79 protein-coding genes, 1 tRNA gene, 1 rRNA gene and 2 pseudogenes are annotated in these 81712 nt (G+C 42.9%); 47 read left to right on the top strand and 36 right to left on the bottom strand.

Going from position 1 to position 81712, the window contains the following annotated elements:
- Positions 1-89, top strand: a 5S ribosomal RNA gene (gene rrf / locus BP27_RS17575); the annotation flags it as partial.
- 115 nt (positions 90-204) lie between these two features.
- Here rrf and BP27_RS0106615 read toward each other — a convergent pair.
- A complete protein-coding gene (locus tag BP27_RS0106615) occupies positions 205-750 on the bottom strand; it encodes a hydrolase (RefSeq protein ID WP_027850880.1) in 546 nt (181 codons plus the stop codon).
- 139 nt (positions 751-889) lie between these two features.
- Between BP27_RS0106615 and BP27_RS0106620 the strand changes: the two genes are divergently transcribed.
- Entirely contained in the window at positions 890-1762 is an 873-nt protein-coding gene (locus BP27_RS0106620; RefSeq protein ID WP_027850881.1) for a Tim44 domain-containing protein, read from the top strand.
- A gap of 45 nt (positions 1763-1807) precedes the next feature.
- Here BP27_RS0106620 and yaaA read toward each other — a convergent pair whose 3' ends face one another.
- On the bottom strand, positions 1808-2581 hold the full coding sequence (gene yaaA, locus BP27_RS0106625) for a peroxide stress protein YaaA (protein ID WP_027850882.1): 774 nt from the start codon (positions 2579-2581) through the stop codon (positions 1808-1810).
- A gap of 77 nt (positions 2582-2658) precedes the next feature.
- Positions 2659-2743 (bottom strand) — tRNA-Leu (locus BP27_RS0106630).
- Positions 2744-2932: 189 nt separating this feature from the next.
- Here BP27_RS0106630 and BP27_RS0106635 point away from each other — a divergent pair.
- Positions 2933-4813: a sensor domain-containing diguanylate cyclase gene (locus tag BP27_RS0106635; RefSeq protein ID WP_027850883.1), complete on the top strand. Its 1881-nt coding sequence runs from the start codon at positions 2933-2935 to the stop codon at positions 4811-4813.
- On the opposite strand, the gene BP27_RS0106640 is transcribed toward BP27_RS0106635, so the two are convergent.
- Both BP27_RS0106640 and BP27_RS15490 read right to left on the bottom strand, forming a co-directional pair.
- The gene (locus BP27_RS0106640; RefSeq protein WP_027850884.1) at positions 4810-5946 is read right to left on the bottom strand and encodes an NnrS family protein; all 1137 of its coding nucleotides are present in this window, start codon (positions 5944-5946) and stop codon (positions 4810-4812) included. The genes BP27_RS0106635 and BP27_RS0106640 overlap by 4 nt on opposite strands.
- On the bottom strand, positions 5943-6449 hold the full coding sequence (locus BP27_RS15490; RefSeq protein WP_051610417.1) for a hemerythrin domain-containing protein: 507 nt from the start codon (positions 6447-6449) through the stop codon (positions 5943-5945). The genes BP27_RS0106640 and BP27_RS15490 overlap by 4 nt, the downstream gene beginning before the upstream one ends.
- A gap of 225 nt (positions 6450-6674) precedes the next feature.
- On the opposite strand from BP27_RS15490, the gene trxC reads away from it, so the two are divergent.
- Positions 6675-7109, top strand: a complete 435-nt coding sequence (gene trxC / locus BP27_RS0106650; RefSeq protein ID WP_027850885.1) for a thioredoxin TrxC — start codon at positions 6675-6677, stop codon at positions 7107-7109.
- A 20-nt stretch (positions 7110-7129) separates the two neighbouring features.
- Here the strand turns inward: trxC and rpoH are convergent, their stop codons facing one another.
- From rpoH to ftsY, 4 genes are all read right to left on the bottom strand, one after another.
- The gene (gene rpoH, locus BP27_RS0106655; RefSeq protein ID WP_027850886.1) at positions 7130-7996 is read right to left on the bottom strand and encodes an RNA polymerase sigma factor RpoH; all 867 of its coding nucleotides are present in this window, start codon (positions 7994-7996) and stop codon (positions 7130-7132) included.
- Between the two features lie 145 nt (positions 7997-8141).
- Complete coding sequence (gene ftsX, locus BP27_RS15495; protein ID WP_084324537.1) at positions 8142-9227, bottom strand: permease-like cell division protein FtsX; 1086 nt, start codon at positions 9225-9227, stop codon at positions 8142-8144.
- On the bottom strand, positions 9227-9895 hold the full coding sequence (gene ftsE, locus BP27_RS0106665; RefSeq protein ID WP_027850887.1) for a cell division ATP-binding protein FtsE: 669 nt from the start codon (positions 9893-9895) through the stop codon (positions 9227-9229). The genes ftsX and ftsE overlap by 1 nt, the downstream gene beginning before the upstream one ends.
- 24 nt (positions 9896-9919) lie before the next feature.
- Complete coding sequence (gene ftsY / locus BP27_RS15500) at positions 9920-11020, bottom strand: signal recognition particle-docking protein FtsY (protein WP_036239631.1); 1101 nt, start codon at positions 11018-11020, stop codon at positions 9920-9922.
- Positions 11021-11183: 163 nt separating this feature from the next.
- Here ftsY and rsmD point away from each other — a divergent pair, with 163 nt between their 5' ends.
- From rsmD to BP27_RS0106685, 3 genes are all read left to right on the top strand, one after another.
- Positions 11184-11771 carry a 16S rRNA (guanine(966)-N(2))-methyltransferase RsmD gene (gene rsmD / locus BP27_RS0106675; RefSeq protein WP_027850888.1) on the top strand — a complete coding sequence of 196 codons (588 nt, stop codon included), beginning with the start codon at positions 11184-11186 and terminating at the stop codon, positions 11769-11771.
- Between the two features lie 76 nt (positions 11772-11847).
- Positions 11848-12327 (top strand): pantetheine-phosphate adenylyltransferase, encoded by a 480-nt coding sequence (gene coaD / locus BP27_RS0106680; protein ID WP_027850889.1) that lies wholly within the window; start codon positions 11848-11850, stop codon positions 12325-12327.
- A 61-nt stretch (positions 12328-12388) separates the two neighbouring features.
- Positions 12389-12643 (top strand): YfhL family 4Fe-4S dicluster ferredoxin, encoded by a 255-nt coding sequence (locus BP27_RS0106685; RefSeq protein WP_027850890.1) that lies wholly within the window; start codon positions 12389-12391, stop codon positions 12641-12643.
- Between the two features lie 101 nt (positions 12644-12744).
- On the opposite strand, the gene BP27_RS0106690 is transcribed toward BP27_RS0106685, so the two are convergent.
- Positions 12745-12972, bottom strand: a complete 228-nt coding sequence (locus tag BP27_RS0106690) for a YheV family putative zinc ribbon protein (protein WP_027850891.1) — start codon at positions 12970-12972, stop codon at positions 12745-12747.
- A gap of 17 nt (positions 12973-12989) precedes the next feature.
- Positions 12990-16898 (bottom strand): phosphoribosylformylglycinamidine synthase, encoded by a 3909-nt coding sequence (gene purL / locus BP27_RS0106695; RefSeq protein WP_027850892.1) that lies wholly within the window; start codon positions 16896-16898, stop codon positions 12990-12992.
- Positions 16899-17235: 337 nt separating this feature from the next.
- Here purL and mltF point away from each other — a divergent pair, with 337 nt between their 5' ends.
- Positions 17236-18666 (top strand): membrane-bound lytic murein transglycosylase MltF, encoded by a 1431-nt coding sequence (gene mltF / locus BP27_RS15505; protein ID WP_036239638.1) that lies wholly within the window; start codon positions 17236-17238, stop codon positions 18664-18666.
- A gap of 61 nt (positions 18667-18727) precedes the next feature.
- Here the strand turns inward: mltF and glnA are convergent, their stop codons facing one another.
- The gene (gene glnA, locus BP27_RS0106705) at positions 18728-20134 is read right to left on the bottom strand and encodes a glutamate--ammonia ligase (protein WP_027850893.1); all 1407 of its coding nucleotides are present in this window, start codon (positions 20132-20134) and stop codon (positions 18728-18730) included.
- 398 nt (positions 20135-20532) lie between these two features.
- Between glnA and typA the strand changes: the two genes are divergently transcribed.
- Both typA and BP27_RS16720 read left to right on the top strand, forming a co-directional pair.
- On the top strand, positions 20533-22356 hold the full coding sequence (typA, locus tag BP27_RS0106710) for a translational GTPase TypA (protein ID WP_027850894.1): 1824 nt from the start codon (positions 20533-20535) through the stop codon (positions 22354-22356).
- A 100-nt stretch (positions 22357-22456) separates the two neighbouring features.
- Complete coding sequence (locus BP27_RS16720; RefSeq protein ID WP_051610419.1) at positions 22457-22927, top strand: hypothetical protein; 471 nt, start codon at positions 22457-22459, stop codon at positions 22925-22927.
- A gap of 9 nt (positions 22928-22936) precedes the next feature.
- On the opposite strand, the gene mnmC is transcribed toward BP27_RS16720, so the two are convergent.
- Complete coding sequence (mnmC, locus tag BP27_RS15515; protein ID WP_150112025.1) at positions 22937-24958, bottom strand: bifunctional tRNA (5-methylaminomethyl-2-thiouridine)(34)-methyltransferase MnmC2/FAD-dependent 5-carboxymethylaminomethyl-2-thiouridine(34) oxidoreductase MnmC1; 2022 nt, start codon at positions 24956-24958, stop codon at positions 22937-22939.
- A gap of 62 nt (positions 24959-25020) precedes the next feature.
- Between mnmC and BP27_RS15520 the strand changes: the two genes are divergently transcribed.
- The 11 genes from BP27_RS15520 (at position 25021) to BP27_RS0106775 (ending at position 35427) form a co-directional block, all read left to right on the top strand.
- Entirely contained in the window at positions 25021-25926 is a 906-nt protein-coding gene (locus BP27_RS15520) for a DMT family transporter (RefSeq protein ID WP_036239641.1), read from the top strand.
- 81 nt (positions 25927-26007) lie between these two features.
- On the top strand, positions 26008-27036 hold the full coding sequence (gene queA, locus BP27_RS0106730; protein ID WP_027850895.1) for a tRNA preQ1(34) S-adenosylmethionine ribosyltransferase-isomerase QueA: 1029 nt from the start codon (positions 26008-26010) through the stop codon (positions 27034-27036).
- A gap of 34 nt (positions 27037-27070) precedes the next feature.
- Complete coding sequence (gene tgt / locus BP27_RS0106735; protein WP_211251294.1) at positions 27071-28207, top strand: tRNA guanosine(34) transglycosylase Tgt; 1137 nt, start codon at positions 27071-27073, stop codon at positions 28205-28207.
- A 60-nt stretch (positions 28208-28267) separates the two neighbouring features.
- Positions 28268-28597, top strand: a complete 330-nt coding sequence (gene yajC, locus BP27_RS0106740; protein WP_027850897.1) for a preprotein translocase subunit YajC — start codon at positions 28268-28270, stop codon at positions 28595-28597.
- A gap of 36 nt (positions 28598-28633) precedes the next feature.
- The gene (gene secD, locus BP27_RS0106745) at positions 28634-30478 is read left to right on the top strand and encodes a protein translocase subunit SecD (protein WP_027850898.1); all 1845 of its coding nucleotides are present in this window, start codon (positions 28634-28636) and stop codon (positions 30476-30478) included.
- A 14-nt stretch (positions 30479-30492) separates the two neighbouring features.
- Positions 30493-31437 (top strand): protein translocase subunit SecF, encoded by a 945-nt coding sequence (gene secF / locus BP27_RS0106750; RefSeq protein ID WP_051610421.1) that lies wholly within the window; start codon positions 30493-30495, stop codon positions 31435-31437.
- Between the two features lie 41 nt (positions 31438-31478).
- Positions 31479-32453, top strand: a complete 975-nt coding sequence (locus BP27_RS0106755; protein ID WP_027850900.1) for an ABC transporter substrate-binding protein — start codon at positions 31479-31481, stop codon at positions 32451-32453.
- 66 nt (positions 32454-32519) lie between these two features.
- The gene (locus tag BP27_RS0106760) at positions 32520-33410 is read left to right on the top strand and encodes an ABC transporter permease (RefSeq protein ID WP_027850901.1); all 891 of its coding nucleotides are present in this window, start codon (positions 32520-32522) and stop codon (positions 33408-33410) included.
- Between the two features lie 2 nt (positions 33411-33412).
- The gene (locus BP27_RS0106765) at positions 33413-34207 is read left to right on the top strand and encodes an ABC transporter ATP-binding protein (RefSeq protein ID WP_027850902.1); all 795 of its coding nucleotides are present in this window, start codon (positions 33413-33415) and stop codon (positions 34205-34207) included.
- A gap of 14 nt (positions 34208-34221) precedes the next feature.
- Positions 34222-34935 (top strand): NAD-dependent deacylase, encoded by a 714-nt coding sequence (locus BP27_RS0106770; RefSeq protein ID WP_027850903.1) that lies wholly within the window; start codon positions 34222-34224, stop codon positions 34933-34935.
- Between the two features lie 9 nt (positions 34936-34944).
- Complete coding sequence (locus BP27_RS0106775; RefSeq protein ID WP_027850904.1) at positions 34945-35427, top strand: acyl-CoA thioesterase; 483 nt, start codon at positions 34945-34947, stop codon at positions 35425-35427.
- On the opposite strand, the gene frdD is transcribed toward BP27_RS0106775, so the two are convergent.
- Genes frdD through frdA form a run of 4 tightly spaced genes read right to left on the bottom strand, consistent with a single transcriptional unit; the run spans position 35424 to position 38685 of the window.
- Entirely contained in the window at positions 35424-35783 is a 360-nt protein-coding gene (gene frdD, locus BP27_RS0106780; RefSeq protein WP_027850905.1) for a fumarate reductase subunit FrdD, read from the bottom strand. The two genes, BP27_RS0106775 and frdD, sit on opposite strands and share 4 nt — an antisense overlap.
- 3 nt (positions 35784-35786) lie before the next feature.
- Positions 35787-36164 carry a succinate dehydrogenase/fumarate reductase transmembrane subunit gene (locus tag BP27_RS0106785; protein ID WP_027850906.1) on the bottom strand — a complete coding sequence of 126 codons (378 nt, stop codon included), beginning with the start codon at positions 36162-36164 and terminating at the stop codon, positions 35787-35789.
- Positions 36161-36898: a succinate dehydrogenase/fumarate reductase iron-sulfur subunit gene (locus BP27_RS0106790; protein WP_027850907.1), complete on the bottom strand. Its 738-nt coding sequence runs from the start codon at positions 36896-36898 to the stop codon at positions 36161-36163. The genes BP27_RS0106785 and BP27_RS0106790 overlap by 4 nt, the downstream gene beginning before the upstream one ends.
- On the bottom strand, positions 36898-38685 hold the full coding sequence (gene frdA, locus BP27_RS0106795) for a fumarate reductase (quinol) flavoprotein subunit (RefSeq protein ID WP_027850908.1): 1788 nt from the start codon (positions 38683-38685) through the stop codon (positions 36898-36900). Before frdA ends, BP27_RS0106790 begins: the two co-directional genes overlap by 1 nt.
- 108 nt (positions 38686-38793) lie before the next feature.
- On the opposite strand from frdA, the gene BP27_RS0106800 reads away from it, so the two are divergent.
- The 4 genes from BP27_RS0106800 (at position 38794) to BP27_RS0106815 (ending at position 41126) form a co-directional block, all read left to right on the top strand.
- Complete coding sequence (locus tag BP27_RS0106800; protein WP_027850909.1) at positions 38794-39579, top strand: TSUP family transporter; 786 nt, start codon at positions 38794-38796, stop codon at positions 39577-39579.
- A gap of 79 nt (positions 39580-39658) precedes the next feature.
- Positions 39659-39943, top strand: a complete 285-nt coding sequence (locus BP27_RS0106805; RefSeq protein ID WP_027850910.1) for a type II toxin-antitoxin system HigB family toxin — start codon at positions 39659-39661, stop codon at positions 39941-39943.
- An 8-nt stretch (positions 39944-39951) separates the two neighbouring features.
- A complete protein-coding gene (locus BP27_RS0106810) occupies positions 39952-40332 on the top strand; it encodes a helix-turn-helix domain-containing protein (RefSeq protein ID WP_027850911.1) in 381 nt (126 codons plus the stop codon).
- A gap of 74 nt (positions 40333-40406) precedes the next feature.
- Complete coding sequence (locus BP27_RS0106815; protein WP_027850912.1) at positions 40407-41126, top strand: SIMPL domain-containing protein; 720 nt, start codon at positions 40407-40409, stop codon at positions 41124-41126.
- Positions 41127-41182: 56 nt separating this feature from the next.
- On the opposite strand, the gene BP27_RS0106820 is transcribed toward BP27_RS0106815, so the two are convergent.
- The 8 genes from BP27_RS0106820 to BP27_RS0106855 all read right to left on the bottom strand — a co-directional run bounded on the left by BP27_RS0106820 (position 41183) and on the right by BP27_RS0106855 (position 48269).
- Positions 41183-42376: a tetratricopeptide repeat protein gene (locus BP27_RS0106820; RefSeq protein ID WP_027850913.1), complete on the bottom strand. Its 1194-nt coding sequence runs from the start codon at positions 42374-42376 to the stop codon at positions 41183-41185.
- Positions 42376-43020, bottom strand: a complete 645-nt coding sequence (locus tag BP27_RS0106825; RefSeq protein ID WP_027850914.1) for a TonB family protein — start codon at positions 43018-43020, stop codon at positions 42376-42378. The genes BP27_RS0106820 and BP27_RS0106825 overlap by 1 nt, the downstream gene beginning before the upstream one ends.
- Positions 43021-43092: 72 nt before the next feature.
- On the bottom strand, positions 43093-43500 hold the full coding sequence (locus tag BP27_RS0106830) for an ExbD/TolR family protein (protein WP_211251295.1): 408 nt from the start codon (positions 43498-43500) through the stop codon (positions 43093-43095).
- 45 nt (positions 43501-43545) lie between these two features.
- Entirely contained in the window at positions 43546-44001 is a 456-nt protein-coding gene (locus BP27_RS16725; RefSeq protein ID WP_051610422.1) for a MotA/TolQ/ExbB proton channel family protein, read from the bottom strand.
- On the bottom strand, positions 43998-45419 hold the full coding sequence (locus BP27_RS15530) for a MotA/TolQ/ExbB proton channel family protein (protein WP_051610423.1): 1422 nt from the start codon (positions 45417-45419) through the stop codon (positions 43998-44000). Before BP27_RS15530 ends, BP27_RS16725 begins: the two co-directional genes overlap by 4 nt.
- Positions 45416-46216: a DUF3450 domain-containing protein gene (locus BP27_RS0106845; protein ID WP_027850916.1), complete on the bottom strand. Its 801-nt coding sequence runs from the start codon at positions 46214-46216 to the stop codon at positions 45416-45418. Before BP27_RS0106845 ends, BP27_RS15530 begins: the two co-directional genes overlap by 4 nt.
- Before the next feature lie 61 nt (positions 46217-46277).
- Complete coding sequence (locus BP27_RS0106850) at positions 46278-47276, bottom strand: iron ABC transporter substrate-binding protein (RefSeq protein ID WP_027850917.1); 999 nt, start codon at positions 47274-47276, stop codon at positions 46278-46280.
- Between the two features lie 213 nt (positions 47277-47489).
- Positions 47490-48269, bottom strand: a complete 780-nt coding sequence (locus BP27_RS0106855) for an inositol monophosphatase family protein (protein WP_027850918.1) — start codon at positions 48267-48269, stop codon at positions 47490-47492.
- 101 nt (positions 48270-48370) lie between these two features.
- Here BP27_RS0106855 and BP27_RS0106860 point away from each other — a divergent pair, with 101 nt between their 5' ends.
- The 15 genes from BP27_RS0106860 to der all read left to right on the top strand — a co-directional run bounded on the left by BP27_RS0106860 (position 48371) and on the right by der (position 63051).
- A complete protein-coding gene (locus BP27_RS0106860; protein ID WP_027850919.1) occupies positions 48371-49141 on the top strand; it encodes an RNA methyltransferase in 771 nt (256 codons plus the stop codon).
- A complete protein-coding gene (gene cysE, locus BP27_RS15535) occupies positions 49141-49983 on the top strand; it encodes a serine O-acetyltransferase (protein ID WP_051610424.1) in 843 nt (280 codons plus the stop codon). Before BP27_RS0106860 ends, cysE begins: the two co-directional genes overlap by 1 nt.
- 127 nt (positions 49984-50110) lie before the next feature.
- Positions 50111-51703, top strand: coding sequence for an ABC-F family ATPase (locus BP27_RS0106870; RefSeq protein ID WP_027850920.1), 1593 nt, complete (start codon positions 50111-50113; stop codon positions 51701-51703).
- Between the two features lie 54 nt (positions 51704-51757).
- Complete coding sequence (iscR, locus tag BP27_RS0106875) at positions 51758-52225, top strand: Fe-S cluster assembly transcriptional regulator IscR (RefSeq protein ID WP_027850921.1); 468 nt, start codon at positions 51758-51760, stop codon at positions 52223-52225.
- 13 nt (positions 52226-52238) lie between these two features.
- Positions 52239-53387 (top strand): aminotransferase class V-fold PLP-dependent enzyme, encoded by a 1149-nt coding sequence (locus tag BP27_RS0106880; protein ID WP_027850922.1) that lies wholly within the window; start codon positions 52239-52241, stop codon positions 53385-53387.
- Positions 53388-53429: 42 nt separating this feature from the next.
- A complete protein-coding gene (locus tag BP27_RS0106885; RefSeq protein ID WP_027850923.1) occupies positions 53430-53753 on the top strand; it encodes a HesB/IscA family protein in 324 nt (107 codons plus the stop codon).
- A gap of 38 nt (positions 53754-53791) precedes the next feature.
- On the top strand, positions 53792-54220 hold the full coding sequence (gene ndk, locus BP27_RS0106890) for a nucleoside-diphosphate kinase (protein WP_027850924.1): 429 nt from the start codon (positions 53792-53794) through the stop codon (positions 54218-54220).
- Positions 54221-54314: 94 nt separating this feature from the next.
- A complete protein-coding gene (gene rlmN, locus BP27_RS0106895; protein ID WP_051610425.1) occupies positions 54315-55484 on the top strand; it encodes a dual-specificity RNA methyltransferase RlmN in 1170 nt (389 codons plus the stop codon).
- A gap of 13 nt (positions 55485-55497) precedes the next feature.
- The gene (locus BP27_RS15540) at positions 55498-56199 is read left to right on the top strand and encodes a tetratricopeptide repeat protein (protein ID WP_051610426.1); all 702 of its coding nucleotides are present in this window, start codon (positions 55498-55500) and stop codon (positions 56197-56199) included.
- Between the two features lie 39 nt (positions 56200-56238).
- Positions 56239-57228, top strand: a complete 990-nt coding sequence (locus BP27_RS0106905; RefSeq protein WP_027850926.1) for a RodZ domain-containing protein — start codon at positions 56239-56241, stop codon at positions 57226-57228.
- A gap of 24 nt (positions 57229-57252) precedes the next feature.
- Entirely contained in the window at positions 57253-58365 is a 1113-nt protein-coding gene (ispG, locus tag BP27_RS0106910) for a flavodoxin-dependent (E)-4-hydroxy-3-methylbut-2-enyl-diphosphate synthase (protein WP_027850927.1), read from the top strand.
- A gap of 13 nt (positions 58366-58378) precedes the next feature.
- Positions 58379-59665, top strand: a complete 1287-nt coding sequence (gene hisS / locus BP27_RS0106915; RefSeq protein ID WP_027850928.1) for a histidine--tRNA ligase — start codon at positions 58379-58381, stop codon at positions 59663-59665.
- Between the two features lie 55 nt (positions 59666-59720).
- On the top strand, positions 59721-60365 hold the full coding sequence (locus tag BP27_RS0106920; protein WP_027850929.1) for a YfgM family protein: 645 nt from the start codon (positions 59721-59723) through the stop codon (positions 60363-60365).
- Entirely contained in the window at positions 60365-61543 is a 1179-nt protein-coding gene (gene bamB, locus BP27_RS15545; protein WP_036239649.1) for an outer membrane protein assembly factor BamB, read from the top strand. Before BP27_RS0106920 ends, bamB begins: the two co-directional genes overlap by 1 nt.
- A 5-nt stretch (positions 61544-61548) precedes the next feature.
- Positions 61549-63051 carry a ribosome biogenesis GTPase Der gene (gene der, locus BP27_RS0106930; protein ID WP_027850930.1) on the top strand — a complete coding sequence of 501 codons (1503 nt, stop codon included), beginning with the start codon at positions 61549-61551 and terminating at the stop codon, positions 63049-63051.
- A 1-nt stretch (position 63052) separates the two neighbouring features.
- Here the strand turns inward: der and BP27_RS0106935 are convergent, their stop codons facing one another.
- Positions 63053-64039 (bottom strand): diaminopimelate dehydrogenase, encoded by a 987-nt coding sequence (locus BP27_RS0106935; RefSeq protein ID WP_027850931.1) that lies wholly within the window; start codon positions 64037-64039, stop codon positions 63053-63055.
- A gap of 424 nt (positions 64040-64463) precedes the next feature.
- On the opposite strand from BP27_RS0106935, the pseudogene BP27_RS17385 reads away from it, so the two are divergent.
- The 3 genes and pseudogenes from BP27_RS17385 to BP27_RS0106950 form a co-directional block, all read left to right on the top strand.
- Positions 64464-64613: pseudogene (locus tag BP27_RS17385) on the top strand (YebC/PmpR family DNA-binding transcriptional regulator); the annotation flags it as partial.
- Positions 64614-64742: 129 nt separating this feature from the next.
- A complete protein-coding gene (locus BP27_RS0106945; RefSeq protein ID WP_027850932.1) occupies positions 64743-64955 on the top strand; it encodes a TM2 domain-containing protein in 213 nt (70 codons plus the stop codon).
- 181 nt (positions 64956-65136) lie between these two features.
- Positions 65137-67029: a hypothetical protein gene (locus tag BP27_RS0106950; RefSeq protein WP_027850933.1), complete on the top strand. Its 1893-nt coding sequence runs from the start codon at positions 65137-65139 to the stop codon at positions 67027-67029.
- Positions 67030-67083: 54 nt separating this feature from the next.
- On the opposite strand, the gene BP27_RS0106955 is transcribed toward BP27_RS0106950, so the two are convergent.
- Positions 67084-67929, bottom strand: a complete 846-nt coding sequence (locus BP27_RS0106955) for an ABC transporter substrate-binding protein (RefSeq protein WP_051610427.1) — start codon at positions 67927-67929, stop codon at positions 67084-67086.
- 80 nt (positions 67930-68009) lie between these two features.
- On the opposite strand from BP27_RS0106955, the gene BP27_RS16730 reads away from it, so the two are divergent.
- Complete coding sequence (locus BP27_RS16730) at positions 68010-70634, top strand: bifunctional diguanylate cyclase/phosphodiesterase (RefSeq protein WP_211251296.1); 2625 nt, start codon at positions 68010-68012, stop codon at positions 70632-70634.
- On the opposite strand, the gene BP27_RS0106965 is transcribed toward BP27_RS16730, so the two are convergent.
- The 8 genes from BP27_RS0106965 to BP27_RS15565 form a co-directional block, all read right to left on the bottom strand.
- On the bottom strand, positions 70631-71377 hold the full coding sequence (locus tag BP27_RS0106965) for an amino acid ABC transporter ATP-binding protein (protein ID WP_027850935.1): 747 nt from the start codon (positions 71375-71377) through the stop codon (positions 70631-70633). The two genes, BP27_RS16730 and BP27_RS0106965, sit on opposite strands and share 4 nt — an antisense overlap.
- Positions 71378-71386: 9 nt before the next feature.
- Positions 71387-72058, bottom strand: coding sequence for an amino acid ABC transporter permease (locus BP27_RS0106970; RefSeq protein WP_027850936.1), 672 nt, complete (start codon positions 72056-72058; stop codon positions 71387-71389).
- 66 nt (positions 72059-72124) lie between these two features.
- A complete protein-coding gene (locus tag BP27_RS0106975) occupies positions 72125-72874 on the bottom strand; it encodes a transporter substrate-binding domain-containing protein (RefSeq protein WP_036239651.1) in 750 nt (249 codons plus the stop codon).
- Positions 72875-73014: 140 nt separating this feature from the next.
- Positions 73015-74025, bottom strand: a complete 1011-nt coding sequence (locus BP27_RS16735; RefSeq protein WP_051610429.1) for a sensor domain-containing diguanylate cyclase — start codon at positions 74023-74025, stop codon at positions 73015-73017.
- 169 nt (positions 74026-74194) lie between these two features.
- Positions 74195-75253, bottom strand: a complete 1059-nt coding sequence (locus BP27_RS0106985) for a Fic family protein (RefSeq protein WP_027850938.1) — start codon at positions 75251-75253, stop codon at positions 74195-74197.
- Between the two features lie 74 nt (positions 75254-75327).
- The gene (locus BP27_RS0106990) at positions 75328-75981 is read right to left on the bottom strand and encodes a hypothetical protein (RefSeq protein WP_027850939.1); all 654 of its coding nucleotides are present in this window, start codon (positions 75979-75981) and stop codon (positions 75328-75330) included.
- Between the two features lie 16 nt (positions 75982-75997).
- The gene (locus BP27_RS0106995; RefSeq protein WP_027850940.1) at positions 75998-76705 is read right to left on the bottom strand and encodes a hypothetical protein; all 708 of its coding nucleotides are present in this window, start codon (positions 76703-76705) and stop codon (positions 75998-76000) included.
- Positions 76706-77487: 782 nt separating this feature from the next.
- Positions 77488-78123 carry a Fic family protein gene (locus BP27_RS15565; RefSeq protein WP_342665792.1) on the bottom strand — a complete coding sequence of 212 codons (636 nt, stop codon included), beginning with the start codon at positions 78121-78123 and terminating at the stop codon, positions 77488-77490.
- A gap of 331 nt (positions 78124-78454) precedes the next feature.
- On the opposite strand from BP27_RS15565, the pseudogene BP27_RS17105 reads away from it, so the two are divergent.
- A pseudogene (locus BP27_RS17105) lies at positions 78455-78541 on the top strand (IS66 family transposase); the annotation flags it as partial.
- 185 nt (positions 78542-78726) lie between these two features.
- The gene (locus BP27_RS0107010; RefSeq protein WP_027850942.1) at positions 78727-80427 is read left to right on the top strand and encodes a M48 family metalloprotease; all 1701 of its coding nucleotides are present in this window, start codon (positions 78727-78729) and stop codon (positions 80425-80427) included.
- Positions 80428-80521: 94 nt separating this feature from the next.
- Here BP27_RS0107010 and BP27_RS16740 read toward each other — a convergent pair whose 3' ends face one another.
- A complete protein-coding gene (locus BP27_RS16740; RefSeq protein WP_051610431.1) occupies positions 80522-81133 on the bottom strand; it encodes a hypothetical protein in 612 nt (203 codons plus the stop codon).
- Between the two features lie 338 nt (positions 81134-81471).
- Here BP27_RS16740 and BP27_RS0107020 point away from each other — a divergent pair.
- On the top strand, positions 81472-81712 hold a 241-nt coding region (locus BP27_RS0107020; protein WP_027850944.1), incomplete at its 3' end, for a helix-turn-helix domain-containing protein.

An 81712-nucleotide genomic window follows, 5' to 3' on the forward strand; every position in this document is an offset into this window, starting at 1 on the left:
CCTGATACCTTGCCGAACTCAGAAGTGAAACCGCTCAGCGCCGATGATAGTGTGGGGTCTCCCCATGTGAAAGTAGGTCATCGTCAGGCATTTATTACTAAACCCTCAGCCCATAAAGCTGGGGGTTTTTTTATGTCTTAATTAATATAAAAGGCTCAAAATAATGAGCCTCTTAATTGTTTATTATAGTCATGCTTTGACTTACTACTTAATCCAGTCCTTAACAACTTTACGGAAGGTATCTGTACCAGATTTCTCTAACCATTCAAAAGCAGCCATTTCTCTACAAATTATTTGAGCACCCATTTGCTTTAGCCGCTCAAGTGCAAGCTCTTTATCTTTAGTCTTTCTTGAGCCTACAGCCTCTTCAACAAGGTAAACTTGGTAGCCGTTAGCTAGTAGATCGGCTGCAGTTTGAAAGACGCAAACATGGGCTTCTGTTCCCACCATGACAATTTGTTTACGGTTTAAGTTGGCTAGGTGCTCTTTAATTTTGTCTTCTTTTAGAGCACTAAAATGCATTTTCTGTAATATTTCTTCAGTCTTAAGCCTGTCTTTAATAGGTGGAACACTTTCACCTATACCTTGTGGGTACTGTTCAGTTGCTCTAACTGGAATATTTAGTTCTTTTGCAACTTCGATTAGCCAACAACTGTTGTTGATAACGGATGAGCCCTTATCTATTGAAGGAGCTAATCTGCTTTGGATGTCTATGACCAGTAAAAGACTATTTGAAGCGTTAAGTAGCATGATAAAATGCCTCTCTTAATGTATTATTGTTAGACTTGAGTCTAATGCGGTAAGTTGCCTCATAGGTGTCTTCTTACCTTACCTGATCCATATTTATGTATCTAGCTATCTAACAATTATTCATCTTGGGAGTTATTAAGTGACCCGACTAGCCGTTTTTTTTACAAGCTTTGTTTTTTTATTGGTTCTAACTACAGGTGAAGCTGATGCCCGTCGTTTTGGAGGGGGTGGTTCTAAAGGTACTTTTTCAAGGCAAATGACCTCACCTAAAGCTCCGAGTCAAGCTTCTAGACCTGCTGCTCAGCCTAAATCGACCGTTGCTAATGCAAGGCCTGGTGGTATGGGTGGTATGTTTATGGGGTTGGCTGCTGGTGGGTTATTAGCTGCTCTATTTATGGGGGGGGCATTCGAAGGTATTCAGCTATTCGATATTATTCTAATTATGCTAGTGATTGGTGGGGTTGCTATGTTCATGCGTAGTCGCCGTACGCTAACTCAACCAGAACCTCAGCCAGTTATGGGTAACCATCGTTCAACTAGCACTCAAGATATTCCTAACTTAACTCCCACCAGTTCATCAGCTTCTGCAAGTGGAACTAACTTCGATCAAGATTCTGCAGACATTACTTATGGAGCGCCTGATTGGTTTGATGAAAAAACTTTTCTAGACGGTGCCAAAAATCATTTTATAGCGATACAAAAAGCTTGGGATGCGAATGATTTAACAACGATTAAAGAGTATGTCACACCTCAGCTTTATAAGTTCTTACAAGAGGAACGTGCAGCACAAACTGATCATATAGAAACAAAGGTGCATAAGCTTGCTGTAGAGATGACCAATATTCAGCAGTTATCATCAGGAATTGTAGAGCTTGCTATTATGTTTCACGGCGTTATTAACGAAGGTGAACCTACTGACTCTAACTTTTGTGAGATCTGGCATTTGATTAGGGATATGAATCTAGATAATGCTCCTTGGTTGATACAGGGTATAGAGCAGGTTGAAAGCTAGTAGTAAAGATTAAGGCACTTGTTAGGTGCCTTTTTTGTTGCTTGCTTAGGTCTCTTTGCGAGTGAACACCCAGCTATTTTCTTCTGTAAGTGTTTGATTAAAGCTATAACCGTCTAAATCAAATTTCTTCAAGCCATCTGGTTGATCAATTTTATTCTCAAGTATAAATCTAGCCATTAATCCCCTAGCTTTTTTTGCATAAAAACTGATTATCTTATACTGACCATTTTTCCAATCCTTAAAAACTGGTGTAATCACTGGTTTCTTGAGTTCTTTTAAATTGATTGATTTAAAATACTCTTGAGATGCTAGATTAATAAGCACAGGAGTCTCTTGTTCTTCTAAACGCTTGTTGATCTCAACTGTTAGCATTGGCTGCCAGAAGCTATATAAGTCTTTGCCACGCTTATTAACAAACTTAGTACCCATTTCTAAACGGTAGGGCTGGATTAAATCCATAGGCTTAAGTAAACCGTAAAGCCCTGAGAAAATACCTAAGTGACTTTGTGCGAATTCAAGTGAAGCATCATCTAAAGTCTTTGCATCTAATCCAGTATATACGTCACCCGTAAAAGCTAAAGCTGCAGCTTTGGAGTTTTCTTTGGTAAAAGGCAAGTGCCATTCTTGAAAACGAGCAGCATTTAAGCTACCTAACTTGTCACTAACTTTCATTAACTGACAAATATCTTGAGGAGCAAGTTCTCGCAATTGCTCAACCAACTCTAACGATTCTTTCTGGAAAATGGGTTGAGAGTAAACTTGGCTGGTAGCAGGCGTTTCAAATTCTAAAGATTTGGCAGGAGACAATAAACTGAGCATAACTACTCCAAGGTTTAAAGGAGGAACTCAGTTAAGTATAGCAATTGAAGGGTGTGCTTACACATACAAAAATTAAATGGTACCGGTGAGCGGACTCGAACCGCTAAGCCTTTCGGCAACGGATTTTGAATCCGTCGTGTATACCAATTCCACCACACCGGCAAATTTGCAAGGCTAAGAGAAGTTTTCTTTCCCATGCTTCAAGCAAGTGAGGCATTATAAACCTGTTATTCTTGCCGTCAACACTTACTCAACTTAAAGTTCGCAAGTTATAGTGGGTTACTAACCACCTCTAATGCATTAGAATAAAAAAATAGAAAACTAATATATGGCTAACAGCCAAGAGACGTCATGGATTTTACAAAAATAGCCCTAATACGCAAACGGATATTATTGATAGCTTTATTAGGAGTTTTAACGACTAGCTTAGTTGCCAGCCTAAGTACCATCATTCCTTTTTACTACTCTGCGCGTAACAGCCTTGAGCAGATAACGCTATCTAATGTTCAGCGTCAGGCAAGCTTAGTTAATAATCTTTTTGAGAAATACCAGGATGTAGCTATACAGTTTACTAGTCGAAGCGAAATTCGCTTACGCTTAGAAAAATACGTTGCTGGTGAAATGTCTCGTGAAGCTTTAACCGCTTACTCTGCACCAAGATTAAAAGATGCAATGCGTTTGTCTGACGAACTGTTAGGCTTAACTCGCTTAGGTGTAGAAGACGAAATTTTAGTTAATTTGGGAAAAACCCTGACTGGCAAAGAGTTAGCTAGCTATTTAGCTGAACCAGCTGGAGGATCAGATAGTTCATTAATTGTCGTGGAGCAAGAGCCAGTCATAGGTGTAAAAGCAAATATTTACTCTAAATCAGGCAAGGTGATTGGGCAAGATTTGCTCTATTTCAGTCAAAACAAACTAAAAGAAACTTTAACTGATAAGCGCGATATAAATATAGAAGCTAAGGTTTATCTGGTTAATTTAACCACAAAAACTCGCTTAGACTATGATGAATCTTCTGAAAGGCTGGAGTTCAAGCAGCTTCGGAGTCCCTTAAAAGTTGCTCACTTAAATAAAGCAGTCAGTTGCGATCAAATTACTATCAAGCCTACAGGCAAGTGCACTAACATTTTCTTTTTGGTGCCTTTAAAAAACACTAACTGGTCCTTAGTTGCAGAAATTCCTACCCAGAGTTTTTATCTTCCTATTCAAGCACAGCTCATTTGGCCCTTGTTAGCAATTGTCTCTATGTTGCTTGTCGTTATTTACGCAATAAGCAGGGGTTTGCACCCGCTCACGCAGCGCTTAGCTTACCAAGCAAAAGAGTTAGAGAAGTCAACGGAGGAACTGCGTTTAGTGGCTAGTGTGTTTGAAGGCACGCGTGAAGCAATAGCAGTTACAGATGCTGACATGAGGCTAATTAAGGTCAACTCAGCCTTCAGTCAAATAACTGGCTTTCAATCAGATGAGGCTTTAGATAAGGATTTACAAAGCTTTTTCTATCAAAAGAAAGCAATTGAGAAGCTGTATTTAAAAATTAAGCAGTCACTTGAAGTAAAAGAAAGTTGGCAGGGTGAGATTTGGTACCAATGTAAGGATGGTGAGCAGTTACCAGTTCTGCAAAGTATCAGCACCTTGTTAGATGACCAGGGTCAGGTTATTAACTACATACATATTTTTAATGATATTTCTGAAAGTAAAGCGCAAGAAGAACGTGTTAACTATTTAGCCCACTATGATCAACTAACAGACTTACCCAACCGAACACTCATTAATCGGCGTATTAAAAAAGCAGTTGAGAAGGCTAGAATTAATAATCAGGGTTTAGCAATTTTGTTTATGGACCTTGATCACTTTAAAGAAGTTAATGATACCTTAGGTCATCCTGTGGGTGATCTGCTACTTAAAGCAGTTGCACAAAGGCTTAAGGGCAAGCTAAGGGAGCAGGATACCCTAGGAAGATTAGGTGGTGATGAATTCTTAGCTATTCTAGATCATTCAGCTAATACGGAAGCATCTGGCGCGGTTGCTAAAAAAATTATTCACTCCCTAGTTCAGCCCTTTGAGCTAGAAGGAAACCAAATTCAAATAGGCGTGTCAGTTGGCATTGCAATTTATCCAAAAGACGGGCACACAGCAGATGAGCTAATTAAGAATGCTGACATTGCTATGTACCGTGCTAAAGATGCTGGAAGAAACACTCACCGCTATTTTTCTAGTGCTGAAGATGGTTAGCCTGGTCTGCCATCAGGTCTTGGCTTTATAAGCAAAGGTGTGTAAACAAACACAAAAAGCAGTAAGGCTAACATCCATAACCCAGCAGAAATTTCGTAAGCCAGCATACCCAGCCAGCTAGCAAAAAAGACTCTAACAATACTAGCCAATAACATTAATACTAAAGCTAGAACTGTTAGTTTGGCTGGTTCTAACTTTCTACCTGTATGACCAAGTGCTACTCGGCTCATCATGCTTAGTGTTAGCAAGCCTATACCGCCTACTGTTAGTGAATGAACACCTAGGTAAGGGCTCACCCAGCCCAGTAACCCAAAAGCACGTAGAAATAAGCCTAATACCAGCCAGGCATAGGCTAAATACAGGCTCCATAACAAAGAGTTGTTCCAAATACCCTTATCATGCCAACGCCAAAGATTAGGTAGTAACCAGCATCCTAAAACTAAGTTAATAACTACTGCCCAAATGCTATTGGCTAAAAACAGATTTATAGCCAGCATAATAAACAGTAAAGGTGGCAGGCCTTTTTCTAGCCAAGGAAGTCTAGCTTGATCAGGTTTTTGTAAGCCGCGCTGAATAAAGAAAGGGATTACCCTTCCACCCATTACCAGCATAATAATAAGAATTATATCTAAACCTAGGTAGGCACCTACATAGCTTAGGTGTTGATTGCTAGGCTCTAAAATTGACCAGTGGCTTAGTGCGGCAGCAGTACCCAAAAGCCCTACTAGCACTAAAAAAATACGATTGCGTACTGCAGCATTAATGAGTGCATGCCATAGGCTAATGAACAAACCTATCCAAAATAGCAGGTCTACAGCCACATAAATAAGTTGTTGTGCACTAACTAGAGGAACAAGCCTTGCTGCAACCCAAATAATAGCAAGCGCTGCTAAAGGCTTGCCGTCGGGTGTCATTTTTCCTGTCCAGTTTCTGACTGCCGTTAGCAAAAAACCTGCAATCACCGCACCCGTGTAGCCAAATAGCATTTCGTGTCTATGCCAAGCAATAATATTGCTTACACCCGGCCAGCTATGTCCTATGGATAGCGTAACTATCCACAAAAACATCATGCTAAAGCCGCCAACACCTGCTAATAGAAAAAAAGGGCGAAAACCCAGTGAGAAAAGTGTCATCTAATTTGTCCTATATTGGCATCCACCGTTTTACCTGCAAATAGTACGGTGTTTTCAATTTCAATGTGCTGGTTTAACTCACCAATAAATAGAGCTAATTCAAGGTAAAGTTTTTGCCAAGTTCCGCAAGCATCCTTAGGTAGCACTAGATTGCTTGTTAGTAGGTTTAATTGCTCTAAAGCTTGCTGGTGCTCTTCATGCTCCATCATCATCACCTTAATAGGCATACTTGCCTGATTAAAGCGAAGTTGACGTAGCATAGGAAAGAGAACCTGCTCTTCCTTCATCATATGGCTTTCTAGTTCCTGTTGCATAGTTTGCAGTAGTTGTGTAAGTCCAATTGGGCAATCAGTATGATCGGCATGAACTGCCTCTATCTTACGTGCTAATTCAATAATGCGTGGTAAATGGCTGCGATGGCGCTCGTGGAAATTGCTTAAAAGATGATCAATCAGCTGATTGCTTGTATTTTGCTTCCAGTCTTGCGTATTAAGTTTTTGCATAGTGGTTTCCAGTCTAGGTGAGATAACTCTAACTGGTAGGTATCAATTTCTATGCCAATAGCTTTAGCCTGATAGAAGCTAGTTGTCTTGGATGCGCAGGGTAGAATAAACCCTGGTACAGAGGGTTTTATTTACCCTGAAGGTTATTAAAACCTTGCTATTGTTTTAGAAGTGGTAAGGCTCCATTATAAGAAAATGCTTATATAAATAATTCAGGAGTTAAGTATGTCTGATTTAGTACACCTAAATTGCCCCCACTGCCAGGTGATGAACCGCATCCCGCAAGCTCGCCTAGTTGATAGCCCTAAGTGTGGTAAGTGTAAAGAGCCATTATTAACTGGGAAGCCATTAGAAGTGAATGAGCAAAACTTTGCTGCCTTAGTTGAAGCTAGTGAGCTACCCGTTGTTATAGACTTTTGGGCTGGCTGGTGTGGGCCTTGTAAAATGATGACGCCTATCTTTGCAGAGGTTGCAGCAAAAGAAGCTGCTAACTGGCGCTTTGTTAAAATAGACACAGAAGCAAATCAGCAATTAGCTGCACGCTTTGCTATTCGCAGCATACCTAGCTTACTAGTGTTTGAGAAAGGCAAAGAAAAAGCCCGCCAAGCAGGTGTTATGCAGGCGGGCCAGTTACAGCAATGGTTAACAAGTCAGCAGTAAGCCAAAATTAAAAACTAGGCTTAAGCAATAAGTTCACCCTCTAGGCTGGTACGAATTTTATTCATGGCATTTTTTTCTAGCTGGCGAATACGCTCAGCAGAAATACCATAAATAGCAGCTAGTTCATGGAGGGTGGACTTGTTATCACTTAACCAGCGCTGCTGCAGAATATCGCGACTCCGCTCATCTAACTGTGCCAGTGCATTTTGCAACTGAGTATTGGCATCATTTTCAGTGTTTTCGTCTTCTACTAGGCTTGCAGGATCATAGCGCGAATCCATTAAGTAGTTTGCTGGTGCAGGGCTATAGCTATCATCATCGTCATCGGTGTAACCGTCGAAGGCTGAATCTATGGAAGCAAGTCGGCCTTCCATTTCGCGCACCGTTTCTGGTTTAACATTCAAGTCGTTAGCTATAGCTTTGAGTTCATTAACATTGAGCCAGCCAAAATCTTTTTTAGCACCGCGCAGGTTAAAAAACAGCTTACGCTGAGCTTTAGTAGTGGCTACTTTAACAATGCGCCAGTTGCGTAGTACAAACTCATGAATTTCAGCTTTAATCCAGTGCACAGCAAAAGATACCAAGCGCACACCCATGCTGGCATCAAAGCGCTTCACTGCTTTCATTAAGCCAACATTACCTTCTTGAATTAAATCGGCTTGTGGTAAGCCGTAGCCTTGATAGCTGCGTGCAATGTGCACTACAAAACGTAGATGAGACATAACCAAAGTACGTGCAGCGTCTAAATCACCTTCATCTTGTAGACGGTAACCTAAGCTCTGTTCTTCTTCTACGCTCAGAAGCGGGATGGTGTTAACTGTTTGGATATAAGCGCTAAGGTCGCGGCCGGGTGATAAAATTCCTGCCACCTGTAACTGATTGCTCATTTAGTTCTCCGAAAAATAATATAAAAAGGCAGAGAAAACTTGAAAATTAGTAAAATAATTTATTAGCTTATACTTATTTAAGACACTCAGCTTAGCTAATAAGTTCCTACAAAAAAATTAGAGTCAGCGGATTTTATTTGAAGTTTTAATTAGGTTCAACCTTGCCCAAATGTCGACCAACGGCTATCCAAGCACCTAGCCAGCCCAAGAGTGTACTAGAAACCAAGAGAAGGAGCGAGTCGCGTAAACTTAAACCAATTAAGCTAAAATCACTGGCATAGGCACTTGCTAAAGAGCGAACAGGTGCATCTAACCAGTAGAGTGAAATATTAATTAACAGCCAAGCCAAAATTCCACCACCTAGCCCATACCAAATACCAGTATAAAGAAAAGGCCGTCTAACAAAGGCATTGGTAGCGCCTATTAGTTTTACTACAACAATTTCTTGGCGGCGATTTTCTATTGCTAAGCGAATGGTGTTACCTACCACTAATAAAACAGCTAAGCCAAGTAAGAAGCCTAAAGCACTAATGGTGCGCTGGCCTAGCTCCATTATATGGTAAAGGCGTTTAACCCAAGCTAGGTCTAGCTGCGCCTCTTCTACTTCAGGTAAGGCTTGTAAACGATCAACTAAGGCTTGCTGGCTTTCAATGCCAGACACAGCAGGCCTAACTATGATCACGGGTGGCAGAGGGTTTTCGTCTAGGTAATCTAAGGCCTCACCAAAACCAGAAAACTCTTTAAATTCAGCTAGAGTTTGCTCTCGAGATAAATAGCGAGTTTCAGCTATGGCGCTATCCATTTGCAGTTTTTGAGTTAAATTACGCCCACCAACATCTTGAACCTGCTCATTCAAATAAAGCGAAATCTGTGCACTGCCATCCCAGTTACTAGAAACCAATTGAGCATTATTTAGAAAGACATACAAGCCAACAGGTAAAGATAAAGCGATGGCAATAACAGCCCAAGTCATAAGGCTACCAAAGGGTGCTGCAAGCAGACGAGCTAGGCTATCTATAGCCATAGCTAAGTGATGACGGCGCCAGGCCTTAAAGCGAGCTGCCTTATTTACTTTGCTTAACCTTGCTCCACTAAGGTTACTTTTTCCACGCGAATCAGGTTTAGAGCGTAGGCGGTTAGGTGGTTTTTTTACTGAACCTTTGTGAGCAGTGTCACGCTGAGTAGGATTAGGAAAAGTAGCACCGCTAGGCCGTATAGGACGTTTACTCATTAGGCTGGCACTCCGCTTCTAGTCAAGCCGCCTTGGCTAAGCTCCATCATGCGTAAGCCCATACGCGATATCAGGTCTAAATCGTGCGAAGCAATTAATACAGTGACGCCTACTGCATTAAATTGACGAAAGAGCTGCATAATTTCTGAAGAAAGCTGGGGGTCAAGGTTACCCGTAGGCTCATCAGCAAGCAAAATAGGGGGTTTATTAACTACTGCACGAGCTATCCCAATCCTTTGCTGTTCACCACCAGAGAGCATAATGGGGGTTAGCTTTTCTTTTGAGAGTAAACCAACTTTATCTAGAGCTGCACGTACGCGCCGACCGATATCTTGTGGCTCCATGCCTTCAATGACCAAAGGCAAGGCTACATTTTCATAAACACTACGATCATAGAGGAGCTGGTGGTCTTGAAAAACCACTCCTATTTTTCTGCGTAAAAAAGGCACATGGCGGCGGGCAAGTTGGTTAAGGTTAATGCCATCAATGTTAACCTGCCCACGAGTAGCAACCTCCATACGCATAATGAGTTTCAATAGGGTACTTTTACCTGCCCCTGAGTGGCCGGTTAAAAAAGCCATTTCACCTTCTTTAAGGTTGAAACTCACATTTTGTAGTGCTTCATGGCCGCTTTCGTAGCGTTTGAAAACATTATGAAATTGAATCATCGGCCCTCCCGTTGGCCTTATCTATTATTCGTTAGTAGCTGTAGCTAAGAGAGCGTCAACAAAGCTGTCTGAGTCAAAATCGCGTAGGTCGTCCGCTTGTTCACCAACACCAATAAACCTAACAGGAATACCTAACTCACGTGCTAAGGCAAAAACAATACCGCCCTTGGCAGTACCGTCTAGCTTGGTTAAAACTAAGCCAGTAATGGGTACGGATTTATTAAATTCACGCGCTTGAGCTAAAGCATTTTGACCTGTCGCAGCATCTAGCACCAATAAAACTTCATGGGGTGCGTCTGAGTCGAGTTTTTGTAAAACCCGACGTACTTTAGCTAGCTCGTCCATTAAGTTACTTTTGTTGTGGAGGCGACCAGCGGTATCAGCAATAAGAAGGTCTACTTGGCGAGATTGAGCAGCCTGTAAAGCATCGAACACCACGCTAGCGCTATCTGCTCCAGTATGTTGTGCAATAACAGGTACGGAGTTACGCTCGCCCCAGACTTGTAACTGTTCAACAGCAGCAGCACGGAAAGTGTCACCCGCAGCAAGCAATACTTTGCGCCCTTCGGCTTGATAGCGCTTAGCTAGTTTACCAATAGTGGTTGTTTTACCTACACCGTTAACACCAATCATTAAAATAACTTGGGGCTTGGCAGGTTTATCCTCTAAAACCAAAGGCTGGCTGACAGGCTCTAGTAATCTTTTTAGCTCGTCTTTAAGTGCTGCAAACAGTGCATCTGAGTCTTTAAGCTGCTTGCGATCAATTTTATCTGTTAGGCTGGCAATAATTTCTTGTGTTGCAGTCATACCTACGTCAGCCATTAAAAGCCGAGTTTCTAGCTCTTCTACTAGCTCATCATCAATTTTTCGAGCGCCCAAGAAAAGATCAGCTAAGCCCCCACCGGTACGTGCAAGACCTTGTTTAAGGCGTGAAAACAGTCCTGGCTTTTTGTCAGCTATTTGCTCACTAGCAGTATCCGCAGGTTCAGAGTCAATTGCCGACTCTTTGTTGGCGTGAACTTCTTCTGCTGATGTTTCTTCTGAGATTTCAGCATCTAAGTCTGTAGGCAAAGCATCTGGCGTTGCTTCTGGTTGTTTTTTATTACGTTTAAATAATCCAAGCATGGCGGCGGTATCTTAAGTGGTATCTTAATAAAAGGTGTCTTAATCGAGTATTTAATCAGTTATCCTACCACACCTACCCAAGTTATAAGGTAGGGAGTTTAGTAGGTCATTGGCTAGCTGCCAACCAGTTCAAAGGTTCACCATTAAAAAAGTTAGGTTAAAAATGCGTAAGCCACATAAAAAAATAAAACAAGCTGCTTTAGGTCAAGTCAGAGTGATAGGTGGTGAATGGCGTGGACGCAAGCTACCTGTTGTCGAAGCAGAAGGTTTAAGGCCTACACCTGATAGAGTTCGTGAAACTCTATTTAACTGGTTACAGTTTTCTATCCCAGGTAAAACCTGCTTAGACGCTTTTGCAGGAAGTGGTGCTTTAGCAGTTGAGGCATTAAGTCGCGGCGCTAAACAGGTGACAGCAATAGAAAGAGATATTAAAGTAACCAAGCAATTAGGTGGGTTATTATTGCCCTTAGCTGGAGAGCGCTTAACCTTAGTGAATGCAGATGCATTAAACTGGTTAGAGCAGCAGCCTGCACAACCTTTTGAAATTATTTTTTTAGACCCACCTTATGGATTACCTTTATTAGAACCTGTCTGTCATCTTTTAGAAGCCAAGGGTTGGTTAGCAGAAGGCGCTTTAATTTATGTAGAGCAGGCTAAGCATCAAGCAGGGTTAATTCATTTACCTGCTAACTGGCGCTTACAAAAAGATAAGCAAGTGAGCGATGTGCACTTTAGTTTGTACACCCGATAAAAAGGTTATTTGAGCCGCTTAGCACTTTTGGGTAAGATGCGCTTTTTCAAAGGCTAGCTGCCAACAAGAGGTTGACATGAAAACAGTGGTTTACCCTGGTACTTTTGACCCAGTTACCCTAGGGCACAGTGATTTAATTGAAAGAGCTAGCCGCTTATTTGACCGAGTCGTTGTTGCTGTTGCTGCTAGTCCAGGTAAAAAACCACTGTTTGATCTAGCAACACGCATCAGTTTAATTGAACAGGTGATGGCTAATAACCCTAAAATCAAAGTTGTAGGTTTTAGCTGTTTATTAACCGAGCTAATGCAGCAACAAGAATCCACTATTATTTTGCGTGGTGTACGTGGCGTAGCAGATTTTGAGTATGAATTGCAGTTAGCGCAATTGAACAAAGCCATGTCACCCAATTTAGAAAGTATCTTTTTACCACCTTCAGAGCGGCTTTCTTTTATTGCCTCTACTCTAGTAAGAGAGGTTGCCAGTTTAGGTGGTGATGTTAGTAAATTAGTGCATCCCTGTGTAGAGAAGGCACTAAAAAACCACTACGCCAGCTAAGCGTAAATAAGCAAGAGGCTTCTACAAGCCCACCCGCTAATTAACCAATGAGGTTTATATTATGGCTTTGTACATTACCGATGAATGCATCAACTGCGATGTCTGTGAACCGGAATGCCCTAACGGTGCCATTACTCAGGGTGATGAAATCTACGAAATAGATCCTAACCTGTGTACTGAATGCGTAGGTCACTATGACGAACCCCAGTGTGTCGATGTTTGTCCAGTGGAATGTATTCCTAAAGACCCTAACCATGTTGAAAGCCAAGACGAGCTAATGGAGAAGTATGAAACTATTACCGCAGCTTTAGGCTAATCATTTATTTTACTGTTAAGCATTAAACTATAAAAAAGGTGGCAAACTTAAAGTTAGCCACCTTTTTTGTTACCTAGCCCTGCTAAAATTATTAGCTTAAGCTAGGGTGTAAACTTAACCACTTGAATTTCATCTTTAGGATCAACCTCGGTTTGGTTAACTCTGGTTGGTAATTCCTCAGGCATTTCTAAGCTAATTGCATCCACGAAGTCACAATTTACACATTCACGGTGTTGAAAACCGTCTGCCTGCCAAGACTTAAGTACGTCCATAGTGTTGCAGCGGGGGCACAAAGCCCCGGCAATAAAACGTTTAACTGGTTCAGTCATCTTCGTTCACCTACTTTTTAGTCTACCCATTTTCTGGCATTGGCAAACAAACGCTGCCAAGGACCTTGCTCGCCCCAGCTGTCTGGATACCAAGAGTTGTTGATGCTGCGGGCAACACGCTCTGGGTGAGGCATCATAATCGTTGCACGCCCATCAGCACTGGTTAAACCAGTAATCCCAGCAGGAGAGCCATTAGGGTTAAATGGATAACTTTGCGTTGTTGCACCGTAGTTATCTACATAGCGTAGTGCAATATTGCTGCTTTGTTCAGTTAATTTAAGGTGATCAGCATCTCTAAACTCAGCACGACCTTCGCCATGTGAAACAGCAATAGGCAGGCGTGAGCCTTCCATACCTGCTAGCAGAATTGATTTAGATTTTTGAATTTCTACCGTTGCAACACGGGCTTCAAATTGTTCGCTTAGGTTGCGTACAAAGCGAGGCCAGTGGTCAGCACCAGGGATTAAATCTTTAAGCTGCGATAGCATTTGACAACCATTACAAATACCTAGGGTAAAGGTGTCTTCACGCTCAAAGAAGGCCGCAAAAGCATCACGCGTTTGTGCATGGAAAAGTACCGACTTAGCCCAACCGCCACCTGCACCTAAAACATCACCGTAAGAGAAGCCGCCACAGGTGGCTAAACCACGGAATTTCTCTAGGTTGACTACGCCACTGAGCAGGTCGCTCATGTGCAAGTCAACAGGATCAAAACCTGCGCGGTAGAAAGCAGCTGCAGTTTCCATGTGACTATTTACACCCTGTTCACGCAGAATAGCTACTTGTGGTCGCTGGGTTAGTTTTAAATAAGGTGCTGCTAGGTCCTCATTTAAATCAAAGCTGACTTTAGGGCTAATACCTGGGTTTTTAGTATCTAAAAGGTGGTCAAATTCTTCTTGAGCGCAATCGGCATTGTCACGCAAGGCTTGCATACGGAAACTGGTTTCTGACCAGCGACGCAGGTAATCAACGCGGCTAGCTTGCAAGACTAACTCGCCATCTAAAGAGAAACTAAGCAGGTCATCGGCTTCTGGGCGACCAATAACCTGAGTGCAGTCACCCAAGCCAGCAGCAGCCAACTGCATAAGTACAAACTCTGTGTCTGCTTGGCGCACTTGAATCACTGCACCTAGCTCTTCACAAAACAAGGCAGCTAAAGCTTCTTGGGTATTTTCAGCTAGCATTTCTAGTTTAATGTCTAAGCCTAGGTGCCCAGCAAAGGCCATTTCAGCAAGGGTTGCAAGCAAGCCACCGTCAGAGCGGTCATGGTAAGCCAGCAGTTTGTCTTCGCTGTTCAAGCCTTGAATCACCGCAAAGAAAGCTTTTAAATCTTCTGGATCATCTAAGTCAGGCGCAACACTACCTAGCTGGTTATAAACCTGTGCTAAGGCAGAGCCACCCAAACGATTTTGCCCACGACCTAGGTCGATCAGCAGTAAATCCGTTTCACCTTTATCGGTACGCAACTGAGGCGTTAGGGTTTTTCTAGCGGCTGTCACGGGTGCAAAAGCAGTCACCACTAAAGACAAGGGTGAAGTAATGGATTTTTCTTGCCCCTGCTCATCTTCCCAAACGGTACGCATCGACATGGAGTCTTTACCGACTGGAATGGCGATACCTAGTTGGGGGCAAAGCTCCATACCTACTGCATAAACCGTATCATAGAGGGCTTGGTTTTCGCCCGGATGATTAGCTGCTGACATCCAGTTAGCCGATAATTTAATATCGCTCAGCTGGTTGATGCTAGCTGCTGCAAGGTTGGTAATGGATTCAGCTACTGCCATACGACCTGAGGCTGCTGGATTTATCAGTGCCAGAGGCGTGCGTTCACCCATCGCCATGGCTTCACCCACTTCAGTGAAAGGCGTTGCGGTAGTCACAGCACAATCAGCTACGGGTACTTGCCAAGGTCCAACCATTTGATCACGGGCGACTAGGCCAGAAACACTACGGTCACCTATGGTGATTAAAAACTGTTTACTAGCAACTGTGGGTAGACTAAGTACACGTTCGGCGGCATCTTGAATAGAAACACCATCAAGACTTAGCTCGGGTAACTGTAAAGCTTGGCGTTCAAAACTGCGTTGCATTTTTGGCGGCTTACCAAACAATACACTCATGGGTAGGTCGACCGGCTTGGTTTCAAAGTGCCCATCAGTCACGGTTAAGTGGTGTTCGGCTAAAGCTTCACCCACTACCGCATAGGGTGCGCGCTCACGTTTACATAACTTATCGAATAGTTCTAGGCTAGCTGGCGCTATAGCTAGAACGTAACGCTCTTGCGCTTCGTTACACCAAATTTCTAGCGGGCTCATGCCTGGCTCAGCATTAGGCACGGCACGCAAGTCGAACAAGCCGCCCCGCTCACCATCTTTAACTAATTCAGGTAAAGCGTTAGAAAGTCCACCAGCGCCTACGTCGTGAATAAAGCAAATAGGGTTGTCGTCACCCATGCCCCAGCAGCGATCAATCACTTCTTGGGCGCGACGCTCTATTTCTGCGTTATCCCTTTGTACTGAAGCAAAGTCTAAATCAGCACTAGAAGAACCTGTTGCCATAGACGAAGCAGCACCGCCACCCAAACCAATATTCATGGCAGGGCCGCCTAGTACTATTAGCTTGGCACCAACAGGAATTTCACTTTTCTGTACATGGTTAGGGCGAATGTTGCCCAAGCCACCAGCGAGCATAATGGGCTTATGATAACCACGGCGCTCATTACCGTTTAAGCCTAAAGTGTTTTCTTCATAAGTACGGAAATAGCCTGTTAAGTTAGGGCGGCCAAATTCGTTATTAAAGGCAGCGCCACCTACAGGGCCTTCTAGCATAATATCTAGCGCAGTAACAATACGCTCAGGCTTGCCGTAGTCTTTGTCTTCCCAAGGCTGGGTGTAGCCTGGAATACGCAGGTTAGATACGGTAAAACCGGTTAAACCCGCTTTGGGTTTAGAGCCAATACCGGTTGCGCCTTCGTCACGAATCTCACCGCCTGCACCTGTGGCTGCACCAGCAAAAGGTGAAATAGCAGTAGGGTGATTGTGAGTTTCGACCTTCATTAAAATGTGCACAGGCTCTTCTACTGGTTTCCAGCTATGAGAAACTGGTTGAGGGAAGAAGCGTGGTGCAGTGAAACCTTCAATCACTGAAGCGTTATCGCTATAGGCAGATAAGACCCCTTCAGGTGAAAGCTTGTGAGTGTTACGAATCATGCCAAACAGTGAGTGAGGTGAATCTTCACCATCAATGGTCCAATCAGCATTAAAAATTTTATGACGACAATGCTCAGAGTTAGCCTGGGCAAACATCATTAGCTCTACATCGTTAGGGTTACGGTCTAACCCAGTAAAGCTCTCAACTAAATAATCAATTTCATCATTAGCCAGTGCTAAGCCTAAGTCGGTATTGGCCTTTACTAAGGCTTCGCGACCACCACCTAAAATATCGACGCTGGCTAAAGGACGCGGGCCTTCATGGCGGAATAACTGGCTAGCTGAGTCTAAGCTGCTTAACAGGGTTTCGGTCATTCGGTCATGCAGCAGGTTAACGACTGCTTCCTGCTCTTTGTCTGTTAGCGCTTGGCTGGTTTGTAAATAATAAGCTACACCTCGCTCTAAGCGCTCTATCTGAGTTAACCCGCAGTTATGAGCTATATCAGTTGCTTTAGAAGACCAGGGAGATTGGGTACCTAAACGAGGCACCACTAGATAAAGCTGGCCTTCAGGCTGGTGTTGTTCGTTTTTAGGGCCATAGTTTAAAAGGGCTTCTAGCACTTGAGTTTGTTCTGAATTTAGCCCAGAACTAGCCTCAGCTAAGTGCAGAAACTCAGCATAAATGCTTGTAATAGAAGTGGATATTTCTTGAAGTTGGTTCAAGAGTTTTTTTGAGCGAAAAGCTGAAAGAGCAGGAGCGCCGCGCAGTTGGAGCATTAGCAAGCCTCGTCAGAGCAGAAAGAATAAAGGAGTAGATTGGTGGAAGTTTAATTGTGGGGAATGATAGCGCAAACAAGCTTTCAGGGCTACGAAAGAACAATAAATGAACAGCGAGTCACGAAAATAAGACCTAAGTAGAGGTTTTTTTGATCTAACTTTGCTAAAATTACAAAATCACAACCATATCTGTACTCCAATTACAATAATAGCCTGATCGGCAACTTTTTGATCTGGCTGCCGCATTACAAGATTTTGGCAGCACTCACTTACAGGCTTGGCAACTCAATCCAAGCGTAAATTAAATGCAAACAGCATTCGATGAGTCTCCGTAAATATGAAACTAAAATTTTTATTATCTTTATTGTTATTAGCCCTACTTGTAACCAGTGGGTGTAAACAAAAAGATCCATTAAGCAAGGTGCTTGAAACCGGCACTTTAACTGTAGCTATGCGTAATACACCAGCTGTATTCTACGAGCATCGCGATGGTTATGCTGGGTTTGAGTATGAGCTAGTTAGTTCTTTTGCAGACCATTTAGGCGTTGAGTTAAAAATTATTAACTACGAAAATGCAAAAAAAATGGAACAAGCATTGAATGAAGGCGCAGTAGACATGGCCGCAGGAAGTTTAGGTTTAACCCTAGACCGTAAGCGAGCGTTTTCTGTATCCAAACCTTTATTGCATAGCACACAAATGGTTATTTACCGCAGCGGTCATTTTAGACCTAAAAGCTGGGAAGATGTAACCGAGGGTTCATCGCTGGCAGTCTTGGCTGGTTCGCGTCAGGCAGAAGTGTTGCAAAGTCATCAAGCGCTTTATCCTCATTTAAGCTGGATGGAAACCGATGACTTAGAGGTAACTGACCTATTAAAAATGATTCAAGATGGCGACCTAGATTACGCTCTAGTTAGTGCGCAAGACTTTAATATCAATCGCTTTTTCTTCCCACGTGCCAGCGTAGCTTTTGATACAGAAATTTCGTCTTCTTTAGTGTGGCTGTTTCCTAAGCTAAACAAGTCACACCTAGAGCGTGTTGCTAGTGGATATATAGACCAAGCGCAAGAACAAGAAGTTATTAGTGAAGTGCGTGAGCGTTATTACCGTCATGAGCAGTATTTAGAGTATGTTGGTGCACCCCTGTTTTTGCGTCATGTGCGTTCACGCTTGCCTAAGTACGAAAGCCATTTCCGTGAGGCAGCTGAGAAGCAAGATTTAGATTGGCATTTATTGGCAGCACTAGCTTTCCAAGAATCACACTGGCGTAAAAACGCAGTATCACCAACAGGTGTTCGTGGATTAATGATGCTAACTCAGCGTACAGCTAACGAGCTGAATGTTGACCGACTTGATCCTATCGAAAGCATAGAAGGTGGCTCGCGCTACTTGAAGCAACTGTATAACCGCATGCCAGAAGGCGTACAAGGTGAAGATCGCCTGTATATGGCTTTGGCTTCTTATAATGTGGGCAAAGGGCATTTAGAAGATGCACGAGTGATCACTCAACGTTTAGGTTTTAATCCTAATAGTTGGGGCGATGTAGCTAAACATTTACCGCTATTAACTCAGCGTAAATGGTATCGCCAAACACGCTATGGTTATGCCAGAGGTAATGAACCAGTCGCCTATGTACACAATATACGTCGCTACCTAGAAATTTTAGAGTGGCATGAACGCAGCCAAGAAAACTTTCTTGAGCAGCTAGAAGAACGTGCTGCAAAAGTGAAGTTTGAAACAGCTTTCCGCAAGATTCCTGCGATGATCTAAAGCCAAACTTTAACCATAAAAAAAACCTGCCAACTGGCAGGTTTTTTTGTTCAGTTGTTTCTTAAACAGAATAATACATATCAAACTCAACTGGGTGAGTAGTCATATTTAAGCGCTGCACTTCTTTATTCTTGGTGGCAATAAAGGCATCAAGCATTTCATCAGTAAATACACCGCCTTTAGTTAAGAACTCCCAGTCTGTATCTAAAGCATTCAAGGCTTCTTCTAAACTGCTAGCTACTTGTGGTACTTGAGCCGCTTCTTCAGGTGGTAGGTCGTAAAGATTTTTATCCATAGCATCGCCAGGATGAATCTTATTTTGAATACCATCTAAGCCAGCCATTAACAAAGCAGCAAAACAAAGGTAGGGGTTAGCACCTGGGTCGGGGAAACGAGCCTCTACACGGCGTGCCTTAGGGCTAGAAACATAAGGAATACGAATGGAAGCAGAGCGGTTTTTAGCTGAGTAAGCCAACATAACTGGTGCTTCAAAGCCGGGCACTAAACGCTTATAAGAGTTAGTTAGCGGGTTAGTAATGGCATTAAGTGCTTTAGCATGTTTAATAATGCCGCCAATATAAAATAAAGCCATTTCAGACAGGCCGCCGTAGCTATCCCCAGCAAAAATGTTAGTGCCATCTTTAGATAAAGACTGGTGAACATGCATACCCGAGCCGTTATCGCCCACTAAAGGCTTAGGCATAAAGGTGGCAGTTTTACCGTAGGCATGGGCAACATTGTGCACACAATATTTTAAGCGTTGCACTTCATCGGCTTTTTTCACTAGCGTATTAAAAGCAACACCTATTTCACACTGGTTAGCCGTAGCAACCTCATGGTGATGGACTTCAATTTTTAAGCCCATGGCGGTCATGGCATTGCACATGGCGCCACGAATTTCGTGGGAAGAATCGACTGGAGGAACAGGCATATAACCACCTTGCACGCCAGGACGATGTCCTAGGTTACCGCCTTCAAAACTTGCGTTAGAAGACCAAGCCGCTTCCTCAGAACCTATGGCATAAGATGAGCCAGACATGGCAACTTGCCACTTCACATCATCAAAGATAAAAAACTCAGGCTCAGGGCCAAAAAAAGCAGTATCGGCAATACCTGTTGATTTAAGGTATTCCTCAGCACGTAAAGCAATAGAGCGAGGGTCACGCTCATAGCCCTGCATAGTGACAGGCTCGATAATATCGCACTGTAAAATTAGGGTGACTTCATCAGTAAAAGGGTCGAGCACTGCAGAGGAATCGTCAGGACGCATAATCATGTCTGATTCATTAATACCCTTCCAGCCAGGCATGGAAGAGCCATCAAACATCTGGCCGGTTTCAAAAAACTCTTCGTCAACGTAAGTAGCAGGAATGGTGATGTGGTGCTCCTTCCCTTGAGCATCTGTAAAGCGTAGATCAACCCACTTAACGTCGTGTTCGGTAATGATAGCCAGACTCTTCTGGGACATGCTTGCCTCCAACTAGGGCGTTTAACTAGGTGTAATAACTCTGTCTATTTAAAAAGCTTAAAGCCTAATAGATACAGGGAATTAGACCATAAATAGCCTTAATGCACTATATGCCAAGCCTATTTAAGCTGAGTTTTTTTACTCTAAGCTCAGGTTATAAAACAAATAGGAGGAATTTAGATTATTCCTGCTTTTTAGACTAAGATAGCTGCGGTTTGAATTGAAATATCATGTTTTTTAGGCTATTTGAGAAGAAAAATATATATCCAGAAAGTCAAAGCATGTACAATTTCCTACCTTTTATTTTGGATCCGCAGCCCTTGCAGCTGGGAACACATTTAGAAGTGTGTACAAGACAGTGTACAAACCTCTCTATTTAAGCAGGCGAAACATAATTTATGTCCTCTAAAATCAATGCCCTACGCAATGTAGCCATTATTGCCCACGTTGACCATGGTAAAACCACTCTGGTTGACAGCCTTTTAAAGCAGTCTGGAACACTCGATCGCCGCGAAGCGGAAAATGATCGTGTTATGGACTCTAATGACCAAGAAAAAGAACGCGGTATTACAATCCTTGCCAAAAATACTGCGATTACTTGGAGCGATTACCGTATTAACATCATTGACACCCCAGGTCACGCCGACTTTGGTGGTGAAGTAGAGCGTGTTCTGTCAATGGTTGACTCAGTATTATTGGTAGTTGATGCAATTGACGGCCCTATGCCACAAACACGCTTTGTTACTCAAAAAGCTTTCGATCGTGGTTTAAAGCCCATTGTTATTATTAACAAAATTGACCGTCCAGGCTCACGTCCAGACTGGGTAATGGATCAAATTTTTGATTTGTTCGATAACCTAGGTGCGACAGAAGAACAGCTAGATTTTCAGGTGATTTACACCTCAGCATTGAATGGTATCGCTGGCTTAGACCCTGAAGAAATGGCAGAAAACATGGATCCTCTTTTCCAATCCATCGTTGATCTAGTGCCACCACCTAACGTAGATGCTGAGGGTAGCTTCCAAATGCAAATCTCAGCATTAGACTACTCTAGCTATGTGGGCGTGATAGGCGTAGGCCGTATTACCCGTGGTCGCGCACTTCCTAACCAGCAGGTTGTCGTTATTGACCGTGAAGGCAAGCAGCGTAGAGCTAAACTAGGTCAAATAATGACCTATCACGGTTTACAGCGTAATGAGTCACCAGAAGGTGCTGAAGCTGGTGATATCGTTTGTATAACAGGTATCGATCCACTGTTTATTTCTGACACCCTGTGTGACCCAGATAACCCAGAAGCCATGCCGCAGCTCACGATAGATGAGCCAACGGTAACCATGACTTTCCAGGTGAACAACTCTCCTTTTGCGGGTAAAGATGGTAAGTATGTTACCAGTCGTAATATTAAAGAGCGTTTAGAAAAAGAACTGGTTCATAACGTAGCCTTGCGCGTAGAAGAAACTGATAGCCCAGATCGCTTCCGTGTTTCAGGCCGTGGTGAACTTCATCTTTCAGTTCTAATTGAAACCATGCGTCGCGAAGGTTTTGAGTTGGGTGTATCTCGTCCTGAAGTAATTATTAAAGAAGTGGATGGCGTTAAACAAGAGCCTTACGAAGAAGTCATTATTGATGTGGAAGATGAGCATCAAGGTTCTATCATGGAAGAGCTGGGCAAGCGCAAAGCCCGTATGACTAACATGAACCCAGATGGTAAAGGCCGTACCCGCCTAGACTTTATTATTCCTTCGCGTGGTTTAATTGGTTTCCGTAACCAGTTTATGACCATGACATCGGGTACTGGTATTCTTACCAGCATTTTCGACCACTATGGCCCGCTGACTGAAGGTAGTGTTGATCATCGTATTAACGGCGTACTGGTTTCCATGGCATCAGGTAAAGTATTGGCCTATGCCCTAACCACCTTGCAAGAGCGTGGTCGTTTATTTGTTGGTCCAGGCGTAGAAGTTTACGAAGGCATGATTGTAGGGATTAACGCACGTGATTCAGATATGGTGGTTAACCCAACTAAAGCTAAAAAACTAGATAACATGCGTGTATCTGGCCATGAAGAAACAGTTCAGTTAACACCAGCAACCATTTATAGTCTTGAACAGGCATTAGAGTTTATTGACGATGATGAGTTGGTTGAAGTAACACCTAACTTCCTGCGTATGCGTAAAAAACATTTAACTGAAAATGAGCGTAAGCGCGCTAAAAAATCATAATTGGTTAATGAGTAACTTTAAGGCGACCGCGAGGTCGCCTTTTTTGTGAAGAAGGTAAAGTTGCAGAAAATAAAGTTAAAAAAGTAGGAGTGAATAACTCATGAGAAAAAATACCAGTAGATTTCAGCGTTATTTAATTCCTATGGTGCTCTTGGGCATGATTATCTCTTTGCTTTTACCACGCGGTGAAGAAGTTAAAACTGAGATAAATGCAGAACAGGCAGCAGAGCAAACAGCGGACAAACAATTACAAGAAGGCTTGCGTAGCTACGGGTCTGGCACGGGTCGTGTTTATGGTTTAACCGATAATGACCGACGTGAGTTTAATTTAGGTGCTAACCCGGAACGCCGTATTTTACAGGAGTTAGGTAAACGGCCTGAACTCATTCCACAGGAAGCAGTACTCGGTGGAAGTATGCATTTTGTATTACATGAGTCGGTGGTGTTAAATCGCCACTGGGTATTAGCCGTTTTTGAAGACGGCCATGTGCGCGGCCAAGCTTTATTTGAATACCAGATTAATAACCAAGATGAGTTTAGCTGGAAGCTGTTAGCTAACCAGCCAGATTAGGTTTTTATTTTAAGGTTTTTGGCGCTTTAAATCTTTTAAAATAAAGCGTGCAGGGTTTAGGCAGTCAACCAGCTCTTGCTCAAAAGGTGCTGGCTCACCCACCAGCTGACTGGCTAGTAATTCAGCACTGATTGGAATGCTGGCTAAACCACGAGAACCATGCCCAAGATTTAGCCATAACCCTGAATGGCTCCAGTTGTTGGGAAAATCAGAAACTGCCCAGCTAGATTGAGTTGATTGATAGCCTTTTTGCCAAGCCTCTAGGTCTGCTAGCTGCCCAACCAAGGGTAAATAATCGGGTGAAGCACAGCGAAAGCTGACTCGCCCATCAAGCTCTTGTTTAGCCGTTTGAGGTTTTTCTAGCTCGGCTAATAAGTTGGGCAAAATGGTCGTTAGTTCCTGCTGATTTTGTAATTGATCGGCCTGACTAAGGGCTGAGCTAGGGTTGTTAGCATCAAAACTGGCACCAAAGCATAGGGTGCTCTTGGTGGGTGGTAGCGTATAACCTTTGCCACAAACTACGCTATTGGGCTTGTTAAGTGATTGATCTGTTTGATTTAAAGATAAATAACTAACCTGCCCCCTGACCGCCGTTACTGGTAACCAATGACTCGGTGTAAAGGCTTTAGCAGCATCAGCACAACAAATAACCACCTGTTGATAAACCTTCTTTCCGCTAGCCGTAGTCATCTGCCAGCCCGCTTTTTTATCCGCAGGGTTTACAGGCGCTAAGTCAGTAACCTTTTGCTGGGAATATAGTTTTAAGCCTTTGCATGTTTTAACTAGTTGTTCACACAGCTGCTTAGGTTTAACCCAGCCAGCTCTAGAAAAAAACAACCCGCCAGCAGAGGTATTAGTGCCAGCTAGTTCACTGGCTTGTTTCTGATTAACCCCAGTAACTAAATCTTTAGGTAGTTGCTGTTTGACTAAAAAACGCTGCTGGCGCTTGGCTTCACGTTCATTGGTGGCTAACTGCAATACACCCGAGGGTGACCAAAGTGTTTGCTCAGGGTCTAGGCTTTCTAACCAGCGGCGAGAAAATTCCAAACCAGCTAAATAAAAACGGCTAGAAGGATTAGCATCTACGGCTAACTTTATATACAAGGCCCCTTGTTTATTGCCCGAGCCACCTGCAGCTGGCATTTTTGCTTCATACATATCGACTTTAAAGCCCCGTTTTATTAACGCCTGAGCCGTAGCTAAACCAGATAAACCAGCACCAACAATGGCTATTTTATTATTTAAGTTAAGCGGTGGCTGATTAGGTGTATCTTTTGTTGCAGGCAGCTCTGAAAAAATACCCCTAAGCATTTCACGCTTACGCCCAAAACCTTTAACTTTTTTTACCTGAAAGCCAACCTTTGCTAAACCACGCCTCACAAGGCCAGCAGCCGTAAAGGTAGCAAAGGTTGTTCCTAGGTCACTAGCTTGGCCAATGGCTGAAAAAAGATTGTCTGTCCACATGCTAGGGTTTTTGCTGGGTGCAAAACCATCTAAACACCAAGCGTCGACCCTGCCAGCCAAACCACTTAAATTAGTGGCTGCATCGCCTAATAATAAATCTAAAGTAATGCGTGGATGAAGATTAAGGCGGTGAAAGCCTGAAATGGGCAAAGGATAGTTTTTTTGTAAAAGTTCTGCGTACTCAGCTAGCTCTGGCCAAAAAGCATGGGCTTGTTTTAAATCCTCTGGTGTTAATGGGTAAAGCTCGGTACTTATCCAATGCAGGCGTGCTGTTACTGGCGCTGTTTTTAGAAAACTAGCCATAGCCACCAATAAATTTAACCCCGTACCAAAGCCCGTTTCGCCCATAACAAAAGCACGTTCTGCCTGCCAGGTTTGCCAGCGTTCAGGCAGGTTATTTTGCTGCAAAAAAACATAGTTACTTTCAGCAATACCTTGGTCGCGTGAAAAATACACATCATCAAAACTTTCAGCCAAAGGCGTGGTTGCTTGCCAATCAAGAGAAGCAGTTTCTAGCTGGCGTGGTTGCTGATAGTTAGCAAATTCAGGGTTTATATAAGTAGGCATAAATAGTGGTTTCACTAGTCTAAAGCTAACTGTTAATCTTGTGAGTCTTTAGGGTAAGCATAATGACATCACATTTTAAGGCAGATATATGGCTAGTAGTAGCCACTTTAATTGCAGCAGCTGGGTGGATCTTTTCTAAAGAAACATTAGTTGGTTTTAGTCCTTTGTTTTTTATTGCTCTACGGTTTCTAGGAGCAGGTTTAGTTTTAGCTTTTTTCTGCTTAAGGTCTCTTCTTAATTTAAGTAACCAACAGTTTTTAAGTGCTTTAAAAGTAGGTAGCTTGTTTGGTTGCGCTATGGTTTTTTGGGTGTTGGGCTTACAACACTCACAGCACCTTGGTATAGGAGCCTTTTTGAATAGCCTAGGCATAGTGATGGTACCACTACTTAACTTTATTTTGGGTGGAGAAAAACCTAGCCGCTATGCATTTTTGTCCTTGCCCTTTGTGCTGTTAGGCATGGCTTTTTTATCACTCGATAGCGAGTTCAGTTTTGGCTTGGGTGAGTGGTGTTTTTTAATGGCGGCGTTCTTTTTGGCTTTTATGTTTATCTTTAATAGCCGCGCAGCTGCAAAAATTTCTGCGCTTCCCTTAACCACCATTCAGTTAATCACTACAGGTTTAATTACAGGCTTTTTCTCATTAATTTTTGAAGAGTGGAGCTTTCAACAGCCTCCAGCCATTTGGGGTTGGTTTGCGGCAAGTTTGTTATTGGCAACTAGCTTAAGGTTTTTACTACAAACCTATGCCCAAGGCCTAGCACCACCTAGCCACACGGCCATTATTATGACTTTAGAGCCTGTATGGACAGCAATATTGGCTAGCTTCTGGTTTGCAGAGATAATGAGCAGCTTTCAGTTAATTGGCTGTAGCTTAATTTTTATAGCTGTATTGGTTAATCGAGCGCCTGCTTTAAAAATGTGGCTTGGTTCTCATTGGCCAAGTAGAAAGACAGCAGGCCGCCCATGACCTTTGCGGCTATCTAGGTTAAAATCTTGCTCCTAACTTTTACCTAGCATTAGCTTTAGCTAACTATTATTAAAGGCCGCCATGCAGCGCAGCGATTTTCACTTTGATTTACCCGAAGAGCTTATAGCCCACTACCCAACGGCGCAAAGGCGTGGTTCACGTTTGTTAGTGCTAGAAGGTGAAGACGTTAAACACCGTCAGTTTCCAGATTTATTAGATTACCTAGAGCAAGGTGATCTGCTGGTTTTTAATAATACTCGTGTTATACCCGCACGTTTATTTGGTAAAAAAGCTACTGGCGGCAAACTAGAGGTTTTAATTGAACGGCCTTTAGACGAGCATAGTGCCTTAGCCCATATACGTTCTAGTAAAGCACCCAAAGCTGGCGCTAAGTTATTTTTAGAAGGTGGTATAGAGGTTGAATGCACAGGTAGAGAAGGCGCTTTGTTTTGCTTAACTTTTCTTAATCCTGAACCCTTGTTAGAGCTGTTAGAAAAACACGGCCATTTACCCTTGCCGCCTTATATTGATCGTGCCGATGAGTTAACCGATAAAGAGCGCTACCAAACCGTTTATGCCCAGCATTTAGGTGCAGTGGCAGCACCTACCGCTGGCCTGCATTTTGATGACGAGCTGCTAACGCAAATTCGTGCCAAGGGTGTGAATACTGCTTTTGTTACTTTGCACGTGGGCGCTGGTACTTTTCAGCCAGTCAAAGTTGATAAGTTAGACGAGCATGTCATGCACAAGGAATGGCTAGAGGTAACCGAAGAGGTGGCCGCTCAAGTGAATGCCACTAAAGCAGCCGGTGGTCGGGTAATAGCGGTAGGCACCACCAGCGTTCGTTGTTTAGAAACGGCTAGTGCAAAGGGCGCTACGCAAGCTTTTAGCGGTGATACGGATATTTTTATTTACCCAGGTTATCAATGGCGCTGTGTAGATAAGCTATTAACCAATTTCCACCTGCCAGAATCTACTTTATTAATGCTGGTAAGTAGCTTTGCAGGTTATCAACCCATTAAAACTGCCTACCAAATAGCGATAGCAGAAAAGTACCGTTTTTTTAGTTATGGCGATGCCATGTTGCTATCTAAAAACACTAGCACTTAATAACATAACCAATTAACTGACAGGGCTAAGGTGAATGAAGCGTTCTGAATGTTCCATGCAGTTTGATCTGCTTAAAACTGATGGTAAAGCAAGGCGGGGTCGAATTACTTTTCCGCGTGGCAGTATAGAAACACCAGCTTTTATGCCCGTAGGCACTTATGGCACAGTAAAGGGTGTGATGCCGCATGAAATTGAAAAGCTCGGTGCTGAAATTGTTTTAGGTAATACTTTTCACCTAATGCTCAAACCAGGTACAGAGGTAGTTAAAGCTCACGGTACTTTGCATGACTTTATGCAATGGCAAAAACCTATTTTGACCGACTCAGGTGGCTTTCAGGTTTTTTCGCTAGGTAAACTACGCAAAATTACTGAAGAAGGTGTACATTTTCGCTCACCTCACGATGGTTCAAAAGTATTTGTTGGGCCAGAAGAGTCCATACAAGTACAGCATGACTTGGGCTCAGATATCGTGATGATTTTTGATGAATGCACCCCTTACCCAGCTACTTTTTCAGAAGCCGAAAAGTCGATGGAATTATCTTTGCGTTGGGCTAAGCGCTCGCGTGAAGCTCATGGTGATAACCCCTCCGCTTTGTTTGGCATTATTCAAGGTGGTATGTATCCAGACTTGCGTAAGCGTTCATTAGAGGGTTTGTTAGCTATTGAGTTTGATGGCATGGCAATAGGTGGCTTGTCGGTTGGTGAGCCCAAAGAAGACATGATAAAAACACTCGATTACCTGCCAGCCCTGATGCCAGAAGATAAGCCCCGTTATTTAATGGGTGTCGGCAAGCCAGAAGATTTAGTCGAAGCTGTGCGTCGTGGCGTGGATATGTTCGATTGTGTTATGCCGACGCGCAATGCACGTAATGGCCACCTTTTCACTGATGAAGGTGTAGTTAAAATTCGTAATGCTCAGTATAAAAAAGATACGGGCCCAATTGATGCCAATTGTGATTGCCATACTTGCCAACACTTTTCACGTAGTTATTTACACCATTTAGACCGCAGTGGTGAAATGTTAGGCGCTATGTTGAATACACTTCACAATTTGCGCCACTATCAGCGCCTTATGGCAGGTTTGCGTCAGGCGATAGAAGAAGGTAAATTGTCGGACTTTGTAGAAACATTTTATTCACGGCGTGGTTTGCCTGTGCCAGCAATGGCTTAGCTAACTAGTCATTAACCAAGCAACTAAAAATATAATACCCACAACCCTTAGGAGCATTTTATGGACTTTTTTATCTCTGCAGCTTACGCCGATGGCGGTAGTGCTAGCCCTATTTCTAGCATAGTGATGCTGATTGGTTTTGTTGCTATTTTTTACTTTATGCTTATTCGTCCTCAGCAAAAACGTGCTAAAGAACATAAAAACCTGTTAGCCGATATCTCTAAAGGTGACGAAATCTCATTAGCAGGTGGCATGCTAGGTCGTGTTACTAAAGTAACCGATGAGTTTTTAGTGCTAGAAATTGCTAACGAAGTATCTATTAAAGTACAAAAAGCGGCAGTCACTGCTGTTTTACCTAAAGGTACTTTAAAAGCAGTAGATGCTGAGTAATTCCCCTATTTTTTATTCGACCAAATTAAGGCTGCCATGCTGAACCGTTACCCACTCTGGAAAAACTTGCTGATTCTGTTGGTGATCGGCATAGGGGCAATTTATGCCCTGCCAAACCTCTACCCAGAAGATCCAGCCGTACAAATCTCAGGTACACGAGGTTCAATAGAAATCACTAACACTGATTTAAACAGAGCTGAACAAGCACTAGAAAAAGCTGGTATTAGTGTTCTAGAAGCTAGTTTAGAGGGTAACAGTGGTTTAATTCGCTTGTTAGCAGATGATCAGCAACTGGCAGCCCGTGAGGTTATTCAGCAGTCTTTGGGTGAGAAATACGTTGTAGCCTTATCTCAGGCTGCAACAACCCCAGAGTGGCTAGTTAATCTAGGTGCGCGAGGTGTAAACCTGGGTTTAGATTTACGTGGTGGTGTTCACTTCTTAATGGAGGTGGATATGGATGCAGCGGTTAAGCAGCAGTTAGAAGTCACCGCCAGTGAAATTCGTGCCACGCTACGCAAAGAAAGGTTACGTTTTCGTAAAGTCGCTGTTGAAGCAGGTCAAATAGAAGTATTGCTAGCCAGTGCCGAAGATTTAGATAAAGCACGCCGACTGTTGCAAGTAGATAGACAAGATTACACCTTTAATGCAGACGACTCTGGTTTACTGCTTATAACCATGAATGAGCAGGCAATCAGAAACCTAGAAGATTATGCTGTAGATCAAAACTTAACCACCCTGCGTAATCGTGTGAATGAGCTAGGCGTAGCAGAGCCGTTAGTACAGCGCTCGGGTCGTAATCGCATCGTGGTAGAACTGCCTGGCGTACAAGATACGGCATCAGCTAAACGTATTTTAGGCGCTACTGCCAATTTAGAATTTCGTTTAGAAGCCAATCGCAACGCTGAAACTTTTGATACAGAAACCTTTGGCTTTCGTGACCAGCCTAACCGTACCGCTGTATTAGAAAGAGACATCATTACCACGGGTAATAATGTAGCTAATGCCAGCGTTGGTTTTGATGAAAATAACAAGCCGCAAGTGAATATTCGCTTAAATGGTCAGGGTGGCCGTTTTATGTCGGATGCGACCAAAAACAATGTGGGTCGCAGTATGGCAGTCTTGTTTATCGAGCATAAAACTCGCACACGTATAGTTGAACAAGAAGGTGAGCGTATTGAAGTCCGTGAACCTTATACCGAGCAAGGCATTATTTCTTTAGCCACTATTCAAAGTCAGTTAGGGTCCAGTTTTCGAATTACAGGTTCTGGCAGCGTGCAAGAAGCTTCCGAGCTTTCCTTATTGTTAAGAGCAGGCGCCTTAGCCGCACCTATTTACTTTGTTGAAGAGCGTACCATTGGCCCAAGCCTAGGGCAGAAAAATATTGAACAGGGTGTTACCTCTATTCAAATTGGTTTGGCGCTAGTGGTTATTTTTATGCTGGCTTGGTACCGAGTCTTTGGTATTTTTGCTTGCGTTGCCTTAACCACCAACTTGGTTTTATTGGTTGCGCTACTGTCAGTCTTAGGTGCAACCCTTACCCTGCCAGGTATTGCAGGTATAGTGCTAACCCTTGGTATGGCGGTGGATGCTAACGTGTTAATTAACGCACGTATAAAAGAAGAAATGTATCACCGAGGTCTTAGCCCACAAAATGCAATACATTCAGGTTATGAAAAAGCCTTTGCAACTATTTTAGATGCCAATATCACCACCTTCTTAGTGGCTATTATTCTCTTTTCTATAGGTACAGGGCCAGTTAAGGGCTTTGCTGTTACCCTTTCATTAGGTCTGCTGACCTCCATGTTTACTGCCATTCTAGTCACCCGTTTAATGGTGAATTGGGTTTATGGTGGTCGCCGCATCGAACGCATCTCGTTATAAGGCAGGAACTAAGCATGACTAATAATTTGAGTTCCAAACTCTTAAATATAAACATTAACTTTATGAAGCTGCGCTATCTAGCTTTTGGTTTATCAGCGGTATTGCTGCTGGTTTCCATTGGCTCTTTAGCTACCCAAGGTTTACGCCTAGGCCTAGATTTTACTGGTGGCACGCTAGTGGAGCTTCACTACACCAATTCTCCAAACCTAGAAGAAGTGCGGGGTCAGCTAGAAACCGCTGGCTACGAACAGTTTGTAGTGCAAAACTTCGGTAGCTCCCACGATGTGTTGATTCGCCTTAACCAAGGTTTCTCGCCAGAAGTGGGTGAGCAAGTACGTAGCCTGCTCGACACACAAAATGCAGACAAGGTTGAGCTAACTCGTGCAGAGTTTGTCGGTGCGCAGGTAGGTGATGAACTGCGTGACCAAGGCGGGTTAGGAATGCTGGTCGCTATGCTCTGCATTATGGTTTATGTAGCCTTTCGCTTTCAGTATAAGTTTGCAGTAGGTTCTGTGCTGGCGCTAGTGCATGACGTTATTATCCTGCTAGGCTTCTTCTCTGTGTTTCGTATCGACTTTGACTTAACTGTACTAGCTGCTTTATTAGCTGTGGTGGGTTATTCCATTAACGACACCATAGTTGTTTATGATCGTATTCGTGAAAACTTTCGTAAAATACGTGAAGGTACAGTCAGTGAGCTAATTAACTTATCTATTAACCAAACACTCATTCGCACCACCATTACCTCCATAACCACCTTGTTAGTAGTGGTAACCCTATTTTTATTGGGTGGTGAAATGATTCACAACTTCGCACTGGCTTTAATGGTAGGCATTTTAGTGGGTACCTATTCTTCAATTTATATAGCAGGTACTTTGCTGCTAAGCATGAAAGTATCCAGAGAAGATTTAGCTATTCCAATTAAAGAAGGTGTATTAGAAGAAGATGGTCGCCCTTAAATAACAATAATCAGGTTAACTACCTAACGGAGAAACTAACAATGTTAACTCTACCTAAAAAAGCCCTAACACTTGCAGCGGCTTTCACTCTAGCTGCAACCAGCAGCTTAGCTATGGCTGCTGATACTAAATCGGTGGCTATTACTGCAATAGTAGAGCACCCAGCTTTAGATGCGGTAAGAGATGGCGTATTAGATGCCCTTAACGATGCAGGTTATACCCAAGGCAAAAACTTAGAGTGGCAATACCAGAGCGCTCAAGGTAATACAGGTACAGCAGCACAAATAGCACGCAAATTTATTGGTGATAAACCCGATGCGCTGGTTGCTATAGCTACGCCATCAGCACAAGCAGCAGTAGCAGGTACTAAGCGTATTCCTATTGTTTTCTCAGCAGTAACTGACCCAGTTGAAGCGCAGCTAGTACCTTCTTGGGAAGCCAGTGGCACCAACGTAACAGGTGTGTCTGACTTACTTGAGCTAGATAAACAAATTGAGCTAATTAAACAGCTAGTGCCTAATGCCAAAAAAGTGGGCATGGTCTATAACCCAGGTGAAGCTAATTCTGTTGTGGTAGTAGAAGCTTTTAAAAAGATACTGCCAAACTATGGCATGGAACTAGTTGAAGCGGCTGCACCACGTACTGTAGACGTAGGCTCTGCTGCACGTAGCCTAGTTGGTAAAGTTGATGTTATTTACACCAATACCGACAATAACGTGGTTTCTGCTTATGAAGCCCTAGTTAAGGTAGGTAATGACAGAAAAATACCCTTGGTGGCTTCCGATACAGACAGTGTTAAGCGTGGTGCGATTGCTGCTTTAGGAATGGACTACCGTGATCTAGGTCGCCAAACTGGACGTATGGTGGTTAGAATTTTAGAAGGTGAAGACCCAGGCAAAATTAAGCCTGAAACCAGCAGCAACCTACAGCTTTTCTTGAATGAAAGTGCAGCTAAAAAACAAGGCGTTACTCTATCTAAAGAGTTGCTAAAAACTGCTACTGAAATTATCCGTTAATCTAAAAATACCTACCGTGCTTAAATTAAGCCGGTAGGTATTTTATTACCCCCTCTGGTTTAGCCCATGTCCCTGTTTTCCTTGTTTGGCGCACTTGAAATTGGTCTTATTTTTGGACTAGTCGCACTTGGCGTTTTTATCTCTTTTCGTTTATTAAAATTCCCAGATTTAACCGTAGATGGCAGCTTTCCCTTGGGTGGTGCAGTTGGTGCGGTATGTATTGCGGGCGGCATGGACCCTTTTCTAGCCACTGTACTAGCTATGCTGGCAGGTGCAGTGGCTGGTGTATTTACTGCCTTATTAAACGTACATTTAAAAATTATGGATCTGCTCGCCAGTATCCTAATGATGATAGCGCTCTATTCTATTAACCTAAGAATAATGGGTCGACCTAATGTACCTTTAATTATGGAGCCCACAGTATTCAGTATTTTAGAAGTTAGCTGGATAGACGATTATGTAATGCGACCGCTTATTTTAATAGTGGTCGTTATTCTTGTTAAGCTGTTATTAGATGCCTATTTTGCAACCCAGCAGGGTTTATCAATTCGTGCGACGGGTTCTAATCCACGCATGGCTCGTGCCCAAGGTGTAAATACAGGCGGTATGATTATTTTAGGTATGGCCATATCTAATGGACTAGTCGGTTTAGCCGGTGCGCTTTTTGCACAAACTCAAGGTGGTGCGGATATATCTATGGGCATAGGTACCATTGTTATAGGTTTGGCAGCGGTAATAGTCGGTGAAAGCATTTTGCCAGCGCGTAAAATGTACCTACTTACCCTAGCCGTTATTTTAGGTGCAGTGGTTTATCGCTTCTTTATTGCCTTGGCATTAAACAGTGATTTTATTGGTTTGAAAGCGCAAGACTTGAACCTAGTTACCGCTTTACTGGTTGTATTCGCGCTAGTTATTCCGTTAATTAAAAAACGCTTATCACGTCCTAAGAGGCTTTAATTATGCTTAAAGCATCGAACCTTAATATAACCTTTAATGCCGGCACCCCCATAGAAACCCGTGCTCTACAAGGTTTGTCGGTTACCATTCCTTCGGGTCAATTTGTTACGGTTATAGGTACTAATGGAGCAGGTAAATCTACCCTATTAAATGCTGTTTCTGGCGACCTAGACGTAGATAGCGGCAGCATTTTAATTGATGAAACAGAAGTGGCTAATCAGCCAGTATGGAAGCGAGCAGGTTTAGTTGCTCGCGTTTTTCAAGACCCTATGGCAGGTACTTGTGAAGATTTAACCATTGAAGAAAATATGGCGCTAGCCCAACAAAGAGGTAACCGCCGAGGTTTAAGCTGGGCTGTTAAAGCCTCCCAAAGAGACTATTACCAAGAACAGCTAGCCCGTTTAAACTTAGGCTTAGAAAACCGCTTAACCGACCGTATAGGTTTACTATCAGGTGGGCAGCGCCAAGCAGTCAGCTTGTTAATGGCAGCCTTGCAACCTTCACGTATTTTATTGCTTGATGAGCACACCGCAGCACTTGACCCCCGCACCGCAGATTTTGTACTAGAACTCACCAACACCCTAGTCACAGAAAAACAACTCACCACCATGATGGTGACCCACAGCATGCGTCAAGCCCTAGATATAGGTGACCGCACCCTGATGCTCCACCAAGGTAAGGTAGTGCTAGACGTTGCAGGTGAAGAACGCAAAGGTATGCAGATAACCGACCTACTAGCCATGTTTGAGCAGGTAAGAGGCGAAGAAGTAACCGATGATGCTTTGTTGTTGGGTTAAAAATTAGGGAAGTTATGACTCTTAAATATAAAAATATTGTGGTACTAACCGGTGCAGGTATATCTGCCGATTCGGGTATTAGCACCTTTAGAGGCCAAGATGGCTTGTGGGAAAATCATCGCATTCAAGATGTAGCTAGCCCGGAAGGCTTTGCAGAAAATCCTGAGCTAGTGCTAAGTTTTTATAATCTACGTCGTGAACAGCTGTTAGATTCTGAGCTAAAACCTAACCCTGGGCATTATGCCTTAGCAGAAGTAGAGCTAGCTTGTTTAGCTGCGGGTGGGCAATTTACTTTAATTAGCCAGAATGTCGATAACTTACACCAAAGGGCTGGCAGCCAGCGTTTAATTAGTATGCATGGCCAACTGCAAAGTGCTTTATGCCCTGCTAGTGGTCAAGCCATTGACTGGACTGGTCCGCTTAACTTAGGCGACAAGTGCAACTGTTGTCAGCCAAGTAACCAGCTGCGCCCTGATATCGTTTGGTTTGGTGAAGTGCCTTATTACATGGGTGAATGCATGGAAGCTTTAGAGAATGCAGACTTGTTTGTCGCCATAGGTACCTCCGGTCAGGTGTATCCTGCCGCAGGCTTTGTTGATGCAGCTAATGCAGCAGGGGCGAGAACTGTCGAATTGAATTTAGAAAAAACCAGCCATGACTTTGATGAAGCAATTGAAGGCAGTGCTGCTGAAGTAGTTCCTGATTTTTTTGAAAACTTATTAGCCTAAGAGGCAAGTATGCAACCTAATGCACCAACCCTAACCATGAGTATTTTAATGACACCAGACAAGGCAAACTTTTCTGGAAACGTCCACGGTGGCACACTATTAAAGTACCTAGATGAAGTTGCCTATGCCTGCGCTAGCCGTTATGCAGGTTGCTATGTCGTTACTCTATCGGTGGATCAAGTAACCTTTCGCCAGCCAGTGCATGTAGGTGAGCTAGTTACCTTCTTAGCTTCGGTTAACTACACAGGCCGCACCTCCATGGAAATAGGCATTAAAGTCATTACCGAAGACATCCATCAAAAAATGGTTAGGCATACTAATAGCTGCTTTTTTACTATGGTTGCTGTAGACGATAAGGGTAAGCCAGTTGAAGTGCCTAAATTAGACCCTAAAACAGATGACGAAATAAGACGCTTCTCCAACGCTGAAGTTCGTCGAACCATTCGCCAAGAACTTAATGAACGTTATGAAGCGCTTATACAAAAAGACTAACTGCCAATTACCCAAATAAGCAGGCTGGTGGCACTAAGCAAGCCTGCAAAGCCCATGGTTAGCCATTTTATTAGTGTTTTTTGCTGAAACTTTACGTCGTAGAGTGCATGGCGTATGCGGTGCAAGCTATGAAAGGCTGGGAAAATAATGACTGCGCCAATAAAGATTAACCCCCAAAAGCCAAAAAACCACTGGCTAGCTTGCTTGTAGTCTAAAATAACTAGCTCAAGCGGTAGTAGCAGTCCATAAAATAAAATAATGCTGGGCAGGAAAACTGCAAAGCAAACTCCACCAGCACTGAATAAGCCCCACCAAATGGGTTCGTCACTGCGTTTTAATTGTTTATTCTGCTGCATTTTTTATCCCCAAAATAACCAAGCCACTAAAGCAAAAACTGCCAATACACCTGCCCATTGGCCAGCAACTAATGCTGGAGCTGAAACTTTTTTACCGCCAAACTCTAATGGCATAACCCGTGGAAAAAGCTGAAAAAACGTCCAGGCATGAAACAAGCTAGCAAGCAAAGCGAGGGTATTAATCAGCATAACTAAAGGGTTTTGCATGACAGCTAGCCAAAGGTACCAAGCTTCAGCGCCTTGGCTAAGCGAATAAAGCCCTTTCACCAAACAAAGCAAGAAAAACAACAAGGGCAAAACAGTGAGTTCACGCAGCATATAAACTTTAAATGCAGTGTTTTTTAGCCACCAAGTGCGCGTAAGGGTAGGACGATAACTCATGAACGACCTCCTAAAAGGCTGAAAATTAAATCAGTAGCTGAAGTCACTTTAGACTGGTTCACCGCTGCTGCTGGATCAACACTTTTAGGGCAAACTTCAGAACAATAACCCACAAAAGTACAACTCCAAGCGCCTTCTTCTGAATTAATCATTGGCATACGCTCTGCTTGGCCAGCATCACGGTTATCTAGGTTATAGCGGTGTGCCAGGGTAAGCGCTGCTGGGCCAATAAACTCAGGGTTTAAACCAAATTGTGGACAAGCGGAATAGCACAGGCCGCAGTTAATACAGGAAGAAAACTGCTGGTATTTATCTAGCTGACGTGGAGTTTGGTTATGAGGATCAAAACTTTGTACGCTTTCTTTAGAGTCTTTACTGATTAGATAAGGCTTAACGGCTTCTAAATGCGTAAGGAAGGATTCCATATCAATAATAAGGTCGCGCTCTACAGGAAAGTGCGCCATAGGCTCAATTAACATGCCCGTTTGCACATAGTCACGCAAAAACACATTGCAGCCCAGCATAGGTTTGCCATTCAGCATAATGCCGCAAGAACCACAAATAGCCATGCGGCAAGACCAGCGGTAGCTAAGCGTTGGGTCTAACTCTTCCTTTATATAAGTTAAAGCATCCAGTACCGAAGTGCTGGTGTCGTAGGGCACAGTGTAGCTTTGGTTAAACGGCTCGCTAGATTGCTCTGGTAAATAGCGCTGAATGGTTACTTCTAATTCCATTATTTAGCTCCTTTTGCAGCTTCGCCAGATTTTGCAGCATCACCATAAGCACGTTCAGCAGGGGGTAAAATTGAAGTATCCACCGCTTGCCACTCTAAACGCGCCGCTTCTTTTCCTTGGTAATAAACCAAACTATGTTGTAAAAAATCTTGGTCATTTCGGCTGGTACAGCCTTCATCTAAACGCTGATGTGCGCCTCGTGATTCCTTACGCTCTAACGCACCTAAGCAAGTTGCTTCGGCAATATCTAAACCAAAGCCTACCTCTAGGCACATAAAAAACTCTGTGTTGTAAACTTTGCTTTTATCTTGAATATGCACACTTTGGTAGCGTTTTCTTAATTCACGAATCGTCTGCAAAGTTTCTTCCATGCCAGCTTGGGTGCGGTAAATACCGCAACCTTCCTCCATGGTTTTAAGCAGCTCTTTTTTAATCTCAACCCAAGATTCACCACTGGTGCGGTCATTAAGAGTTGCCAGTTGTTTTTGCACTAGCTTGGCTTGTTCTTGCAAGGTCGGCAAAGCAGCAAAGTCTTTGTTATCGGCATTTTCAGCCGCTTGTTCACCCGCTAAGCGACCAAAAACTAACAGCTCAGTCAGTGAGTTAGAACCTAAACGATTTGCTCCATGTAAACCAACCGATGCACATTCGCCAGCAGCGTATAAACCTTTAATGCTGGTTTCACTCTTGGCATCGGTCATTATGCCGCCCATAGTATAATGAACCGCAGGACGTACAGGAATTGGCTCTTTGGCAGGGTCGATATTGACAAAGGCTTTAGCTAATTCACTAATAAAGGGTAGGCGCTCCTGCAGATACTTTTCACCCAAATGGCGTAAGTCTAAATACACCACATCACTGTCACCGTATTTACCCGTGCGCCCAGCTTGCTGTTCTTGCCAAAAAGCTTGCGAAAGTTTATCGCGTGGGCCTAATTCCATGTATTTGTTTTCAGGTTTACCTAAAGGTGTTTCAGGCCCTAAGCCATAGTCTTGCAAGTAGCGATAACCATCTTTGTTAACCATAATACCGCCTTCACCACGGGAAGCTTCGGTAATTAAAATACCTGAGCCGGGTAAGCCAGTGGGGTGGTATTGCACAAACTCCATATCCCTTAAAGCAACACCCTTGCGGTAAGCTAGGGCCATGCCATCACCGGTAACTATGCCGCCATTGGTATTAAAACGGAATAAACGCCCAGCACCCCCGGTTGCTAAAATAACCGATTTAGCTCTAAGTAGGTGAAGTTCCCCTGTTGCCACTTCTATGGCTATAACTCCAGCCACAGCTGCATCAACCACCAATAAATCGAGAACAAAAAATTCATCTAAACGCTGAATTTGCGAATACTTTAAAGAAGTTTGGTAAAGAGTATGCAGCATGTGGAAGCCAGTTTTATCGGCAGCAAACCAAGTGCGCTCAACCTTCATACCACCAAAACGCCTAACCTGAATTGTGCCATCTTCTTTACGGCTCCAAGGGCAACCCCAATGCTCCATCTGCACCAGTTCTTGATAAGCATGACGAACAAAATAATCCACCACCCCTTGCTCTGCTAACCAATCACTGCCCATCACTGTGTCTTCAATATGCGCCTGAAAACTGTCTTTCTCTAGCGTAACGGCTGCTGCACCGCCTTCGGCAGCAACTGTATGCGAGCGCATAGGATAAACTTTAGAAACCAAGCCTATGTTTAAGTGGGGGGATTTTTCAGCTGCAGCAATACTGGCACGTAAGCCTGCACCACCACCGCCAACAACTAAAATATCAAAATCAGACTGTTGCATTGCACATCCTTGAAATGGTTTTAATAGGTTAATACTACCCTGAATTTTTGTTCACAACCAAACGTGCTATAAAGCTTAAACTTTTTTACATTACAGCTGAAGGTGGTTATGTCTTTAACACTTAATTTGGTTGCCGAGCCGCCTATTCTACTTATTTTAATTACTGTAGCCTTTATTGCAGGGTTTATTGATGCTATTGCCGGTGGCGGTGGTTTATTAACTATTCCTGCTTTACTAATGGCAGGCTTGCCGCCCCACCTAGTTTTAGGAACTAATAAACTCTGTGCCACCTTTGGTTCTGCAACGGCTAGTTTGGCATTTTATCGCAAAGGTTTGTTTGATCCTAAACAGTGGCAGCGAGGTTTATGGGCAACTGGAATAGGCGCAATACTAGGGGCAGTTTTGGCACAGCAATTACCAGCGCAATGGTTAAACCAAATGCTACCTCTAGTGGTATTTGCTTGTGCTGCCTATTTACTTTTTGGCCCTACACCAAAAGCTAATAATGAAGAAGAAAAGCCCATTATTAAAACCACTCGCCAGTGGCCGCAAGGTTTAGGTTTGGGTTTTTATGATGGCGTAGCAGGGCCGGGTACTGGTGCTTTTTGGACAGTCAGCAGCCTTATGCTTTATCCCCTTGACTTACTGCGTGCCAGTGGTGTTGCTCGCTCCATGAACTTTGTAAGCAATGGCGCAGCACTCAGCATGTTTGTTATTAGTGGTAATGTTGCTTGGGCCGTTGGCTTGGGTATGGGCGCAGCACTTATGTTAGGTGCTACAGTGGGTGCAAAAGTTGCCATAGGTGGCGGCAACAAGTTAATTCGCCCCGTGTTTATTTTAGTGGTTATGGCCTTAGCAGCACGATTAGCCTGGCAGCATTGGTTGGGGGTATAGAGGTTAAAATGATTTAATAAGCCTTTGCTAAAGGCAGCAGTAAAGCGCATTGTTCCCTAATAGGGAACTTCGAGGTATTATGAAAGTCTTAGGGAAAGATAAGCTAATCAAGTTTTATAAAAAGCACGCAAATGCAAAGTCTGCATTAGAGGCTTGGGTCGCTGAAGCTCAAAATGCTACATGGAAAACGCCTCAGGATATTAAAAACCGTTACTCTAGCGCAGATTTTCTGGATGGTAATCGGGTTATTTTTAATATTAAGGGCAATCATTACCGATTAGTTATAAAAGTAAGGTATCAAAATGGTATTGCTGTTGTTCTATGGGTGGGAACTCATGCCCAGTATGACAAGCAAAATTTTTAGGAGGTTTTATGACACACATTAAATTAATAAAATCACCGCAAGACCATGAGCAAGCACTAGAACACTTATTGTCTTTGATGGAATTGAACCCAGAGCCTAACACTGCTAAAGCCGATGAAATGGAGGTTTTAGCAGTGCTGATCGAAAAATATGAAGAAGAGGCATTTCCAATAAATAAGCCTGACCCTATTGAAGCAATTAAATTCCGTATGGAGCAACAGGGGTTAAGAAACAAAGACTTAGTGCCTTATATAGGCTCAGCATCTAAAGTTTCTGAGGTTTTAAATGGTACTCGTAATCTAAGCCTCAACATGATTCGTAGACTAAGCGAAGGCATGAATATTTCTGCGAGTATTTTAATTCAAGCTCCATCCCAAAAAGTTATTTAAGAAGTGCGGGCTTGGGTAATTGTAAGCATCGCAACCCTTCGAATATTTTTAACCAAGTAGTAGAGGTAAATACAGTGATAAAAAGTAATACACGCGGTGCATTTTTGTTAGGCCTATTGATAGCCCTAGGTTTAGCTGTGTTGGGCTTTCAGCTGGGCAATGCAGCTATTAAAGTTAAGCAATACGAAAGAAGCGTAAAGGTAAAAGGTTTGTCTGAGCGAGAAGTTAGCTCTGATATTGTTTTATGGCCCATTCAATTTAGTGCAGCGGGTAACAACCTAGAAGCCTTGTATAACCAAACAGAAAAAAACACTTTAAAAATAAAGCAGTTTTTAATTGATAGCGGTATCGCTGCCGATGAAATCACCTACTCTTCGCCCACAATAACCGATAAGTCTGCCCAGCAATGGGGTGGCAATGAAAAAGCTGAATTTCGTTACACTGCCCTGCAAACCGTAACCGTTTATTCAGAAAATATCGCTGCGGTGCGTTCTGTTATGAGCCAGTTATCTGAGCTAGGCAAACAAGGTATCGTTTTTACCAGTGGTAACTATGAAGCACAAACTGAATATATTTTCACCAGCTTAAATGAAATTAAGCCCGATATGGTTGAAGAAGCCACTAGGCAAGCCAGAGAAGTGGCTGAGAAATTTGCAAAAGACTCTGACAGTAAACTGGGCAAAATTAAGCAAGCTTCCCAAGGTCAGTTTAGTATTAGCCCAAGAGATAGAAACAACCCACACATTAAAAAAGTGAGAGTCGTTTCAACAGTGGAATACTATTTATCAGATTGACTTTAAACACCTAAACCTTGGATATGGCTTTTAGCAGCGTTTTTAAAGTAGTTAGCTTAAAGCGCCTTTAAATAGTTAAGCCATTGTTTGGCTGTGTCGGCTTCATTGCTGGCGAGTAGGTTTTCTAACAGGGTTTTGGCTAGGTCGTATTCTTGCATTTCTATATAAGCATTGGCGATTAATAGTTCTAACCTTGCCTTGTGTTTGCCTTCTGGCTGGTCAGTCACTTTAAGCCAAGCATCTATAGCTGCTTGCCAGTTGCCTTGGCTAAATTGCCAATCACCTAAGCGCTGCCAGTCTTGATTGCTTTGGCCAAGCTTAGCTAGGCGCTCTAAAGCCTGTTGAGTAGAATCTTGGTTGCTGGTTTGTAGCCAAGCTTGAGCTGCTAATTTATTTAATTTTAAGTTGTCAGGTTTATTCGCTAACTGTTCTTCAATAATTGCTGCTGCTCTTAAAGGTTGTTGGTTGGCTAATAAGCGTCTGGCTAATTGCACCTGTTCTTTATTGTTTAAATAACCTTTTTCTTGGGCTAGCTCTAAAGTGACTAGAGCAGGTTTATCTTGCCCTGCTAAGAGCTGCAGTTGCGCTAGCTGCTTCCAAAGCTGTGGTTTTTCTGGTGCTAACACTAAGCGTTGATGTTGCAGCTTAGCCGCTTTTGCCCACTTTTCTTGGCGTTGAAAAACCGCTACGCCTAAGCTTAGCCAAGAATCTGGCTGGCGCATTTTTAAAGCCGCTAATAACCAAGGCTCTGCTGCTGACCATTTTTCTAACTGGGCTAAAAGTGCTGCCCGCAAATAGTTAGCTTCGGCACTGGGTTGTTCTTCATCCTGCCACCAAACTTTTAGTAGATTTAGCGCAGCCTGGTATTGGCTTTCACCGGTTAAAAGGTGCAGGGTTATCCAGCGCACGGCTTGTAGGCTGGCTAGATCTAAATGTTCGGCATCTTCTTTTAAAACCCTGTTTAGCTGATCTAAAGCTTTTTTTGGTTGGTTTTTTTGCTGATAAATCTGCACCAAAGCGCGAGCGACAAAAGCTCTCACAAAGGCGGCTTGTTCAGGTGAGCCATTGGGCTGTTTAAACAGTGCTTCACCCAAGTTCAAAGCTTCTTTTTGAGAGTCGGCTGAATCAGCAGCTAAGGCTTCATTAATTTTATGTAATTCTTGGTACTGAACGGGCGTTAGTGCCACGCTTTCTGCTTGAATAAAACCGCTAAAAACAAGCAAACCCATTGCTAGAATAAAACGCTTCATTAGCCGCCCTCTAAACGAAATTCTAACCGCTGTCTAAGTTGGCGATTAGTGCCTGCACCTAATTCGTAGGCAGCAAAACGCCAACGCGCAATAGCACGCCTTGCCGCTCGGTCAAATAGGTTTTTGGGTTGTGCATCCACCACACGAATGGTGTCGGTTAATACTTTGCCTTCGGCATCCACTTCAAAAACTAACTCTACCCAGCCTTCTTGCCTTCTAGCCATGGCTTGGCGTGGGTAGCGAGGGGCTTCACGGTAGACAGGCACATCGGCGCTAGAATCTATGCCTAAATTTTGTAGGCTAGGGGTTGCGTTAGTAGCTAAGCCAGTATCGATGGAAGGCAGGGGTAGTGAAATGTCACTTGAAGCATTGCTAACAGCAAAATCGCTGCGGTTGGCACTACTGCTAGTGGATTGCTGCTGAGTCTCAGGCGGTGGTGGAGGGGGCGGTGGCGGTGGGGGTTTAAGGGTTTCCACTTCTGTGTCACCAGCTACTTGCACCCAGTTTAAAGCTAGGCGTGGGGTTTTTTCACTTAAACCACCGCTAGGGCCTTGAATTATCCAGCCCAAACCAGCAAACAAACCCAGTGATAAAGCTAAGGCTAAAGGGAATAGAAGTAGGGGCATTAGGCGTGGCGATAACATGGTTTATCTCTCTATTAATTACTAAGCCGCTAGTTATTACTAAGTTGCTATTTATTACTAGGTCGCTAACAGCTAAGGCTGTTGTGCCGCAAGCGCTATTTTATCCACACCCGCTTGGCGCAGCTTATCCATCACTTCGACTAAGCGGCCAGAGCGCGAGCTTTTATCAGCTTGAATAACCACACTGGATTGTGGTCTTTCTGCTTGTAGGCGAGCAACCACTGGTCCTAGAGCACTTAAAGCTAAAGGCTGTTTGTCGACCCACACATCACCTTCACCAGTAATGGCAATTAAAATGCTGGCTTGCGACTGCACCTCAGCGGTAGAGGCTTGGGGTGGATCAACCTCTATGCCGCTTTCACGCACAAAGCTGGTGGTGACAATAAAAAAGATTAGCAGAATAAATACCACATCTAACATAGGCGTTAGGTTAACTTCGGTATCGTCCTGCTCTTGGTTTAATAGGCTGCTTCTACGCACGATTGCCCTCTCAAAAAAATGATTCTGACCTTAATGATTTTAACCTTAGTGACCCTGCAGGGTTTTGCGTGCCCTACGTTGCCAAAAGCTAAGAAAAAACATACCTAATAAAACCACCGCCATGCTGGCAAAGGTGGGCAAAATAGCACGGGCTATGCCTGAAGATAAGCGGCGAGGGTCGGCTGCACCGCCTAGGCTTAGGCCATCAAACACCAGCATCATGCCGGTTACTGTGCCGGTTAAACCCAGCAAAGGCGTAATCACCACCAAGGCTTTAAGCAGGGGTAAACCTTTTTCTAATTGGTTTAGCGCCGCTAAATGCTGTGCATGGCTTTCTAATTGTGGCCTGTGGCTGTTAGGAGTAGAACGCCCTTTAAGGCTGGTTAAACTTGGCCAGGTTAGCCAGCGCTGCATAAATAAATAAACCTGCAGCACCGCCACAATAAACAGCAGCCACATAATTAAGCCGCCCTGCTGCATTAGGGTTAAAAACCCTGTCATGCTTTAACTTCCTGATTGGTTTGTTTGCTTGCCCTTGGCGCTTGGTTGAGTAATTTAGCTAACCAAGCAGAGCTTTCAGCTTCAATAATTCTAGCCAATTTGCGTGAACGGCCTTGCAAAAGCAGGTGAGCTAACAGCAGGGGCACAGCAGTTAATAGGCCTAACACAGTAGTTACTAAGGCTTGAGAAATACCCGAAGCCATCATGGCTGGGTCGCCGGTTCCAAACAGGGTAATGGCTTGGAAGGTAGCTATCATACCGGTGACTGTACCTAGTAAACCCAATAAAGGTGCCATGGCAGCCAATAGTTTAACCAGGGCTAAACCTTTTTCTAAGGCTGAACCTTCTCTTACTAAGAGTTCGTCTAGGCTGGCCTCTAACACTTCTGGCGCACTGTTAGTTTGTGCTTGGCTGGCGTTTTGCATGCCTGTTAAAATTCTGCCTAAGGCATTTTTGGGTTGTGGTTCTTCAGGTTGAGCTAGCTGCTTAACCACTCTTTTTTCTTCTAACCATAAACGCAGCGATTGAATAAAGGCGACCAACAAACCGGCCAAGCCAAGAATAATAATTAAGTAACCAACAAAACCACCTTGTTTTACTCTTTCTAATAAAGAAGGTTGCCGGCTATGCAGTTCAAGGGTTAAACCACGGGCTGGGTCTAGGCTAACTAGGTTACTTTTGCCAGCAATAAAAGCTTGGTTGGTGTTAATTAAATGAGCGGGTTGTTTTAACCATAAAGACGGTAAGTCTTGGTCATCTAAACGTAACACGCCTTGGTTATTCATTAGCTGCAAATCACCTAAGCGGGTGAGTTGCGAAGTTTGAATTTGACCTGTTTGATCAACCCAAGGCGCTGTGTAGTTAACCACCTGCCCTGTGGCTAACCAGCTTTGTTGTAAAGCCTGCCAAAGCTGATAAAAATCGGTAATTAAAGGTAGGCGTTCTTCGGTTTGATTAGGTTTAGCAAAAGCCATTAGTTCAGGGTATTGCTGGCTGTAACGGGCATTACTTAACATGCCAAACAGGTTGGATTTTTCTTCACGGTAAACAGCAAACACTTCACCTAAAGCAGTGGAACGAATTTGTAAGCGTTGTTCTGCTTCTTGTAGCTGGGTTTCTAATTGTTCTTGTTCACTTTCTAATTCAGCACGGCGCTGCTCGGCTTGTTTTAAAGCCTGTTTAGCGGTGGCAAGGGCTTGTGCCTGCGCTTGGGTTTCTTGGCTGTTTAATTGTAAACGAGCTTCTTCGGCCAGTTTGCGCTCCAAGCTTTTATGCTGAGTTTTTTTAAGTAATGCTTGCCAATAATCTTCGGGCAAGGCGCTTTCTGCTGAGGGTGCTGATGCTGATGGATTTGCCAAGCTGGTGCTGCTAACGATTAGCGCAAATATTAGCCAGGTTAGGCTAGCAAGCTTTTTCATAGGTTAGCCTCCGTAGAGCTGGCTGCTGCATCTCGCAAGGGTAAAGATAGAGGTAAGTTTAAAAATTCGGGTAGGCCTCTTTCTTGTTCTAGCTCTAAACCTAATAAAACTTGTTGGCGTTGTTTAGAAGTTAAAGGCAACCAAGCTTGTTCTGCTGCTGACCAATAACCAGCACGCTGTTCATCTTCTGATAAATAATAAAGCCCGATACGGCCCAAGCGTAAGAGGGTTAGGCGTTCTTTTTCTGCTTGGTCATTGAGTTGTAAATACTCTTGGCTGGCTGATAAAGCCCTGCCTTGTTCAACTTCAGTGCGGTATGCAGTTAATAGCTGGCGCAATTTTTCTGCATGGCTTACATCCACTCTGGCTAACAGGTTGTTTAAAGATTTCACTTTAAATAAACGTTCTTCTTGCTTAAAGGGTAGGTCGTGTTGAATAAACTCACCTAAGCGTTCTGCCATTTGCTCTAGCAAAGGTTCTAAACCTTCACGGGTAGAATCAAGGCTAGCCAGCTGTTCTTCTAGGCTTAAAATTTGCGTTTGCAGGCGCTGGTTCCAATCTGCTTGGCGCTGGTTGTAAGCTTCTAGCAATAACAGTTCACGCCTTACCTGCCGCCATTCTTGAAAGTCTGCTTGGCGCTGGGCAGCTAATTGATCAACTTTTTGCTGAATATCAACGGCTAATTGCTGACTAGAGGCTTCAACTTTTCTGGTGGGTGCATCGGGTTGCGCTTGAAGCTGGGCAGAAAAAACCACCGCCGCAAGCAGGCCACTTAAGCTGGCGAGTTGTTTATACATGGTAGGTGTTCCAAATCTGGATACGGGTTAACAGCCAGTTAACCCGTAGTTTACTACTTAATTAAATAAGACCTGCTTTGCGTAATAAAGCTAAAGTGCCTTCTAAATCATCTAACTTGTCTAAATCTAGGCTGGGGCTAGCTTTAAGGGCTTTTTCGTAGCTAGTGCCATCGCTGCTATGTGAAACCTCAGGAATCACTGGGTATTCGTTGACTTCTAAAGCAAAGTATTCTTGTGCATGCTTAGAGGTTAAGAAGCGTAATAGCTCAACCGCATGTTTTTGGTTTTTGCTCGACTTAAGCACACCCGCACCAGCAACGTTCATTAGGTTGCCGATATCGCCTTCTTTAAAGAAATCTTGCTTAACAGGAAACTTAGCATCCACTTTAGTAAAACGAGGTAGGTAGTAGTTATTGACTAGACCGTAATCAATTTCGCCATCGGCAATGCCTTCTAACTGAGTGCTGTTGTTACGGTAAGTTTTAGCACCGTTGGCCTTCATAGCATTAAGCCATTCAAGGGTGCGCTCATCACCGTATTCGACACGCATAGCGGTAACAAAAGATTGGAAAGAACCGTTAGTGGGTGCCCAACCTACACGGCCTTTAAAGCGCTGGTCGGTAATTTCAAACACGCTGCTAGGGTGTTCTGCTTTAGGTGAACGCTCGGGAGAGTAAACAAATAAACGCGCTCGGCCACTGGTAGCCACCCAATTACCTGTTACGCTTTTATAAATATTAGGTAGTTTGTCGTAAATATCGCTAGGCAACTTGGCAAGTAAACCCGCTTGGCTAACCGCACCCATAGCACCGGCATCTTGCCCCCAAAACACATCCGCAGGGCTACGCTTACCTTCTTCTTGTAGAAGAACCGCTAACTGGGCAGTAGCACCATAGCGAACATTCACTTCAATACCGGTTTCTTTTTCAAATTCTTTAAGAATGGGTTCAACCATGGATTCACCACGGCCAGAATAAAGCGTTAGGGAAGTAGCAGAAACAACAGGGGCTACTAGCAAGCTGGTAACTAGAGCTAGGGGAGCAAAGAGGTTTTTACGCATAAGGCATTCCTTAATTTGGGGCTAGGTTATTTTAAGCTGGGTTATTTTAAGTTTAGTTGGAAATGAGATTCTTTATCATCTTTAGAGTCATTGTAAATGATAACTATACCCAACTGCAAGAGTCGCAGCTTGTTTAAAATCAACAAGACCAGCAAAAAAAATCCCGCAAACTTTGAGTAAGCGGGATTTTTAAAACTGCTAGTAGCTTAGGGTTTAAATTAAATGTGGTTTTAGCTGACCCACCAACTGACGAAAAGCCTTGGGGTTGGTTACTAATAAACGCCCTTCTTTATCTAAAGCAGGTGCGCCGGTTAAATCACCGTACAAACCGCCAGCTTCTTTTAACACTAATAAAGCAGGGGCTAGTTCCGCTTCATCTGCTCCTAAAAAGATACCCGCATCTAACTGGCCAGCAGCAATGGCGCAAATATCTAAAGCCGTACAGCTGCTTGTGATTAAGTCTTTAACGGCTAGGTTAGCTACTAGGTTGCTATAAACAGGCAGCAATTGTTCGCGCATTTTTGTTGCAGGTAAAGGAAAGGCTAGGGTAGCTTTGTCGGCTTTCCAGCCAGAGGTTACACGAATACGGCGGCCATTAAGCGTAGCACCACGACCACGACTAGCAATAAATTCTTGCTCGGTGGCAGGGTTAAATATAATAACGTGTTCTAGTTTTTCTTTAAGGTAGATGGCAACAGAAATACCATAAGCAGGGTAGGCACGACCTAGGTTTTCATAACCTAGCAGTGGGTTCACTGCCCAGGTCATTTCGCCGCTACCTTTTAGCTGAATATTACGACCTTGAAACGAAGCATCTGGGTGAGCTCTAACGAGCTGCCGCTCTATTGCTTGCTCTACACGCCAACCACAGTTATTGAGTAATTCTGCAAGGGTATTGTCTACACGTGCTAAGTCTAAACGCTCAGCAACATATTCATAGTGCTCGTCAACGCTGCGCACAGCACGTAGCGCCAATTGGATAGTTGGGTGCATGTTTCACCGATCATAATTGTTAAGGAACGTTTGGGGGGAGTATGATAGCCCCTTTTCGTGTAATAACAAGCAGCAAGAACCCAGTTTTTAGAGAAAAATTTATGCTGAAGGCAATAAAAATAGTATTGGTAGGCACCTCTCACCCAGGCAATATTGGCGGTGTTGCCCGTGCCATGAAAAATATGGGGCTTGCCGAGCTTTGCTTGGTTGCACCGCGTGCTCAGTTTCCGCACCCAGAAGCCGTTTTGCGTAGCGTAGGTGCTACGGATATTTTAGATAATGTACAAATCTATGCGAGCTTAGAAGCTGCGGTTGCTGACTGCACCCTGGTGGCAGGTAGTAGCGCCCGTTCTCGTCATTTGCCTTGGCCGTTGTTAAACCCGCGAGAATTAGCTGGTAGGTTAGAAGAAGAATTAGTGCATAGTGAACACCGCATTGCTTTAGTCTTTGGGCGAGAAGATAGAGGGTTAAGTAATGAAGAACTTCACCTGTGCCATTTGCATGTGCATATACCCTGTAACCCAGATTTTAGTTCACTTAACCTTGCTGCTGCGGTGCAGGTGTTAAGTTATGAGTTGCGTATGGCGGTGCTAGCCAGCCAAGAAAACTCTAGCCCAGCAGAAGAGCTACCCTTTGGTACAGAATGGGATGTGCCTTTTGCCAGTGGTGAGGCCTTAGAGCACTATTTTGAGCACCTAGAAAAAACCTTAATTGAAATAGATTTCCATGATCCTAATAAGCCTCGGCAATTAATGAGCCGTTTACGCCGCCTTTATATGCGCGCTAGGCCTGATACTATGGAAGTTAATATGCTGCGTGGTATTTTAACTGCTACGCAAAAAGCCGCTAAAAAATCATCCGAGAGTCAGTAATGTTTAAGCAAGTGCGTGAAGATATTGCCAGCGTGTTCAAGCGTGACCCAGCCGCCCGCAATTGGTTTGAAGTGTTAACCACCTACCCAGGTTTACATGCTTTATTATTTCATCGTTGTAATCATTGGTTGTGGAATAAAGGCGCTAAGTGGCTGGCACGTTGGTTTTCTACCTTTGCACGTTGGTTTACGGGTATAGAAATTCACCCGGGCGCAAAAATTGGTCGGCGTTTTTTTATCGACCATGGCATGGGTGTAGTGATAGGTGAAACCGCAGAAATAGGTAACGATGTCACCCTTTATCATGGAGTTACCTTGGGCGGCACCAGTTGGAATAAAGGTAAACGTCACCCCACTTTAGAAGATGGCGTTATTGTGGGTGCGGGTGCAAAAATTCTTGGCCCTTTTACGGTGGGTGCTGGCGCTAAAATTGGCTCAAATGCGGTAGTGAATAAAGAAGTGCCAGCTGGCGCAACGGTGGTGGGTATTCCGGGGCGCATTGTTTTGCGCAGCCAACCAGATGAGCCAGAAGAAGACCTGCAAATAGACCCAGAATTAAGAGCAGCGGCACAAAAGCGTTATGGGTTTGATGCCTATGGTATTAGTGAAGAAATGCCCGACCCAGTGGCTAAGTCGATTCGCGGTTTGCTAGATCACCTGTATTTAATGGATGGTCGTATGGATAAGATGTGCCAAGCCTTGCAGCGCTTAGATAAAAACTTTAAGGCAGTAGAAATGCCTGATTTACCCATCGATGACCTAGCAGACTTAGAAGAAGCAGTAGAGGACTGTCAGCTAGATGATTTAGAAACAGGTAAAGCCAAGCCTTCCTCTGAAAGCTAATCTTAAACTTAAAACAACCGGGTCTGTTTTGGTAACTGGCTGGGCTGTGTCATAATGCGCCGCCAGTTTTCCTGTCTTATTAACTTTTTCCTTGTTAATTTCTTTCACACAAATTGAGTAAACTCCCTTGTTAACCACTGCAAATATCACCATGCAGTTTGGCGCTAAGCCACTGTTTGAAAATGTATCCGTTAAATTTGGTAACGGTAACCGCTACGGCCTTATCGGTGCCAATGGCTCGGGTAAAACCACCTTTATGAAAATTTTAGGTGGTGATTTAGAGCCAACCGCCGGCAATGTTTCTAAAGACCCTAATGAGCGCCTAGGTAAACTACGCCAAGATCAGTTTGCCTATGAAGCGTTTAGCGTTATCGACACGGTTATTATGGGACATGAAGAACTCTGGACGGTTAAGCAAGAGCGTGACGCTATTTATTCCAACCCTGAAATGACCGAAGAAGACGGTATTCGTGCCGGTGAACTAGAAGGCGAGTTTGCAGAAATGGATGGCTATACCGCTGAATCTCGTGCGGGTGAGCTGTTAATTGGTGTGGGCATTCCTGTAGAGCAGCATTTTGGTTTGATGAGTGAAATAGCGCCTGGTTTTAAGCTGCGTGTTTTGCTGGCGCAGGCATTGTTTTCTGACCCAGAAATTCTGCTGTTAGATGAGCCAACCAACAACTTGGACATTAATACCATTCGTTGGTTAGAAGGCATTTTAAATCAGCGTAGCTGCACGATGATTATTATTTCGCATGACCGTCACTTTTTAAACAGTGTGTGCACCCACATGGCTGATATGGATTACGGCGAGCTGCGTTTATATCACGGTAACTACGACGAATACATGACCGCTTCAACCCAAGCGCGTGAACAAATGCAGGCAGATAATGCTAAAAAGAAAGCCCAGATTGCAGACTTAAAAGCTTTTGTTAGCCGCTTCTCAGCCAATGCATCTAAGTCTAAGCAGGCCACTTCACGTGCTAGGCAAATAGGTAAAATTCAGCTAGATGAAATTAAACCCTCTAGCCGCCAAAGCCCTTTTATTCGTTTTGAGCAAGAAAAAAAGCTGCACCGTATAGCGTTAGAAGTGGAAGGCTTGGCGAAATCTTTTGATGAAGAGCTTTTTCGTGATTTTAACCTGCAGGTGAACGTAGGAGAGCGTATTGCCATTATTGGCCCTAACGGTATAGGTAAAACAACCCTGCTTAAATGCTTGGTGGGCGAGTTAGAGCCTAGCCAAGGCAAGGTGAAATGGTCTGAAAATGCCAACATTGGCTATTACGCTCAAGACCATGCCCATGAATTTGCCGAGCCAGTGACCCTCTATGATTGGATGGCCGCTTGCGGGCAAGAAGGCGATGACGAGCAGGTGATTCGTGGCACCTTAGGTCGCTTGTTGTTTTCTCAAAAAGAAATCGACAAGAAAGTAGGCGTTATCTCGGGTGGTGAGCAAGGGCGCATGATGTTTGGCAAGCTAATGCTACAAAAGCCAAACATTATGGTGATGGATGAACCCACCAACCACTTAGATATGGAGTCCATTGAGTCACTAAACCTGGCATTAGAAAACTACTCAGGCACACTTTTGTTTGTAAGCCATGACCGAGAGTTTGTTTCTTCCTTAGCTACACGCATTATTGAATTAACTGCAACCGGCATAGTCGACTTTAACGGCACTTACGAAGATTATCTGCGTAGCCAGTCATTACTTGACTAAAACACGTGGTCTTTGCATAATCGAATCACCTAATAATGTCAGGGAGATTTTGTCATGCGCTTGACCACTAAAGGCCGTTATGCGGTTACGGCTATGCTAGACCTGGCTCTAAATGCAAAAGAAGGGCCAGTGTCTTTGGCTGATATATCTGGCCGCCAAGAAATATCTTTATCTTATTTAGAGCAGCTTTTTGCCCGTTTGCGCCGTAACGAGCTAGTGACCAGTGTGCGTGGTCCTGGTGGTGGTTATAGGTTAGCGAATGAACCAGAGTCTATTTGTGTTGCTTCTGTTATAGATGCGGTAAACGAGTCGGTTGATGCTACCCGCTGTGGTGGTAAAGGCGATTGTTTGCAGGGTAGTAAATGTTTAACGCACAACCTTTGGTGTGATTTGTCTGATCAAATACACCAGTTTTTAAGCAATATCACCCTTGCCGAGCTGGTCACAAAAGAGCAGTTAGAGCGTTCTAAAAAAGCTGCCGCAAACCTTGCTAACAATGAAATTCAACTAACCGCAGTGTAACCCCTTGCCTAAAATGCAATCTTTTATTTATTTAGACTATGCAGCAACCACGCCGGTCGCACCCGAGGTTGCTGAGTTAATGGCTAAGCACCTTACACTGGATGGCTGCTTTGCTAACCCTGCTTCGCGTTCACATTTGGCGGGCTGGCAAGCAGAGCAGGCGGTAGAAAAAGCGCGTCAGCAGGTTGCCAATTTGTTAGGCGCTGATGTGCGCGAAATTGTTTGGACTTCCGGCGCAACCGAAGCCAATAACCTAGCCATTATTGGCGCCGCTAGAGCTAACCCAGACAAGGGTAGGCACATTATTACCTCAGCTATAGAGCACAAAGCCGTTTTAGATACCTGCTCTTGGTTAGAAAAAGAAGGTTATTCGGTTACTCGTTTAAAGCCAAATAGCCAAGGGCAAATAAGTGTTGAACAGGTTAAAGAAGCGTTAACACCCGACACTTTAATGGTGTCTTTAATGCTGGTGAATAACGAGCTAGGTACGGTGAACCCTATTGCTGAAATAGGCGAGCTACTCAAAAACCATTCAGCCCTATTGCATGTAGACGCTGCTCAAGCGGCTGGCAAGTTGCCGATAGACGTTAACCAGCTGCAAGTTGATTTGTTGTCGCTGAGTGGGCATAAGTTTTATGGTCCTAAAGGGGTTGGCGCACTCTATGTACGTCGTCAGCCAGCGGTTCACCTGGAAGCCATTATTCATGGTGGCGGCCATGAGCGTGGTATGCGTTCTGGAACTTTACCTACCCATCAGCTAGTGGGTATAGGTTTAGCGGCTGAGTTGGCTAAAGAGCAAATGCAGGCTGATAAGCAGCACCTTGTTGAATGTCGAGCGACTTTTTTACAGCAGCTTAACCCTAGTTTATTTGTGCAAACTGCAAATAATGCCAGTAATTGGCCAGGCATAGTGAACTTGGCTTTTCCTAGCTTAGAAGCAGAAACCCTAATGATGGCCTTACCCAACTTGGCCGTTTCTACTGGTTCTGCCTGCAACGCTGCCAGTATTGATCCTTCTTATGTGCTGGTTGCCTTAGGTTTAAACCGTGAGGTGGCACTGAGTTCTGTACGTTTTAGTTTTGGTCGTTACCTGACCTTAGCGCAAGCCAAGCTTGCGGGTCAGCAGTTAAATCAAGCCTTAGAGCGTTTAAAAAATGCCTAGGCTTAAATAAAGAGAGCACTTAAAAGTGATCTGGAGGTCAAAATGTCGATATCCATTACATCAGCAGCTGCCGAGCATGTAACGCGCTGCTTAAAAGACCGAGGTGAAGGCGAAGGCTTAAGAGTAAAGGTTAAGCCTAGCGGCTGCTCTGGTTATGCTTACGTTTTAGATTTTGCCGATAAAGTCGAAGCCAATGATGCTGTTTTTGAAGAGCATGGCGTTAAAGTAATCGTAGATAAAGAAAACCTATCTATACTCGATGGCACAGAGGTGGATTACGTTACAGAGGGGGTGAATAGTTATTTTAAGTTTAATAACCCCTTGGTTAAAGACGAGTGTGGTTGTGGCGAAAGCTTCAGCGTATAATCTGCCAACTTAACTTTTTAATATCACTGGAGAATTACATGGCTGTTGAACGTACGCTATCTATTATTAAGCCCGATGCAGTAGGTAAAAATGCGATTGGCGAAATTATGGCGCGTTTTGAAAAAGCGGGTTTGCAAATTGTTGCTGCTAAAATGTTACAGCTAGACGACGCTAAAGCAGGTGGTTTTTATGCTGAGCATAAAGAGCGTCCTTTCTATAAAGACCTGGTTGGCTTTATGACTTCTGGCCCGGTTGTTGTTCAAGTATTAGAAGGCGAAAATGCTATTCTTAAAAACCGTGAGCTAATGGGTGCTACCAACCCTAAAGAAGCTGATGCTGGCACTATTCGTGCAGACTTTGCTAGCTCGATAGATGCTAACGCTGTACACGGTTCAGACTCAGCAGAATCTGCAGCACGCGAAATTGCTTACTTCTTTGAAACTAGCGAAATTTGCCCACGCGGTTAATTGCTAGGTTGATAAGTAAGTATTAAGCAAAGGGTAGGCATGAATAAAGTGCCTACCCTTTGGTGTTTTAACAGTCAGCGACAGGTCACCTCTCATGGCATCGAATAATGCAGCTCAACCCGTAACAGAAAAAGTAAACTTGCTGGGCAAAACCTTGCCCGAGCTAGAGGCTTTTTTTGTTGAAGGCCTTGGCGAAAAAAAGTTTCGTGCTGCACAAATAATGAAGTGGATGCACCACAAGGGTGCAGATAGCTTTGAACAGATGACTGACCTAAGCAAAGGCTTAAGAGAAAAACTTTTAGCCTGTGCGGAAATTAAACCACCAAAAGTAGTGTTAGAAGATATTTCTACCGACGGAACCCGCAAATGGGTATTAGAAGTTGGTACTGGTAGCCACGTTGAAGCTGTACTTATTCCTGTGGGAGATAACCGCCGTACCCTGTGTGTTTCTTCACAAGTAGGTTGTTCACTGGATTGCTCTTTTTGTTCAACGGGCAAACAAGGTTTTCAGCGTAACCTAACCCCAGCAGAAATTATTGGTCAAGTTTGGGTAGCACAAAAATCATTTGGGCCGCGTAAAGATACCAAAAACCGCCCTGTGACTAACGTGGTCATGATGGGTATGGGCGAACCTTTAATGAATTACCGCCCTGCCGTTGATGCCATGAAAATTATGCTAGACGATAATGGCTATGGTTTGTCTAAGCGCAGAGTTACCCTGTCTACCTCTGGTCTAGTGCCACAAATAGACCAGCTAGGTGATGAAGTGGATGTGTCTTTAGCTATTTCACTGCACGCTCCTACCGATGAGTTACGCAATGAGCTAGTTCCCATTAACCGCAAATACCCAATACATGAGCTGTTAGATGCTTGTAAGCGTTATTTAAAAAAATGCGGTGATTCGCGTGATATTACCATTGAGTACACGCTTATAGCGGGAGTGAACGATCAGCTAGAACACGCTACAAAACTAGCCGCTTTGTTGAAACAGCTGCCTTGCAAAATTAACCTGATACCTTTTAATCCTTTCCCTGGTTCAGATTATCAACGTCCATCTCGTAATCAGGTCATGCGTTTTCAAGCCTGCTTACATGAACAAGGTTATTCAGCACCCATACGCACCACTAGGGGTGATGATATAGATGCAGCTTGTGGGCAGTTAGTGGGGCGGGTGCAAGATAAAACACGCCGTAGTGCAAGGTATGCCGAGCAGTCACTGATTCAAGTTCAGCAAGTTGACCCTGAGCAACACCCATCTGTTTAAAAGGCTTGAAGTGATGCAGCGCTTTGCAATAGCACTATTATTTATACTAGTATCAGGCTGTGCATCTCAAGCACCTTGGGAAAAGGTTGACCGTGACCAGCAAGCAGAGGCTTATACTAAGCTAGGGATGGGTTATTTAAACCAAGGGCAGGTGAGTAGAGGTTTACTCAATTTCCAAAAAGCCTTAAAGGTTCGCTCATCTTACTCAGAAGCTTTACACGGTACTGCGCTAGCCTTACAGCAACAGGGTGAATTTGATTTATCTGAAAAGTATTTTAAAAAAGCGTTACAAACTAAAGGTAATGAAACGGCTGTTAGAAACAATTACGCAGCTTTTTTATTCAACCAGAGTCGCTATGATGACGCTAGGAAACAGCTAGAAATAGCCAGTAAAGATATTTACTATTCAGACAGAATCTCAATTTTTGCTAATTTAGGTTATGTTTTAGTAAAGCTAGAGCAAACAAACAAAGCCATAGGTTACTTTCAACAGGCTTTGGTTTTAGATTCAACTTTTATACCGTCTCACCGAGCTTTATTAGAATTACGTAGCAAGCAACAGGAGTGGCAGCAGGCCGAGCAGCATTGGTTTGTTTTAAGAGATGCAAAAATTAATGACGAAGCGACACTTAAACAAGCACTGATTGTGGTGCAAAATACCCGCAATCAAAAAGAACTACGCTATATCAACAGCTTGTTAAGTGACTCTAAATAAAAAAACAGGAAAATCCTGGTAACGAGGATTTCACAGACTATGACAGAACAGCAAACGGAAGATCAACAGCCAACAGAAACAGAAAAGCCTGTTGAAATTGATTGCAGCCGCCCAGGTGAGCTGCTAAAAAAAGCACGCGAAGCTAAAGGTTTAACGCAACTTGAAGTAGCCAAAAAACTTAACTTTCTACCAGTTTATGTACCTGCGCTAGAAAATGAAGAATTTGCACCCTTACATAGCGTTACTTTTATTAAAGGCTATTTAAGAGCCTATGCGCGTTTTCTTGGTATAGATGCCGATGAGGTGATGCACTGCTTTGCTATGCACCACCCTGAGTTAGCAGTGCAAGAAACTCAGCAAACTGTAGAAGTAATGAAGCCAGAAAAAACTACCAATAGCTTGTTTTTTAAGCTGTTTAGCTTGCTAATTCTTGTGGCGCTGATCGCGGTTATTATTGTTTGGTGGCAAAGTCGCTCGGTTGAGCCTATGCCAAGTGTGGGTGAACAAGATGTGCAAGTAGACACACTTGATGGTAATACCATAGTTGCCCCGGTTAGTGTTGAAGAAGTGGTAACACCTGCCGCTGAAACAGTAGAAACACAGCCAACCGAAGAAGCTATAGCTGAAAGCACCGTTACAAGTGAACCACCAGTGCAGGCTAAGCAGCCTGCAGAAGTAGCCAAGGTTGTTAAGCCAGAAGCTGAAAAACCCAAACCAACTGCTAGCTCCAAGCCAATAGCCGCAGCTAAAGCCCTAGTGGGCGACCCTGCTGCTGCCACCCTAGGAAACGATAAACTAGTGGCATTAAGCTTTCAGGGTGAATGCTGGGTAGAAGTGAGGGATAATGAGGGCAGTATTTTACATGCCGCACTGATGCAGCCTGGAGAACAAGTCTTGTTAGAAGGTGAGCCACCTTTTCGTATGGTGTTTGGCTTTGGTGAAGCAGCCCAGGTGTTTTACCAAGGGCAAGCCTTTGATTTTTCCTCACGCATTCGCCCTAACGGTTATGCATCTATTCGCGTTGAATAATTCCTAAGAGTTTTAATACCTACCATGCAGCATCTTTCCACAATTAAGCGCCGTCAGTCACGTCAAATTAATGTTGGTCCTTTACTTGTAGGTGGCGATGCCCCTATAAGTGTACAAAGCATGACTAATACCGAAACCTGTGATGTTGCTGCGACTGTGTCGCAAATACAAAAAATGGAAAAGGCCGGTGTTGATCTGGTCCGTGTCTCTGTACCGAGTATGGAAGCAGCCGAAGCATTTGGGCAAATTCGTAAGCTGGTTAACACCCCACTAATTGCAGATATTCATTTCGATTATAAAATCGCCCTGCGTACTGCTGAGCTAGGTGTTGATTGTTTACGAATTAATCCAGGCAATATCGGTAGAGAGGATAGAGTTAGAGAAGTTGTCGCTGCCGCTAAAGATAAAGGCATTTCTATACGCATAGGCGTGAATGCTGGCTCGTTAGAAAAAGACCTACAGAAAAAATACGGTGAACCGACCCCAGCAGCCTTGGTTGAATCTGCCCTGCGCCATGTCGATTATTTAGACCGTTTAGATTTTCAAGAATACAAAGTCAGTGTAAAAGCCTCTGATGTATTTATGGCAGTTGAAGCCTATCGTCAGTTAGCAAAGCAAATTGAACAGCCCCTGCATTTAGGTATTACCGAAGCAGGTGGTTTACGCTCAGGTACTGTTAAATCATCGGTTGGCTTAGGCATTTTATTGATGGAAGGCATAGGCGATACGCTACGTATTTCTTTAGCCGCAGACCCGGTAGAAGAAGTGAAAGTAGGTTTTGACCTACTGAAAAGCCTGCGCCTACGCACCAAAGGCGTTAATTTTATTGCCTGCCCTAGCTGTTCAAGACAAAACTTTGATGTAGTTGCCACCATGAACGCGCTAGAAACCCGCGTTGAAGATTTAATGACTCCCCTAGATGTTGCGATTATTGGCTGTGTGGTGAATGGCCCAGGCGAAGCGCGAGAAGCAGACTTAGGTTTAACGGGTGGCGAACCTCAACACCTTATTTACATAGATGGTAAGCCGGCCAGCAAATTAACCAGCGACAACTTGGTTGACCAGTTAGAAGTGATGATTCGTGAAAAAGCCGCAGCAAAGCAAGCAACCTTAGACCAACTTTTAGCACGCAGTTAATAGGATTTATTTCGTGGCAAAAAAGATACAAGCGATTCGTGGTATGAACGACCTGCTTCCAGAAGCAAGTCCACGCTGGCAGTATTTAGAAAAAACCGTCAGTAGTCTTTTAACTCGCTATGGCTATCAAGAAATTCGTATGCCAATAGTTGAGCAAACGGCACTATTTAAACGCTCTATAGGCGAAGTAACCGATATAGTCGAAAAAGAAATGTACACCTTTGAAGACCGTAACGGAGACAGCCTAACCCTGCGTCCAGAAGGTACTGCTGGCTGTGTACGTGCTGCTGAAGAACATGGCCTGCTTTATAATCAGCAGCAGCGCCTTTGGTATCAAGGCCCTATGTTTCGCCATGAGCGCCCACAAAAAGGTCGTTATCGCCAGTTTCATCAAATTGGTGTTGAAACCTTTGGCTTAAAAGGCCCAGACATAGATGCAGAGCTTATTTTATTAACGGTACGTTTATGGCGTGAGCTAGGCATTCTTGAACACCTTACCCTAGAGTTAAATACCCTAGGTAGTTCAGCAGCAAGAGCAGAATATCGCCAAGCACTAACCAGCTACCTTGAAGGCTTTTATAACGAACTAGATGAAGATAGCCAAAGACGTTTAAGCACTAACCCGCTTAGAGTTTTAGATTCTAAATCTGCTGCCACCCAAAAAATTCTAGAAAATGCACCTTTATTTGAAAGCTACCTAGATGACGAAAGTCGGCAACATTTTACCGGCCTTTGCCAGTTTTTAGATGCCGCAGGCGTTGCCTATAAACTTAACCCAATGTTAGTACGCGGCTTAGACTACTACAGCAAAACTGTATTTGAATGGACAACCACTGCACTGGGCTCACAAGGCACGGTTTGTGCAGGTGGACGTTATGACGCACTGGTAGAACAACTCGGTGGTAAAGCAACACCTGCCGTGGGTTTTGCTATGGGTGTTGAGCGCTTAATTCTTTTGCTAGAAACCTTGGATGTTTTTCCTGCAGAAATAAGCCAGCAGCTAGATATTTATTTAGCCGCATCGGGTGAAGGGGCAGATGCTTATGCCTTATTGCTAGCCGAGCGCTTACGCAGTGAGCAGCCTAGTTTAAGAATTTTAACTCACTGCGGTGGCGGTGGGTTTAAGCAGCAGATAAAACGTGCTGATAGATCAGGCGCTCAGGTAGCTATTTTGTTAGGAGAAAATGAAATAGCTCAAGGCATAGCCAGTGTTAAGTATTTAAGAGAAGACCAAGAGCAAAGTGAAGTAACGCTAAGCGACTTGGCCGGATTTTTACACCAGTATTTGCAAAGCCGCTGAGCTAAGTTAAGATAGCCCACATTTTGCAGATAAAAACCATCTAATAGGCTTATTTATGCATAGCGAAGAAGAACAACTAGAATCACTAAAAGAGTGGTGGAATAAAAACGGTAAATCACTGGTTGTAGGTGTGGTGGTTGCTGTAGCCGGTGTTGGTGGTTGGAAAGGTTGGGAAAGTTACCAGTTAAGCCAAGCTGAGAGCGCCTCACAACTTTACACAGAACTAAACCAAGTGGTTTTAAGTGATTCAGGCGATCAGCGTCAGCAACAAGCTGATGAGCTTATTAATCGTTTAACCAGTGAATTTGAAGGCAGCGTTTATTCTGATTACGCACGTTTGTTTGCGGCTCGTTTAGCCGTAGAGCGTGATGCCCTAGATGAAGCCCAAGCTCACTTGCGTGGTGCGCTAGAAAATACCAAGGTAGATGCCATCGAGTTGGTGGTACGTTTACGCTTGGCAAGAATTTTAAACTCGCAAGAAAAAGTTGAAGAAGCTTTAAGCTTGCTCGATGTTGCCGATGCAGGTGGTTTTACTGCAGATTTTCAATCTTTGCGTGGCGACCTACTCATGCTAAAAGGCGATGCACTACAAGCAAGAGAAGCTTATCAACGCGCTTTAGATGCTAGCCGTGCAACGGGTGATTCAACCCCCTTGGTTGAAATGAAGCTAGATTCGCTAGCAGCCCAAGAGGACGCTTAATGCCTAAAGCCCTTTTAAAAAAAAGCCTAGTTAAAGGGGCTAGTCTTGGCCTAGCTTTACTTTTAGCCGGTTGTAGCAGCTTACCCGAACCTCAATACCCGCCAGCAGATTTACCCAAAACCACGGGTAAACAACAACTAGTTAGCGAGTGGAAAGACCATTCAGGCTATGGTGAACGCTGGCGCGGCTATGAATTAATGCCTGCCTTAGATGGCGACCTTTTAGTTGCTGCCGATGCCCAAGGCTTAGTGCAGGCTTTTGATCTATCCATTAGTGGTTTCTTTAAGTCAGATTTGCTTTGGTCACAAGAGTTAGATCAAGGTGTGAGTGCTGGCTTAACACTGGCTGATGGTAACCTTTACCTTGCCACTCAAAATGGTGAACTCTTATCTCTTGATGCACGTACAGGTAACACTAACTGGCAAGTTAAACTTTCTAGTGAAGCCTTAACACCCGCTCAAGTAAAAGATAACTTATTGGTTGTTTTAGCTGCCGATGGTCAGTTAACTGCTTTAGATACAGTGACAGGTCGCCAGCTATGGACTTACGCTAGTGTAATGCCTTCACTGAGTTTGCGAGGTTCTTCTACCCCTAGTTTAACTAGTTTGCAAAGCTTTACCGGCTTAGCCAATGGCAAGCTGGTAGCCATCGACAATAACAATGGTCAGGTACGTTGGCAAAGCCGTATAGCCCAGCCTTCAGGCAGAACAGATATAGAGCGTTTGGTCGATGTTCGTGGTCAGGCAAAAGAAGCACAAGGTCTGCTGTTAGTGAATAGCTACCAAGGGCAAACTCATGCACTTGACCCTTTTACCGGGCGTAGTCGCTGGAGCCGTGACCTTTCTAGTTACCATGCCCCCGCTGTTTTAAATAACCAAGTATTTGTTGTAGATGAAGCTAGCCGTATTCATGCCTTAGATTTATACAGTGGCACAAGTCTTTGGACACAAGATGCCCTTTATGGTCGTGAGTTAACCGAGCCTGTGATACTAGAAAACAGTCTAGTGGTTGCAGATTATCAGGGTTATTTACACCTGTTAGACCCTAAAACTGGCGAAGTAACAGGCCGCAAAGGCTTTGACTTAGACGGTATTCGCGCCCTGCCAATAGTGAATAACAACCGCTTGCTGGTACACTCTATTCGTGGCCGCCTTGGGCTTTTCACCCTTAAGAAATAAACACCATGACTCCTGTAATTGCTTTAGTTGGCCGACCTAACGTTGGCAAATCTACCCTTTTTAATCGTTTAACTCGTAGCCGCGATGCTTTAGTTGCAGACTTTCCTGGGCTTACCCGAGATCGCCAGTATGGTGAAGGTAAGGTGGGCGGTCGTCCGTATATTGTTATCGACACTGGCGGTATTAGTGGTGACGAAGAAGGCATAGATGCCGAAATGGCGCGTCATTCGCTGCTGGCTATAGACGAAGCAGACCTAGTTTTGTTTATTGTTGATGCACGTTCTGGCATGACAGCAGCCGATGAAATGATTGCCAAGTACCTGCGTGAGCATAATAAAAAAGCATTCCTGGTGGTTAATAAAACCGATGGATTAGACGCTTTTAGTCATGCAGCTGAGTTTTATGCCTTAGGCATGAACACTGAACCCTTTATGATTGCGGCTGTGCATAACCGTGGTGTTAGCACCATGATTACCCAGCTGTTAGATAACTTGCTCGGCCCTAGGGATGAAGAAGATTTAGGGCCTAAAGAACCCGTTTGGGGTGAGGTGAACCTAGATGAACCTACACCTGAAGAACAAGACGCAGCGCTTGAGCAAGAAGCCCAAGAACATGCTGACCGACAATTAAAGTTTGGTATTATCGGCCGCCCGAATGTGGGTAAGTCGACTTTGGTTAACCGTATTCTAGGCGAAGAACGGGTGATAGTTTTTGACCTGCCCGGCACTACGCGAGATGCGATTACCATTCTTTTTGAGCGCAAAGGTAAGCCCTATACACTGGTAGATACTGCTGGTATTAGACGGCGTAAAAACGTCACCGAAATAGCCGAAAAATTCTCCATAGTAAAAACCCTACAAGCCATAAAAGAATGTAATGTGGCTGTGGTGGTGATTGATGGTCAAACAGGTTTAGTTGAACAAGACTTGCACCTGCTCAGTTTTGTTTTAGAGTCGGGTCGGGCTCTAGTTATTGCCGTTAATAAGTGGGATAACCTAGACCAAGAAAAGCGTGATCAAATTAAAAAAGACATCGACCGCCGTTTAGAATTTGTTGACTATGCAGACGTACATTATATTTCTGCCCTGCACGGTACAGGTGTTGGTGAGCTATTCCGCTCGGTAGAAAAAGCCTATAAGTCTGCTACCAGCCATTGGTCTACTAACCGTTTAACTACTCTGCTGCAAGATGTGGTTAGCGAACACCAGCCACCCATGATTCATGGTCGACGCATTAAATTACGCTACGCTCACCAGGGTGGCTTAAACCCACCCATTATAGTGGTGCATGGTAATCAAACCGCTGCTTTAACCACCAGCTATAAACGCTACCTAATGAATACCTTTCGTAAGGTATTAAAAGTAACGGGAACACCGCTAAGGTTTGAATTCCGAAGCGGTGAGAACCCTTATGCTACCGAAAAGCTAGATAGTCGTGAGGCTTCTAAAGCCAGGCAGTTAAAAATGACTAAAGAAGCACGTGCAGACCGTAAGCGTAAGCGCAAATAACTTAGAGTAAATCTAAACGCAGCTGAGCTGGGTCTTTAGGTGAAAGCAAGCCGGGCGGTACATCAAGCACGGTTTTTGCACCCACTTCACCAAGGCCAGCTAGCTTGTGTACAGCCCTTGCATAAGCAACCAATACACTGGCTGTAAATTCAGGGTTACTACCTAAAGCTAAAGAATATTCTATGGTTTGCTTGTTACCACTACCGGTAACACCACTACGAATAACAAAGCCACCATGCGGCATACTGCTATGGTCTTTTTCAAAGGTAGCTTGATCTATAAAATTCACTTCGGTGTCATAGTCAGCAAAATAATCGGGCATAGTGACTATGCTGGTGCGTACCGTTTCAGCATCGGCACCCTCATCTAAAACAATAAAGCATTGGCGTATATGCTTTTCACGCGTAGTTAACTCAGGTTGTTCACCCGCACGAACACGCTCAATTGCTGCTTCTGAGGGGAGGGTATATTGAACACCCGACTTAACACCTTCCACACGACGCACCGCATCGGAATGCCCTTGGCTTAAACCCTTGCCCCAGAAAGTATAGGTTTCACCTTCTGACAAAATGGTTTCGCCAAACATGCGATTTAAAGAGAAAAGACCTGGATCCCAACCGACTGAAAGCAAAGCTAGTTTGCCTGCTTTTTTAGCGGGTGCGTCTAGGGCAGCAAAATGCTCATTTACTTTGGCATGAGTATCAAAGCTATCCACGGTATTAAAGAACTGGGCTAAATAAGGGCCTTGCTCGGGTAAGTCTGAGCGAGAACCACCACAGAGAATCATTACGTCAACCTGGTCTTGAAACTGCTCAATATCGGCCATGGCATAAACAGGCACGTCTTTATTGAGAAGCTCAACAGTTACAGGGTCGCGGCGGCTAAAAACACCGACTAACTGCATGTCTGGGTTTTGCGCAAGCGCAGATTCAACACCCCGCCCCAAATTACCGTAACCGGCAATTGCCACTTTAATTTTGTTCGACATAAAGATTTTCCTTACTGATTAAAACTGATTGGTAGTACAAGTTATTGCACTCGCAAAACAGTTTAACAGTAAATGAGTAATTAAGTGATAAGCACCTATGACAGAGCGCTATTCTGGAGTTACAATCGACGAGTTTTTATCTACTAACTACTAGAAGTCATTTCTTATGGGTCGCGCATTTCAGAATCGTAAAGCTTCCATGGTCGAAACGGTCGCCACTAAAACTAAGGTCTATTCATGCTATGGCCGAGAAGTATATATGGCTGCTATAAGTGGAGTGGTTGATCCTACAGCTAACCTAACTTGCGTAGCTTAATAGAGCGCACCAAGAAAGACTAAGTAACTTCTCACGTGCTTAGTAAAGCAATCGATAAAGCCAAAGGTGGTGGGGTGAGGTGAAGATTTTCAACCCTCGTTATATGAAGGCATTGCTCTAGGCGGTTGCTTGGTTCTTGTTAGCGCCTTAACTTATAACGCCAGCCGTACTTTTGGTGATGTTCGTGTTATTTTTACCAAATGCAAAGCCAAATTAGGGAGCAAAAGTTCGGTTTTTTATATTTATAAGCAAATCTAATGTGATGAAGTATCACGTACTGTGATCTGGTTCATGGATAAAGAATTAATAATTTAATTAAATTGACATGCAGCATAAAATAAATAATAATTCAAAACCATTTGTTTTAATAAAAGCAAGGAGCAGGACATGAGTGACAAAAAAACACTACCAGTATTTTTAATGGCACTGTTTTTAGGTGGTTTGGGCATTCATAGGTTTTACGTTGGTAAAACTGGAGCTAGTGTTTCAATGCTTTTGACTTTGGGTAGTCTAGGTATTTGGACTTTGATCGATGTGATTATGATTGCTCTTGGTAAGTTTAGTGACAAAGAAAACAATAAAATAACTCAGTGGACTTAGCTTTTAATAAATAAAATTTAATAATTGCTGTCATGAGTGTTATTTGTTATAAGCTACCCGTATATGGGGTTTTTTGTTTTAAAAAACCTAAAAATTTTATTTTTTCAAAGTTTATTTCAATTTTGAAGTTCTCATAGCGCAGAATTAACCAGTAATATTCTATAATAGGAGTTTAAGTATCATGGCCTTTGATTACGGCAGCCAAAAACTAGAAATATCAAATCCATTTAAAATTGAAGGTAAAATTCAACTGCTAGCGGGATTTATTATTGCAGCCTTAGCTGTATATCCGCTTATTAATGTTGTAAGTTCATTAGAAACCAGTCCATTATTGGCCTGGGGGCAGGTAGGGTTAGGTTTATCTTTATTATTCTTAGGTTTTAGCACTATAGCAAAAGGTGGCTTAAAGGCTTTCCGGTTTTATGTGGGACGTTCAGCACCTTCATCTCTAGCTCAAAACTTTAGCCCAACAGAACAAGATAACTCGAAGGCAGAATCTAGTCGTGGATCTCTTGTTTATACAAGTGACAACCTTGAATCGATGTTAATGGCTCGTAAAAACTTAACCTACCAAGAACCACAGGGTTGGTTAGCTAGAATGGTTCATACGTTGATTCCTCGACTAATTTTTGCACCCTATCAGTTAAGAAATATCGTTCAAGAAATTTTTTCTGTACTAGCCTCATCAATTGTTGCTCTACTAGCTTTTGGGCTTGCCTTTTTTATTACAGCAACAGGTCTTGCTGGCGACGCGGGTGATGTGATTATTTCTTTTATGTCTATTTTTCTGGTTATTTACCTAATTTTAATTTGGCGTAATGCAAGTCGAAATATTAGCTCTAAAAATAATAAAGAGCTGCATGCAAAAACTGCAAAAGGTTTGAGCATGCTAGTCGCTTCTGCAATAGTTGTTCCAACATTGATTGGATTTGTTTACGAAAATTATATAGTTACAAATTTTGACACTGAGACTATTACTTTAATAGTTACTATGGGTGGTTATAGTGCAGGTTTGAATCTAGTTCTTTTACTTGTTGCTGCATTAATTGTTATGGTACCAACATTTGTTATGGTTAGGGAAAGGCTTAAATTAGCTAACCCTGTCACTGAGGTAAGTGAGTACCGTGATAATTTACAGGAACAAGTTCACCCTAACGAATTGTTTATTAATGTTGATAATATAATTATGGGGAATCGTCGTTATAAAGATACACCCAACCGTTTATATAAAGCACTAAAACCTACACTTAATGAGCAAAGCCAAGGTAAGGGTGCTTTTAAGGGTGAACTGCTTATTGAAACTCAACCAGAGTATAAGCCTTTTCACTACTCACCATTATTCAGAAAAATACGTTTCTTTAGCACATTGGGCGCACAAATTCTTACTGTTGTTAGTGCGCTATTAGGCATGTGGCTATTTTATACTGTTTCTAACCATTTATTAGCTGTTATCAACACAGAGAATAATGATGTTTTTAGCTTGGCTACTCTTGTTTTATCTTCTGGCGCAATAATTGTGACCTTACTATTTAGTTGGAGGACATTTGCTTCAGCTGGAAGACTGCTAAATCAGATCAGTCACTTGATGTGGGCTGAGTTACAGTTCAATAGTTTGTTGTTGTCATTTAAAGCAGAGGGTACTTTCATGGAGAGTAAAGTATCAACTGGTGCTGCAATCCATGACTCTACAAAATCAGAGAATACTGTTGTTAAATCATCGATAACGCCTTTGATTCTTAGCTCACGTATTACAACTTCAACTTATGCAATTCCTGGTGCACTTAATCTTGAGATGCCGCGTATTGTTCTTAACATGCATGCTAATGAATCAGAGCTGCAAGAAATTCTAGGTGAAATGAAAGGCTTCCTAGGCAGCAGAGAAACAATTGCAGGTATTCGCAATAAATCTGATCAAGATAGTATTCAGAATGTTCAGCAAATGAATCAAATTAGTAAGCAGGGCGGAAGCGCTAGCTTAGTTAGCCTAGCTGATGAATCTGTTGAGCGTATTGAAGATGTTGAAGCAGTTGTTTCAGAGGGAGCAGAAGATTTAAGCTCAGAAGCACAGTCTTAATACCAACTAACCTGGTCATTTAAATGACCAGGTTAGTTCTAAAGCTATCATAAACTAAGGCTCAGTTAACGCTATTGGCAGTAGGTTGTTTTCTTTTGCATACTTCTCAAGACGACCGTCGGTTTTAATAGCCTGTACAAAGGTGTTAACTCTTTCTAGCCACTCTGGCTGATCTTTTTTTATAGCGTAGGCGTATTGAATATGCGTAGTGGCTTCTTCAGGGGTTAACAGTTTTGCCCAGTCGTAAACCTGCAGCATTTTTTGCCCATAAGGGTAGTCAGCTATAAACACATCGGCTCGGCCAGAGCGCACTTCTATTTCACGTTGGCTATTTTTAATAACAGCCATTAGCTCAGCATTTTTTAGCCTTCCACGCATAACGCCTTCCATGTAAGTACCCTTTTGAACCACTACCACTACACCTGTTTGGTCCATGGCTTCCCAACTATCTAAATAAGGGTTAGCTTTGCTGGCAACGCCATACATGCCACTGCTTAAATAGGGTTCTGTGTAATCTATGTGGGCTTTGCGAGCTTCGGTAATACCCACGCCAAACATTGCTAGGTCACAGCGGTCCGCTTGAATGTCTTGCATAAAAACTCCAAAGTGGGTAGCAACGTATTCCAGCTCTACACCTAGGTCACTTGCGAAGGCTCGCGAAAGGTCTATATCTATACCTTCAAGTTCACCCGTTTTTTTATTTTTATAAGTAATAGAAAAATAGTCGGGCCATATACACACCCGCAGCTTGCCAGCTTCTTTGATGTTTTTCTCTCTTGCTGACATAGCAAAAGCCGACACAGGAATAAAAGAACTACCTAGAAGAAAAAATACCAAGCTATAGACTAGAATTAATAATGGCTTGGTTAGACTAAAGCTATGTTTTTCTTGCTGCTTCATGGAATACCTCTGCTTGAAACCTTGATAGATGTTAAGATAAAACCTAATTTTTTGCTGTTTTTATGGAATCAATTATACCTGTGCTACCTAATATATATGTTTTAATAAAAAATGCTGCTTTACGCCAAAAAGGTGTGTTTCTTACCGCATTTTTTATTGTGTTTTGCTTTTGGTTAGTCCTGCAACATACTGCGCAGCGAGGTGTAGAACGAAGCCTTGCCGAACAAAATACAAGTAATGCCGTTTTATTACATGCGCTTGAAGATACAGTTATTCGTTCTTTTCAATCAGTGAATAGCAGCATGCAGACAATTGCCGAAAGTCTGCAGCAATTAGAGTCGAGTAAAGCAATAAACCATTTATTGGCTGACCAACTGCGTATTTCTCCTCAGTTAAGAGCAATCGATTTACTTGATTCAGAAGGTAGTGTTATTGCTTCGGCAACCTCTGGCCTGGCTAGCAAGCTAGATTACCCTTGTGTGACAAGCCTTCAAAACGAGCCTTTGACTGAGTTTATTATTGAAACACCAAAAAAAGGTCGTTACCCCGATGATCCTTACGCAGAAGATTCAAAACACAGCTACCTACCTTTTTGTGTACCCGTAAGAAATGAGCAAGGGCAGTTATTAAGTCTGTTGGTGGCTTCAATTAATCCTCAATACTATTACAACCTTTTTTCAGCAATCACTGATTCCTTTGCCGCTAATATTCATTTGTACCGCTATGATGGTGAGCGGCTTTTAATAGCCAGTAAAATTGAACCCAACCCAGCGAAAGTGTTAGATCAAGTTAAGCAAAAAAGCTGGGGGCAGTATCGTGCTTCCATTGATGAAGTTAATTACCTAGTTAGTTACCGTTCTACTTCTTTGCTGCCATTAATTTTAGTTTTAGTGGCCGATGAAGAACAGGCGCTTGCCTCTTGGCGGCATGATGAAAAAATGATTCGCATATTTTTAATCGTTATTTCTTTTTTCACCATCTTTGTTGCTCTGGTTATAGTGGTGCTACAAGAAAAACGTAGGCTAGTGCAGGGGGACATACACCTACTGAGTACTGCTATTAGAAGTGCAGCTAATGCCATAGTGATTACCGACAAAAAAGGCGATATTCATTGGACAAACAATGCCTTTACGGATTTAACGGGTTATACCTTTGAAGAAGTAAAAGGTAAAAACCCCAGGGTTTTAAAGTCTGGCCATCAGTCTAAAGAGTTTTATAAAGACTTATGGGAAACCATTCTTGCTGGTGAAAGCTGGCGAGGAGAGCTGATTAATCGGCATAAAAAAGGTCAAACCCTAGTGGTTGATCAAACAGTAACGCCTATTTTAGATGATAAAAATAATATTGAGCATTTTATTGCTGTGCATGAAGATATAACGGCCCGTAAACATGCTGAAGAAAAAGCCCTCTACCTGGCTGATCATGACTCCTTAACTGACCTGCCTAATCGCCGTTATTTTGAGCGACACTTAAACCAGATATTTATCTATTCTGACCAGAAATCAGAAATAGCTGTTTTGTTTATCGATTTAGATCGCTTCAAGGACATTAACGATACCATGGGGCACGAAGCAGGTGATGCCTTACTTATTCACACCACGTCTAACCTGCAAAGCTTAATAAAAGAAAAACATCTTTTGGCACGCTTGGGTGGCGATGAGTTTGCAATTCTAGTTAAAAATGTCGCCAGTAAAAAGAAGCTCTCTAACTATGCCAGCAAGGTTGTTAGGGTGGTCACTAAGCCCTTTCACTATGGCGGTGCCACTTTCAATATTACCTGTAGCGTGGGTGTTGCTACTGGTGACGTAAACCTTTCTGATGCTTCACAAATGCTGCGTCAAGCAGATATGGCTATGTACCGTGCCAAACATGCAGGTAAAAACACTTATCGCTTTTTTGATGAAACAATGGATGCACTTATTAAAAGGCGTGTTTACCTTCAGCAGCAATTAGAAGTAGCCATTAAGTCTGATACTGCCTTTAGCTTGCGTTATCAACCCCAGGTAAATACCACTAATCATGAAGTTTATGGTGCTGAAGCTTTGATGCGTTGGGAAGTTACCAAAGACGAGTGGGTTTCGCCCTTTGAGTTTATTGCCTTAGCAGAAGAAACAGGTCAAATTATTGAAATTGGAATTTGGTTAATGAGAAACCTGTTTCAGCAGATGGCTGAATGGAATAAACGTGGTATTGAGTTTGGTAAAATATCCATGAATATTTCGGCTGTTCAGCTAGCTAGAGATGCCCTGGCAGAGCGGATGTTAAGCATGATGAATGACCATGCTATTCCTGCTGAGCAACTCTGTGTAGAAATAACAGAAACCACGCTAATGACTAATTCAGACAAGGTAATGGATAACCTTAAACAGTTAAAAAAAGCGGGCATTGCCTTATCTATTGATGATTTTGGTACGGGCTATTCCTCAATGAGCTACTTAAAAGCCATAGATGCCGACCATTTAAAAATAGACCGTAGCTTTATTATTGGTATAGGTGAGAAAGATTCAGATGAACACATTATTCGCGCCACTATCGCCTTGGCGCATAGCTTAAAGCTAGAAACCGTAGCAGAAGGTGTAGACAGCCCAGAACAGCTCGCTTTTCTTAAGGCGCTAGATTGCGACTACATTCAAGGCTATTACTTTTCTAAGCCTTTAATGGCTGACGATTTTGAGCAGTTTTTAGAGCAAGGTGCTAGTGACTAATTCGACAATACCCTTGAAAGAAAAGCTTGGGTACGTTCATTTTGTGCATTATCAAAAATTTCTTCTGGTGTGCCTTGTTCAACAATGCAGCCTTCGTGAATATAAATAACTCGGTCGGCTACTTCACGCGCAAAGCCCATTTCATGGGTAACGACTAGCATGGTCATACCCTCTTTTGCTAAGCCACGCATTACATCTAAAACCTCACCCACCATTTCAGGGTCTAGCGCAGAGGTGGGTTCATCAAACAGCATTAAGCGAGGTTCCATTGCTAAAGCTCTGGCAATAGCTACCCGCTGCTGCTGCCCACCAGAAAGCTGCTCTGGGTGTTTGTGTGCCTGGTTAGCAATGCCAACTCTTGCTAAGAGTTTGTCTGCTAGCTTAGCTGCATCTTGAGTGCTTTTATTTCTTACTTTTAATGGTGCCAGCATAATATTGCGTTGCACCGTTAAGTGAGGAAACAAATTAAACTGCTGGAACACCATGCCAACTTCTTTACGTATGCTATTCAGTGACTGCTGACTTTTGCCTTTAGGTTCTAGCTTAAAGGAATCAACTTCTAGTTGGCCGGCATCAAAATCTTCTAAGCCATTAATGCAGCGAATTAAAGTGGATTTACCCGACCCACTAGCACCAATAATAACCAGCACTTCACCTTGAGTTACTTGTAAGTCGATATCTTTAAGCACATGCAGCTGCCCAAAGTGCTTGTTAAGTTTTTGCATATTAACAATGTAAGACATGATTAACCCTTAAGCGGCAGACTGGCTGCGGTGTTCGTAAATTCTTAATAAAATTGAAAGCGACAGGGTGATGGCTAAATAAATAAGTGCTACCGCAAAGTAAACCTCAAAGGCAGTAAAAGTATTAGCTATATAAACCTGCCCCTGACGAACCAATTCACCAACGCCTATAACTGAAAATAAGGAAGTGTCTTTAATGCTAACAATGGCCTGGTTGCCTAGGGGTGGAATCATACGCCGAAAGGCTTGTGGCCAGGTGATATACCAAAAAGTTTGTACTTTAGTTAAGCCCAGTGAAACACCTGCCTCTTGCTGACCTTTAGCAATAGACTGCACACCACCGCGCACTACTTCAGAAATATAAGCACCCGAGTTAACGGCTATGGCAATAATGGCTGCTGTGACTGGGTCTATGGGTGCGCCGATTAAATCGGGTAAACCATAAAAGATAAACAGCACTTGAACTAAAATAGGCGTGCCACGAAAAATTTCTATATAAGCCGTAGCTGGCCAACGTAAATACCACTTTTTATTTAAGCTAAGTAGGCCAAACAAAATGCCCAATAAAAACCCTACAATTAAACCACCAAAAGAAATCATTAGGGTGTAAGGCAGGCCTTTTAAAAGAAAAGGAACAGAATTGTATGCTGCTTGCCAGTCAAATTGGAACTGGTTATCCACGTGAGTCGGCTCCGTTAATGATAAGAAAAGGCCGGATTAACCGGCCTTAATTGTGTTGGCTTTAAGTTAGGGCATAGTGCCAAACCATTTTTCATAAATGGTTTTGTAAGTGCCATCGGCTTTCATTCCTGCTAAAGCTTTATTCACTTTTTTAACCCAAGGGCTACCGCTCACTAAGGCTATACCATACTGCTGACCTTCATATAAAGGGCCAGTTACCTTGGTGCGGCCTTTACCTTTGGTGCTAGAAAAGTAACCCACATTAGGTGCATCATAAAAAACCGCATCTATAGCACCAGACATTAACGCCATGTACATATCTGAACTGCCAGGATAAGGCGTTACCGAGTTATCTTCACCTAATTCTTGAACCAAGAAATTATAACTGGTGCTACCAATTTTAGTCCCTACTTTTTTACCTTTAAGGTCTTGAATGGTTTCGACCTGGTCGTTATTAGAGCGAACCAAAATGCGTAAGCCAGAGTCATAGTAGGGGTCTGAAAAGTCGACTATTTTTTCACGCTCTTTGGTGATAGTAATACCCGCTAAGGCGATATCAGTATTGCGGGTTTGTAGGGCAGGAATAATACCGTTGAAATCCATGGTTTTAAGGTCGTATTCAAAGCCTGCACGCTTAGCAACTTCGGCTAGAATATCCATATCGAAACCTATCATTTCACCACTGGCTGGGTCCATCATTTCAAAGGGCACAAAGCTAGGGTCGGTTAATGCTTTTAAGGTGGCGGCATTCGCCAGGGTAGTAGCAAAGGTAAATGCAAGACCTAAACCGAGGGTTTTTATCCATTGGGTAGGCATGTTAGCTCCTTTTTAGAGGCGCTTAGCTAAGGGGTAGCTTAAGTTCTCTACTTTGTTATTTTTAAGAATCTGCCGAAACAGTCGTGCGAGTAAGATACTATGAAGGAGCAGCAGGTTAAAGGCTTAATCTTAAAAGCCTGCTAGTGGCTCTCGTAGTAGGTTCTTTTATTTGCATACATATTTTTATCTGCATGGCTTAGTAGGTCTTTGGCTGTGGTTCCATCTTCTGGAAAAGTTGCCGCTCCTTGACTTAAATGACTGGTTATTTCATGGCCTTGAATATGAAAAGGTGGTTGCATAGCTGCATTAATACGTTCCATGCTTTGTTCTAAATTTTGCTTGTTGTTAACCTGTGTTAGCAGCACAACAAACTCATCGCCACCCAGGCGTGCAAAGGTATCTGAGTCTCTAAAGAGGGGTTTAAGGCGCTCAGTTACTTGCTGCAATAAACTATCGCCCACCCCGTGACCATAGGTGTCGTTCACTTCTTTAAATTTATTGAGATCAAAAAACAGTAGAGTAAAAGAGGTGTTCTTTTCTTTAGCCTGAGCGACTGCCTGCTCTAAGCATTCATTTAATGCTGTTCGATTGAGTAGGCCGGTTAGGCTGTCGTGATGTGCTAGCTGCTGCATCTTTTTTTCCAGCGACTTACGGTAAGAAATATCGGTGAGCATGTTCAGTGTTGCTGATCTACCTTGCCAAACTATTGATACCCCACTTATTTCAATAGGGTAGCTATTACCGTTCTTCCGTAAGAATAAACTTTCATAGCGTTGTGGTGCTTTTTCACCTGCCAAACGGCGCTTATAGTTAGCTAGCATTGCATCCCTTGCTGAAGGGTGAATAAGCGGTAAAAAAGATGCTAAGGCTAGGAGTTCTTTTTCGTTATAGCCACTCATTTGACACATTCTGGGGTTAATGTATGCCAGCTTGGTATCTTGTACTACGGCAATACCCTCATGCGCTGTTTCAATAAGGTAACGAAAAGCGTTAGAGTCATCTTGTAGGCTTTTTAACAAAAGTGCTTGGCCTCTAAGCCTGGTGCGGTAATATTTTATTAAGTAAATTAGGGCCACAAAAATAGCCACTAGCACTAATAGATTAACCCACAGCAGAGCTGAGTTCGTTACCAGCTTAATATTGTTGTCCATAAGCAATCCCTGTTATAGATAAGTGTGCTTATATTCTCACTGTATCTGAGTGTAATCAGTATAAACAATTTGCTAATAACTACCTATAGGAATGTGGTATTAGAGGGTGGTGATGTGTAGTTTGCAGCCAAGGTTATGAGAATGAAGAATTTAAACCCCGCTAAAAGGTTTAAATTGGTGGGGTTGTTGTTACGCTTACTTTGCTTAGACGGTACTTTTGTAGCCGGCTGCTGGGCTTGTCAGGGATGGTCATTTCAATATAAGCAAGATTAAGCAGGGCTTTCACTTGTTTATTTAATTCACCGGATACACTCTTATGCCCTAACAAACTTGCCAGTTCAGACTTGCTAAGTGGCTCATTTTGCAAGAGCAGCATAATTTTAGCTGCCAATGCTGACTCTAGCCGTAACTCTAGCTGTGACTCTAGCCGTTGGCTGAGTGCTTGTTTATCGGTTGGTGTTAATGCTTCTGAAATTTGAGAGCTTAATGTTTCAGCAATAATACCCAGCATAAACTCCACAAAAGGAGCGCTGTCAGTTTGCTCGGTGCTAGCAGAAATGGCGCGATAGTATCCTGCTTGGTACGCAAAAACTAAAGACTCAATAGGTAAGTTGGCAAAGAGTGGATTCCACTTAGCTAAAATTAGACTTTGCCAGAGCCGCCCCATACGACCATTGCCATCGGCAAAAGGATGAATAAACTCAAATTCATAGTGAAAGACTGCACTAGCTATGAGTGGATGGTGGTCGGTAGCTTTCAGCCAAGCAAATAAATCAGCCATTAGTCGCGGCACTTGGTTTGCAGGAGGTGCTAGGTGTACTACTTGCGAACCGCTCATAACGCCAACGCCACCACTTCTATAGTTACCTAGTTCGTCTACCAGGCCTAACATTAATACTTGATGAGCTTCTAATAAGTCAGCTTCGCTTTGAGGGTTGTACTTATCAAACTTTTCGTAAACGGCTAGAGCATTTTTTACTTCTAGCACTTCCCGTGGAGGAGCAATAACAGGTTTGCCTTCTAGAACAGCGGTTATTTGATCAACACTTAAACTGTTACCTTCAATAGCTAACGATCCTTGAATAGTGCGGATTTTATTTGCGCGGCGTAATCCTAGTGTCTGAGCTTGGTTTTCACGCTCAGCAACACGCCCTAACTGCTCGCTTATAGAAGCGATTAGGTTTAACATTTTGGCTGTAATGGTTAAGGGCGGCGCGTATTTACTCATGGTGTTTTCTAACTACTGTAAAATGCAAAAAGCCATTAAAAGTATCTACTTGAGCTTGACCAGTATATGGCTACCTAAATAACCTTCAGTAACCTCGGTGTGATTTCTTCGTACCTTATAATACCTTCAATTTTATCAAGACCTGCTGCGATGGGGTTGTTGGTTTTCATAAGCTGACTGAAAGGAATAATTATTTTGTTCCTAACGTCTTCAGGGCTATTTAGGCTGGTTAGTTTTAGTGAGTAAGTCCAACACTGGTCTGTCCAATCTTCTGCATCAGTACCCCAGCTAACTAAAAAATTATCTTGAATTTCTAACTCTGTATCTTCTACTAAATCTAAACTCATATACTCGTCTTCTGCGATGTTGGTCGGAACATTCCACAAAGAAATATGAGCTAATGGTTCTAGATTGTTTGCTTGGGGGTGTGTCATACCATCCGAGTCTAACGAAACTTGAATGTTGATATAGCTTTGAGCCGATTGCTTCCTTTTACCTTTTTTAATCGGAAGAACAATTGCGTATAAATTGAATAAGAAAGTTGAGTCATCAAGATTTGATTCCTCGTACCAGTTTCCGTGAACTTGTGCATCGCAGCCTAGTTGGTTTTGTTCTATCTCACTGTTAACTTCTGCTTGGATCATATCCATCAAAGCGTTGATTTCTTTTCCAGCTTGGCTGAGGAGCTTTGCGCTTTGGTGTATTGCTTCACCCATTGATTTTGACATGGTGTTTATCCTTAAATTAATAATCTGAGCTAATGAGCCCATTCCAAAAAAGGGGTTGTTGATTTGTATCAAAAGTCGTTGAAGGGTAGCTGAGGTAATTGAATCCCTTGAATCTACGTATTCCAAGCCGATCCAGGGTGTTTACAACAAGCTCTGGCCAAACGCCAAATGTAGTGTCCATGTCATCAAAAACACCCATCAGTTCATACCAGCTAATCTCTATTAACCTCTCTTTCCATGGGTCTTTGCCTGGGCATGATCTTGCAGCTTGTGCAGCACTTGTTTCTGGCGCTATAAACAAATGGAAAGCATTATTTCTTTCATCATCAGAAATGCAGTATTCCCATTGGCGATGTAATTGGTCATTCCCACTTAGTGGGGCACGCCATTTCAGTTCTACAATTAGTTTAAATATTGTGCCATCTGCCCATCGTAGCTCTACGAACATATCAGGCTCTATGGTTCGACCTGGCTCCGCAGAAAATTTAGGCCAAAACCCTATATGTGCAGAGTCAGGTAATGATGAGGTGTAATTGGGTGCTTTCATTTCAATGAGTAGCAGGTGCCAAAATAGAGCAACAGTTTTTTCTGGCATGAACTGAAGAGGGCCAAGCAGTAGGGATGTAAGCTCATCTTCCTCAAATACCTTACCTTCCGTCCCATCTCTAGCACCAAGGTACCTGAGGTGTATGGTGCTTTTTTTCTGACTAATTGCTTGCAACATTGTTATTCCTTAACAAGTTTCAGAGTGATTGGTGGTGTGTAATTAGTGTAGCCACGTACCAGATACTAGTACATTGCACTAAAATCTAAAACTTATAGTTTTTTAAAAACGTGAAATATTAAATTTGGGCACAGTTTGGGCACATTTTGGGCACAGGACGTATTTAGGCAAGAATATGCCACTTTTGAATGCTTGGTTGTTTGCCCAGAATATAACTAAAGGGCTGTTTGCTTTTGGTTAGATTCAGAAAGATCTTAAAGCAATAACAAAATAGCCTTAAGGTCATGGTTGGTAGGTAAGGGATTTCTAAAGCCTTTAAGGGTTGATGCTTAAAGGCTTTTAAGAAGTGTTGCTAGAAGGTGGGGAAGTTAGTGACCTTAGGGTAAGGCTTGAAACACTGAATTTCAGGCATAAAAAAAGGCAGACTAAGTTAATAATCTGCCTTCTAAAATTTGGTAGCGGGGGCTGGATTTGGTTATGAGAATGACCCAGTAGCGACATTTTAAAAGTCGCTAAAAGCCGCTAGATGGCGATAATGTATAGAATAGCGGCATTGGGAGCGAAATCTGAAAGAACCTGCGAAGCTCTTTAATATCCATTAAAGTCATACAGGACCGTCACAGTATTTATTTTTAAAAATTAAAATAAATGACCTTAAGGCTTAATTTTCGGTTTTTTGGAGCAGGAAAGGTTCAGGCAGCTTTTGTAAGAGTGCCTTAGATGAAAGTATTTGCTTGCTTTCTAATATCTCGACAAGAGTAAGCTTCCTAGTTTTTCTTATCTCAATTTAGCTTTATCAGTTTTTTTGTACCTAATTCACTTAAACGGTACTTTTGTAGTCGGCTGCTGGGCTTGTCAGGGATGGTCATTTCAATATAAGCAAGATTAAGCAGGGCTTTCACTTGTTTATTTAATTCACCGGATACGCTTTTATGCCCTAACAAACTTGCCAGCTCAGATTTGCTAAGTGGCTCATTTTGCAAGAGCAGCATAATTTTAGCTGCCAAAGCTGACTCTAGCCGCAACCCTAGCTGTGACTCTAACTGTTGGCTGAGTGCTTGTTTATCGGCTGGTGTTGATACTTCTGAAATTTGTGAGCTTAAAGTTTCAGCAATAATAGCCAGCATAAACTCCACAAAAGGAGCGCTATCATTTTGCTCGGTGCTAGCAGAAATGGCGCGATAATATCCTGTTTGGTGCGTAAAAACTAAAGACTCAATAGGTAGGTTGGCAAAGAGTGGATTCCACTTAGCTAAAATTAGGCTTTGCCAGAGCTGCCCCATACGACCATTGCCACCGGCAAAAGGATGAATAAACTCAAATTCATAATGAAAGACTGCACTGGCTATGAGTGGGTGATAATCTGTAGCTTGCAGCCAAGTAAACAAATCAGCCATTAGTCGCGGCACTTGGTACACAAAGCCAGATTAAATATCCAGTTCGAGCCAGCTTGCCTGGTGAGATTCCTCACGATATTACGTACTAACGGATTGGGCACGCAAAAACGGGGGTGGCGTTCGCAAAGATGTGCTTTTGATCAGGTGCAAGCTCAGGCAGTTAAAATGTCCGCGGTTAGCCCAGATACCAAGCTGACATTGTGCTTTCAGCAAACTGAACTGACTTTGCCTTTGTCAGTTGATCCTCGCTGGCTTGCTGGTTTAATAAAAACACTAGCGGCATGAAGATGTTTGTTGAGCCGCTGGCCATTTATTTGCATAAGCAGCCGGTGGATTTTCGCAAAAGCATCGACGGGTTGAGCATGCCATTAAACCTTTTGTGATCGGAAGGAAAAACTGGCTCTTCTCCAATACCCGAAGTGGTGCCCATGCCAGTGCATTTTGAAGTTGATGAAATACCTCATATTGTGAGATGGCTCATGGTTTGACAAAATTGTTTTTAATAAATTTGACAAGCAGTATTAAATCAACAACAATTCTTATCCGCCTATAAAGGCGTGATATATAAGAGATTTTCATCTTTTTCTTAATAAGGTTTTTTAAGTAACTTTAGGGAAATAAACTATGCTTGCCCTTATTGCATCGCCTCTTCTTGTAATAATTGCTACGGCTTTTTTTGTTAGCGTTACAGTGTTAATTTATTCCCCTGTTATAGTTCCTTTGTTTTTTTTATTAGATTGGTTATATGCATCTGGCTATATACCTTGGGATCAATGGCGTATTTTATATACAGTGCTTTTTTTATACGTTAGCTTTATTTTATTGCATGGTATCGCAGATAACTTATTTGGATTCACTTATCGTCAAATATCACAAGACGACAACATAGAAGAAGCGACACCTGACAATGAAAATCTAGCATGGCTTTACAATGCTTTTAAGCAGGTAAAAGAGCAGTTTCCAAGTGAGAAAAAAGCACGTGTTTTTTACTGCTCAGAAGGTCAAGTTAATGCAATTGCATTTCGTGATTTAAGACATAAGGGCGTTATGATTTATGGTGGACTTCTTAAAAAAATCATAGATAAAAACACAGAAGATGCATCTTTTCTTGCCATTAAAGGCATTTTAGCCCATGAATTGTCTCACCTGACAAATTGGGATTTTCTGAGTATGCAGTACCGTCAAGCATTGGCTAAACAGTTTGCATTTCACATGAAAATTAGAGATCAAGTATATGCAACACTTCATCAAGTGCTCCCTCTTATTTTAATCGTGGGTTTATTTGTTCGTTGGGCAATGGTTATCTTATATAACCTCTCAAGTGTTGTTATTAATGGCATAATTTCAATTTATAAGCGTTTAGATGCTGCAATTAGTCGTTCAATTGAATTTCGATGCGATAGACAGGCTGCAAAGGCAGTGGGATGGCAGTCTATATTTTTGGGATTAAATAGCCTTCCAATAAACTCAAGAAGCACTTTGTTTGATAGCCATCCCGATGGAGTATCTCGCCTTCTTTATGTTCACAGGAGGGGCGGTGAAAAATCAAGTCAGCAGCATATTAGTGGAAGTATAGTCGCTAGAATTACTGCTTTAATGCTTTACCCTATTTTGTTTCTTTTAGCTTGGTGGTTAGGTGAAGTTGCTGAAGTTCTTCCACAAGGCTATTTTTTGCCGGTTTACCAACTATTACTTGTTTACTTGCATGCAGTTCCCGGTTTTACATTTGTTACAGAATTTTTAATATCAACTTGGGACTACCTCGTTGGAAGTGTAGCTTTTATTTTAAATTGGGGTCAGCAGGATAGTAGTTATTTATGGTTGTGGACTCAAGTTCAATCCATGAGTATTTGGGGCTTGGCTTTAAGCTTTCATGACAACTTATTATCTAATGTTTATAGACTTTATGAGATATTTATTGTGCATATCAATAATTGGACAAATTGGAGTTTAAGTTCTAACAATTTTTTTATAAAATGGCTACCTTTTACTAGTACAATTCTTTTAGAGTTAGTGATGGTTAGACTACTTCTTAATTCCTTAATGTTAATTAAGAAAATACTAGCTTCGATTAATGAAAAGTTTTTTTTAATTCGCTTCACAATTGCGACAAGAGTTTTTAGAAAAAAATCAGCACCCGAGTTGGATGACTTGTTAATAACTGCTTTTAATGAACGAAACTATTCGGCTATTTTGCGCTTGGTTAGAAAGGGTGCACACCCAGCTAGGGTTAAACTAACTACAGGTCATACGTTATCTCAACATCTAAAAAGTAATGGTGACCCCCTTGCTAGTAGTATTGCACGCTTAATGCCTAAAGAATAAGATTGTGAGAATCAAGAGTGTTATTGTTGAGTTTTCAATGATGTGCTCCATAGAAGTTAGGAGCACATCGTGTGATATACAATTAGTAAAGCTCTTATTTATAATTTTGATATTCTTGTTGAACTAATGTTTCTAAGTGTTTATTGAGGTTTTTCCTGTCTTTTAGATGATCTTTTGATTTAGGTATTATTTTATAATAAGCGTATATTGAAAAAGCTACTAAATAAATAGACCATGTAATTAAACCAAAGCCTTTGCTACCCACCAAGAACATTAAAATTTCATATAATGTTAACAATATAAATGGAATCGTAATCAAAAGTTCCAGAGCGCTTGGTTTTACTCCAAGATCTAGAAGACGAATTAATGAATCAGCGTTTTGAAATAACCAATGCTTTTTAGATGAATGATTTACTAGTGCTGATCTATAGCCATCATTCTCATCTTTAAGACCGCAGAATATGAGGCTTATTTTTTGACCTTCACGGATAGGAATGTCTTCATTGATTAGCGTAAAACTAAATTCATTACCATCTTCTTCTTTGAGCCAAATCTCATGTTTTGTTACAACATCTGAACTAACCGTAGGGCCACTAACTCTTGCGCCGTGTCGGTCAGTACTTGCGCTACCTCCACTAGATGAAATGTGAGTTTCTGAGTGCTTGCTTTGGCTTAACACCTCTCCCGATCTGGTGAAGAACGTCAAGTTTTTTCCCCAAATTTTAAATTTTTCATTAGCTACCTCTTTATTTAAAAAATTATTTGAACTGGTATTAAACCACTGAATTATAACTTAACCAACAGGCTTTCTGAGTTGTGGTTGTATTTAACTCGATATCACCTTAGGCATTAACTCTGAGTGCAACACCCGATCTGCTTTTAGTTAATTTATTTTAATAGACGCCCTATAAAAATAAATGTTAAAGATAGCACATTTTTAATGTCCTGGATTCAACTCTCAAGTGCAACTCATTAAACTAGGATTGGATGGCAAGCTGCTGTAGCATCTTATGCTTTTCAATCGACCAAGAATGAGAAGCAAACATGAGACACTACACACAGCTCACCAGAGAGCAACGATACCAAATATCTGCCCTGCTTGATAACAATTTAACCCAAACTGAGATCGCTAAAACGCTTGGTGTTCACAAATCAACCATTAGTCGAGAGCTTAAACGTAATACAGGCAAACGTGGATATCGGCCTAAACAGGCTCACGAATTTACCGAAGAAAGGATCAAACAACGCTCAAAAAAACGCTTTATTGAGCCTATTTGGGGTGTTG

This window comes from Marinospirillum insulare DSM 21763 (genome assembly GCF_000686905.1).
In the GTDB taxonomy this organism is placed as follows: Bacteria; Pseudomonadota; Gammaproteobacteria; order Pseudomonadales; family Halomonadaceae; genus Marinospirillum; species Marinospirillum insulare.

Bases quoted from the DNA above. Each gene is read 5' to 3' on its own strand.
- BP27_RS0106770 (WP_027850903.1), top strand. From the start codon at position 34,222: ATGACTCTTAAATATAAAAATATTGTGGTACTAACCGGTGCAGGTATA.
- purL (WP_027850892.1), bottom strand. From the start codon at position 16,898: ATGCTCCAACTGCGCGGCGCTCCTGCTCTTTCAGCTTTTCGCTCAAAA.
- BP27_RS0106825 (WP_027850914.1), bottom strand. From the start codon at position 43,020: ATGTTATCGCCACGCCTAATGCCCCTACTTCTATTCCCTTTAGCCTTA.
- BP27_RS16735 (WP_051610429.1), bottom strand. From the start codon at position 74,025: ATGGACAACAATATTAAGCTGGTAACGAACTCAGCTCTGCTGTGGGTT.
- BP27_RS0106640 (WP_027850884.1), bottom strand. From the start codon at position 5,946: ATGACACTTTTCTCACTGGGTTTTCGCCCTTTTTTTCTATTAGCAGGT.
- BP27_RS0106935 (WP_027850931.1), bottom strand. From the start codon at position 64,039: ATGTCGAACAAAATTAAAGTGGCAATTGCCGGTTACGGTAATTTGGGG.
- BP27_RS0106685 (WP_027850890.1), top strand. From the start codon at position 12,389: ATGGCTTTGTACATTACCGATGAATGCATCAACTGCGATGTCTGTGAA.
- BP27_RS15520 (WP_036239641.1), top strand. From the start codon at position 25,021: ATGACATCACATTTTAAGGCAGATATATGGCTAGTAGTAGCCACTTTA.
- BP27_RS0106845 (WP_027850916.1), bottom strand. From the start codon at position 46,216: ATGTATAAACAACTCGCCAGCTTAAGTGGCCTGCTTGCGGCGGTGGTT.
- glnA (WP_027850893.1), bottom strand. From the start codon at position 20,134: ATGTCCCAGAAGAGTCTGGCTATCATTACCGAACACGACGTTAAGTGG.
- yajC (WP_027850897.1), top strand. From the start codon at position 28,268: ATGGACTTTTTTATCTCTGCAGCTTACGCCGATGGCGGTAGTGCTAGC.
- rlmN (WP_051610425.1), top strand. From the start codon at position 54,315: ATGGCATCGAATAATGCAGCTCAACCCGTAACAGAAAAAGTAAACTTG.
- BP27_RS0106765 (WP_027850902.1), top strand. From the start codon at position 33,413: ATGCTTAAAGCATCGAACCTTAATATAACCTTTAATGCCGGCACCCCC.
- BP27_RS0106805 (WP_027850910.1), top strand. From the start codon at position 39,659: ATGAAAGTCTTAGGGAAAGATAAGCTAATCAAGTTTTATAAAAAGCAC.
- BP27_RS0106810 (WP_027850911.1), top strand. From the start codon at position 39,952: ATGACACACATTAAATTAATAAAATCACCGCAAGACCATGAGCAAGCA.
- BP27_RS0106615 (WP_027850880.1), bottom strand. From the start codon at position 750: ATGCTACTTAACGCTTCAAATAGTCTTTTACTGGTCATAGACATCCAA.
- trxC (WP_027850885.1), top strand. From the start codon at position 6,675: ATGTCTGATTTAGTACACCTAAATTGCCCCCACTGCCAGGTGATGAAC.
- BP27_RS0106790 (WP_027850907.1), bottom strand. From the start codon at position 36,898: ATGGAATTAGAAGTAACCATTCAGCGCTATTTACCAGAGCAATCTAGC.
- BP27_RS0106635 (WP_027850883.1), top strand. From the start codon at position 2,933: ATGGATTTTACAAAAATAGCCCTAATACGCAAACGGATATTATTGATA.
- BP27_RS0106690 (WP_027850891.1), bottom strand. From the start codon at position 12,972: ATGACTGAACCAGTTAAACGTTTTATTGCCGGGGCTTTGTGCCCCCGC.
- mnmC (WP_150112025.1), bottom strand. From the start codon at position 24,958: ATGCCTACTTATATAAACCCTGAATTTGCTAACTATCAGCAACCACGC.
- der (WP_027850930.1), top strand. From the start codon at position 61,549: ATGACTCCTGTAATTGCTTTAGTTGGCCGACCTAACGTTGGCAAATCT.
- ispG (WP_027850927.1), top strand. From the start codon at position 57,253: ATGCAGCATCTTTCCACAATTAAGCGCCGTCAGTCACGTCAAATTAAT.
- BP27_RS16725 (WP_051610422.1), bottom strand. From the start codon at position 44,001: ATGACAGGGTTTTTAACCCTAATGCAGCAGGGCGGCTTAATTATGTGG.
- frdA (WP_027850908.1), bottom strand. From the start codon at position 38,685: ATGCAACAGTCTGATTTTGATATTTTAGTTGTTGGCGGTGGTGGTGCA.
- rpoH (WP_027850886.1), bottom strand. From the start codon at position 7,996: ATGAGCAATCAGTTACAGGTGGCAGGAATTTTATCACCCGGCCGCGAC.
- BP27_RS0106905 (WP_027850926.1), top strand. From the start codon at position 56,239: ATGACAGAACAGCAAACGGAAGATCAACAGCCAACAGAAACAGAAAAG.
- BP27_RS0107010 (WP_027850942.1), top strand. From the start codon at position 78,727: ATGCTTGCCCTTATTGCATCGCCTCTTCTTGTAATAATTGCTACGGCT.
- coaD (WP_027850889.1), top strand. From the start codon at position 11,848: ATGAAAACAGTGGTTTACCCTGGTACTTTTGACCCAGTTACCCTAGGG.
- BP27_RS16720 (WP_051610419.1), top strand. From the start codon at position 22,457: ATGAGAAAAAATACCAGTAGATTTCAGCGTTATTTAATTCCTATGGTG.
- BP27_RS0106885 (WP_027850923.1), top strand. From the start codon at position 53,430: ATGTCGATATCCATTACATCAGCAGCTGCCGAGCATGTAACGCGCTGC.
- ftsX (WP_084324537.1), bottom strand. From the start codon at position 9,227: ATGAGTAAACGTCCTATACGGCCTAGCGGTGCTACTTTTCCTAATCCT.
- BP27_RS0106760 (WP_027850901.1), top strand. From the start codon at position 32,520: ATGTCCCTGTTTTCCTTGTTTGGCGCACTTGAAATTGGTCTTATTTTT.
- mltF (WP_036239638.1), top strand. From the start codon at position 17,236: ATGAAACTAAAATTTTTATTATCTTTATTGTTATTAGCCCTACTTGTA.
- cysE (WP_051610424.1), top strand. From the start codon at position 49,141: ATGTTTAAGCAAGTGCGTGAAGATATTGCCAGCGTGTTCAAGCGTGAC.
- BP27_RS0106995 (WP_027850940.1), bottom strand. From the start codon at position 76,705: ATGTTGCAAGCAATTAGTCAGAAAAAAAGCACCATACACCTCAGGTAC.
- bamB (WP_036239649.1), top strand. From the start codon at position 60,365: ATGCCTAAAGCCCTTTTAAAAAAAAGCCTAGTTAAAGGGGCTAGTCTT.
- BP27_RS15540 (WP_051610426.1), top strand. From the start codon at position 55,498: ATGCAGCGCTTTGCAATAGCACTATTATTTATACTAGTATCAGGCTGT.
- BP27_RS0106880 (WP_027850922.1), top strand. From the start codon at position 52,239: ATGCAATCTTTTATTTATTTAGACTATGCAGCAACCACGCCGGTCGCA.
- secD (WP_027850898.1), top strand. From the start codon at position 28,634: ATGCTGAACCGTTACCCACTCTGGAAAAACTTGCTGATTCTGTTGGTG.
- BP27_RS0106755 (WP_027850900.1), top strand. From the start codon at position 31,479: ATGTTAACTCTACCTAAAAAAGCCCTAACACTTGCAGCGGCTTTCACT.
- BP27_RS0106955 (WP_051610427.1), bottom strand. From the start codon at position 67,929: ATGAAGCAGCAAGAAAAACATAGCTTTAGTCTAACCAAGCCATTATTA.
- BP27_RS0106850 (WP_027850917.1), bottom strand. From the start codon at position 47,276: ATGCGTAAAAACCTCTTTGCTCCCCTAGCTCTAGTTACCAGCTTGCTA.
- typA (WP_027850894.1), top strand. From the start codon at position 20,533: ATGTCCTCTAAAATCAATGCCCTACGCAATGTAGCCATTATTGCCCAC.
- ndk (WP_027850924.1), top strand. From the start codon at position 53,792: ATGGCTGTTGAACGTACGCTATCTATTATTAAGCCCGATGCAGTAGGT.
- BP27_RS0106820 (WP_027850913.1), bottom strand. From the start codon at position 42,376: ATGAAGCGTTTTATTCTAGCAATGGGTTTGCTTGTTTTTAGCGGTTTT.
- BP27_RS15530 (WP_051610423.1), bottom strand. From the start codon at position 45,419: ATGAAAAAGCTTGCTAGCCTAACCTGGCTAATATTTGCGCTAATCGTT.
- BP27_RS0106775 (WP_027850904.1), top strand. From the start codon at position 34,945: ATGCAACCTAATGCACCAACCCTAACCATGAGTATTTTAATGACACCA.
- ftsE (WP_027850887.1), bottom strand. From the start codon at position 9,895: ATGATTCAATTTCATAATGTTTTCAAACGCTACGAAAGCGGCCATGAA.
- secF (WP_051610421.1), top strand. From the start codon at position 30,493: ATGACTAATAATTTGAGTTCCAAACTCTTAAATATAAACATTAACTTT.
- rsmD (WP_027850888.1), top strand. From the start codon at position 11,184: ATGCGTAAGCCACATAAAAAAATAAAACAAGCTGCTTTAGGTCAAGTC.
- BP27_RS0106855 (WP_027850918.1), bottom strand. From the start codon at position 48,269: ATGCACCCAACTATCCAATTGGCGCTACGTGCTGTGCGCAGCGTTGAC.
- BP27_RS0106945 (WP_027850932.1), top strand. From the start codon at position 64,743: ATGAGTGACAAAAAAACACTACCAGTATTTTTAATGGCACTGTTTTTA.
- BP27_RS0106990 (WP_027850939.1), bottom strand. From the start codon at position 75,981: ATGTCAAAATCAATGGGTGAAGCAATACACCAAAGCGCAAAGCTCCTC.
- queA (WP_027850895.1), top strand. From the start codon at position 26,008: ATGCAGCGCAGCGATTTTCACTTTGATTTACCCGAAGAGCTTATAGCC.
- BP27_RS0106800 (WP_027850909.1), top strand. From the start codon at position 38,794: ATGTCTTTAACACTTAATTTGGTTGCCGAGCCGCCTATTCTACTTATT.
- BP27_RS0106920 (WP_027850929.1), top strand. From the start codon at position 59,721: ATGCATAGCGAAGAAGAACAACTAGAATCACTAAAAGAGTGGTGGAAT.
- iscR (WP_027850921.1), top strand. From the start codon at position 51,758: ATGCGCTTGACCACTAAAGGCCGTTATGCGGTTACGGCTATGCTAGAC.
- BP27_RS0106785 (WP_027850906.1), bottom strand. From the start codon at position 36,164: ATGAGTTATCGTCCTACCCTTACGCGCACTTGGTGGCTAAAAAACACT.
- frdD (WP_027850905.1), bottom strand. From the start codon at position 35,783: ATGCAGCAGAATAAACAATTAAAACGCAGTGACGAACCCATTTGGTGG.
- BP27_RS0106965 (WP_027850935.1), bottom strand. From the start codon at position 71,377: ATGTCTTACATTGTTAATATGCAAAAACTTAACAAGCACTTTGGGCAG.
- yaaA (WP_027850882.1), bottom strand. From the start codon at position 2,581: ATGCTCAGTTTATTGTCTCCTGCCAAATCTTTAGAATTTGAAACGCCT.
- BP27_RS0106950 (WP_027850933.1), top strand. From the start codon at position 65,137: ATGGCCTTTGATTACGGCAGCCAAAAACTAGAAATATCAAATCCATTT.
- BP27_RS15490 (WP_051610417.1), bottom strand. From the start codon at position 6,449: ATGCAAAAACTTAATACGCAAGACTGGAAGCAAAATACAAGCAATCAG.
- BP27_RS0106985 (WP_027850938.1), bottom strand. From the start codon at position 75,253: ATGAGTAAATACGCGCCGCCCTTAACCATTACAGCCAAAATGTTAAAC.
- BP27_RS0106975 (WP_036239651.1), bottom strand. From the start codon at position 72,874: ATGCCTACCCAATGGATAAAAACCCTCGGTTTAGGTCTTGCATTTACC.
- ftsY (WP_036239631.1), bottom strand. From the start codon at position 11,020: ATGCTTGGATTATTTAAACGTAATAAAAAACAACCAGAAGCAACGCCA.
- BP27_RS0106860 (WP_027850919.1), top strand. From the start codon at position 48,371: ATGCTGAAGGCAATAAAAATAGTATTGGTAGGCACCTCTCACCCAGGC.
- tgt (WP_211251294.1), top strand. From the start codon at position 27,071: ATGAAGCGTTCTGAATGTTCCATGCAGTTTGATCTGCTTAAAACTGAT.